This is a genomic window from Streptomyces sp. NPDC041129, from assembly GCF_055592265.1.
Window position 1 is genome coordinate 110219 of the sequence record NZ_JBVIYV010000002.1, and the last position, 113820, is coordinate 224038.

The following is a 113820-nucleotide window of genomic DNA, read 5'->3' on the forward strand; positions in this document are numbered from 1 at the left end:
AGCACCTGGTCCGCGTCGCCCGCACCCTGCGCGACGACCCCGCCCTGCGTTTCGAGCTGTGCACCGGCGTCAGCGGCGTCCACTACCCGCACGACAAGGGCCGCGAGCTGCACGCCGTCTACCACCTGCGCTCGATCACCCACAACCGGCTGATCCGCCTCGAGGTGAGCGCACCCGACAGCGAGCCGCGCATCCCGTCGCTGGTCTCGGTGTATCCGACCAACGACTGGCACGAGCGTGAGACCTGGGACTTCTTCGGGATCGTCTTCGACGGTCACCCGGCCCTCACCCGGATCATGATGCCGGACGACTGGCAGGGCCACCCGCAGCGCAAGGACTACCCCCTCGGCGGCATCGCCGTCGAGTACAAGGGCGCCCAGATCCCGGCTCCGGACCAGCGGAGGTCGTACTCGTGAGCACGCAGTCAGCATCCGCCCGCGAGACCACCGAGGGCACCGTCTACACGGTCACCGGTGGCGACTGGGACGAGGTCGTCCAGTCCGCGGCCCGCGCCGACGACGAGCGCATCGTCGTCAACATGGGTCCCCAGCACCCGTCCACCCATGGAGTGCTCCGTCTGATCCTCGAGATCGAGGGCGAGACGGTCACCGAGGCCCGCTGCGGCATCGGCTACCTCCACACCGGTATCGAGAAGAACCTCGAGTACCGGACCTGGACGCAGGGCACCACGTTCGTGACGCGCATGGACTACCTGACGTCCTTCTTCAACGAGACCGCCTACTGTCTCGCCGTCGAGAAGCTCCTCGGCATCGAGGACGAGATCACCGAGCGCGCCAAGATCATCCGGGTCCTCCTGATGGAGCTGAACCGGCTCTCCTCCCACCTGGTGTGCATCGCCACCGGCGGCATGGAGCTGGGCGCCACCACGATCATGATCTACGGATTCCGTGATCGTGAAATGATTCTCGACATCTACGAGCTCATCACGGGCCTGCGGATGAACCACGCGTACATCCGCCCCGGCGGACTCGCCCAGGACCTGCCGCCCGGCGCGGTGGACCAGATCCGCGAGTTCGTGAAGAAGATGAAGAAGAACCTCCCGGAGTACGACAAGCTCGCCACCGGGAACCCCATCTTCAAGGCCCGTATGCAGAACGTCGGCTACCTCGACCTCGCCGGCTGCATGGCCCTCGGCGCCACCGGCCCGATCCTGCGCTCCACCGGCCTGCCGCACGACCTGCGCAAGACACAGCCCTACTGCGACTACGAGACGTACGACTTCGACGTCCCGACCGCCGACTCCTGCGACTCCTACGGACGCTTCCTGATCCGCCTGGAGGAGATGCGCCAGTCGCTCGGCATCGTCGAGCAGTGCCTGGACCGGCTCCAGCCCGGCCCGGTCATGGTCGCCGACAAGAAGATCGCCTGGCCCGCCCAGCTCGCCCTGGGACCGGACGGGCTCGGCAACTCCCTCGACCACATCAAGAAGATCATGGGCACCTCCATGGAGGCCCTGATCCACCACTTCAAGCTGGTGACCGAGGGCTTCCGCGTACCGCCGGGACAGGCGTACGCGGCCGTCGAATCGCCCAAGGGCGAACTCGGGGTCCACGCCGTCTCCGACGGCGGCACCCGCCCCTTCCGGGTCCACTTCCGCGACCCGTCCTTCACCAACCTGCAGGCCATGGCGGCGATGTGCGAGGGCGGCCAGGTCGCCGACGTCATCGTCGCCGTCGCGTCCATCGACCCCGTGATGGGAGGCGTCGACCGGTGACCACCAGTTCTTCGGAGCGGGGCGTCAGCCTGGGCATGCCCCAACTGCCCGCCCCCGCGTACCCGGACGACGTCCGGGCCCGGCTGGAGACGGACGCGCGCGAGGTGATCGCGCGCTACCCCGACTCCCGGTCGGCCCTGCTGCCGCTGCTCCACCTCGTGCAGTCGGAGGAGGGCCACGTCACCCGCACCGGCATGCAGTTCTGTGCGGACATGCTGGACCTGACCACGGCCGAGGTCACCGCCGTCGCCACCTTCTACACCATGTACCGGCGCAAGCCCTCCGGCGACTACCAGGTGGGCGTCTGCACCAACACGCTGTGCGCGGTGATGGGCGGCGACGCGATCTTCGAGTCCCTCCAGGAGCACCTGGGCGTCGGCAACGGCGAGACCACCGACGACGGCAAGGTCACCCTGGAGCACATCGAGTGCAACGCGGCCTGCGACTTCGCGCCGGTCGTGATGGTCAACTGGGAGTTCTTCGACAACCAGACCCCCGGCAGCGCCAAACGCCTGGTCGACGACCTGCGCGAGGGACGGCCCGTGCAGCCCACGCGCGGGGCGCGTCTTTGCACCTTCAAGGAGACCGCGCGGATTCTGGCCGGCTTCCCCGACGAGCGGCCCGGGGCCGTCGAGGAGGGCGGCAGTGCGGGACCCGCTTCGCTGGTGGGCCTTCGCCTGGCAAGGGGAGAGGCCGCACCCGCGCGCGTGGTCCATCCGCGCGACGGCGGTCCGCACGACGAACCGCAGGACCGGGGGCACCGGCCGTCGACGGCCGAGCACCTCAGTTCTCATGACGCGCCGCAGCAGACATCGGCCTCCGACCCGGCCCACCCGGCCGGACCCGCCGCCGAGGAGGGGGAGTGATGACCGTGGCACCCGAACTCAAGGACACGAGCCCCGAGAAGCTGCTCGCACCCGTGCTGTCGGCCTTCTGGGACGAGGACCGGTCCTGGTCCCTGGACGTCTACCGGAGGCACGAGGGGTACGAGGGGCTCCGCAAGGCGCTCGCCATGTCGCCGGACGACCTGATCGCGTACGTCAAGGACTCCGGTCTGCGCGGGCGCGGCGGCGCGGGATTCCCGACGGGAATGAAATGGCAGTTCATTCCCCAGGGTGATGGAAAACCGCACTATCTAGTTGTCAACGCCGACGAGTCGGAGCCGGGAACCTGCAAGGACATCCCGCTCCTCTTCGCGAACCCGCACAGCCTCATCGAGGGCATTGTGATCGCGTGTTACGCCATCCGGTCTTCGCATGCCTTCATCTATCTGCGTGGTGAGGTCGTCCCCGTTCTGCGGCGGTTGCACGAGGCCGTGCGCGAGGCCTACGCGGCGGGCTACCTCGGCGAGAACGTCCTGGGCAGCGGACTCGACCTCGACCTCACCGTGCACGCCGGCGCCGGCGCGTACATCTGCGGTGAGGAGACCGCACTGCTCGACTCGCTCGAAGGCCGCCGTGGTCAACCGCGGCTCCGTCCTCCTTTCCCGGCCGTCGAAGGGCTCTATGCCTGCCCGACTGTTGTGAACAACGTCGAGTCGATCGCGTCGGTTCCCGCCATCCTGAAGAACGGGAAAGACTGGTTCAGGTCGATGGGCAGCGAGAAGTCCCCGGGCTTCACGCTCTACTCGCTCAGCGGCCACGTCGCGAGCCCCGGCCAGTACGAGGCGCCGCTCGGCGTCACTCTCCGCCAGCTCCTCGACATGAGCGGCGGAATGCGGCCCGGCCACCGCCTCAAGTTCTGGACCCCGGGCGGCTCCTCCACCCCCATGTTCACCGACGAGCACCTCGACGTCCCCCTCGACTACGAAGGGGTCGGCGCCGCGGGTTCCATGCTCGGCACCAAGGCCCTGCAGTGCTTCGACGAGACGACCTGCGTGGTGCGGGCGGTGACCCGTTGGACCGAGTTCTACGCCCACGAGTCCTGCGGCAAGTGCACCCCCTGCCGTGAAGGAACGTACTGGCTGGTGCAGTTGCTGCGGGACATCGAGGCCGGCAAGGGCGCGATGTCCGACCTCGACAAGCTCGCCGACATCGCCGACAACATCAACGGCAAGTCCTTCTGCGCCCTCGGTGACGGCGCCGCATCCCCGATCTTCTCCTCGCTGAAGTACTTCCGCGAGGAGTACGAGCAGCACATCACGGGCCGGGGCTGCCCCTTCGACCCGGCCAAGTCGACGGCCTGGGCGGACCGCCCGGAGGTGAACGCATGACCGTGACCACCAGTGCTCCCTCCGGAGGGGGGAAGGCGGCGGTCCCGCCGGAGGACCTCGTCACGCTGACGATCGACGGCGTCGAGATCAGCGTGCCCAAGGGCACCCTGGTCATCCGGGCCGCCGAGCAGCTCGGCATCGAGATCCCGCGGTTCTGCGACCACCCCCTGCTGGACCCGGCCGGCGCCTGCCGCCAGTGCATCGTCGAGGTCGAGGGCCAGCGCAAGCCCATGGCGTCCTGCACCATCACGTGCACGGACGGCATGGTCGTGAAGACCCAGCTCACCTCGCCGGTCGCCGAGAAGGCCCAGCACGGTGTGATGGAGCTGCTGCTCATCAACCACCCCCTGGACTGCCCGGTCTGCGACAAGGGCGGCGAGTGCCCGCTGCAGAACCAGGCCATGTCGCACGGCAACGCGGAGTCCCGTTTCGAGGGCCGCAAGCGGACCTACGAGAAGCCCGTGCCGATCTCGACGCAGGTTCTCCTCGACCGCGAGCGGTGCGTGCTGTGCGCCCGCTGCACCCGGTTCTCCAACCAGGTGGCGGGCGACCCGATGATCGAGCTGATCGAGCGGGGCGCGCTGCAGCAGGTCGGCACCGGTGAGGGCGACCCGTTCGAGTCGTACTTCTCCGGCAACACCATCCAGATCTGCCCGGTGGGCGCGCTCACCTCGGCGGCCTACCGGTTCCGCTCCCGGCCCTTCGACCTCATCTCCTCGCCGTCGGTGTGCGAACACTGCTCGGGCGGCTGCGCGACGCGCACCGACCACCGGCGCGGCAAGGTCATGCGGCGGCTCGCCGCCGACGACCCCGAGGTCAACGAGGAGTGGATCTGCGACAAGGGACGCTTCGCGTTCCGGTACGCGCAGACGAAGGACCGACTCGACGTGCCGCAGGTGCGCAACGCCGAGGGCGTCCTGGAGCCGGCTTCCTGGCCGGAGGCCCTGGAAGCGGCCGCGCGCGGGCTGACCGCCGCCCGTTCCCGGGCCGGTGTCCTCACCGGCGGCCGGCTGACCGTCGAGGACGCCTACGCCTACAGCAAGTTCGCGCGCGTGGCGCTCGACACGAACGACATCGACTTCCGCGCGCGCGTGCACAGCGGCGAGGAGGCCGACTTCCTCGCGGCCCGGGTCGCGGGCCGCGGCCGCGACCTCGACGGCACCGGCGTCACCTACTCCGCACTGGAGAAGGCGCCCGCCGTCCTGCTCGCCGGGTTCGAGTCGGAGGAGGAGGCGCCCGGCGTCTTCCTGCGGCTGCGAAAGGCCTGGCGCAAGCACAAGCAGCGGGTGTTCGCCCTCACCACGCACGCGACGCGCGGCCTGGAGAAGGCGGGCGGCACGCTGCTGCCCGCCGCGCCCGGCACCGAGACCGAGTGGCTGGACGCCCTCGCGAGCGGCGTCGGCCTTGAGGAGCCCGGTACGAAGGCCGCCGAGGCCCTGCGCGCCGACGGCGCGGTGATCGTCGTGGGCGAGAGGCTCGCCTCGGTCGCGGGCGGCCTCACCGCCGCCGTACGCGCCGCCGCCGCCACCGGCGCCCAACTGGTGTGGATCCCGCGGCGGGCGGGCGAACGCGGCGCGATCGAGGTCGGCGCGCTGCCGTCGCTGCTGCCGGGCGGCCGCCCGGCGACCGACCCGCGCGCGCGGGAGGAGGTCGCCGCCGTCTGGGGGCTGGCCGAACTCCCCGCCCGTCACGGCCGGGACACCCACCAGATGATCGAGGCGGCCGCCACCGGCGAACTCGCCGCGCTCGTGGTCGCCGGCGTGGAGGTCGACGACCTGCCCGACCCGGCACGCGCGCGTGAGGCGCTCGCGAACGTCGGCTTCCTGGTGTCGCTGGAACTGCGGCCCAGCGAGGTCACCGCCCACGCCGACGTGGTCCTGCCGGTCGCGGCGGTCGCCGAGAAGGCGGGCACCTTCCTGAACTGGGAGGGCAGGGCGCGCTTCTTCGAGGCCGCGCTCAAGCCCGACCAGATGACCCGCCGCCTCGCCCCCGCAGACGGGCGGGTACTGCAGATGCTGGCCGACGCCATGGACGTCCACCTGGGCCTGCCGGACCTGCGTACCGCGCGCGCGGAGATCGACCGGCTCGGCCCCTGGGACGGACCGCGGTCCACCGATCCCCTGGAGACGGGGGGCGTCCTGCCCCGGCCGGCCGTCGGCGAGGCCGTACTCGCCGGGCACCGGCTGCTGCTCGACCAGGGCGTCCTGCAGGAGGGCGACGAGGCACTCGCCGGAACCCGGCACGCCGCACGCGCGCGCGTGTCGGCGGCGACGGCCGCCGAGGCAGGCGTCGAGGACGGCGGCGTCCTGGCCGTCACCGGCTCCGCCGGCACCGTCGAACTTCCGCTCCAGGTCACCGAGATGCCCGACCGGGTGGTGTGGCTGCCGCTGAACTCCGCCGGCGCGGGCGTCGCCTCCGACACCGGTGCGCAGCCCGGCTCCCTCGTCCGTATCGGCCCGGCGGCAGTCGCCGAACAGGCCCCCAAGGAGGTGGAGGCATGAGCCCGTACCTCGCGGCTGAAGACCTCTCGATGTTCGGCCGGGACCCCTGGTGGCTGGTCGTCGTCAAGGCCGTCTTCTGCTTCGCGTTCCTGATGGTGACCGTGCTGTTCTCCATCGTCTGGGAGCGCAAGGTCGTCGCCTGGATGCAGCTTCGCATCGGCCCGAACCGGCACGGCCCCTGGGGCATGCTCCAGTCGCTCGCCGACGGCATCAAGCTGATGCTCAAGGAAGACGTCATCGTCAAGCGCGCGGACAAGGTGGTCTACGTCCTCGCACCGATCGTCGCGGCCATCCCGGCCTTCATGGCGATCGCGGTGATCCCCTTCGGCCCCGCCGACAACGAGATCTCGATCTTCGGCACACGGACCACGATGCAGCTCACCGACCTGCCGATCGCGATGCTCTACATCCTCGCGGTCGCCTCGGTCGGCATCTACGGCATCGTGCTGGCGGGCTGGAGCTCCGGATCCACCTACCCGCTCCTCGGCGGCCTCCGCTCCTGCGCCCAGATGATCTCGTACGAGATCGCCATGGGCGCGGCGTTCGCCTCCGTGTTCCTCTACTCGGGGTCGATGTCGACATCGACCATCGTCGAGCAGCAGCACGACCGCTGGTACATCCTGCTGCTGCCGGTCTCCTTCATCCTCTACATCGTCACCATGGTCGGCGAGACCAACCGCGCCCCCTTCGACATGCCGGAGTCCGAGGGCGACCTGGTCGGCGGCTTCAACACCGAGTACTCGTCGATCAAGTTCGCGATGTTCATGCTCGCCGAGTACGTGAACATGGTGACGGTGTCGGCCGTCTCGACCACCCTGTTCCTCGGCGGCTGGCGCGCCCCCTGGCCGATCAGCGGCTTCTGGGAGGGCGCGAACCACGGCTGGTGGCCCCTGCTCTGGTTCGTCATCAAGGTCCAGTTGCTGCTGTTCTTCTTCATCTGGCTGCGCGGCACGCTCCCCCGGGTCCGGTACGACCAGCTCATGAAGCTCGGCTGGAAGGTCCTCATCCCGGTCTCGGTGACCTGGCTGATGCTCGTCGCGACCGTGCGGGCGCTGCGCAACGAGAACTACGACTTCGCCGACATCGCCCTCTACGTCGGCGGCGGTGTCCTCGCCCTGCTGCTGCTCTCCTTCGTCGTCGACATGTTCCGCGAGAAGGCGAGGCCGGACGAGCAGGCGGCCGGCCCGCAGCCCGGCTTCGACCCGATGGCGGGCGGATTCCCCGTGCCGCCGCTGCCCGGACAGGAACTGCCGCCGACGCCCAGGCGCCGCCCGCGCCGGGAGCGGGAGCTGATTGTCAGTGGCGGACCGGACACTGTCAGTGACGAATCTTCGGATGGAAAGGAGGCGTCCGATGGCTGAGGAGCCCACGGAGTCCGGGCAGATCAAGCCCGGCTTCCAGAACCCCGTGGCCGGCTTCGGCGTGACCTTCAAGGCCATGTTCAAGAAGCGGCTCACCGAGCAGTACCCGGAGCAGCAGAAGACCACGGCTCCGCGGTTCCACGGACGGCACCAGCTCAACCGCCATCCGGACGGCCTGGAGAAGTGCGTCGGCTGCGAGCTGTGCGCCTGGGCCTGCCCCGCCGACGCCATCTACGTGGAAGGCGCCGACAACACCGACGAGGAGCGCTACTCGCCGGGTGAGCGGTACGGCCGCGTCTACCAGATCAACTACGCCCGCTGCATCCTGTGCGGACTGTGCATCGAGGCGTGCCCCACGCGCGCGCTGACGATGACGAACGAGTTCGAACTGGCCGACTCCAGCCGCGCCAACCTCATCTACACCAAGGAGCAGCTGCTCGCCGGTCTCGAGGAGGGCATGGTCGACACGCCGCACGCGATCTTCCCCGGGACGGACGAACAGGACTACTACCGGGGCCTGGTGACGGAGGCCGCGCCGGGCACGGTGCGGCAGGCCGCCGTCTCCACGGGCGAGGTGGTGCAGGAGGGCGACAGCACCTTCGGCGAGACCGAACCGGCGTCGGAGAAGGTGATCGGCCGATGAGCGCACTGCAGCTTGCCGCCTACACCACCTCCACCGGTGAGGCCTTCCAGTTCTGGGTCCTCGGCTCGTTCGCGGTGATCGGCGCCCTGTGCACCGTGCTCATGAGGAAGGCCGTGCACAGCGCCCTCTGCCTCGCCGGCACCATGATCATCCTGGCGGTGTTCTACCTCGCCAACGGCGCCTACTTCCTGGGCATCGTGCAGATCGTCGTCTACACCGGCGCGATCATGATGCTGTTCCTGTTCGTGGTGATGCTCGTCGGCGTGACCGCCGCGGACTCGCTGAAGGAGACCATCAAGGGCCAGCGCTGGCTGGCCCTTCTGTGCGGAGTCGGCTTCGGCGTCCTGCTGTTCGCCGGCATCGGCAACGCCTCCCTGACGGAGTTCGCCGGCACCGGCCGGGCCAACGCGAACGGCAACGTGGAGGGCCTCGCGGCCCTCATCTTCACCAAGTACGTCTTCGCCTTCGAGATCACCGGCGCACTGCTGATCACGGCCGCCGTCGGCGCGATGGTGCTCACCCACCGCGAACGCACCGAGCGCGCCAAGACCCAGCGCGAGATGGCCGAGCAGCGCATCCGGGAAGGCCGGCACATCCCGCCGCTGCCCGCCCCGGGTGTCTACGCCCGGCACAACGCCGTGGACATCGCGGGTCTGCTCCCCGACGGCACCCCCTCCGAGCTCACCGTCAACAAGACGCTGCGCGAACGCGGGCAGATCCGGGACGTGTCGGCGGAGGCGCTCAACGACCTGCGGGCCCTGGAGCAGCGCGCCGCGGAGCGACTGGAGCGGAGCGGGATCGAGCCGGCGACGTTCAAGCGGCCAGAGGAGGCGTCGAAGTGAACCCCGTCAACTACCTCTATCTCGCGGCCCTGCTGTTCACCGTCGGCGCGACCGGGGTGCTCATCCGGCGCAACGCGATCGTCGTGTTCATGTGCGTCGAGCTGATGCTCAACGCCTGCAACCTCGCGTTCGTCGTCTTCTCCCGGATGCACGGCAACCTCGACGGCCAGATCATCGCCTTCTTCACGATGGTCGTCGCCGCCGCGGAGGTCGTGGTGGGTCTCGCGATCATCGTGTCGCTGTTCCGTACCCGCCACTCGGCCTCGGTCGACGACGCCAGCCTGATGAAGCTGTAAGGGGTCGGAAGAATCGTGGACAACCTGATCGCGCTGCTCATCGCGGCGCCCCTGCTCGGAGCGGCCGTCCTCCTGGTCGGCGGCCGGCGGCTGGACGCCGTGGGCCACTGGATCGGCACGCTCCTGTCGGCCACCTCCTTCGTGCTCGGCCTGGTCCTCTTCGCCGGCCTGCTCGGCAAGGACGCCGAAAACCGCACCCTGACCCAGCACCTGTGGACGTGGATCTCCGTCGGCGACTTCCAGGCGGACGTCACCTTCCGCCTGGACCAGCTGTCGATGACGTTCGTGCTGCTGATCACGGGCGTCGGCTCACTGATCCACCTCTACTCGGTGGGGTACATGGAGCACGACGGGCGGCGCCGCCGCTTCTTCGGCTACCTGAACCTGTTCCTCGCGGCGATGCTGCTGCTGGTCCTCGCCGACAACTACCTGCTGCTGTACGTCGGCTGGGAGGGCGTCGGCCTCGCCTCGTACCTGCTCATCGGCTTCTGGCAGCACAAGCCCAGCGCCGCGACGGCCGCGAAGAAGGCGTTCCTCGTCAACCGGGTCGGCGACATGGGGCTGTCGATTGCGATCATGCTGATGTTCACCACCTTCGGCAGCTTCGCCTTCGGCCCGGTCCTCAGCCACACCGGTGACACCTCCGAGGGCAGGCTCACCGCGATCGGCCTGATGCTGCTGCTCGCCGCGTGCGGCAAGTCGGCCCAGGTCCCGCTGCAGTCCTGGCTCGGGGACGCGATGGAGGGCCCGACCCCGGTCTCGGCCCTGATCCACGCAGCGACCATGGTGACCGCGGGCGTCTACCTGATCGTCCGCTCCGGCGCCATCTTCAACGCGGCGCCCGACGCCCAGCTCGCCGTCACCGTCGTCGGCGCCGTCACGCTCCTCTTCGGTGCGATCGTCGGTTGCGCCAAGGACGACATCAAGAAGGCGCTGGCCGGTTCGACCATGTCGCAGATCGGCTACATGGTGCTGGCGGCGGGCCTCGGCCCCATCGGCTACGTCTTCGCGATCATGCACCTGGTCACCCACGGCTTCTTCAAGGCCGGGCTGTTCCTGGGCGCCGGTTCGGTCATGCACGGCATGAACGACGAGGTCGACATGCGCAAGTACGGCGGCCTGCGCAAGTACATGCCGGTCACCTTCGCCACCTTCGGCCTCGGCTACCTCGCGATCATCGGCTTCCCGTTCCTGTCCGGCTTCTACTCCAAGGACGCGATCATCGAGGCGGCCTTCGCCAAGGGCGGCACCCAGGGCTGGATCCTCGGTGGCGTGGCCCTGCTCGGCGCGGCCATCACCGCCTTCTACATGACGCGCGTGATGCTGATGACGTTCTTCGGGGAGAAGCGCTGGCAGCGGGACGCGGGGGGCCACGAGCCGCACCCGCACGAGTCCCCGAAGATCATGACGATCCCCATGATCGTGCTGGCCGTCGGCTCCGTCTTCGGCGGCTTCTTCTTCCACCTCGGCGATCGCTTCCTCAACTGGCTGGAGCCGGTCACCGGCCACAGTGAGGGCGACTCGCCGATCAGTGCGGCGACGGTCACCGGCGCGACCCTGGTCTGCCTGGTCGTCGGCGTCGGCATCGCCTGGGCGCAGTACGGCCGCAAGCCCGTCCCGGCGGTCGCCCCGCGCGGTTCGCTGCTCACCCGGGCCGCCCGGCGCGACCTGCTGCAGGACGACTTCAACCATGTCGTCCTGGTGCGCGGCGGCGAACACCTCACGCGCTCCCTGGTGTACGTCGACCACACCCTGGTCGACGGCGTCGTCAACGGCACGGCGGCCGGCTTCGGCGGCCTGTCCGGACGGCTGCGCCGGGTCCAGAACGGCTTCGCCCGCTCCTACGCGGTCTCGATGTTCGGCGGCGCGGCACTCCTAATCGCCGCGACCCTGCTGATGAGGGCGGTCTGATACCGATGTCCTTTCCTCTGCTGACAGCGACGGCGGCGCTCCCGGCCCTCGGGGCGGTCGCCACGGCCGCCGTACCGGCCGCCAAGCGCACCGCCGCGAAATGGCTGGCGCTGGTCGTCTCGCTCGCCACACTCGCCCTGGCGATCACCGTCCTGGTCCGCTTCGACCCGAACGGCGACCGCTACCAGCTCACCGAATCCCACGCCTGGATCGCGGACTTCGGGGTCAGGTACGAGCTGGGCGTGGACGGCATCGCGGTGGCGCTGCTCGCCCTGACCGCGCTGCTGATCCCGTTCATCATCCTGGCCGGCTGGAACGACGCCGATCCGCTGGAGACCGGCAGCCGCCGCTGGCGGCCCACCCAGGGCTTCTTCGCGCTGATCCTCGCCGTCGAGGCGATGGTGGTCATCTCCTTCGAGGCCACCGACGTCTTCCTCTTCTACATCTTCTTCGAAGCCATGCTCATCCCGATGTACTTCCTCATCGGCGGCTTCGGGGACCGTGCCCACGAGCACGGTGAGGAGGCGGCCTCCACCCAGCGGTCGTACGCGGCCGTGAAGTTCCTCCTCTACAACCTGGTCGGCGGCCTGATCATGCTGGCCGCGGTGATCGGCCTCTACGTGGTCGCCGGGAACTTCAGCCTCCAGGAGATCGCGCAGGCGCGGGCGAACGGGTCGCTGCACATGGCGACCAGCACCGAACGCTGGCTGTTCCTCGGATTCTTCTTCGCCTTCGCGGTGAAGGCGCCGCTGTGGCCGCTGCACACCTGGCTGCCCAACGCCATGCAGGAGTCCACCGCCCCGGTCGCCGTGCTCATCACGGCGGTCGTCGACAAGGTGGGCACCTTCGCGATGCTCCGCTTCTGCCTCCAGCTCTTCCCGGAGGCCAGCAAGTGGGCGACGCCCGTCATCCTCGTACTGGCGCTCATCAGCATCGTCTACGGCGCGCTGCTCGCCGTCGGCCAGCGGGACATCAAGCGCCTGGTGGCCTACGCGTCGATCTCGCACTTCGGGTTCATCGTCATGGGCATCTTCGCGATGACCAGCCAGGGCCAGTCCGGGGCCACGCTCTACATGGTCAACCACGGCATCTCCACGGCCGCGCTGATGCTGGTCGCCGGGTTCCTGATCTCCCGCCGCGGCTCCAGGCTCATCGCCGACTACGGGGGTGTGCAGAAGGTCGCCCCGGTGCTCGCCGGCACCTTCCTGATCGGCGGTCTCGCCACCCTGTCGCTGCCCGGGCTCGCGCCGTTCGTGAGCGAGTTCCTGGTCCTGGTCGGCACGTTCACGCGCTACCCGGTGATCGGCATCATCGCCACCTTCGGCATCGTTCTCGCCGCGCTCTACACGCTCGTCCTGTACCAGCGGACGATGACGGGGCCGGTGAAGCCCGAGGTGTCGGCGATGCCCGACCTCCGAGCGCGTGAACTGGTGGTCGTCGCCCCGCTGATCGTGCTGCTGATCTTCCTCGGCGTCTACCCGAAGCCCGTCACGGACATCGTCAACCCGGCGGTCAAACAGACCATGTCCGACGTACACAAGACCGACCCCAAGCCCGAGGTGGAGGCGGCCAAGTGAGCGCAACAGCCGTCCACAGCCTGTGGACAACCGCGGCCGACCCGATCTCGAAGATCGACACGCCGAAGATCGAATACGGACAGCTGTCGCCGACCCTGATCGTGGTCGGTGCGGCACTGGTCGGGGTGCTCGTCGAGGCGTTCGTCCCGCGCAGGTCCCGCTACTACGCACAGGTGTTCGTGTCCGTTGTGGCGCTCTGCGCCGCGTTCGCCGCGGTCGTCGCGCTCGCGGCGAACGGATACGGCACCACGAAGGCACACATCGCGGCGATGGGGGCGATCGCGGTCGACGGACCGTCCCTGTTCCTGCAGGGCACGATCCTGCTGGCCGGCCTGGTCGGCCTCTTCACCTTCGCCGAGCGGCGCCTGGACCCGGAGGCGCACGGCAACCGGGTCGACTCCTTCGCCGCGCAGGCCGCGTCCGTCCCCGGCAGCGACAGCGAGAAGGCCGCGGTGCGGGCCGGGTTCACCACCACCGAGGTCTTCCCGCTGCTGCTCTTCGCGATCGCGGGCATGCTGGTGTTCCCCTCGGCCAACGACCTGCTGACGCTGTTCGTGGCCCTGGAGGTCTTCTCCCTGCCGCTGTACCTGCTGTGCGCGCTGGCCCGCCGCAAGCGGCTCCTGTCGCAGGAGGCCGCGGTCAAGTACTTCCTGCTCGGCGCCTTCGCCTCCGCGTTCACCCTGTTCGGCATCGCCATGCTCTACGGCTACGCGGGCTCCGTGTCGTACGGGCGCATCGCGCAGGTCGTCGACGGCACGGTCACCAACGTCGACCCGGCGCTGGCCGGCACCATGGGCAACGACGCGCTGCTGCTGATCGGCAGCGCCATGATCGTGATGGGTCTGCTGTTCAAGGTGGGCGCCGTCCCGTTCCACATGTGGACGCCCGACGTCTACCAGGGCGCACCCACCCCGGTGACCGGATTCATGGCGGCGGCGACCAAGGTCGCGGCGTTCGGCGCGCTGCTGCGCCTGCTGTACGTCGTCCTGCCCGGCATGCGCTGGGACTGGCGGCCGGTCATGTGGGCGGTGGCCGTCATCACCATGCTCGGCGGCGCGATCGTCGCGATCACGCAGACCGACATCAAGCGGCTGCTGGCGTACTCGTCCATCGCGCACGCCGGATTCATCCTCGCCGGTGTCATCGCCACCTCGAAGGACGGGGTGTCGTCCGTCCTGTTCTACCTGGCGGGGTACTCGTTCGTGACGATCGGTGCCTTCGCGGTGGTGACCCTGGTGCGCGACGCCGGCGGCGAGGCCACCCACCTGTCCAAGTGGGCCGGGCTCGGCCGCCGCTCTCCGCTGGTGGCGGCCGTGTTCGCGGTGTTCCTGCTGGCCTTCGCGGGCATCCCGCTGACCTCCGGCTTCGCCGGGAAGTTCGCCGTCTTCAAGGCGGCGGCGGACGGCGGCGCGGCCCCGCTGGTCGTGATCGGTGTGATCTCCTCGGCGATCGCCGCGTTCTTCTACATCCGGGTGATCGTGCTGATGTTCTTCAGCGAGCCCAGGCCCGAGGGGCCGACCGTGGCCGTGCCCTCGCCGCTGACCATGGCGGCGATCGGCGTGGGCGTGGCGGTCACGCTGGTGCTCGGTGTGGCGCCGCAGTACTTCCTGGACCTGGCGAACCAGGCGAGCGTGTTCGTGCGCTGACATACGCCACGGCCGCCGTCCGGGGCCCGGTCCTCCCGCGGAGGACCGGGCCCCGGCACGTGCGGCGGCGCCGACGGACGGAGGGTATGCCTGTGGACAACTCCTGGGCTGTCGGTGCGGGCGCCTATCGTGGACGCAGTGGTCGAAGGACGACGCACGGGGGACAGGACACGGGGACCAGGCGATGGGCGCGACGGGCGGGATCAGGGAGATGCCACACATGACCGAGGGGCCGGGCACGGCCGACAGCGAAGCGCTGGCCACACTGCACCGGGTCTTCGGGTACGAGGCCTTCCGGGGCGAGCAGGAAGCGGTCATCGAGCATGTGGTGGCGGGCGGTGACGCCGTCGTGCTCATGCCGACCGGCGGCGGCAAGTCGCTGTGCTACCAGATCCCGTCCCTGGTCAGACCGGGTACGGGCGTGGTGATCTCGCCGCTGATCGCGCTGATGCAGGACCAGGTGGACGCCCTGCGCGCGCTCGGCGTGCGCGCGGGCTTCATCAACTCCACCCAGGACTTCGACGAGCGGCGCGTGGTCGAGGCCGAGTTCCTCGCCGGTGAGCTGGACCTGCTCTACCTGGCCCCGGAGCGGCTGCGCGTGGAGGCCACGCTCGACCTGCTCTCCCGCGGCAAGATCTCCGTCTTCGCGATCGACGAGGCGCACTGCGTCTCCCAGTGGGGCCACGACTTCCGCCCCGACTACCTGGCCCTCTCCCTGCTCGGCGAGCGCTGGCCGGACGTCCCGCGGATCGCCCTCACCGCCACGGCCACGCACGCGACCCACCAGGAGATCACCCAGCGGCTGGGCATGCCGACGGCCCGCCACTTCGTGGCGAGCTTCGACCGGCCCAACATCCAGTACCGGATCGTGCCCAAGGCCGATCCCAAGAAGCAGCTGCTCGCGTTCCTGCGAGAGGAGCATCCGGGCGACGCCGGCATCGTCTACTGCCTCTCCCGCAACTCGGTGGAACGCACGGCCGAGTTCCTGAGCGCCAACGGCATCGAGGCGGTCCCGTACCACGCGGGCCTGGACGCGGGCACGCGCGCGGCCCACCAGTCCCGTTTCCTGCGCGAAGAGGGCCTGGTCGTGGTCGCGACCATCGCCTTCGGCATGGGCATCGACAAGCCGGACGTGCGCTTCGTCGCCCACCTCGACCTGCCCAAGTCCGTCGAGGGCTACTACCAGGAGACGGGCCGCGCGGGCCGTGACGGACTGCCCTCCACCGCCTGGATGTCCTACGGCCTCAACGACGTCATACAGCAGCGCAAGCTGATCCAGTCGGGCGAGGGCGACGAGGCGTTCCGCCGCCGGGCCGCCGCCCACCTCGACGCGATGCTCGCCCTGTGCGAGACCGCCCAGTGCCGGCGCGGCCAGCTCCTGGCCTACTTCGGGCAGGAGCCCTCCGCCGCGGGATGCGGCAACTGTGACACCTGCCTGACCCCGCCGGAGACCTGGGACGGTACGGTCGCCGCGCAGAAGGTGCTCTCCACGGTGGTGCGGCTGCAGCGTGAGCGCGGGCAGAAGTTCGGCGCCGTGCAGATCGTGGACATCCTGCTCGGCAAGAGAACCGGCAAGGTCATCCAGTTCGACCACGACCAGCTCTCCGTCTTCGGCATCGGCGAGGACCTCACCGACGGCGAATGGCGTGGCGTCATCCGGCAGTTGCTCGCCCAGGGACTGCTCGCGGTCGAGGGGGAGTACGGCACGCTCGTGCTCACCGGGGAGAGTGGATCCGTGCTGCGCCGCGAGCGGGAGGTGCCGCTGCGCAAGGAGCCGAAGAGGCCGGCCGCCTCGCGCGCGGGTTCCTCCTCGGGACGGGGCGAGCGCAAGGCCAAGGCCGCCGCGGCCGAGCTGCCGGACGAACTCCTCCCCGCCTTCGAGGCCCTGCGCGCCTGGCGCGCCGAACAGGCCCGGGAGCAGGGCGTCCCGGCGTACGTCATCTTCCACGACGCCACACTGCGGGAGATCGTCACCTGCTGGCCCGGCTCGGTGCGGGAGCTTGGCACGGTGGGCGGCGTCGGCGAGAAGAAGCTGGCGACCTACGGGGAAGGGGTGCTGGAGGTGCTGAACTCCCTGAAGGAGCCCGGCTCGGCCGGCGCCTCCCCGGCGGCCGGTGCCTCGCCCGTCGCCGCCGACGAGGCTCCCGAGGACCACTGGGCGGAGCCGGCGGAGGAGCCGGAGCCCGACGACTGGATATAGGGCGTACAGGGACGCGGGGGCCGTCGAATCCCGGTTTCTCCCGGGACACCGCGTCCGGGGCGGCGGAGGGATCCGTCACAACGCCCGCGCCGCATAGGCCCTGACGTCCGCGTCCGAGTCACCCGTGGCCGCGGCCAGGGCCGCTCGGGCCTCCTCGGTGGCGTTGTGCCGGGTCAGGGCCAGGACCGCCGCCTTGCGCACGTCGGCGTTCGGGTCGGCGAGGGCTTTGGCCAGGGCGGAGACGGCCGTGTCGGCCGGGGCGACCGACAGCGCGGTGGCAGCACCGGACCGGACCTGCCAGGCCGGGTCGGACAGGGCGGCCACGGCGCGGGCGGCGAGCGGCGTCGGGCAGCCTGCCGTGGCCAGCGCACCCAGCGCGGCACCGCGCACCAGAGGGTCGGGATCCTCGGTGAGCCGGTCCAGGGTGCCGGTGAGCACATCCCGGCCCTGCGGGTCCAGGGACGCCGAGCTGACGGCGACCAACGCCTTGGCGACGGTGACGCGGACCTCCCGGGAGGGGTCGTCGGCGGCGCGCGCCAGCGGCAGTGCCGCGTCGACCGACACCAGGGCGCGTACGGCCTCGACGCGGACGGGAATGTCGGGGTCGTCCAGCGCGGCGGCGAACACGCCGGGAGCGCCCAGCCGCAGGGCGCGGAGCACGTCGAGCGCGGCGGCTCGCACCACGGCGTCGGCCACGGCGAGTGCGCCGGTGAGGGCGGCGCCCAGGGCCGGTTCGGAGGGCAGCGTCTCGACGAGTTCACGCAGCGAGGCCGCGGCGGCAGCGCGGACCTCGGGGTCCGGGTCGGCGAGCGCACCGGCCAGGGCCTGACCGGTGCCGGGAGGCACGGTCTCGGTGAGGACCGAGACGGCCGTACGGCGGACCGCCGCGTCCGGGTCCGCCAAGTAAGGGCGCAGTGAGGCGAGTTCGGGCTGCTCCTCCGCCAGCTCCAGCAGTTCCAGGAGCCGGGGCGAAGCGGTCTCCCGAGTGCCGCCCCGGTCCACGAGGCCGGTGGCGCGGGTGGATGCCGGTCCGCCGGCGACCGGTGCCACATCGCGGGGGCCGGCGGTGGCGACGTCCTCGGGCCCTACCTCGCCCAGATGCCGGGAGGGGCCCCCGGCCGGGGTGAAGCCCTCGACCGGAACCAGATAGGGAGCCACGGGACGGGCCGTGAACTCCATCGCACCAGAGGGGGACTTGTGCAGATCGAGATGGTGGAACCAGGTGGCGTCGTCACGCCGGGGATGGTCGACGCGGTCGTGGTAGAGCCCCCAGCGGGACTCGGTACGGGCCAGGGAGGCACGGGCGGCCATCTCCGCGCAGTCGCGGATGAAAGTGACCTCGGCGCAGCGCATCAGCTCGTGCGGGGTGGTGGCGCCCATCGCGGCGACATCGACGCGCATCCGCTCGAAGGACTCCAGGGCGAGGGACAGCCGCGCCCCGGACTTGGGCGGTGCCACGTAGTCGTTCACGAAGCGGCGCAGCTTGTACTCGACCTGGGTCTGCGGCGGGCCGTCCGGGTTGCGCAGCGGGCGGTAGATCAGCTCGTGCGCCTCACGGACCTGCTCGGCGGGAAGCTCCCCCTCGTACGCCGTGTACTGGGCGGCGTCCGCGCCCGCGAGGTCACCGAAGACGAAGGCCCCGATCATGTAGTTGTGCGGGACGCACGCCAGGTCGCCGGCGGCGTACAGGCGGGGGACGGTCGTGCGGGCGTGGTCGTCGACCCGGACGCCGGAGGCGGAGTGGCCGCCGCACAGGCCGATCTCGGAGATGTGCATCTCGATGTCGTGGGTCCGGTAGTCGTGCCCGCGGCCGGCGTGGAAGGTGCCGCGGGTGGGCCGCTCGGTGGAGTGCAGGATGGACTCCAGGGCCGAGACCGACTCCTCGGGCAGATGGCTCAGTTTCAGGTAGACCGGGCCGCGGTCGCTGGCGACCTCCGCGGCGAACTCGGCCATCATCTGCCCGGACCAGTAGTCGGAGTCGACGAAGCGCTCACCGTGCCGGTTGACCTGGTAGCCGCCGAACGGGTTGGCGACGTAGGCACAGGCCGGACCGTTGTAGTCCTTGATCAGCGGGTTGATCTGGAAGCACTCGATGCCGGTGAGCTCGGCGCCGGCGTGGTAGGCCATGGCGTAACCGTCACCGGCGTTGGTGGGGTTCTCGTAGGTGCCGTAGAGGTACCCGGAGGCGGGCAGGCCGAGCCGGCCGCAGGCGCCGGTGGCGAGAACGACCGCACCCGCACGGACGGTGACGAAGGCGCCGGTGCGGGTGTGGAAGCCGACGGCACCCACGGCCCGCCCGTCGTCCGGCGCGGTAAGCACGCGCACCGGCATCAGCCGGTTCTCGATGCGTATCCGCGCCCGCATCTCACGACGCCGCAACTGCCGGTACAGGACCTTCTTGACATCCTTGCCTTCCGGCATCGGCAGTACGTACGAGCCGGAGCGATGCACCTGGCGGACCGCGTACGCGCCATGCTCGTCCTTCTCGAACTTGACCCCGTACGACTCCAGTCGCTGGACCATCGCGAAGCCGCGCGTGGCGGTCTGGCGGACCGTGGACTGGTCGACGATGCCGTCGTTGGCGCGGGTGATCTCGGCGACGTAGTCGTCGGGCTCGGCGCGGCCCGGGACGACCGCGTTGTTGACCCCGTCCATGCCCATGGCGAGCGCGCCGGAGTGGCGGACGTGGGCCTTCTCCAGAAGAAGGACGTTCGCACCGCGCTCGGCGGCGGTCAGGGCGGCCATGGTGCCGGCGGTACCACCGCCGATGACAAGGACGTCGCAGGTCAGCTCCTCGGCGTCGGCGACGTCGGGGACGGCGAGGAGGGTCTGCGCGGGGGCGTTCGCGGGGGTGGTCACCGGGATGCCTTTCAGGTGCCGAGCGAGGAGAGGACGGTGCGGCGCAGGGCCACGCGGACCGGGTCGTCGAGCGCGTCGCGATCACGCGGGCGGGGCACGTCGCGTACGGCGGCCACGCGGCCCGAGCCGAGGAGGGCGACGCGGTCACCGAGGAAGAGCGCCTCGTCGACGTCGTGTGTGACGAACACGACGGTCGCGCCCGTGCCCCGCAACACGTCCACCAGCAGGTCCTGCATGCCGGAGCGGGTCTGGGCGTCGAGGGCCCCGAAGGGCTCGTCCATGAGGACCACGCGGGGGCTGCCGGCCAGCGCCCGGGCCAGCTGCGCCCGCTGGCGCTGCCCGCCGGAGACCCGGTGCGGCAACTTCCCCGCCTGCGAGGAGAGTCCGACACGGCCGAGCCAGGACTCGGCCTGGGTACGGCGCCCGGAGCGCGGAACTCCGCGGATGGCGAGCGGGAGTTCGACATTGGCGCGCAGCGTGCGCCAGGGCAGCAGGGCGTCCTCCTGGAAGACCAGCGCACGGTCGGCGGAGGGGCCGGTCAGTGGGCTGCCGTCCTGCTCCACGGCACCGGACAGCGGGGAGAGCAGCCCGGCGAGTGTGCGCAGCAGCGTCGACTTGCCGCAGCCGGAGGGGCCGACGACGGTGAGGATCTCACCGGGCACGACCTCCAGGTGGATCTCGTGCAGGACCGGGGCGTCCGTCCGGCCGAGGGTGGCGCCGCGCAGGGTGAGCCGGGCGCCGCGCGCGGTCCTGGCGACCGGGGCTTCCGCGGGGGCGACGGTCTCAGACGAGGTGCTCATCGCGCGTCTCCTTCTCGGTACCGTCGTGGCCCTGGTGCTGGGCCTCGGTGTGGTGCTGGGCCTCGCCGCCGGCCTCTCGCTCGACCGGGGCGGCGACCCGGGACACAGGGGTGCGGGTCCGGCCGCCGGGGACGTAGGAGGTGCGGGGCAGCCAGCGGGTCAGCCGCCGGCCGAGGAGTTCCACCGCCGTGGAGGTGACCCAGCCCAGGACGCCGATCGTCACCATGCCGACGAAGACTCCCGGGTAGTTCACGACCGTGTAGTCCTGCCAGGTGCGGTACCCGACGCCGTACTGGCCGGAGATCATCTCGGCGGAGATCACGCAGATCCACGACACGCCGATACCGACCGAGAGGCCGCCGAAGATGCCGGGCAGGGCGCCCGGCAGGACCACCGAGCCGAGGATGCGCCACCTCCCGCCGCCCATGGTGCGCACCGCTTCCTCCCAGACGGGGGTCAGTGCGCGGACCGAGTGTCGGGTGGAGACCAGCACGGGGAAGAAGGCGGCGGTACAGGTGATGAAGACGATGCCTTGTTCGTTCGAGGGGAAGAGCAGGATCGCGACCGGCACGAGGGCGATGGCCGGGACTGGGCGGACGACTTCCAGTACCGGGCCGAGCAGGTCCTCGGCGAGGCGAGAGCGGGCCACGAGCACGCCCGTCGCCACGCCCAGGACGGCCGCCAGGGCGAAGCCGGTGAGGATCCGGGTGAGGCTGTCGGTCAGGTCGGTCCAGTAGTCCGCCCCGGTGAGCCGCTCGGCGAAGGCGCGGGCCACGTCGGTGACCGTCGGGAACTGCGAGAAACGCAGCCACAGGTCGACGTCCAGGCTGGTCAGCAGCTGCCAGAGGGCGAGGGCAGCGGCCAGGGATGCCACCCGAAGGGCATACCGGGCCGGCTGTCGGGTCATGAGGCCCGCCCCAGGGCGTCGGTGTAGGAGACCGTGCGGGCGCCGTCGTGGGCGGTGACGTAGGCCCGCGCGGACGCTGGGGCCACGAAGGGCAGGAGCTGGTCGCCGTCGGCGACCCAGACCGCCTTGTCGGCGAACCAGAGGGTGCCGGTGGTGGCGTCGGGGACGTACGCGGCGCGGATGCCGTCGTGGTGCCCGGCCAGGTAGCCCAGCAGCTTCTTAGGAGACTTGAAGGAGACGGTCTTCTCGCTGCCCTTGGGCCATGCCTCGCTCGCGGCCGGTGCGGGCGTGGCGGCGAGCCGCCGGGCGTAGGACGCGCCGAGGGCCTTCTTCACATACCGGTCGTCGACGAAGGAGTCCACGTCGATGTCACCGGTCAGCTTGGCCGCCTTCAGCACGGAGACGTCCTGCTTCAGCGCGGAGACCAGCTGCGGCTTGACGGCCGGGCCGAAGGTGGCGATGCCGTGGGCGCCGTTGTACAGGTAGACCACCTCGGCGGGCAGGCCGGTTGCTTCGGCAACCGTCTGCGCGGCGGCCACCGGATGGCCGTTCAGATAGTCGGTGGCCTCGGTCTGGGCTTCGAGGAAGGCCCGCAGGACGGCGGGGCGCTGCTTGGCGAAGTCCTCGCGTGCGGTGACCCCGTGGAATGTGGGGAGGTTCAGCTGGGCGCCGTCGTACAGCGCCTTCGCCTTGCCCTGGTAGGCGAGCAGCCCCGGCCAGGCGACGAACTGGGACAGCGCGTCGATGCTGCCCGCGGAAAGCGCCGAGGCGCCCACGGCGGGCTGCTGGTTGAGCTTCGAGATCCCCTTGTTCGGGTCGATGCCGGCACGCTGCAGGGCCCGTACGAGGGTGCCGTCGGCGGCGGAGCCGATGCTGGTGGAGACCTTCTTGCCCTTGAGGTCCTTCAAGGAGGCGAGGCCCGAGTCCGGGGCGGTGACCACGGTGTTGAGGCCGCCGCGCAGGTTGTAGCCGGTGACCGACACCAGGTGGGTGGGGCGGCCGAGCTGCCTCCCGCGGGCCGCGTTGAGCAGCAGCGGGAAGTCGCCCATCGAGCCGATGTCGATCTTCCCAGCGGCCATCTGGGCGGTGATCGGGGCGCCGGTGGCGTAGTCCTGCCAGTCGACCTTGTAGGTGTGGCCGTCATGGAGGGAGTTGAGCTGCTTCTCGAAGTAGCCCAGGGAGCGCAGCAGCGTCCCCGCGGTGACCGTGTTGATGGTCTTGGACTGGTAGCCCACGGTCACGGTGACCGTGGAGCCGCTGCCCGCCTCGGCGCTGCCGCCGCAGGCGGACAAAGGCAGCAGGAGGATGGCGGCGGACAGGGCGACTGCCGTGTGTTTCATGGTGGTTCGGCCTCTCACCGGAGCAGGTCGGAAGGATCAGCGGAGCAGGTAGGGCATGTTGACCGTGACGGCTCCGGTGGGACAGCGGGCCGCGCACGGGCCGCAGTACCAGCACTCGTCGACGTGCATGTACGCCTTGCCGCTGCTCTCGTCGATGGCGAGCGAGTCCAGCGGGCACATGTCCACGCAGAGCGTGCAGCCGTCGATGCACTTCGACTCGTCGATGGTCACGGGCACATCGGCCCGCTGCGGCACCAAGGGCATGGCTGTCTCCAGGAAACGTGAGGCAGGGGTGTGTGGGCGGTTGGCTAGAGCGACCTGTGGAGCGAGCCGCCCATGGTGATGCGGTCGCCGCGGAAACGGATGAACTCCAGGTCGACGGGGCGGCCGTCGTCGAGGTGCGTGAGGCGCTCCAGCATCAGCACGGCGGCGCCGCGCGGGGCCTGGAGCACGGCGGCGGAGTGGGCGTCCGCGTTCACCGCCTCCAGCGTGATCTCGGCGTGGCCGAGCCGCCGGCCGGTGACGGCCTCCAGCAGGCGGAAGACATCGGTGTTCTCCAGGTCCGCGTCGAGTAGGGCCGTGCCGATGTCGAGGGGGATGTAGGTGAGGTCGAGGGAGAGGGGGAGGCCGTTCAGGTGGCGCAGGCGTTCGATGTAGAGGACGTCGGCGCCCGCCGGGACGCGGAGGCGTTCGGCCACCGGGGCGGGTGCGGGGGCGGGTCCCATGGTGCGGACCTCGTTGGTGACGTGGCCGTGTTCGCGGAGGGTTTCCGCGAGGCCCATCAGACGGTCGAGCCCGTGCGGGTACTTCTGGGCGACGACGACGGTGCCGACTCCGGGCAGCCGCTCCACCAGGCCCTCCGCCCGGAGCAGGTCCAGTGCTTGGCGGACGGTGTTGCGGGAGGCGCGGTAGTCGGTGGCGAGAGTCGACTCGTGCGGGAGGCTGCCGTCCGCGAACGCGCCGGTGAGCAGTTGGCGGCGCAGGAGGTCAGCGAGCTGCCGGGCCCGGTCGGCGCGCAGCCGGCGACGCGTCCGGTGGGCGGCGACGGTGGTCGCGGCGCCCTGGCCGGAGTGGTCCCGGGAGCGGTCGGCGGGTGGCATGGCTGGAACCATACCGACGAGGTAGGGAATAGGGTGTTTCTGCAGTGTTGCGCCAGCTGAGGGTGCGTTGAACACCCCGCTGAGCTGCTGTTTTGCTCCGGTGTGACAAAGATCTGCCACTGTCAGGACAGCGCCGTCAGCCCCGGTGCGAAGGTGATCAGCAGTGGCAGCAACGGCACCAGCGCGGCCACCGTGGTGGTCAGTGCCCGGTGCCGGCGGAGCAGCCGCGGCGGGGGCTCCAGGAGGCGGTCCACGCGTTCACCGAGGAGCCGGTGGCTGGAGGCGCAGGACAGGACGCCGCGGTGCTGGTTCAGCTCGATCAGGGCGAGAGCGGTGGTGAGGTGGCCGCAGCGGCGGGAGGCGGTGTCGTCGGCGGCCAGTTCGACCAGACGGTGCGTCTGGTCGCAGAAGTGGGCGAAGAGCGGGACGCCCGGGAAGCCCGTGGCGAGCGCGGTGGACAGATGGAGCAGCCAGTCGTGGTGGGCGCGGGCGTGGCCGCGCTCGTGGGTCAGGACGGCGTCCAGCTGACGGCCGCTGAGGCGGCGCAGCGCCCCGGTGGTGACGACGAGCTGGGGCGGGTGCCCGGGCATCCACCAGGCGTCCGGGTACTCGTCCTCCAGCACCAGCATCGGGCCGCGCGCCGCGGGCAGCCCCGCGGGCAGATCGGGCGCGCGTTCCCGCAGGTGCGCCCGGGCCTGGCCGCGGCGCCTGCGGACCTCGGCGAGTTCCCGGGCGAGCATCGCCGTCGTCCAGGCGGCCCCGCAGGCCAGCAGCAGGGTGAGGGCCACGGCCCAGACCGGTGCGGTGGACAGGTCGTACGCGGCGGTGACGGCGGGCGGCGCGGGGGCGAACACATGGTCGCGGACGGTGTGGAAGACGGCCGCCGCGCCCAGTACCAGCGCGGTCAGGCAGCACAGCAGGACCGTGGCGACCAGGCACTGCCACACCCACAGGGCGACCACGGGCTCCCGTTCGGTCCAGCCGGCCCGGGTCAGCGCGCGCGGTGCCGGTACGGCGGCCGTCAGTGCGACGACGCTCAGCAGGAGCAGGCAGACCGTCATGCCGGGGCTCCGGTTCGTGGTCGGAGAGGTGCGGGTGTCGGGTGGTGCCGGGGACGTGCCGGAGGCGCGTCGGGTGATGCCGTGTCCCCGTCAGTATGACGGGGACACGGGGCGCGAGTCAGGTGTCCGGCGGGGATCGCCACCCGTCAAGGTGAGTTCGTCCCACCTTCACGGACACCGGTCGCGCCGTCACCTGCCGGGCAGCGCCTCAGCCCGACACGATCCGCCCGCTGACGTCCCCCAGCCCGACCCGGGCGCCGTCCGGCCCGGGCGCCCAGGCCGACAGGGTCACCACGTCGCCGTCCTCCAGGAAGGCGCGCTTGCCGTCAGGGAGGTCGAGCGGGTCGCGGCCGTTCCAGGTCAGCTCGAGCAGCGAGCCGCGCTGGCCCTCCGCCGGGCCGCTCACCGTGCCCGAGCCGTACAGGTCGCCGGTGCGCAGCGAAGCGCCGTTCACCGTCATGTGGGCGAGCTGCTGGGCGGCGGTCCAGTACATGGTGGAGAACGGCGGCTCGGACACCGTGTGACCGTTGATCGCGACGGAGATCCGCAGGTCGTAGCCGCCGGGTTCGATGCCGGGAGCGGCGTCGTCCAGGTAGGGCAGCAGGGGGTGCGTGCGCTCCGGGGGCGTCACGCGGGCGTGCTCCAGTGCCTCCAGCGGGGTGATCCACGCCGACACCGAGGTGGCGAAGGACTTGCCGAGGAAGGGGCCGAGCGGGACGTACTCCCAGGCCTGGATGTCACGCGCCGACCAGTCGTTGAGCAGGCACAGACCGAAGACGTGCTCCTGGAAGTCGCCGAGTGCGACGGGCGCGCCCCTCTCGGAGGGGACGCCCACCACGAAGCCGACCTCGGCCTCGATGTCCAGCCGGACCGAGGGCCCGAAGACGGGTGCCGGGTCGCCGGGACCCTTGCGCTGCCCGGACGGCCGGACGACGTCCGTGCCGGAGACGATCACCGTGCCGGAGCGGCCGTGGTAACCGATCGGCAGGTGCTTCCAGTTGGGAGTCAGGGAGTCCTCGGCGTCCGGGCGGAAGATCTGACCGACGTTCCGGGCGTGGTTCTCCGAGGCGTAGAAGTCGACGTAGTCCGCGACCTCGAAGGGCAGGTGGAGGGTCACCGACGACAGGGGGTGGAACAGCGGCTCGATCGTCGACCGGTGCGAGGGAACCGTCACCCACGCCGTCAGCGCGCGCCGCACGTCAGACCAGGCCGTGCGGCCGGCGGCCAGCAGCGGGTTGAGGGTGGCCTGCGCGAGCAGGGAGACGTACGGCGAACCGAGGGCGGCGGCCGCGGCCCCGGCGTCGAGGACGTGGTCACCGAGCCGGACACCGACCCTGCGCTCCGTGCTGCCGGAGGGTGAGAACACACCGTAGGGAAGGTTGTGCGGGCCGAAGGGGTCGCCCTCGGGGACGTCGAAGGGGGGCATGGGGTGCTGCCTCACTCTCATCCGGGCCATGCATGGCGATGCGTTCCATGTGATCGCGCCACACGTTACGGCCGGGACAGGTGTCTTGGGCAGTGCCGCAAGGGTTGTCCGCCAGATGTCTAAAGAGTTCGCAATGTCCGAATGACCCTTGTCGGAGGTGGCAATTCCGGCTTAGCGTCCTTTGGGGGACACGGGCGGGGTGGGTCCGGTCCGTAGGGGGGACACGTGGGGGGACCCGTGGCCGAGGACGCCGTCGGTGTACCTGTCGGGGCGGACCGCGATGTGCCGGGCCTGATCGTCAAGTTCGGCGACTACCCGCTGCACCACGGCGGTGTCGGCGCGATCCGCAGCCTGGGCCGCCTGGGCGTCCCCATGTACGCCATCACCGAGGACGCCTGCACTCCGGCGGCCTCCTCCCGTTATCTCACCCGGGCGTTCGTCTGGCCGACGACCGGCGCCGAGGAGCCGGCCCGCCTGGTCGAGGGACTGCTGCGCATCGGCCGCCGGATCGGCCGCCCGGCCGTCCTGATCCCGACGGACGAGGAGGCAGCCGTCCTGATCGCCGAGCACCAGGAGGAGCTGGCCGGCCCCTTCCTCTTCCCCCGTGTCGACCCCGCACTGCCCCGCCGGCTCGCCAGCAAGCAGGGACTGCACGAACTGTGCGCGGAACACGGCGTCCCGAGCCCGCCGGCCGCGTTCCCGCGGTCGTACGACGAGATCGTCGCCTTCGCCGACACGGCCCGCTTCCCGGTGGTGGCCAAGAACCGGGAGGCGTTCCTACGGCGCAGACGGCCCGCCGTCAACGGCACCACGAGGATCGCCGGCCGCGAGGGACTGCTCGCCCTCGCCCGCGACTGGGGGGAGCGGCCCGGCGTGATCCTCCAGGAGTACCTGCCGCGCGAGGAGGCCGAGGACTGGATCGTGCACGCCTGCTTCGACGCCGACTCCGTGCCGCTCGTCCTGTTCACCGGCGTCAAGGTACGCTCCTGGCCGCCGCACGCCGGGATGACGGCGAACGCGTACGTCGTCGACAACCCGGAACTCGCCGACCTCGCCGCCCGTTTCATCAAGGAGATCGGCTTCAGCGGCGTCATCGACCTCGACCTGCGCTTCGACCGGCGCGACGGGCAGTACAAACTCCTCGACTTCAACCCGCGTATGGGCGCCCAGTTCCGGCTCTTCGAGACCGATGCGGGCGTCGACGTCGTACGCGCCATGCACCTGAACCTGACCGGCCGCCCCGTTCCGCAGGGGGAGCAGCGCGCCGGCCGCCGCTACATCGTGGAGAACATCGACCTGCCCGCCCTGCTCGCCTACCGCCGCAGCGGCTACACGACGCCGCACGCGCCGGCCAGGGCGAGCGGGACCGAACTGGCATGGTTCGCGGGTGACGATCCGCTGCCGTTCGTCACGATGCTCGCCCGCTTCGTGCGCCCGGGCGCGAAGCACCTCCATCAGCTGTGGCGGACCAGCCGCCGCGGCGCCGGCACCCCGCACGCCACGAAGTAGGCAAGGCCACGAAGGTGGCGCACCGCGTCCTGGGAGGGACTTCGTGATCCGACCGGTTGCAGTCATCGGGGCCGGGCCGTTCGGCCTGTCCACCGCGGCCCATCTGCGGGCGCGCGGCATCCCCGTCCGCGTCTTCGGCGACCCCATGGTGAGCTGGCGCGACCACATGCCCGAGGGCATGCTCCTCAAGTCGACCCCGGTCGCCTCCAGCTTCGACTGCCCGCAACCCGGCCACACCCTCGCCGACTACTGCGACGCGGCCGGCGTGCGCCGGCTGGTCACCGACGAGGACATCATCCCGGTGGAGACCTTCATCGCCTACGGCGAGTGGTTCCAGCGGCGGCTCGTCCCCGGCCTGGAGCGGGTCCGGGTGGTCTCCGTGGACCGCGGCGGCCGCGGCGCCTTCGAACTCGAACTGGACTCGGGGGAGTCGTTCACCGCCCGCGCGGTCGTGGTGGCCACCGGTCTGTCCGGGCTCGCCCACCTCCCGCCGGAACTGGCCGGAGCGGCCGCCGACGGGCCCGCGCCCACCTCCCCGGTCTCCCACAGCTCCCAGCACCACGACCTCGGCCGCTTCTCGGGCCAGGAGCTGATCGTCATCGGCGCGGGCCAGTCCGCCCTGGAGACCGCGGCCCTCGCGGCCGAGGCCGGCGCCCGGGTGCGCGTCGTCTCGCGCGGCCGGGGCCGGGTCGCGTTCGGTGCCCCGCCCTGGCAACAGCCGAGGCTGCGCCCCGAGTCGCCGTTCGGCCGCGCATGGTCGCTGTGGGCGCTCAGCAACTACGCCCAGGCGTACCGTTTCCTGCCCGCCCGGACCCGTCACCACCTGGTCCGCAGGGTCCTCGGTCCGCTCGGTGCCTGGTGGCTGCGCGACCGCTTCGAGGGCAAGGTCCAGGTCCATCAGGTCGACCGGGTGCTGGGTGCCGCGGCCCCGGACGGCAGCCCGGTGCTCACCGTCCGCACCCACGACGGCCGCGTCGAGCGGCTGGCCGCCGATCACGTCGTCGCGGCCACCGGATACCGCGTGGACATCGCCGCGATGGACTTCCTCGGGCACGGACTGCGCACCCGCCTGGCGGTGAGCCGGGGCGCCCCGAGGCTGGGCGCCGGCTATGTCTCCTCCGTCCCCGGCCTGTACTTCACCGGTCTCCCGGCGGCGTCCTCCTACGGTCCGGTGATGCGCTTCGTGTGCGGCACCGAGTTCGCCTCACCACGCCTGGTGAGGCACCTGGCCGCCGCCCACGGCCGACCCGGGTGACGCTCGTCTCCGGGCCCCAAGTCCGCCAGGAACCGGGTGAGTCGGCGGGGCGTGCGGTCCGTATTCTCTGATCATGGCCGCACCTCCCGCATACGCACTGATCGCCACCGACCTTGACGGGACGCTGCTGCGCGGCGACGACACCGTCTCCGACCGGTCGCTCGCCGCACTGGAGCGGGTGGCGCGGGCCGGTGCCCGGCACCTGGTGGTGACGGGCCGGCCGGCCCCCCGGGTGCGGCCGCTCCTGGCCGCCCTCGGCTGCACGGGGCTCGCGGTGTGCGGGCAGGGAGCGCAGGTCTACGACGCCGGCACCGGCCGCCTGCTGTGGTCGGTGCGGCTGGACCGGGAACTGGCGGAGACCGCGCTCGGCAAGATCGAGGCGGAGGTGGGGCAGGTCTTCGCGGCCGTCGACCAGGACGGAGTGGACGGGCTCACGCTGATCGAGCCCGGCTATCTGATGCCCCACCCCACCCTGCCCGCCGTGCGGGTCGACCGGCGCGACGACCTGTGGCGTGAGCCCATCAGCAAGGTGCTGCTGCGCCATCACGCGCTCTCGGACGACGAGTTGGCGGCGACCGCGCGCGCTGCGGTGGGATCGCTGGCCACGGTCACCATGTCGGGGCCGGGCACGGTGGAGCTCCAGCCGTGCGGAGTCACCAAGGCGACCGGGCTGGCGCTGGCCGCCGGTCATCTGGGGGTCGCCGCCGAACAGGCGCTGGCCTTCGGCGACATGCCCAATGACATCCCCATGTTCGACTGGGCGGGCCGCGGGGTCGCCATGGCCAACGCCCACCCCGAACTCAAGGCGGTCGCGGACGAGGTCACGACGTCGAACGAGGACGACGGCGTCGCCGTCGTCCTCGAAGGACTGTTCCCGGCCGGCTGACCGGGACACGAACAGCGGCTCGCGGCGGGTGCCGGTCAGGTGGCACCCGCCGCGAACGCCGGTCAGTAGGCGCCGAAGACGTTGTCGATCGACCCGTAGCGGGCGGCCGCGTAGTTGCAGGCGGCGGTGATGTTCGCGACCGGGTCGTAGGGGTCGAACGCCGTTCCGGCCACGTGGTAGGTGTTGAAGGTCGGGTCGATCACCTGGAGCAGGCCCTTGGACGGGATGCCCTTGGCGGCGTTGGAGTCCCACAGGTTGATGGCGCGCGGGTTGCCCGAGGACTCGCGGATGATGTTGCGGTGGATGCCGTTGTAGGTGCCCGGGATGTGCTTCTCCGCCATGATCGCGAGGGACTCGCGGATCCAGCCGTCGAGGTTGTTCGGGTACCCGGCGAGGGTGGTGCCGGTCGAGCCGGTGGAGTCGGCCGCGGAGGCGCTGGTCGCGCCGACGACCGGAAGGGCCAGCACGGCGGCACCGGTGCCGAGGACGGCGAGCTTGCGGACGAGGCGGCTGGTGCGGACGCGGCGGGGCTGAGCGGCAGCAGGCATGCGAGGTTCCTCTCCGTCGCCTGCGAGGTGAGCTGTCGGGTTCGGGCGGGGAGGTGCCCGGCCGTGCCGCCCCCGAGGCGGCACGACTTAACCCCTTGCCGTTCCGGTGACGACACGTGTCGTCGGGTCCGGCGAACTTACCTGGGTCCCCCGCTCCTGCCGTACGAATGAGTTCGTCGATGGGTGATGTCGGGCGGCGGCAGGATTCGGCGTTCCGCTCGACTGGCCGGGAACGTATGCGAGAGCACATGTCCGGAACAAGTGTTGGATTCACGTAAAGACCAAGTTGACCTTGTTCTGTTCCGTTTTGGGTGCTTGATCCTTTGCGACTGCCAATGCCCAACTGGCCGACGGGGCAAGGGGAAGTGGGTGGTGGCCGGGTCCGGCGGCCGGATCCGGGCGCGTGACCCAATTCACGAAATAGCAAAGTATTCCAAATCAGACATGGGGGATTTGGGCGTGAGGGGTGAAACGATGACGGAGTGCCCTGCGGATGGCGCGTGGCCGATTTACCTCGCGTCGCAAAAGGCGCATTAAGGCGTCTAATGTCCGTATTATCGGGTGGTCGGCAGTGCGCCGATCATGGTCCGATGCCCTCCGTGCCGGACCGGTGGGCGCCCTCGGTGATCGAAACAGGACCGGATACGCTGACTTGAGTGAGGGCAGCGACCTATCGACAAACCGTGTAATCGCCAGCAGACACCAGCAGACAGGAGACCCCTCGTGACCGTCGTCGGGCCGTTCGGGCTGAGCGTGCGGGACCAGGCTCTGGAAGCCGATGTCCAGGCCGGATTGACGGCTGTCGAGGAAGGCTTGCTCGAGGCCACCAAGAGCGAGGTCCCGTTCATCACGGAGGCCGCGCAGCACCTCGTACGGGCCGGTGGGAAGCGGTTCCGGCCGCTCCTCGTGATGCTCGCGGCGCAGTTCGGGGACCCGTACGCGCCCGGTGTCGTTCCGTCGGCCGTGGTCGTGGAGCTGACCCACCTGGCCACGCTGTACCACGACGACGTCATGGACGAGGCGTCCGTGCGGCGCGGGGTGGACAGCGCCAACACGCGCTGGGGCAACTCCGTCGCGGTCCTCACCGGCGACTTCCTCTTCGCCCGCGCCTCCCAGATCCTCGCCGACCTCGGCCCCGAGGCGGTCCGGGTCCAGGCCCTCGCGTTCGAGCGGCTGGTCACCGGCCAGATCCTGGAGACCGCGGGCCCCTCGGACGGCCGCGACCCGGTCGAGCACTACCTTGACGTGCTGGGAGGCAAGACCGGCTCCCTGGTGGCGGTCTCCTGCCGGTTCGGCGCGATGATGTCCGGCGCCGACGAGAGGGTCGTCGACGTGCTCACCCAGTACGGCGAGCGGCTCGGTGTCGCCTTCCAGCTCGCCGACGACGTCCTGGACATCGCCTCCGACTCGCACGAGTCCGGCAAGACCCCGGGGACCGACCTGCGCGAGGGCATCCCGACGCTGCCCGTGCTCCGGCTGCGCGAGCGCGCGGCCCGGCTGGGGCTGCCCGAGGACATCGCGCTGTGCGAGCTGCTCGACTCCGACCTCGGCGACGACGCCCGGCTCGAGGAGGCGCTCACCGCGCTCCGCGCCCACCCCGCGCTGGAGCAGGCCCGCAGGGACACCGTCCGCTACGCCGAGGAGGCGCGCGCCGCGCTGGCCCCGCTGCCGGAGTGCGACTCCAAGGCGGCGCTGCTCGAACTGTGCGACGCGGTGGTGCACCGGGCCGGCTGAGCCCCCCTGTCGCAGACCGAGGGCGGTGTTTCCCGCACGACCCCTACGGGTCGGGGGAGGCACCGCCCTCGGGCGTCATACCGCAGGCGTACACGGACTTGGTGCCACGGTCTGACGCTTCCTCACGGCCGATTTGGTCATATGGAAACCACGGAAATCACCACTCCTCACCGATTCGGGTGAGAATGGCGGCTCAGGTGGACCAGTGTGGGGACAGCCGCCGCCGACGACGGAGGTAAGGCACAGATGGCACCGTACGAATCCGACGACGCGACCGGCGCCGCGCGTGACGAGGACCTGCCCACCGGACGCCGCAAGGCCGCCCGGTACGTGGTCCCGGTCGCGGTGGTGGGGGTCGCGGCGGCCACGATCGGGCTGGTCCCGGCGCTCGCCGACTCCGGTGACCCCGATCTGCCGAAGATCACCGCACAGCAGCTCATCGACAAGATCGCCAAGTCGGACGTGCAGCAGCTGTCCGGCACGGTGAAGGTCAGCACCGACCTCGGCCTGCCGGACCTCGGGGGCCTGGAGAGCGGACTCGCGTCCGGGGCGGCCGGGGGCGGTGGCGACGGCGACTCCGGCGACCCGCGGTCCAAGCTCACGGAGCTGGTCTCCGGCACGCACACGCTGCGCGTGGCCGCCGACGGACCGGACCGGCAGAAGCTGTCGCTGCTGGAGAGCGGCTCCGAGTACAGCCTCATCCACGACGGCAAGGACGTCTGGGGCTACGACAGCAAGAGCAACGAGGTCCACCACTCGGCCACCGCCGGCTCCGGCGGGCAGCACCGGGCAGAGCAGCCGCCGGCCACGCCGAAGGGCTTCGCCGACGAGGCCCTGAAGGCGGTCGACGACACCACGTCCGTGACCGTCGACGGCACCGCGCAGGTCGCCGGACGCGACGCCTACAAGCTGCTGATCAAGCCCAGGCAGTCCGGCACCACGGTCGGCGCCATCAGCATCGCCGTGGACGCGAAGACGGGCACGCCGCTGAAGTTCACGCTCACCCCCAGGAGCGGCGGCGCCGCCGTGCTCGACGCGGGCTTCACCCAGGTCTCCTTCGCCAAGCCGGCCGCCTCCACCTTCGACTTCACCCCGCCCAAGGGCGCGAAGGTCACCGAGGAGAAGGAAGGCGGCAAGGGCAGGGCGCCGGAGCACGCCCCCAAGGGCGGTGAGGACCTCACCAAGGGCCTGAACGGTGCCACCGTGCTCGGTGAGGGCTGGACGTCGGTCGCCGTCTTCGACACCGGCGGCAAGGGCGGCGTGCCGTCCGGCGACCAGGGCGGTGCGCTCGGCGGCTTCCTCGGCTCGCTCGGCGACCAGGTCTCGGGCAAGTTCGGCAAGGGCACGGTGTTCTCCACCCGCCTGGTCAACGCCCTGATCACCGACGACGGCAAGGTCTACGCCGGTGCGGTGACCAAGGACGCGCTGGTGAAGGCGGCGAACACGGGGAAGTGATCCTTCCCGGGCACGGGCAGGCAGGAGCGGGCAACCGAGGGGGAGCCGATGGACGAACCGTCCGCCGGAGGGCGTGATGCGGGAGACGCGCCGGAGCACGTCATCGCCACGCGCGGCCTCACCAAGCGCTACCGCGGCGGACAGCTCGCCGTCGACGGTCTCGACCTGACCGTTCCGGCGGGCAGCGTCTTCGGCTTCCTCGGCCCGAACGGCTCCGGCAAGACCACCACCATCCGCATGCTGATGGGCCTGATCGAGCCGACCTCGGGCACGGCCCGCGTCCTGGGCCGGCCCATGCCCCGCTCCGCTCGCACCGTCCTGCCGCGGGTCGGCGCGCTGATCGAGGGTCCGGCCCTGTACGGCTTCCTGTCCGGCCGGGACAACCTGCTGCGCTACGACGCCGCCGACCCGACGGCCGATCCGCGCACCCGGCGCGCCCGCGTCGCGGCAGCCCTGGACCGGGTGGGCCTGACGGCGGCGGCGGGCAAGAAGGCGAGGGCGTACTCGCTCGGCATGAAGCAGCGCCTGGGCCTGGCCGCCGCCCTGCTCCAGCCGCGCGGACTGCTCGTGCTGGACGAGCCCACCAACGGGCTCGACCCGCAGGGCATGCGGGAGATCCGCGCCCTGGTGAAGGAACTGGCGTCCGACGGTACGACCGTGTTCCTGTCCTCCCACCTCCTCGACGAGATCGAGCAGGTGTGCACGCACGCGGCGGTGATGGCGCGGGGCCGCCTGATCATCCAGGGCGCCGTCGCCGACCTGGCCGCCGGGGCGCGCGGCCGGCTGGCGGTGAGCACGCCGGATCCCGCCGAGGCGGCCCGGGTGCTGAAGGAGCAGGGCGTCGCGGACGTCGTCGCCGACGGCGACCGGGTGACCGGCGAGCCACCCGAGCGGGACCTCGCGGAGCTGAACGCGGCCCTGGTCGCGGCGGGCGTCCGGGTGCGAAGCTTCACCCTCGAACGGGCCTCGCTGGAGGACGCGTTCGTGGCACTGACCGGGGAGGGCTTCGATGTCGCGGGCTGAGGCACTCCGGGCGCCGGCCGGGCACCGGCCGAGTCCGCTGTGGACCTTCGGACTGCTGCGCAGCGAGCTGGTCACCACGCTGCGCCGCTGGCGCACGCTCGCGCTGCTCGCGGTGCTGGCGGCGGTGCCGGTACTGGTCGGGATCGCGGTGCGGATCGAGACGCGGGGCGGTCCCGGGGCGGACGGCGGCAGCGGCGAGGGGCCGGCGTTCATGGCCCAGATCACCAACAACGGTCTGTTCCTGGTGTTCACGGCGCTGGCCGCGACCCTGCCGTTCTTCCTGCCGATGGCGGTCGGCGTCGTCGCGGGCGACTCGATCGCCGGCGAGGCCGGTGCCGGCACCCTGCGCTATCTGCTGGTGGCCCCGGCCGGCCGCACCCGCCTGCTGCTCACCAAGTACGCGACGGTCATGGCCTTCTGCCTGCTCGCCACCCTGGTCGTGGCCGTGTCCGCGCTGGCCGTCGGGGCGTTGCTGTTCCCGCTCGGCGACCTCACGACCATCTCCGGCACGAGCATCACCTTCACCGAGGGCCTCGGCCGGGCGCTGCTGATCGCGCTGGTCGTCGCCGCCTCACTGGTCGGCATCGCGGCGCTCGGCCTGTTCGTGTCCACCCTGACCAACAGCGGTATCGCGGCGATGGCGACCACCGTGGGCCTGCTCATCACCGTTCAGATCCTCGACCAGATACCCCAGTTGGACGCGCTGCGGCCGTACTTCTTCTCCCACTACTGGCTGTCCTTCGCCGACCTGATGCGTGACCCCGTCTACTGGGACGACCTGGTGAGGAACCTCGGTCTCCAGGCGCTGTACGCGGCCGTGTTCGGCTCGGCGGCCTGGGCGCGGTTCACGACGAAGGACATCAGCGTCTAGGACGGATCAGGCCTCCTGGTACGGGAAGCGGGCGAGGGGCGCCTCCCGCGCGAAGAACGTCTTCGCGCGCGTGAGCGCGTCGGTGTCCCTGGCCACGTCCCCGGGCGCGCTGCCGTTGCCGAGCAGCACACCGCCGAAGCGCATCCCCAGGTACGCGGCCGAGTTGTTGAGCGTGCCGACGAGCGGGTCGCCGACCGACGGCTCCCGGTCGGCCCGGGCCGAGACGCCCCACAGGGTGCGGCCGGCCATCGTCGCCCTGAAGTCGATGCCCGGGGTGCGCAGCCAGGCCGACCAGTGGTCCAGGTACCGCTTGGTGTGGCCGGAGACCGAGTACCAGTACAGCGGTGAGGCGATCACCAGGTCCGTGGCCGCGAGGGTGGCGTCCAGCAGCAGGCCGGCCGTGGTGTCCGCGGCCGGCCGTACGTGGTCGGTGTCGTGCCGCAGGTCCGTGAAGTCGGGCAGCGGGTGGTCGATGAGGCGGATCCACTGCTGCTCGACGTCACCGGGGAGCTGTTCGGCGGCCGCGCGGGCCAGCAGCTCGGTGTTGCCGTCGGGCCGGGCACTGCCCAGGACGAAAAGGAAGCGGCGGCTCATGGGGTCCCCCGTAGAGGTTGATGTCGGACCGCGAATAAGGGCGTGTGCATTTTATGCACACGCAAGCAGTCTGTTTCAAGGGGCGAGTCCGGGTCTCCGGGCTGCGGCTGGTGCGAGGCTGTGACGTCGCGGTGACGCGGGAGCCGGGCTGAACGGACACACTGGTCGGCAGGACGCGTACGGACCGGATCGTGGCGCCGGGGGAGTGAGGGAACCGATGTCTCGACTCAGCTTCGAGAAGAAGCGGGCACAGCAGCCCGTGGCACACCCCGCGGCGGTGGCCGTCCGGGTGTCCGGCACGGGCAGTGCCTCGGTGGGCGGGACGGCGGTCGTCGCGGAGCCGGGCGAGGAGATCCAGCAGGCCGTGCTGAACCACCTCCAGCGCCTCGCCATCAGCCTGGGCACCTCGATACGCGCCACGATCCACGACGACCGGGCCGGCTGCGTGGTCCCCCTCGAGGTCTCGGCGGACGGCTCCAGCCGGGTGGCGGGGGACCCCGTGCGGGTCGCTCCGGGTGCCGGCACGGACGGACCCGGTGCGGTGGCGCCCGGGGCCGCGGTGTCCGGTCCGGTCACGGTGGACGCCGGTCCGGCGCGGGCTCCGCAGGGGCAGTTCGGGCCGCCGCCGGTCATGGGCGCCGTCCCCGGCGCGCGGACCGCCGCCGGAACCCGGACGCCGGCCTCCGTCCCCGCTTACGGGCCCCGGATCATGCCCCCCGCGCCCGCGCAGCACCCTGAGCCGGTCGCCGCGGTACCCGCGCCGCGCCGCGAGGAACCCCCCGTCGCACCCGCACCGCACCCCGACCCGGCGGCCTCACGTCCCGTCCGGGGGATCCCCGGGGCGCCCGCGGCCGTCCCCGACGCGCCCCTGCACGATCCCGAGCCCGTCCCGGCCTCGACCCCGACTCCCACCCCCGCCCGCGGCTTCGACGCCGTGGCCGAAGAGGTGCTCGGGGACACGCCCGTGACCGAGACCGCGGAGGGCGCCGAACTGCTCACCGAGCCGATGGCGCGAATCAACGAGGCCGTCCGGGACGGCCGTATCGAGGCGGCGGCGGAGCTCGCCGACCGCACGGTAGCCGAGGCCTCCGCGGTACTGGGCCCCCGCCATCCCGAGGTGCTGCATCTGGGCGAACTGACCGCCTACATCGCCTATCTGGCGGGCGACCCGGTGCGCTCCTTCCACCTCTCCCTGGACCTCGCCCGGCTGCGCAGGCAGGCGAGCGACGCGGAGGCGGCCTACGGCAACGTGCGCAGCGCGGCCACCGCCTGGCGCGCGGTGCGCGACCCCGAGGAGGGGCTGCGGCTGGGCCGCGACCTCCTCGGCCTGTGGACGGACCTCACCACGGAGCCCGGACCCGCGGCCGGCGACCCGGAGCCCCTGGAGTCGGCACGCTCGCGCATGGTCCGCCTGACCGACCGCGCGGCCGGGGCGGCGCGGGCATAGCCGGCCGGCGCCGCCCGGACCGCCGACGGCTACACGACGCAGAACTCGTTGTCCTCCGGGTCTGCCATCAGCACCCACTCGCCGGCGGGGTCCTTCACCTCGCGCAGCACCCGCGCGCCCAGGGTCTCCAGCCGCGCCACCTCGTCCGCGCGGCGCCCCTCACCGGCGTGCACGTCGATGTGCAGCCTGTTCTTGACCGTCTTCGCCTCCGGGACGCGCTGGAAGAGCAGCCGCCGGCCCAGCCCGATGCCGGTGTCCGGAGCGACGGGATCCTCGGGATGCCGTACGGCGATCAGGTCGCGGAAGGCGGGCCGGCCGTGGTACTCGACGGTGGCCTGGCCGGGCAGCGCGCCGAGGGACAGAAGCCGTTCGACGAGCGCGCTGTTGTCCTCGGCCTCGTAGTGCAGTGCGGCGGCCCAGAAGTCCGCCTGGGCGTGCGGGTCCGCCGCGTCGATGACGAGTTTCCAGCGCAGCGGGGCCGGAGCGGATGCGGATGCGGGCGTGTCTGTGGACATGCTCACCACTTATAGCGGCCCGCACGGACCCGCACCGGATCGGCGTCAGCCGACGCGGGGGACGTCCACCCGAGCGGGGTCGGCGGCCTCGACGAGCGGCGACACGGCGACCACCCGCGGCCTCCGGGCGGCGTGCAGTGCGTCCCAGGTGAGCAGGGCCAGCGCCAGCCACACCAGGGCGAATCCGGCCCAGCGCTCCGGCGGCATCGCCTCGTGGAAGTAGAGGATGCCGAGCAGGAACTGGAAGACCGGGGCCAGGTACTGCAGCAGTCCCAGCGTGGACAGGGGCACCCGGATCGCCGCCGCGCCGAAGCAGACCAGCGGCAGCGCGGTGACGAGTCCGGTCGAGGCGAGCAGCAGGGAGTGTCCGGTGCCGCCGGTGGTGAAGGTGGACCCGCCGTGCGCGCCGAGCCAGATCAGATAGCCGAGCGCGGGCACGAACTGGACCGCGGTCTCGGCGGCGAGCGACTCGACGCCGCCGAGGGCGACCTTCTTCTTCACCAGCCCGTAGGTGGCGAACGAGAACGCCAGACAGAGCGAGATCCACGGCGGACGGCCGTAGCCGACGGTCAGGACGACGACGGCGGCGAAGCCGACCCCGACCGCGGCCCACTGCGCGCGCCGCAGCCGCTCCTTGAGGAGCAGCACGCCCATCGCGATGGTCACGAGCGGGTTGATGAAGTACCCGAGGGACGCCTCGACCACATGGCCGGAGTTCACGGCCCATATGTAGACGCCCCAGTTGACGGTGATGACGGCGGCTGCCACGACGACGAGCGCCAGCCGCCGCGGCTGCCGCAGCAGCTCCCCGGCCCAGGCCCAGCGGCGTACGACGAGCAGGGCGGCGGCGACGAAGACGAGCGACCACACCATGCGGTGGGCCAGGATCTCCATGGCTCCGGCGGGCTTCAGCAGCGGCCAGAACAGCGGGACCAGGCCCCACATCCCGTACGCGGCGAAACCGTTCACCAGGCCTGTCCGGTGTTCTCCTCTGGACGTCCCGGCCATGGGCCCCTCCTTCTCGCCTCAGCCACATGTGCGAGGAAGAAGGTAGCGCCGAGCGGCCTCGTCTGTCATGCCCGTATCGCCATACGGTCATGACAGACGGGTGTGCGGGCCCGCGCGGGGGCTCCGTGCGGCCGTTTCAGCCCTTGAGCGCGGCGGCGACGGCCTCGGTGAGCGGGGTGGTCGGACGGCCCGTCAGGCGGGAGAGGTCGCCGGTGGAGACGACCAGCTCGCCCTTCTCGATCGAGGCGTCCACGCCGGCCAGTACCGCGGCCAGCGGCCCGGGCAGCCCGGCGCCGGCCAGGATGGACTCGAGCGTCTCGACCGGTACCGGGGTGTAGGCGATCTCCCGGCCGGTCTGCCGGCTCAGCTCGGCCGCGTACTCGGCGAAGCTCCACGCCTCGTCGCCGCCCAGCTCGTACGTCGAGTTCTCGTGGCCCTCGCCGGTCAGTACCGCCACGGCGGCTGCCGCGTAGTCGGCGCGGGAGGCCGAGGAGACCCGGCCGTCGCCGGCGGCCTGGACGACCGCGCCGTGCTCCAGCACCGGGGCGAGGTTCTCCGTGTAGTTCTCGTGGTACCAGCCGTTGCGCAGCAGGCTGTAGGGCAGGCCGGAGCCGAGCAGTGCCGCCTCGGTGGCACGGTGGTCGTCGGCGAGCGCGGCCGTGAGGGTGCCCGGGGCGCTGGTGTACGCCAGCAGCGCGACACCGGCGGCCCTGGCGGAGTCGATGACGACCTGGTGCTGCTGGACCCGGCCCTTGTCGAACTCGTTGCCGGAGATCAGCAGGACCTTGTCGCCGGCCTGGAACAGGCCGGCGAAGGTCTCGGGTGCGTTGTAGTCGGCCACGGCCACCCGGACCCCGCGGGCGGCGAGGCCGGCGGCCTTCGCCTCGTCGCGCGCGACGGCGGTGATCTCTTTGGCCGGAACCTTCTCCAGCAACTGCTCCACGACGTGGCGGCCGAGGTGTCCGGTGGCTCCGGTGACGACGATGCTCATGATGCGCGGTCTCCTTGTGGGTGCGTCCGTCGGTGACTCCGTATGTCTGTCACTAACCCTAGGAGTGGCGCTAACCAAGCGAAAGTACCCACTTTGAAGTAAGGTACTGGCATGGCAGTAAGTGAACGGATGGCCACCGCGGAATCCGAGGCCCAGTGCCCGTACCGCCTCGTCCTGGAGCACCTCACCAGCCGCTGGGGCGTCCTTGTGCTGATCGAGCTGCTGGAGCGGCCGTACCGCTTCAGCGAGCTGCGCCGGGCGATCGGGCGGTACGGCGGCCGGGGGGTCAGCGAGAAGATGCTGACCCAGACCCTGCAGACCCTGGAGCGCGACGGGCTGGTCCACCGAGACGCCAAGCCGGTGATCCCGCCCCGCGTCGACTACTCGCTCACCGGCCTCGGCGAGGAGGCGGCGCGGCAGGTGCGGTCCCTCGCCCGGTGGACGCACGAGCGCATGGACGAGGTGGAGCAGGCCCGGCTGGCGTACGACGAGGCCCGGGAACTCAGGTCCCGGGCCTCCTAGTCGGTGTGCGGGCCGCTCGTCAGCCGACGACCGTCCAGGTGTCCCCGCCGGCCAGCAGGGCGCCCAGGTCGCCCTTGCCGTGCTGTTCGATCGCCGAGTCGAGCTGGTCGGCCATCTCGCTGTCGTAGACCGGCCGCTCGACCGAGCGGAACACGCCGATCGGGGTGTGGTGCAGGGTGTCCGGGTCGGCGAGCCGGGAGAGAGCGAAGGCGGTGGTGGGGGACGCGGAGTGCGCGTCGTGCACCAGGACGTCCGCCTCGTTGTCCGCGCTCACCGTCACCACCTTCAGATCGCCGGTGTGCCGGTCACGGACGACCCCGCGCGACCCGTCGGCCCCGAAGCGGATCTGCTGCCCGTGCTCGAGGCGGATCAGCGCCTCCTCGGCCCGCTGCCGGTCCTTCAGGGCGTCGAAGGCGCCGTCGTTGAAGATGTTGCAGTTCTGGTAGATCTCGATCAGCGCCGTGCCCGGGTGGTCGGCGGCCGCGCGCAGCACCTCGGTGAGGTGCTTGCGGTCGGAGTCGATGGTCCGGGCCACGAAGGACGCCTCCGCGCCGATCGCCAGGGACACCGGGTTGAAGGGCGCGTCAAGGGAGCCCATCGGCGTCGACTTGGTGATCTTGCCGATCTCGGAGGTCGGGCTGTACTGGCCCTTGGTCAGGCCGTAGATCCGGTTGTTGAACAGCAGGATCTTCAGGTTGACGTTGCGGCGCAGGGCGTGGATGAGGTGGTTGCCGCCGATGGAGAGGGCGTCGCCGTCACCGGTGACCACCCACACGCTCAGGTCGCGGCGGGAGGAGGCGAGGCCGGTGGCGATCGCTGGGGCGCGGCCGTGGATGGAGTGCATCCCGTAGGTGTTCATGTAGTACGGGAAGCGGGAGGAGCAGCCGATGCCGGAGACGAAGACGATGTTCTCCCTGGCCAGCCCCAGCTCGGGCATGAAGCCCTGGACCGCGGCCAGGATCGCGTAGTCACCGCAGCCCGGGCACCAGCGCACCTCCTGGTCGGACTTGAAGTCCTTCATCGACTGCTTCGCCTCGGCCTTGGGGACCAACTGCAGCAGCCCGTTGGTGGCGTCAGTCATCGATGGCCTCCTTCAGCGCGGCGGCGAGCTGCTCCGCCTTGAACGGCATGCCGTTGACCTGGTTGTACGAGTGGGCGTCGACCAGGTACTTCGCCCGGATCAGCGTGGCTAGCTGCCCGAGGTTCATCTCGGGGATCACCACCTTGTCGTAGCGCTCGAGCACCTCGCCCAGGTTGCGCGGGAAGGGGTTGAGATGGCGCAGGTGGGCCTGCGCGACGGCCTCGCCGGCGGCGCGCAGTCTTCGCACCGCCGCCGTGATGGGCCCGTAGGTGGAACCCCAGCCGAGGACCAGGGTGCGCGCCCCGTCCGGGTCGTCGGTCTCGATGTCCGGGACGTCGATGCCGTCGATCTTGGCCTGGCGGGTGCGGACCATGAAGTCGTGGTTGGCCGGGTCGTAGGAGATGTTGCCCGCGCCGTCCTGCTTCTCGATGCCGCCGATGCGGTGCTCCAGACCCGGCGTGCCCGGGATCGCCCACGGCCGGGCGAGGGTCTGCGGGTCGCGCTTGTACGGCCAGAACACCTCGGTGCCGTCGTCCAGGGTGTGGTTCGGGCCGGTGGCGAATCGGACCCTGAGGTCGGGCAGCTCGTCCAGGTCCGGGATGCGCCAGGGCTCGGAGCCGTTGGCGAGATAGCCGTCGGACAGCAGGATCACCGGCGTGCGGTAGGTGAGCGCGATCCGGGCCGCCTCCAGGGCCGCGTCGAAGCAGTCCGCGGGGGTCTTCGGCGCGACCACCGGAACCGGGGCCTCGCCGTTGCGGCCGTACATCGCCTGCAGCAGGTCCGCCTGCTCGGTCTTGGTCGGCAGGCCCGTCGACGGACCGCCACGCTGGATGTCGACCACCAGCAGCGGCAGTTCCAGCGACACCGCGAGGCCGATCGTCTCGCTCTTGAGGGCGACCCCCGGACCGGACGTGGTCGTCACCGCCAGCGAGCCGCCGAAGGCCGCGCCCAGCGCCGCGCCGATCCCTGCGATCTCGTCCTCCGCCTGGAACGTCCGCACACCGAAGTTCTTGTGCTTGCTCAGCTCGTGCAGGATGTCCGAGGCAGGGGTGATCGGGTACGAGCCCAGGAACAGCGGCAGATCCGCCTGCTGGGAGGCGGCGACCAGGCCGTAGGACAGGGCCAGGTTCCCGGAGATGTTGCGGTAGGTGCCCACCGGGAAGGCCTTGGCGGCCGGGGCGACCTCGTAGGAGACCGCGAAGTCCTCGGTCGTCTCGCCGAAGTTCCAGCCCGCCCGGAAGGCGGCGATGTTCGCGGTCGCGATGTCCGGCTTCTTGGCGAACTTGGTGTTCAGGAACTTCTCGGTGCCCTCGGTCGGCCGGTGGTACATCCAGGACAGCAGGCCCAGGGCGAACATGTTCTTGCTGCGCTCGGCCTCCTTGCGGGAGAGGTCGAACTCCTTGAGCGCCTCGACCGTGAGCGTCGTCAGCGGCACCGGGTGCAGGTGGTAGCCGTCGAGCGAGCCGTCCTCCAACGGGGAGGCGTCGTAGCCGACCTTCTGCAGGGCGCGCTTGGTGAACTCGTCCGTGTTGACGATGATCTCGGCGCCGCGCGGCAGGTCGCCGATGTTGGCCTTCAGGGCGGCCGGGTTCATCGCGACCAGCACGTTCGGCGCGTCGCCGGGGGTGAGGATGTCGTGGTCGGCGAAGTGGAGCTGGAAGGAGGAGACACCGGGCAGGGTGCCCGCGGGGGCGCGGATCTCGGCGGGGAAGTTCGGGAGGGTGGAGAGGTCGTTGCCGAAGGACGCGGTCTCCGAGGTGAAGCGGTCACCGGTGAGCTGCATGCCGTCACCCGAGTCCCCCGCGAACCGGATGATCACCCGGTCCAGGCGCCGCACGTCCTTCGCTCCGCCCGGTTTGCGCTGCTCTCCCACGACGGCCGCGTCGGCCTGCTCCGCTGGGCTGCTGACCTGGCTGGTCACTGAACTGGACCTCCTTCGAGGCGGCTGTCCGGGAATGGTCGTCCCACGGACCATCCCAGAATCAACCCTACGTCGCTCAGGGTCGCCCTCCGGCGGCCATCCGCATGATGGACGGCGTTTCGAGACGCCCCTCGCGCTGGATTCTCATGGTTCTCGCGCCGCCCAAGCTACGGTCAACCGGCTCGCCGCGCCTGTGCGCCTTTCGGATTCCTTCCTCCGGCCCTCGTCCACCCGGGTACCGGCTCCACAGAAGCCGGACGGACTGACACCCTGCTGACGAGTGTCGGTCGGTCACGAGTTCAGATAGGTCAGAACGGCCAGAACACGCCGGTGGTCGCCGTCGCTCGGGGACAGCCCGAGCTTCAGGAAGATGTTGCTGACGTGCTTCTCCACGGCCCCGTCGCTGACCACGAGCTGCCGGGCGACCGCCGAGTTCGTCCGGCCCTCCGCCATCAGCCCCAGCACCTCGCGCTCCCGCGGGGTGAGCCCCGCCAGCACGTCCTGCTTGCGGCTGCGCCCGAGGAGCTGCGCGACCACCTCGGGGTCCAGCGCGGTACCGCCGCCGGCGACCCGCACCACCGCGTCGACGAACTCCCGCACCTCGGCGACCCGGTCCTTGAGCAGATAGCCCACGCCCCGGCTGGAACCGGCCAGCAGCTCGGTGGCGTACCGCTCCTCCACGTACTGGGACAGCACCAGCACCCCGAGCCCCGGGTGCGTCCTGCGCAGCCGAACGGCGGCCCGCACCCCCTCGTCGGTGTGGGTCGGCGGCATCCGCACGTCCGCCACCACCACATCGGGCAGCTCACCCTGGGCATCCAGGTCGGCGATGGTCTTGAGCAGCGCCTCCGCGTCACCGACGCCGGCCACGACGTCATGCCCGCGGTCGGTCAGCAACCGGGTCAGGCCCTCTCTGAGCAGCACCGAGTCCTCGGCGATGACCACCCGCACCCTGTTCTCCACGATCTCCCGGCCCCCCACAGCCCGACCTTCCGACGGCGTCTCGTACGAAGGTCAAGCATTCCAGCATTCGGGGCGGCGCGCCCAGGAGCGGGGGAAACAGCCGCGCGGCATGAGTTCGTGTCCTGCCCGGCGGCCAGGACGCGTCCGCTCAGCCGCGCCAGGGCAGCTCCGCGATCACCCGGGTGGGGCCGCCCGCCGGGGAGTCCACGACCAGGACCCCGTCCACCGCGTCCAGGCGGCCGGCAAGTCCGGCCAGGCCCGAGCCCCGGGTGGCGTCGGCGCCGCCGACGCCGTCGTCCAGCACCTGGACGAGCAGCCGGTCCTCGGTCCGCCAGACGTCGACCGAGGCGGAGCGCGCCCGGCTGTGCTTGCTGATGTTCTGCAGCAGCTCGGAGACGGTGAAGTAGGCGATGCCCTCGATGGCCGGGGCGGGCCGGGACGGCAGATCGACCTCCACCCGCACCGGGACCGCGCAGCGGGAGGCGACGGCGGACAGGGCCGCGTCCAGGCCGCGGTCGGTCAGCACCGCCGGGTGGATACCGCGTGCCAGGTCACGCAGCTCCTGAAGGGCCGTCTTCACCTCGCCGTGCGCGTCCTCCACCATCCGGGCCGCCTCTCGCGGGTCCTCCCGCAGCTTCTCCTTCGCCAGCCCCAGATCCATGGCGAGGTTGACCAGCCGGGCCTGCGCCCCGTCGTGCAGGTCCCGCTCGATGCGGCGCAGGTCGGCGGCCGCCGTGTCGACCACGACCCCCCGGTCCGACTCCAGCTCCACGACCCGCGCCGACAGCCGCGAGGGCCCCAGCAGCCCGCGCACCAGCAGCCCGTCCACCGTCACCAGACCTCGCACGATCCACGGCGTGGCCAGCGTGAACAGCAGACCCACCAGCGCCGTCACGGTGATCTCGAACGGGTTGTCGAGATAGACGCTGTGGTGCGCGTCGCCGTACAGCTGCAGGCCGCCCTGTCCCGCGTACATCGGGAACACCCAGAACCACAGCGGATACGTCAGCAGTGCCCAGCCGACCGTCCAGAAGTTCACCGCCACGACGAACGAGAACACCGACCAGGGGAACTGGAGCAGCGCGTACAGCAGGTGCCGCCACGACGCGCCGCTCTTCAGCACCGCGCCCATCCAGGCGAACACCCCCGGCTTGGCCACCCGCAGCGGCTCCGGGTCGGCCACCTCCAGGCGCAGCAGCGCACGCGCGCGCGTGCGCTCCAGTACGCCGAAGCCGCGGCAGCCGGCGAGCGCCGCCGCCAGCACCGGGACCCCGAGGAAGGTGATGAGCAGGCCCGCGCCGAGCGACACCATGGTCACCGCCCAGCAGAACAGCACGATCGCGATCGGCAGGCTCAGCAGCACGTAGCCGAACTCGCGCAGGCTCCGCGCTTCGACGGGCGCCCGCAGGGCGGCGGGCAGCCGGTGGCGCCGCTCCCCGTCGTGGGCGGGGAAGCCGGATCCGGCGGGGTGCCCGTGTCCCCGCCCGTACCCCTGTCCGTACTCCGTGGCCATCGGTGTCGTCCGTTCTCCTCGTCCTGGCGGCGCTGCTGCGACCGTGTGTCCAGCGTGGCGGGCCACGGTCCCGGGAACCATGGAGGCCGTCGGCGTCTCGGCCCGGGGGTTTTCCCCACCCCGCGCGGCGGGGGGCCTTCACCGCCCCGCGCGGGGCGGGGCCCCGGGAGGTGGCGCGGGGCGGGACGGCGCGGGCTACTCCTTCCGGTCCCGCCAGGGCAGCTCCGCCGTCACCACGGTGGGGCCGCCGGCGGGGGAGTCGACCACGAACAGGCCGTCGACCGCGCCCAGCCGCTCCGCCAGCCCCCGCATGCCGCTGCCGGTCTCCAGCCGGGCGCCGCCGACTCCGTCGTCCCGGACCTGGACGAGCAGCCGGTCCTCGGTCCGCCAGACGTCGACGGAGGCGGACCGCGCCCGGCTGTGCTTGCTGATGTTCTGCAGCAGCTCGGAGACGGTGAAGTAGGCGATGCCCTCGATGGCCGCGGCGGGCCGGGTCGGCAGGTCCGCCGTCACCTTGACCGGCACCGTGCAGCGGGAGGCGACGGCGGACAGGGCCGCGTCGAGGCCGCGGTCGGTCAGCACCGCCGGGTGAATGCCCCGGGCCAGGTCGCGCAGCTCCTGCAGCGCGAGCTTCACCTCGCCGTGCGCCTCGTCCACCATCGCGGCGGCCGAGTCGGGATCCTGCAGCAGCTTCTCCTTAGCCAGGCCCAGGCCCATGGCGAGGTTGACCAGCCGGGCCTGCGCCCCGTCGTGCAGGTCACGCTCGATGCGGCGCAGGTCGGCGGCCGCCGTGTCGACCACGACGCCCCGGTCCGACTCCAGCTCGGCGATCCGACGCTCCAGCTCGTCGGACGGCGACAGCAGCCCCCGCACCATCGCCCGGTCCACGTTGGTCAGCCCCCGCGCGATGAACGGCAGCACCGGCCACAGCACGAACAACGAGGTCAGCACGGTGCAGAAGGTGAGGATGCCCCAGGGCAGCCGGATGAGGTCGTACAGCAGTGTCCGCCAGCCCACCGGGTCCTTCAGCGCCAGCCACAGCCGCTGGAACATCCCCCCGCCCCGGACGAGCGGCAGCGGTGACGGCTCGTCCACCCGCACCCCGAGCAGCGCCCGGGACCGGCTCCGCTCCAGCTTGCCGAGCTGCCGGGCGCCCAGCAGGCACACGGCGAGCAGCGGCAGCCCGATCACCGTGAGGGTGAGGACCCCGCTGACCAGCACCACCGTGAACACGTAGGTGAAGCCGAACAGCGCCACCGGCAGGTTCAGCAGGAGATGCGCGATCTCCTTCCAGGTACGCCCGTCGAGGGCCATACGGGCGGGCGGCAGGTGGTCGGACGGAAGACGGTCGGAGCCTTCGGTCCGGTCGGTGGCGGAGGCGGAAGCGGTCATGCGGGCCAGCCTGCCGTGCCCGGCGCCCGTTGTGCCATGCGGTCCACCGCCCCCGTTCCCTGGGGAAAACCCCACCCCCCGCCCGGCTCACGCGTCTCACGCCGTGACGGGCTGCTTACCGTGTCTTTATCAGGGCCTAGACTCCCGTGCGTACAGATCCTCGAATCGGGTCGCAGCCACAGGGGTCCACTGCACCGGGTTCACCAGGGACACGAAGTCAGGGAGCGAGGCGGACGGTGCGGGAGACGTTGGGGGACTCGACGGTCGCCGCGGCGGACGTCGCGGCCGGCTACTTCCGGTCCTACTCGGTCGTGGGACTGCTCGCGCTCATCGGCGTGCTCTTCGTCGCGGTCGCCTTCGGCGCCGGCCGGCTGCTGCGCCCGGTGGTGCCCACCCCGGAGAAACTGCTCACCTACGAATGCGGTGTCGACCCCGTCGGCGAGGGCTGGGCCCACACCCAGGTCCGCTACTACGTCTACGCCTTCCTCTACGTGATCTTCGCGGTCGACTCGATCTTCCTGTTCCCGTGGGCGACCGTCTTCGCCGCCCCCGGCTACGGCGCGACCACCCTCGTGGAGATGTTCATCTTCCTCGGCTTCCTCGCCGTGGGCCTGCTGTACGCCTACAAGAAGGGGGTGCTGGCATGGACGTGAACCCGTCCGCCACGGAGAACCCGTCCGCCGCGGAGCCCGTCCTGCTTCCGGAGCCCAAGAGACTGGGCGCCCTCGCCCGGCTCGCCCCCGAGCCGATGAAGGTGGTCCTGAACTGGGGCCGCCGGTATTCGCTGTGGGTGTTCAACTTCGGCCTCGCCTGCTGCGCGATCGAGTTCATCGCCGCGTCCATGGCCCGCCACGACTTCATCCGCCTCGGTGTCATCCCCTTCGCGCCGGGCCCCCGCCAGGCCGACCTGATGGTGGTCTCGGGAACGGTGACGGACAAGATGGCGCCGGCCGTGAAGCGCCTGTACGAGCAGATGCCGGAGCCGAAGTACGTCATCTCCTTCGGCGCCTGCTCCAACTGCGGCGGCCCGTACTGGGACTCGTACTCCGTCACCAAGGGCGTCGACCAGATCATCCCGGTCGACGTGTACGTACCGGGCTGCCCACCGCGCCCCGAGGCGCTGCTCCAGGGCATCCTCAAGCTCCAGGAGAAGATCGCCCGCGAGTCGCTCGTGCACCGGTACGGGACCGCGCGCCCGTCCGCGGCCGCGCTGAGCAGCGACCTGGTGAAGCCCCCGGCGCCCGCCCGGGAAGGGGACGCGTGATGAGCACGGCCGGCTGGCTGCCCGCACCCGCCGCGGAAATCTTCGGCCCCGACGCCACGGCCGAGGAGTCGTACGAGGTCCTGACGGTGGACGTACCGCCGTCCTCCTGGCTCACCGCACTGGAGACGGCCCGCACCACCCTGCGCTGCACCTACTTCGACTGGCTGAGCGCGGTCGACGAACCGGGGACGGGCTTCCGCGTCTCGGCGCACGTCGTGGCCCTCGACCCCGTCCGCCGTCTCCTGGTCCGCACGACCGTGCCGCACGAGGCGCCGGCGCTGCCGTCCGCCGTCGGCGTCTACGCGGGCGCGGCCTGGCACGAGCGCGAGACGCACGAGATGTTCGGGGTCGTCTTCGAGGGCCACCCCGGCCTGGTGCACCTGCTCCTCCCGGAGACCTTCGAGGGCCACCCCCTGCGCAAGGACTTCGTCCTCGCCGCCCGGGTGGCCAAGGCCTGGCCGGGCGCCAAGGAGCCCGGCGAGTCCGACCACGGTGGCCCCAAGCGCCGCCAGATGCTGCCGCCCGGCGTCCCCGACCCGAACGAGTGGGGCCCGCTGAAGGGCCAGCTCCCTCCCGCCCCGGCGCGCCCGGCCCGGGGCGCGGGGCGCGCGGCGGGCGAGCGCCCGGCACGCGCGGCTGGTGAGCGCCCGGTGCGGCGAACCCGCACGGCCTCGGAGGGCTCCGCCAGCCAGGCCGGGGAGGCTGCTGCTGGGGCTGCTGGGGCTGCTGGGGCTGCTGGGGCTGCTGGGGCTGCCGGGGCCGCGGGGGCTGCCGGGTCCGGACCCGCTGGAGCCGCCGGCGCCGGGGCACGGCCGCGTCGGACCAGGAGCGCGAGTGAAGGCTCGGTGAGCCAGTCCGCGGCGCCGGCCGAGGACGCGGCGGTACGCGAGCAGGCCCCAGCCGAGGGCGACGCCGCGCGGACGGCGCCCGAGGGACCGGCGCCGGAGGCCTCGGTGGCACAGCCCGGGCCGGCACCGGCCCGGCCGCGCCGCGCGCGCAGCGCCTCGGGAGGCTCGGCCTCACAGCGGCCCCCGGCACCGTCCGAACCGTCCGAACCGGCGGAGCCGGACGGCTCAGCCCGCCGAGGTGCGGCCCCGCGCAGCTCGGACGCCCCGTGGCACCACGCGCGCCCGGCCTTCGACGAGCGGTCCGAGGCCGCCCAGGAACCGGAGCGCGCTCAGGACGCAGCGGAGGCCGAGCGAGCCCCGGAGGCTGAGCGAGCCCAGGAACCCCAGGACGCTCCGGAAGCCGGGCGAGCCCGGGAACCCGAGGGGGCTCCGCGAGCCCGGGAGCCCCAGGACGTTCCGGAAGCCCAGCCGGCTCAGCACCCCCAGGACACCCACGAGTCCCAGAGCCCTGAAGAACCCCCCACCCCTGACGACCCCACAGGAGGCCCGCGGTGAACGACGCGCTGGACGTCGTCCTGCGACTCGTGGTCGTGTTCGTCGTCTTCCTCACCTTCCCCCTGATCGTGGGCCAGACCGAGCACAAGGTGATGGCCCATATGCAGGGCCGCCTCGGCCCGATGTACGCGGGCGGCTTCCACGGCTGGGCCCAGCTCATCGCCGACGGTGTGAAGTTCGCGCAGAAGGAGGACGTGGTCCCGGCCGGCGCCGACCGCCGTGTCTTCCAGCTCGCCCCGGCCGTGGCCCTGCTGCCGTACCTGCTCGTCCTGCTCGCCATCCCGATCGGGCCGGGCGAGGGGGCCGTCGGGCAGGTGCTGGACGCGGGAGTCTTCTTCGTGCTCGCGGTGATGGGCGTCGGCGTGCTCGGCTCGCTGATGGCCGGCTGGGCGAGCGCCAACAAGTTCTCCCTGCTCGGCGGCCTGCGCACGGCGGCCCAGCTCCTCGCCTACGAGCTGCCCATGCTGCTCGCCGCGGCCTCCGTCACCATGGCGGCCGGCACGGTCTCACTCCCGGGCATCGTGCACGCCTTCCACTGGTGGTGGCTGCCGTGGCAGATCGTGGGCGCGATCGTGTTCTTCGTGGCCGGCCTCGCCGAGCTGCAGCGCCCGCCGTTCGACATGCCCGTCGCCGACTCGGAGATCATCTTCGGCGCGTACACCGAGTACACCGGCCTGCGGTTCGCGCTGTTCCTGCTCGCCGAGTACGCCGGCATCGTCGTCCTGTGCGGTCTGACCACCGTCCTCTTCCTGGGCGGCTGGCACGGCCCGTGGGGCGCCGACGGTCTGGGCTGGCTGTGGACCCTGCTGAAGACCGCGATCCTCGCCTTCGTCGTCATCTGGCTCCGCGTGACCTACCCCCGCCTGCGCGAGGACCAGCTCCAGAAACTCTCCTGGACCCTCCTCGTCCCCCTCTCCCTCGCCCAGATCGCCCTCACCGGCATCGTCAAGGTGGTGATCCAGTAGCCATGGCTCCGATTCCCGGCAGTGGCCTGGCCAAGGGCCTGGCCGTCACCCTCCGCACGATGACGAGGAAGACCGTCACCGAGCAGTACCCGGACGCCCTCCCCGAACTGCCGCCCCGCACACGCGGTGTCATCGCGCTGTTCGAGGAGAACTGCACGGTCTGCATGCTGTGCGCCCGCGAGTGCCCGGACTGGTGCATCTACATCGACTCGCACAAGGAGACGGTCCCGCCGGCCGCCCCCGGCGGGCGCGAGCGCAGCCGCAACGTCCTCGACCGGTTCGCCATCGACTTCTCCCTGTGCATGTACTGCGGTATCTGCATCGAGGTCTGCCCCTTCGACGCCCTGTTCTGGTCCCCGGAGTTCGAGTACGCCGAGACCGACATCCGCGAACTCACCCACGAGCGCGACAAGCTCCGCGAGTGGATGTGGACCGTGCCGGCCCCGCCCGCCCTCGACCCGGGCGCGGAGGAGCCGAAGGAGATCGCCGCGGCCCGCAAGACCGCCGAGAAGCTCGCCGCCCAGCAGGCCGCCGAGCAGGGGGAGGAGCGGTCATGAGCCTCGCCGCGGCCCAGCACGGCTTCCTGTCCCCGACCGGCGTGGAGATCGCCTTCCTCCTCGTCGGCCTGGTCACCCTCGGCGCCGCGCTCGTCACCGTCACCACGCGGCAGCTCGTGCACGCCGCCCTGTGGCTGGTGGTCGCGCTCGGCGGCCTGGCCGTCGAGTACCTCCTGCTCACCGCCGAGTTCATCGCCTGGGTGCAGGTCCTCATCTACGTCGGATCCGTCGTCGTCCTCCTCCTGTTCGGTCTGATGCTCACCAAGGCCCCCATCGGCCGCTCACCGGACGCCGACTCCGGCAACCGCTGGGCCGCCCTCGCCGTGGCGGCCGCCGCCGCGGCGGCCCTGGTCTGGGTGGTCGTCGACGCGTTCCGCACCACCTGGATCGACCTGGACGGCCCGGCGGCCGGCACCACCCGCGTCACCGGTCAGAGCCTCTTCCAGAACTGGGTCCTGCCCTTCGAGGCGCTGTCCGTCCTGCTCCTCGCGGCCCTGGTCGGCGCGATCGTCCTGTCCCGCAAGGCGGCAGCGGCGGACCCGCCTCCCGGCGCCGTCCCCGCGGCCGGCACCCCCGGCGAGAAGGAAGGCGCCCGCTGATGCACCTCGCCTATCCCGCCGTACTCTCCGCCCTCCTGTTCTGCACCGGCCTGTACGGCGTCCTCGCCCGCCGCAACGCGATCCTCGTCCTGATGTCCGTCGAGCTGATGCTCAACGCCGTCAACCTCAACCTGGTCGCCTTCGACGTCTGGCTCAGCCGGGCCGCCGAGGAGACGCTGCACTCCGGCCAGGCGCTGACCCTGTTCACCATCGCCATCGCCGCCGCCGAGATCGGCATCGGACTGGCGATCGTGCTCGCCGTGTACCGCAACCGCGGCACCTCCGACATCGACAGGCTGCGCGACACCGCCGAGGGCCACGGCGACGACACCGACGGCCCCGGCACCGACGCCCCCACGGCCGAGAAGACTGAGGCCCCCGCGTGACCACGACCACCCTCGCCGTCCTCGTCCCCCTCCTGCCGTTCCTGGGCGCCGCCGCCGGACTGCTGCTCGGCCGCACCACCCCCGGTCTCGTCCGCCCGCTCGCCGTACTGCCCACCCTGGCCGCGCTCGTGCTTGCCGCGCTGGTCGCCGTACGGCAGGGCGGCGGCCGGGCCATCGAGGCCCGCACCGAGCTGACGCCCACCGGCTCGGTCCCGATCGACCTGGCCCTGGACATCGACGGATTCGCCGCGCTCGTCGCCGTCCTGGTCGCCTTCGTCGCGACCTGCGTGCAGATCTACTCGACCGGCTATCTGCGCGACGACCCGCGCTATCCCTCCTACGCCGCCCTCGTCTCCCTGTTCACCTCCGCGATGCTCCTGGTCGTCTACTCCGGCGACCTGATCGTGCTGCTGGTCGGCTGGGAAGTCATGGGCATCTGCTCCTACTTCCTGGTCGGCCACTACTGGGAGACCCCCGAGGCCCGCGCCGCCTCCCTGAAGGCCTTCCTGGTCACCAAGCTCGGCGACGTGCCGTTCCTCATCGGCCTGTTCGCCCTGGGCACGGACGCCGGATCGTTCAGCATCCCCCGCGTCCTCGGCGCCGTGGCGAACGGCGGCATCGGCCACCCGACGGTCATCGCCCTGCTGCTGCTCGCGGGCGTGGCCGGCAAGTCCGCGCAGTTCCCGCTGCACACCTGGCTCCCCGACGCGATGGCGGGCCCCACGCCCGTCTCGGCGCTCATCCACGCCGCGACGATGGTCGCCGCCGGTGTCTACTTCGTCGCCCGTCTCCTCCCGCTCTTCGAGGCCTCACGGGCCGCGATGCTGGTCCTCGCCGTCATGGCCGCAGTCACCATGACCGGCTCCGGTCTCGCCGCCCTCGCCCAGGACGACATCAAGCGCGTCCTCGCCTACTCGACGATCGGCCAGCTCGGCTACATGACCGGCGCCCTCGCCGTCGGCGACCGCGGCGCCGCCGTCTTCCACCTCCTGTCGCACGGCGCCTTCAAGGCGCTGCTGTTCCTCGCCGCCGGCGTGATCATCCACGCCGCCGGCACCAACTCGCTCGCCGCCATGTCCCGCATGAGCCACCTGCGCGAACGCGTCCCGGACGCCTACTGGACGATGACCGTGGCCCTGCTCGCGCTCGCCGCGATCCCGCCCTTCAGCGGCTTCTTCTCCAAGGAGTCCGTCCTCGGCGCCGCCGAGCACGTGGCCACCGGCCACACCGCCCAGGCACCGGGCGCCGCCGGCTGGCTCGTGCTCGTCGCCGGACTGGTCACCGCCCTGCTCACCGCCGCCTACGCCACCCGGCTGTGGCTGCTGGCCTTCTGCGGCCGGGGCGCCGAGGCCCCCGACCACGGCCGCCAGCCGCTGACGATGACCGTGGTGCTGTGGGTCCTCACCGTGCCGTCCCTGGCCTTCGGCGGGCTCACCTACCGCTCGCTGCCCGGCTGGCTCGACGGACGCGAACTGACCCCGACCCTCCTCACCTCCATCCTCGGCACCGGCCTCGCCGTGGTCGGCGGACTCCTCACCTACGGCGCCTGGCAGCGCACCACCGCGCTCGCCGCCCGGGTCCCGCTGGGCGCCGTCGCCGCCCACCCCGAGGGCGACGCCGGACTGGTCGAGGCCGAGGCCATCGCCAGCCACGAGCCCGCCTACGGCGACATCGCCCGGGCGCCCGACCCGGCCGACCCCGGACGGCTGCTGCTCGGCCCGCTGCACCGGCACGCGGCCGCAGGCTTCCACCTGGACGCCGTGTACTCGGCGCTGTTCGTCCGCCCGGTCCAGGCCGGCGCGAGTCTCGTCCGGTTCCTCGACCGCGAGGTCGTCGACACCTACGTACGCGGCGCGGCCGCCCTGCCCCGGCTGCTCGGGGCCGCCGTACGGCGGGCGCAGACCGGCAATGTGCAGACCTATGTGAGCGCGCTGCTCGCCGGCACCGTCGTCCTGGCGGTCGCCGTCCTCCTCGTCGCCACGGGAGCGTGAGCAGGCGTGATCGATATCAACGAGTCCGTGATGCAGTTCCTTCTGGCGTTCGTCGTCGCCGGCCCGCTCCTCGGCGCCGCCACCGCCCTCCTCCCGGCCCCGCCCGGACTGAAGGGGAAGTCGCCCGAGCAGGCCGTGCTGCGGCACGGCGTCACCGTGACCGGCGTGATCCTCATCGCCGCCGTCGTCCTCGCGCTCGGCTTCGACCACGACCATCCGTCGAAGATGCAGGCCACGACCGACATCAGCTGGATCCCCGCACTCGACGTGCGGATCCACCTCGGCATCGACGGCATCTCCCTCCCCCTCCTGGTCCTGACCGCGCTGCTGGCCTTCCTCTGCGCGCTCTACTCCTACTTCAAGCCGCCGTCGGGCCCGTCCCCCAAGGCGTTCGTCGCACTGCTGCTCCTGCTCGAGACCGGCACCCTCGCGACCTTCGCCGTCCTCGACCTGCTTCTGTTCTTCCTCGCGTTCGAGACGGTGCTCATCCCGATGTACTTCCTCATCGCCCGCTGGGGCGGCGAGGGCCGCACCCGGGCCGCGTGGAAGTTCATCCTGTTCACACTGCTCGGCTCCGTGGTCATGCTGCTCGGCCTGCTCCTGATCGGACTCAAGGCGGGCACGTTCGACATGGTGGCACTCGCCACTGACAACGGCCGGTCGCTGACCACATCCGTGCAGGTCATCGCCGTTCTGGCGATCGGGATCGGGCTCGCGGTCAAGACGCCGATGTGGCCGCTGCACAGCTGGCTTCCCGACGCCCACACCGCCGCCCCGACCGTCGGCTCGGTCCTGCTGGCCGGCGTCCTGCTGAAGATGGGCACGTACGGGTTCGTCCGCATCCTGCTGCCGGTCGCACCCGACGGCTTCCGCACCTTCGCGCCGTACCTCGCCGCCTTCGCCGTGGTCGGGATCATCTACGGATCCCTGGCCTGCCTGGCCCTGGCCAAGCAGGGGGCGAAGGGCGACCTCAAGCGGCTCATCGCCTACTCCTCCGTCGGCCACATGGGCTTCGTCCTGCTGGGCATCGCCACCATGACCCCGACCGGCGTCGACGGCGCCCTCTTCGCCAACATCGCCCACGGCCTCATCACCGGCCTGCTCTTCTTCCTGGTCGGCGCGCTGAAGGACCGCACCGGCACCACCGACCTCGACACCCTTGCCGAGGAGAGCGGTGCCGCCCTCTACGCCAAGGCCCCCCGCCTCGGCGGCCTGCTCGCCTTCGGCGCCGTCGCCTCGCTCGGCCTGCCGGGCCTCGCCGGATTCTGGGGCGAGATGCTGGCCCTGTTCGGCTCGTTCAGCCCCGCCGCCGGCCTCAGCCGGCCCGCGTTCCTCACCTTCATGGCGATCGGCGCCTTCGGCACCCTGCTGACGGCCGCCTACATGCTGATCGTGGTCCGCCGGGTCTGCATGGGCGCCGTACCGCAGCAGGCTCCGACCACCCTCGCGGACGTGCACGGCTACGAGTTCGCGGCCTGGACCCCGCTCGTCACCCTCACCGTCCTCGCCGGACTGTGGCCGCGGGCCCTGCTCGGCCTGACCGACCCGGCCGTGCAGCAGCTCCTCGCAGGAGGCACCCGATGAGCGCCCTGGCCCAGCCCCCGGCCCAGTCGCTGGTCCAGTCCGTCGACTGGCTCGCGATCGCGCCGCCCACCATCGCCGCGGTCGTGGCGCTCGCCGTCCTCGTCTCCGACCTCTTCCTCCCCGAGGCACGCAAGCCCCTCCTCGGCTGGACCTCCGTGGCCGGCCTGGCCGTTGCCACACTGATGCTGCTGCCACTCCTGGACGGCGACCGCAGCACCTTCTGCCTGCCCGCTCCCGCGCGCGCGTGCAGCTACACCGCCGACCACTTCACCCTCGTCATCCAGTTCCTCGTCCTCGGCGGCGCTCTGCTCGCGGCCCTGCTGTCGGTGACGAACCTCGGCGACGAGCGGCGGCGCATCCCGGCCGGGGAATTCTGGTTCCTGCTGCTGTCCTCCGCGGCCGGCGCCGCGCTGCTGCCCGCCTCCCGCGACCTGGCCACCCTCGTCGTCGCCCTGGAGGTCGCCTCCCTGCCGGCGTTCGCACTCGTCGGCATCCGGCACGGCGACAAGCGGTCCTCCGAGGCGGCCCTGAAGTTCTTCCTGTCCTCGGTCACCGCCACCGCGGTCAGCCTGCTTGGCATCAGCTTCGTCTACGCCTCCACCGGCACCCTCTACCTCACCCAGGTCGCCCAGCGCATCCAGCACGTCGACGGGCAGCTCCACACACTCGCCCAGACCGGCGTCGTCCTCACCCTGGTCGGCTTCGCCTTCAAGACCGCCGCCGTCCCCTTCCACTTCTGGGTGCCCGACACCTACGTCGGCGCTCCGCTGCCCATCGCCGCCTACCTGTCGGTCGTCGGCAAGGCCGTCGGCTTCTCCGGACTGATCCTCGTCACCGTCGTCGCCTTCCCGTCGTACGCCGACGCCTGGGGGCCCGCGCTCGCCGTCCTGGCCGCCCTCACCATGACCGTCGGCAACGTCGGCGCCCTGCGCCAGCAGGCCACGCGCGCGTACAGCGCCGTACGACTGCTCGCCTGGTCCTCCGTCGGCCAGGCCGGCTACCTCCTCGTACCGATCGCCGCCGCCGGATACTCCAAGGACCCGCAGCGGGCGATCGGCTCCACCGTCGCCTACGCCCTCATGTACGCCGCCGTGAACCTCGGCGCGTTCGCGGTGGCCGCCCTGGTGGGACGCACGAAGTCCCTCAACCGGCTCAGCGACTACCGCGGCCTGTACGCCGCCAACCCGGTCACCGCCCTGCTGCTGGCCTTCTTCCTGCTGTGCCTCGCCGGGCTGCCGCCGGGCGTCATCGGCCTGTTCGCCAAGGTCACCGTGTTCTCCGCGGCCGTAGACGCCGGCCTGGGCTGGCTCGCCGTCGTCATGGCCGTCAACGTGGCGATCGCCCTCTTCTACTACCTCCAGTGGACGGCCCTGCTGTTCCGCACCCCCGAGGGCACACCCCCCCGGCACCGGCTCCCGGCCCCCCTCACCGCCGCCCTCGCCCTCACCGGCGTCCTCGCCGTGGCGCTCTCCGGCGCACCCCAGCTGGTCCTGCGCTTCGCCGCCATCGGCCTGTTCTGAGGACTCGCCACGCGCGCGCGGGGCACCCGTGGCCCCACGCGCGCGGAAGGCCGTAAGCGCACGTCACCCGTACGGCACACGCGCGCCGCCGCTCGCACCAGGGAACTCGCGGCGGCCGCCTGGCGTTGACCAGAGCGGGAGGGTCCACTGGACCAAAGCGTTCCCCTGCAGCACGACTTGGAGGGCGTACCGTGCACCGCCGGCACAACGGGCTGAGGACCGCAGTACTCCTCGGAGGACTGTCCGCGCTCATCATCGTCATCGGCAGCTTCTTCGGCCGTACGGGACTGATCGTGGCGGTCCTCATCGCGCTGGGCACGAACGCGTACGCGTACTGGAACAGCGACAAGCTGGCGCTCCGCGCGATGCGGGCCCGCCCGGTCAGCGAGTTCGAGGCCCCCGCGCTATACCGGATGGTCCGCGACCTGTCCACGCAGGCCCGGCAGCCCATGCCCCGCCTGTACATCTCACCGACGGAGGCGCCCAACGCCTTCGCGACCGGCCGCAACCCGCGCAACGCGGCGGTGTGCTGCACGGAGGGCATCCTGCGCCTGCTCGACGAGCGCGAACTGCGCGGCGTCATCGGCCACGAGCTGAGCCATGTCTACAACCGCGACATCCTCATCTCGTCGGTCGCCGGCGCCCTGGCCTCGGTGATCATGTTCCTGGTCAACTTCGCCTGGCTGATTCCCATCGGCCGCTCCGACGACGACGAGGGCCCCGGCCTGCTCGGCATGCTGCTGATCATGATCCTGGGCCCGCTCGCCGCCTCCCTCATCCAGTTGGCCATCAGCCGGTCCAGGGAGTACGAGGCGGACGCCTCTGGCGCCCAGCTCACCGGCGACCCGCTGGCCCTGGCCAGTGCCCTGCGCAAGCTGGAGCTCGGCACCCAGCAGCTTCCGCTGCCCCCTGAACCCCGGATCGAGACCGCGAGCCACATGATGATCGCGAATCCCTTCCGGCCGGGCCAGGGGCTGGCCAGGATGTTTTCCACACACCCGCCCATGGCGGACCGCATCTCCAGGCTCGAGAAGATGGCAGGGCGCCCACAGTGAAGATCATCCTCAACGTCATCTGGCTCATCCTGAGCGGCTTCTGGCTGTTCCTCGGCTACCTGCTGGCGGGCGTACTGCTCTGCGTGACGATCATCGGTATCCCCTTCGGTATCGCCGCCTTCCGCATCGGCGTCTACGCGCTGTGGCCCTTCGGGTACACCACGGTCGAGCGGCACGACGCGGGTGCCCCCTCGTGCGTCGGCAACGTCCTGTGGCTGCTGCTGGCCGGCTGGTGGCTGACGCTGGCCCACATCACGACCGGTATCGCCCTGTGCCTGACGATCATCGGCATCCCGTTCGGCGTCGCCAACTTCAAGCTGATCCCGGTGTCCCTGTTCCCGCTGGGGCGCGAGATCGTGCCCACGGAGCAGCCGTTCGCGGCGCGCTGAGACCCCCCCGGGGCACTGAGCACCCGTCAGTCCAAAGGCGGGACGACGCGGGAGGTCGGCCGCCGGTCACGCCCCCGGCCGGGGCTGCGGGCGGCCTCCGCGCCGGCCGCGGCCCGCCCACCACCGCCGCCCGCCGTAGGCCACCACGCCCACGGCGAGCACGCCCGCCCCCACCGCCACCGAGAGCGCGGGGAGGGCGAACGCCAACGTGGCGCAGCCCAGCAGCCCCACCACCGGCACCACCCGGGCCCGCGGGGCCGGGCTCAGCGTCCAGGCCGAGGCATTGGCCACGGCGTAGTAGGCCAGGACGCCGAACGAGGAGAAGCCGATCGCACCGCGCACGTCCACCGTGGCGGCCAGTACGGCGACCACCGCGCCCACGGCCGGCTCGGCCCGGTGCGGCACCTGGAACCGCGGATGCACGGCGGCCAGCGCACGGGGGAGATGACCGTCGCGGGCCATGGCGAGCGTCGTCCGGGATACCCCGAGGATCAGCGCGAGCAGCGACCCCAGCGCCGCCACCGCGGCCCCCACCCGGACCACCGGCACGAGTCCCGGCACCCCGGCCGCGCGCACCGCGTCGGCCAGCGGTGCCGCCGCGTGCCCCAGACGGCCGGCGCCGAGCACGCCGAGCACGGCCACCGCGACCGCGGCGTACACGACCAGGGTGATACCGAGCGCCAACGGGATGGCGCGCGGAATGGTGCGCGCCGGATCCCGCACCTCCTCGCCGAGGGTGGCGATCCGCGCGTACCCGGCGAACGCGAAGAACAGCAGGCCTGCCGCCTGGAGCACACCGCCGATCCCCGCCGCCCCACCGGGGCCGAGCCGCCCGGCGTCCATGCGCCCGGAGGCGAGGCACGCGACCACCACCGCGGCGAGGACGGCCAGCACCACGGCCACGATCACCCGCGTCAGCCATGCCGACTTCTGGATGCCGCCGTAGTTCACGGCGGTCAGGGCCACCACGGCCGCCACCGCCACCGCGTGCGCCTGCCCCGGCCACAGGTACGCCCCCACGGTGAGGGCCATGGCCGCGCAGGAGGCCGTCTTGCCGACCACGAACGCCCAGCCGGCCAGATACCCCCAGAACTCGCCCAGCCGCTCCCTGCCGTACACGTACGTCCCGCCCGACGCCGGATAGCGGGCCGCCAGGCGGGCCGAGGACATGGCGTTGCAGTAGGCCACGACGGCCGCGATTGCCAGTCCCGGCAGCAGCCCCCGCCCGGCGGCACGGGCGGCCGGTCCCAGCGCGGAGAACACGCCGGCCCCGAGCATCGAGCCGAGGCCGATGACCACGGCGTCCCGCACGCCCAGGGTGCGTCGCAGTGCGGTTCCGGAAGCTGTCATGCGCCGCACCCTACTGATCAGCGCAACCGGCGGGTGGATTCGAGGCGTCCTCTCCCTCGACACGGCACGAACACGCGCGCGACCGACGACCGATCCTCACCGGATTCTCAAGGACCGGCCAGTGCGGACACAGCGCGGAAGGGCAGGTTCACGGCATGAGCATCATCGGTTGGATCATCCTGGGGCTTCTGGCCGGAGCCATCGCCAAGGTCCTGCTGCCGGGCCGCGACCCGGGCGGCTTCATCGGCACGACCCTCATCGGCATCGCGGGCGCGTTCATAGGCGGCTACATCTCGTCCCGCTGGCTGGACCACCCGATCAGCAAGCACTTCTACGACGGCGCGACCTGGGCCGCCGCGATCGGCGGCTCGCTGGTCCTGCTGATCGTCTACCGCCTCCTGTTCGGCAACTCGCGCGACTGAGGCGTTGGCGGTGAGGCGCCGGGGAGCGACCGAAGGGTGGGCACCGTCCGGTGCCCACCCTTCCTGCTCATGACCCGGCGACGGCCCGCCGGCGCCGGACCGCGCCGCGCTACCGGTAGTTGACGAACTGCAGCGCGAAGTCGAAGTCCTTGCCCTTCAGCAGGGCGATCACGGTCTGGAGGTCGTCGCGGCTCTTGGAGGTGACCCGCAGCTCCTCGCCCTGGACCTGGGCCTTCACGCCCTTCGGGCCCTCGTCGCGGATGATCTTGGCGACCTTCTTCGCGTTCTCCTGGGAGATGCCCTCCTCGATCGTCGCGAAGATCTTGTACTCCTTGCCGGAGAGCTGGGGCTCGCCCGCGTCCAGCGCCTTCAGCGAGATGCCGCGCTTGATCAGCTTGGACTGGAAGACGTCGAGGACGGCGTTCACCCGGTCCTCGGAGTTCGCCTCCATGAGGATCTTGTCGCCGGACCACGAGATCGAGGCACCCACGCCCTTGAAGTCGTAGCGCTGCGAGATCTCCTTGGCGGCCTGGTTGAGGGCGTTGTCGACCTCCTGCCGCTCGACCTTCGAGACGATGTCGAAACTGGAGTCGGCCATGTCCTGTGGCTCCTTGTATCGGGTGCGTATCGGGTGCGTGGCGGCGGCCGCCGAACCCGGCGTGACGCCGGGCCGCATCCGCACCAGCCTAGCCACCCCGCGACCCGGTAGGTGGAGATCAATCGGGTGGCGAAGCACCCCCGCGCATCGGGTATTGTTTACGTCGTTGCCACGGAGCGCCGCCGAAAAGCGGTTCGAAGGGCAGCGACCCCGGCGGTGTGCCCGAGCGGCCAAAGGGAGCAGACTGTAAATCTGCCGGCTCAGCCTTCCCAGGTTCGAATCCTGGCGCCGCCACACTGGGGAAAACCCCCTCCGAACAGCCTTAACGGCAGGTCGGAGGGGGTTTCTTCGTTCCGTTGCCTGTTGGATTCGTTGTGGACGGAGCGCGGACGTGTCTCACTCCGTCTCGCCCAAATCCCACCTCTGATCAGTGCGTGTCCCCCAGGTGTCCCCCGGGGGAGAGCATGATCACTCCGGCTCGTTCCACTCCCGGAGTGCCGCATCGATCCGGCTGTTCGCCCGCTCTCGGGTCTGGTCAAGCACCTTGGCGTACACCTTGTGCAGCACTGCGATGCTGTGGCCGGCGCGGCGGGCGCACTCCATCGCGTCCACGCCAGAGCTGAGCCAGAACGACACCCCAGCGTGCCGGAGGTCGTAGGGGCGACGGGCCAGCAGCGAGGCTGTCTCTGCCTCGCTCAGTACGTCCTGGCGGGCCTTGGCCCATACCTCCCCGTAGCCGGTCTCCTGTAGCAAGCCGTTGCGGCTCGTCCGGAAGAGCCGGCCGTCAGGTGCCGTGCCCTGCTGTGCGATGTGCTGGCGCAGCATGCGGACGAAGTGCGGTGGGATGGGCACCGGTCGGGAGTCCTTCTCGGCACGCGCCTTGAGGTGGCGCATCTCGTGAGCCGTTCCGTCGTTCGTCCAGCTCCGTCCGGCGCGGACGATGCCCTGCCGCAGGGTGAGCATTCCCCATCCCGTTTCCGGGAGGTCGCACTGATCCGCGCGCAGTCCGGCGGCTTCGGCCGGCCGCATGGCCGCGTAGTACAGGCAGCCGAAGAACGCTTCCAGGTGCCGTCCGCGGGGCCCCTGCTCGCGGACTCCGGCCAGGAGGGCACGCACCTGACGCGGATTGGCGACGCTTTCGGGGTCCACCGCCTCTACCGACTTCGGCGCGGTCCACTTCACGGCCGCGAGCGGGTTGACCGGGATGGTGAAGTACTTCTTCTCCACGGCGAGTCCCAGGACGTCACTCAGGCAGGCACGCTTCCGCTTCGCGGTGCGCGGTGAGGCTGTCTTCCCGTCCAGCCGCAGCGAAAGGGCGTCCAGGGCCAGGCGTACGATCGCGGAATCCTCCAGGGCGGACACCGGCATGGAGTGCTTGGCGACCCAAGCTAAGGCGCGGGCAACGTCGTCCGGCGGGGTCTCGTTCCAGCGGTTGCGGTTGTACGCCCACCCGTAGAGCGCCCGCCGCATGAGCGCGGGATCGGGCATGCCGGTCTTCGTCTTGACGAGGGCGGGGGTGATGGTGGCCAGCGCATCGGCGTAGTTCTTCCGCGACTTCGCCGGGGCCTGTACCCACTTGCGGTCGACGTAGGTGCGGCTGTGCTCGTACCACGTGATGGAGCCTTGCTTGGCGCGCAGTTCGGAGACAGGAAGGCCCGTCTCTTCGTCGAACTGGTCACCGCGTCGCACGGCGGACATGAGTTCCGAGCGGCGTCCCTCCGCCTGCACCTTGAGTGTGTAGCTCTTGGAGTGCTTACGCTCCCCGACCAGCCAACGGAGACGGTAGGGCTTGGGGCGGTCCTTACGGACTTCGATGGAGTAGAGGCGGACGTCGTAGGTCAGTGACATGCAAACTCCAGAGGGGCCCGCCGAAAGCGGGCCCCTCGTGTCTCGTCTACGGGGAAGGCGGGCGGTCAGGCAGCGTCCTCCATGGACGACCACCACTCGTCCAAGTCGCTGCGGCGGCAGCGGAGTTGACCGTTGGGCAGCTTGATGAGCTTCGGGGCCTTGCCACGGGCGCGCATGCGGTAGAAGGCGGCGCGGCTCATCTCGATCTCTTCGAGGACTTCAGGGAGCTTGAGCATCTTGGTGCCGGCCAAGGTGGTGACTCCTTCTTCGGTGGGGCGTTCGGGGGTCGTGTGTGTCCGAGGTGCGGATTTCTGCGTCATCTGCGTCATCTGCGTCATTCAGGCATCTGACCTGCGGGTTTTGGGTGACGCAGAGCGTTGGACCTGCGTCACCGGTGACGCAGGCTCTCCGTCATCGGTGACGCAGGTGACGCAGGATGACGCAGGCAGAGGCCGTCTGCGTCACCCTCGTCTGTGCAGGTCACCCACCGTTTCCGGGGCACGGGTGACGCAGGTGACGCAGGATTTCCTACTTAGGAAAAAAAGGGGCCGTATCTGTGGTGGTGCGGTGCGGCTCAGGACGTGACGAAGGAGCCGCTGCGCGGCGCGACTACTGGGCGGCGTTCCGCCGAACAGCAAGAGGAGCACGCCCCCGCCCGGTGCTCCTCTTGCTGTTGCGGTCAGCGGCGGTGCCGGTCAGAAGGCCTGCTGTTCCTGCGCGGGCGGGGCGGGTGAGCGGGTCATCTCGATGTAGCGGCCCTCTTTGGTGCGGCCCGAGTCGATGATGACGCCTCGGGCCGCAAGAGTGGGCTGGAGGCGCTTGAGGCGGTCTGAGAGGACTTTGCCGGTGGTGGGCCAGCCTTTGGGCAGGGCTCGGAAGTCCTCGCCGCTGTAGAGGCGGCTGAGGCAGTGCAGCCACTCGGTGGAGGTCATCCGCTGCTGGCCGCCCGGTTCGAGTTCTGCGGCGTGTCTGAGGACGGTCTGCGCCAGCAGGTCGCCCTCGATGACGTCGTCGTTGAGGTCGTCCAGGCTGGCCCGGTAGGCGGTGAGAGCTCCGAGGCCGGTCGCTGCGTCGAGCTGCGCGCACAGGTGGGCGAAGTCCGCCATCCGTAGATCGGTGGGGGTCTCCGCCTCGACCGCGCGGACCTTGACGGTGAGGTCCAGGAGCGAGCCGAGGACCACAGGCAGCGCTTCCGCGTACTCCGCCCACAGCTCCGCCTCGGTGCGCCGCACTTTCGGCCTCTCCAGGCGCAGCGGCAGGAGCCGTTCGGCGAGGTCGGGCCGGATGACTCCCACGTCGATCCCGGTCAGGAGCAGGGGCCGGCGGTAGCCGACGCGGAAGACGTCACCGTCGGTGAACAGAGCGCGCTTGACGTTCTCGGCTCCGGTGACGATGCAACACATCGCGTCGGACAGCTCCGGGGTCATGTGGGAGAGGTTGTCCAGGGCGGTGACCCATCCGGCCGCCACCGCCGCGATCAGGTTCTCCTCATCCCTGGGGGCGCGGCGCAGGTCGCCGGTCATGCCCTCGATGATCCGCACGAGCATCCGGCCGCCGGTGGACTTGCCCGCGCCCTGAGGCCCGGTGAGGAACGGGGCGGGGACCGGCACGGACGGTGCGAGGCAGCCGATGAGCCAGGCGATGGCCAGGCACTCTGTTTCCGCGGTGGCGAAGTTGCACAGCCGCATCAGCAGGTCGATGCCCTTGCCGTCGGTGTCCTTGGCGGGCAGGGGCAGTTCCCCGGTGAGCTGGGTGCGCCGCCAGCACACCTCGCGCGGGTCGGGAACGGCGATGTCCCAGCCGGTGGGGTGGATGCGGACGGACTGCCCGTCGCTGCGCCCGAGGTCCAGCCACGTCGCGCCGTCGAATCCGGGGGCGACGCGGATGTGGACGGGTTGCACGTCCTCGGACAGTGCGAGGGCTTCGATCAAGTCCAGTGCCTCCTTGAGGGCGGTGCCGTTGAACACGCCGAGCCCATCGCGGAAGAGGCCGACCATGAGTTCCTGGCGGTGGCTTCCCGTGGTGCCCTGCGAGCGGATCGGGCGGGCCACGGGGTGGCCTTTCTTCTGCGCGTAGACAGTGCCGTCGACGGTGCGGAAGTAGCGGAAGTGTGATTGGGCGTAGTCGGTGATGACTTCGCGGGCGGGGTTCTTCTCGTCGTCGGCCACGGTCACAGTCCCAACGTGGTGCGTGCGTTGGCCCATGCGTCAATGCAGTGCCGGGCCGTCTCGCCCTTGCCTTGGGCGGCGGTGAACAGGCGGGCGATGTGGGTGTCGGTGAGGCAGCCGCACCGGCCGTGCGTGGACAGCACGGCGAGGAACGTCCGGTAGACCGTGGCGTGGATCGCGCTGCGGGCCTCAGTGATGCGCTGCTCCGCCATCGCGATGCCACGGTGCAGATAGGCGGGCGTTCGGTGAGGACATTCCCCGCCCCCGGCTGGTGCGGGCACGTGGACGGCCTGCGGCCTTGGCCGGGGCGTGGTCGGATCCTTCACGGCCAGCGCGCGCACGGCGTCGGGCAGCGCGGCCATGGTGCCGGTGCCGGGGCGAAGCCAGCGGGCGTAGGCCATCGTGGACTTGATGTCCACGCCCGGCCGGACCGCGTTCACCGACCGCATGGCGCCCTGGTAGATCCAGTGCTCTCCGCGCGTGCTGGCCACGGTGCGGGTGGCGGGCAGCGTCTCATGGGCCCAGGCGACGGCGGCCGCGTTGTCCAGGTCCACGACCGTCAGCCCGGCCCCGCCGGGGTGGTAGGCCACCGCCGCCGCCTCGCGCCATGCCCGTGCCCACGTGGGCGAGTTGATGGTGTGGGTGTCGGTGGTGGCGGCGGCCCATCCGTGGCAGGGCTGCGGGCAGGCACAGGGGCCGGGGGTCTTCATGTTCGGCCGGCCGCCGCACGCGTTCTCCGCACAGCGGCGGCAGTTCCCGAACGGCACCTTCCCGGCCCGTAACGGCAGCACCGGCACGCCGGAGGCTGCCAGGCAGAGAGCGGCACGCACGTGCTCTCCCCGAACGTCGGTCGGTTGCGTCATGCTGGATATCTCCAGTTCCTAGGAGTGGTGCTGGGTGACAAGGGCGGCCCCGCGGCTTTGGCGAGACGGTGGGGGCCGCCCTTGGCGTAGCTAGTGGCTGTTGGCCCAGCGGGCGTACTGCTGGCGGACGTAGGCGCGGGGGTTGCAGCCCACGTCCGTGCCGTCGACGGCCATCAGCCGACAGGCGAGGTCGAAGGCCTCGCTGGTGCTGGCGGTGTGGCCGGGAGTGCGGCCGGCGGCCATGCGGTCGGTGAGGGCGGCGCGGCGCAGCCACCACTCCCGCCCCCGCTCCTCGGCGGCCTCCAGCCACTTGAGTTCGCGGCCCGCGTCGGGCGCGGAGGCATAGGCCTGGGCCGCGTTGGGCCAGTCCGTGACGCTGGTCGGTGCGGGGGTGGGGTGGAAGGCCTTGGTGTAGAGGCGGACGCGGTATCCGTGGCGGGCGGGATGGCGGGTGATGGGGGCGCAGTCGAACGCGGCGGTAAGCGCCTGCACGATTTCGGGTTCGTCGGCGGGGTCGCAGGTGATGCGGACGTCGAACATGGGCGGGGTCCCTTCGGGTCAGTGCTGCAGGTCGTTGTGCGTGCGGGCGATCAGGCCGCGCGTGTGGGTGGTGGTGTTTTCCTGCCGGACCGGGCCGTTGTAGTGGTGGTGGTGCTCGTCGGGGGCGGCCTCGGCGACGCGGGTGAACAGGCGGGCCAGGGCGAGGATCGGCACGGCGAGGGCGGCCGGGGCGGCGCAGATCAAGCTGATGACGGTCGGGTCGGCGTGTCGGGAGGCGACTAGGACACCGATGGCGATGAGTCCGGGCGGGACGGTGGACAGTCCGGCGGTGAGCATGAGCCGGCCGGTGTCGGTGGCCCGCTGAGACATCGGAGGCGTGCCCTGCTGCGCGACCGGGGGCGTGTCGCCGTAGGCGGGCAGTGGGCTGTCGTCGCGGTACGACGTGGGCGTCTGGGGCGCGGGCTTGTAGGCGTCGGCGAGGATCCGGGCGGCTTCGGCGGCGGCCACGTCATCGCTCATCCGGATGCCCGACGAGAGCGGTCCGGGGGTGGTCTCGGGGTACATGCGGAATCCCTTCCGGTGCGCGGTGAGGGAGGCGGAGACACCCCCTGCCGGGGGCGCTGTGGAGGGGGTTTCAGGCCTCTGAGCTGGGGTGCCTCCCTGTCTCCCTGAGCGATCATTTGCGCTGGTCAGGGCTAGGGAGGCGGGTCAGGGAGGCGGTGAGGGAGTTCTCCCTGCCTCCCTGGCTTGGGCGGGGTCGGCTCCCTGTCATTCCGAGGCGGAAGCGGAACCGTCGGTGTCGCGGTTGGCGAGGGCGCGGGCGAGCTGGTCGCGGCCGACGACCATGCGGCCGTCGGACTTGTACGGCTCGGCGCCGGTGCCGTCCAGGACGCGGGTGAGGTCGCCGGGTGACCAGTCGCCGTAGGCGTCCGGGGCGAGCGCGGACAGTCGCTTGATGACGTCCTGGGTGCGCAGCCGGGGGGCGTCGCCGATCGCGGCGGCGATGTCGGCGAGCGGGTCACGTTCCTCGCCCCGCTCGATGACGTGCAGGGTGGTCACGCCGTCCCGCAGGGCCTTGGCCCGCTCGGCGATCACCTTGGCGTCGTCGGTGCTGATGTAGTGCGTGCGGACCGTGATGGACGACTGTCCCTTGGGGATGGTGATGCCGTCGGAGGCGATGACCAGGGTTCCCTTGTCCAGGCCGGGCCGCAGCAGGTTGGGTGCGGCGCCGCCGTCGACGGCCTTGTCGCCCAGCGCCATGCGGGCTTGGGACTCGGTGCCCAGGGCGAGGGAGGCGCGGGTGTGAGCGCCCTCGCGGACCAGCTTGGGCAGGTTCTGGTCGGTGGGGTCCTGGGTGCCATGCCACAGCAGGACGTTGACCGCACGGCCCTGGTTGTGGATTTTGCGAGCGGCCATGAAGTAGCGGGAGGTGGCGCTGGAGCCGCCGTAGGGGCGCTTGTCCTCGCCCTTGGCGGGGCACATGAACGCGACCTGTGCTTCGTCCACGATGACGACCAGCAGCGGGAACTCGGTGCCGGGCGGGGCCTGGAGGCGGCGGTTCATCTCCGCAACGGCGTCCTCGGCCATCTCGGTGACCTGGATGACGTGTTCGTCTGTCGGTCCCTGGATGAGGCGGGTGGCGATCCCGTCGAACATGGCCCAGTCGCCGGCGCCCTTGAGGTCACCCATCCAGAACTCCACCGACCGGTCCAGCGCCAGCCACAGCGCGAGCGCCCGCAGCGCGGCGGTCTTGCCCTGGTTGGACAGACCGGTGATGAGCAGGTGCCGCTGATACAGGCTCAAGGTCGCGGCGTCGCCGCGCAGGTCCTGCCCCCACGGCGCGCGGCCCTTGGCGTAGTCGGCGGTCATCGTGTCGTCGGTGACCAGCGGGGACGGGCCGATCGGCTCATCGAGCGCGCCGGAGTCGGCCACCCACAGCCGCACCGTGCGGGCGGCGGTGGGGATGGTGATGAACACTTCGTGTTCGTGCCGGGACAGGTTCTCGGCGAGCTTGCGGCGCCGCTTCTGCACCTCGTTCGTGGACACCCCGGAGGGCAGCGTCACGTCGACTTCCACGCCGCATCCGGCGATGGTGATCGGCGACAGCATCGACGCGCCCGCGTCGCCCATCTCCTTGATGGCGTTCTTCAGCGGAGCGATGCCAAGGTCGCGCAGGGCCTTGACCACGATCGACGGGGTGATCGGCTCACCCTCACCGCTGCGGACGTGGGCGGGAAGCGCCCACTGGGGTGCGGCCTGCTGCTTGCTGCCGACGGCCCACAGGGCGAGCAGGGCGAGGAACGGGCCGATCGAGATCAGCGGGCCCCACACCACCTGCACGATCGTGATCAGCAGGTTGATGAACTTCACCACGGCCATCAGCGGCGTGACCACATCCGACGCGTCCTTGGTCGCTACGGCCATCGCGATACCGAGCAGGACCAGGCCGCCGATGCCCATCCCGGTGCTCACGGCGGCGCCCTTGGCCGCGTCCAGGGGCGAGTGGAGCAGGTCCATGCGGCGGCGGTGGCGAGCGTCACGGAAGCGCTGGCCGCGCTCCTCCCACTCGGCCGCCGCCTCGAAGTTCCCCGCGGCTTCCGCCGCGCGCAACATCCGTTCGTAGCGGGCGGCGGTGCGGCCGTCCCACGCCCGACGGCCCACGATCCGCGCGCCGCCGACGACGTACAGGGAGTGCCGGGCGATGCCCCGAGCGGTGGTGCGGGTCGTCTCGTGGGTGGCTGCGGTCTTGATGGCGCGTCCGGAGCGCAGCCACAGCGGGACCGGCCGGGGGGCCGGCGGGTCGGGGACCACGGTCAGCGTGGTCACGGCCGCTTCGTCGGCAAGCGGCTCGGGCTCGGGCTCTTCTTTGTGCAGGTGAACGACGTTGCCGCTCATAACGGCAGACTCCTGTCTGCCCCGATGCGGGGCGAAGCGGAAGGGGAGGGTGCGGCGAGGGGGCCGGGCCCGTCGGGCCCGGCCGGGCAGGTCACCACCAGCGGGATTCCTTCTTCGTCACGAGGTAGGGGCAGCCGTTGCGCATGTGGTCGACGCACTGCGGGCAGTCCTCACGCGGCTTCAGGTGGCGGTGGGCGTTGCGGGAGTCGTGGGCGTGCTGCCAGCACTGCGGGCACTCGCCCGGGGGCGTCTGGGGGACGGCCATGGTCACCACCACGCCGACGACTTCTTCGCGGCCCGGGCGGTAGCGGCCTCGTTCACGATCCGCTGCCGTTCCGTCTGCAGCGCGGCGATCTCCGCGACCAACCTGGTTTCCGCCGACTGCCAGGCGGTGTCGAGCTTCCGTTCGGCGCGGGCGGTGCTGTTGCCTCGGGTGATCCGGTAGGAGCCGGACGCGAGCGCCCCGAGCACGGCGCGGCGTTCGCGGCCGTCCAGCGGCCACAGCTCGCGGTTGCGGACCGCTTCGAGCTTGCGATTCGTCTGCTGGATCTCGCGGTCCAGGCGGCGGGTGTCAGGCTTGCCCATGTCAGGCACTCCTCACGGCTTGGGAGAGTTCGGGGAATGCGCAGGGGGTGCACATGCCGAGCGCGGTGGGGATGACGTAGCCCGCATCACGACGGCAGGCGGGGCAGATACGGCGCGCAGCATTCGCACGGGCCAGCGCCGCCCATCGGGCGGGCGTCATCGGCCGGACGGGCTTGGCCAGGTCGACCCGGTACAGGTAGGCGATGAGCGGGGGCCGGCGGCGGCGCGGCCGTTCGAGCTGCGCCGCCACTTCCTGACCACCCGGCCGCAAGCCGCGTGCGCGGAGCTGGCGGCGGGTGGCGTAGCCGTCCGGGGCCAGGCGCCACCGGAACACCGGCAGCGCCCCCATCACGCGGCCCGCTCGGCGAGCAGGGCGTCACGCAGCTTGCGGGCGTTGACCGGGGAGGTGTGCAGCTCGCGGCGGATGCCCTCAGCGGTCACCTTCTCGTCGGGCCAGTCGGCCGTCAGGGTGCGGGCCTCGGTCATGAGCTGTTCCGGGCTGCGGCGGGTCCGGGGCGTCTTGGCGGCGTCCGGGACCCGGTACGTCGCTCGGGCCGGTCGGGTCGACTCAGCCGCCACCGACCGCGCCACAGTCGACCCGACCGGGGCCGGGGTCGACTCGACGGGTGCGAGGGCGGGCACGGGCTTGAGCGGCAGGGCCGACTTTCCCGCGTCGGCCGGGATGGGATCGGGCACCGCGAGCCGGGTCAGGGTGACCGTGACCGGAGTCGATTCGCCCTGGTCAGCGGTCGACCGAAACCTATCGGTCTGGGTCGATTCCTCCGCATCCGTGCCGCTGCCCGTGATGGCGGCGGCGGGGGTGGGCGGGGTGGTCCAGGCGGGCAGTGCCCATCCGGCGGTCGTGCCCGCCAGGGCCCGGGCGGCGCCCTCGCCCTGCTGGGTGCCTTCGAGCGTCGACCATGCCTTGGCGAGCTTGGTCGCGGTCGTGGCACGGACCCGGGCGACGCGGGCCCCGGCCGCTGTGACTGCCGTCAGCCGGGTCTGTTCCGTTCCAGCTTCGGCGCGCAGCCGGGCCCGCTCCAGCGCCGCCGCGTCCCTCGCCTGCTGCTGAATCGAGCGGATCGACTCCAGCGCGCCGGGGGTCAGCGCGGTCTGCTCCCACAGCCCATGGACCAGCCACAGGGCCTTAGCTCCCAGCGGCAGCCAGGAGACCGCGAGCCATGCACCGGCCCCGCTGTCGGCGGTGAGCGCGTGGGCGACTAGGACACCGCTCGCGACCGCCCCGAAGACCCAGCCGACGGCGGTGACCGCCCGGTTGTGGTCCCCCTGCGCCGCGAGGCGCCGCTCGTAGGCGAGGGTGGCCAGCCAACCGCCGTCCAGGCCCAGGCCGACGACCAGGGCGACACCCCAAGGCATCGAGTCGCCAAGCCACATCACGACCACGGCCAGGGTCAGGACCATGGACACAGCCGTCATCGCGACCGCCGGAGCGGCCGACGCGTTGCGCTTGTTGGTGCTCATCGATCCCTCTCAAGCGACTCGGACTCGGCGCACTTGGGGCAGTCGGGCAGGCACTCGGCGTCCGCCCTCGGCCCGGTGGCGTATCGGACCGCGATGACGCCCAGGCCGAGGAGGCAGGCCAGGACGGTGAGCCGCCAGTCATGCGCGACGAACTTCGCCCAGGCTTCGAAGGCGACCACGCAGAGGATCAGCGCGAGGTACAGGCGGCCGTTCATGCCGCACCGCCCGGCAGGCTCACCGTGGCGGCGTGGTTCGCCAGCGCCGCCCGCTCCGCCAGGACCCGGGCCAGCGCCCGGCGGGTGCGCCGGGCGTCCAGCTCCGTGCGGGTGCGGTCCAAGGTGACGATCTGCGCGTCGAGCAGGTCGACCTCCGCCAGGATCAGCGGGAGCTCCCGGTCGATCGCGTCCAGCTCCGCAGCCGTCGGCTCGCGCCAGTCGGCGAATGCGGTAACAGCGTCCTGAACAGTGACGATGTTCTTCATTGGGTCTTGTTCCTCTCAGACAGGAACGGCCCGAACCGCGCCCCCGGTGTTCGCGCACCGGGGGCGCTTGCCGCTGAAGTCGGAACATCCGGCTCCCCTCAGCGCTGCTCGTGCGAGACGAGCAGCGGAGGCAACCGGCCGCAGCGTCTGAGCTGCGGAACAGTCGATGAATGCGCGGGCCTCGGCCACGCTGACCGCCTTCTTGTCCTGAGGACAGGCGGTAGATCCTCTTCCACTGTTCAGTTCTCAAGGAACGACCAGCTCGGGGCCCCACGTGCACGAGCTATCCCGAACCGACACAGCCTCGGAGCAGCCAATAGGCATTTCCGTGCCGCTGTCCTAGGACTGCGGGCTGTTCGGTAAGACAATGGCGCACAGTCCCGGGACTGTCAACAGTCCTGGGACTGTGTTTCACTGGTTGATGTCGAGAGGAGTGCTGCATGGCGCCCAAATGGCGGGAGCTGGCGGACCGACTGGCCGCACAGATCAAGGACGGCAAGTACGCGCCTGGTGCCCAGTTGCCGCAAATCAGGGACCTGGTGGAAGCGGGCGAAGGCTCCAAGTCCACGGTCCATGCGGCATACAAGGCGTTGGAAGCCGAAGGGCTAGTCACGTCATCGCGTGGACACGGCACAGTTGTCCGTGAGCGGGCGCCGCTCAAGCGGCTCGGCATCGCGCGATATGACAAGGCCAAGTGGCGGGATGGCGATGAAGTGGCGTTCATCGCGGACCGTGTCGCGTCCGGGCGCACCTACAAGCGCAACGAACAGACTCAGACCGTCAGCCGTGTGGCGGCGCCGGCCGCCGTCGCTCAGGCACACGGCCTGCCGGAAGGTGCGGAGGTCTATGCACGTGCCCGCGTGGTCAAGGAGGGTTCACAGCCGACGCACACCCTGACGAGCTACTACCGTCCCGAGCACGTGGAAGGGACGCGCATCGTCGACCCGACGCCGGGGCCCGCCGGGAGGGGCGGCGGCTTCCGTGTCCTGTACGACGCCGGATACGAGATCGACCACATGCAGGAGACGCTGTTCGCGCGTATCCCCACGGCGGACGAAGTCCAGCTCCTCCAGCTCGCACCTGGGGAATGGGTAGTAGAGCTGCACCGTACGACGTACACGGCCGACGGCACTGTGGTGGAGTTCGCGATCGGCGTTCACGCAGCGACGCGCTTCGCCTGGACGTATGACTTCAAGGTCCCTGACTCGGCGGAAGCGGAGGACGAGAGCAAGTGATCTCAGCACAAGCATGGGCTGACGCTCAGCGACTCTGGGACTTTCAGCAGATGGGCCATGACCCGCGCCCATGCTCTGTTGCGATCGGGCTCGGCAGTCATGACCTCGGAGTCGCGGACACAACCGCTGATCTCTACCACCGGGGCATGATGCCGCTGATCGTCTTCACCGGGGCCACCAGTCGCACCACACGCGACCGCATGCCACGTGGCGAGGCTGAGCACTACCGCGAGCGGGCGATGGAACTAGGGGTGCCGGCTGATGCCATCCTCGTTGAGCCGCGGGCCCGGAACACCGGAGAGAACATCCGCTTCTCTCGCGCACTGCTCGAAGAGCGCCGGGTCGCCGTGTCGTCTGTCCTGCTGGTCAGCAAGCCGTATGAGGAACGACGGGCCTACGCGACCGCTCGCAAACTGTGGCCCGAGGTCAGGTGGGTCAGCGCGTCCACATCCATGACCCTGGCTGATTACGTGGACTCGATCGGAGACGCACGCCTGGTCATCGACATGTTGGCGGGCGCTCAGCAGCGGCTCATGATCTATCCGCAGCAGGGATTCATGATCCAGCAGCACGTACCTGACGACGTGGCCGCAGCGTATGAGCGCCTACGCGAAGCCGGGTTCACAACCCGACTTGTGGCGAACGGCGCAGAGCCGAAGTGACGGTCACGGGAGTCCGGTGAGGCCCGCCGTGACCAACCTCTGGCCAGCTAACCGTCGTGCTCCCAGCGCGATACAACTTTCTCTACTTGGTTCAAGGCGGCTCGCTCCGCTCACCGCGCGCGGCCCGGCCCCCGGCCGGGCCTGCGCTCCTGTCTCCGCCCCGCTCCAGCCCGGCCGGCGCCCGTGCCGCGCCATGAGCAATCAGCTACTTCCGGGCTGAGGGAGACGCAGCACAGCCCGGGCGGACGACTCACCAAACTCCAGCGCATGCACGAGGCGCACCTCGCATCAGACCGTACAAGTGGCTTCACAAGGCACAATCTCGCTCGCTACCATCGCTGATAATTCAAGTTGCTGGCTGCACTTACCGGGGGGGCGCGTGGCCGACTACTCTGCCAACGAATCCATGCTTGGCTACCTGTACCAGGCCAGATATGCGCTGCATGCCGCATTGAGCCGGATCCAGTCCGGCTCAACCGCCAACGTTCGAATCGAACAACTGGACGACGTCAGTTTCGATTCCCCCGGGACGCCGACGGAAGTACTGCAACTCAAGTACCACACTGATACTTCTACGACCATACCTAACGCTTCAGCGGATATCTGGAAAACGTTCAGAATCTGGCTAGACCAGCCAGCAGGATATTCGTTTTCACGGGAATCTCCCGTTTGTCGATATCTAATTACGACAGGCAGGGCGGCGACAGGTTCTGCAGCCTACTATCTACGCGATCAGGATCGCGACTTGAGCAAGGCAACCGAGATCCTCACGAAGACTGCAGAAACCTCCAAAAACGACAAGCAACAAGACGCATATGAAATGTTCCTTAGGCTGGAGGCGACGGAGAGGGCTGCCCTTGTTTCAACCGTCATCGTGATTGACAGCGAACCACTTCTGGATGACCTCGAAGCCGATCTGCAGAAAAAGCTGTACTTCGCAGCCTCTGCAGATAAACGACCGGCTTTCCTTCGGCGCCTAGAGGGCTGGTGGTTTCAGCGATGTGTGCAGCATCTCAGGGATAAAACTGCCCCACCCATCACAGTCGCAGAGATTCAGGAAGAGCTTGAATTGATAAGGGAGGAATTCAGGCGCGATAACCTACCCATCAATCCGGAGATTTTCGACATCGTTGAAGAAGAAGGAGGTGACAGTGACTACGTCCGTCAACTCCAGCTCATTAACGTAACTGGTCCACGACTAGCAGGGGCCGTGTCGTGCTATGTTCGCGCCTTTGCGCAAAGATCAGAATGGCTTCGAGACGACCTACTAGCCCCGGGCGAACTTTCCCGGTACGAGGAACGCCTAAAGGAGGCGTGGCGGGTAAGATTCTGGGAATCACGAGAGGAAATTGGCGAATCAGCTGCAGAAGCAGAAAAGATGAAAGTTGCTCGGATACTTTACAAGTGGGTTGAGCAAGAAGCCGATATTAGAATCCGAGAAATGTGTCGCGAATCTTTCGTTATGCAAGGAACTTATCATGGCCTTGCCGATCAGCGTGTAGTTGGATGGCACCCTGACTTTGAAGCGAGATTGGCTTCTTTGCTTGAGAGCGAGCCTGCATGAGTCAGTGGCTGCAACAGTTCACTAGCCAAGAAGAATCAGCGCTCTTCAATCCTGCCTTCCTTTCCGTCGTCATTAGGAAGTCTGCTGAATTTTACGAGTCTGAGGCTAAGGAGAAGATGCCATTGTCTTTGGCCTTTCTGACCGTCCCCGCCGCCATGAGTAAGCAAGTTCGTGACACTTTTCCGATCATGAAGACCACTTCCCTTCTGGTCTGGATCGAAACGCATGATAGAGAGCGCCTAGTACTGCAGAGAAATGCGCCCGCGCTGGCGCCGGCAGTGAGAAAGGCACTGATTCTCGGCGCGCGAGCCGGTCTGTTCACACTGGAACGTGCCAAGGTTGGCGCTACTCCCGCACGCAGGATCAGGAATCTTCAGTCACTATCTCAAGGGTCCCCTGAAGTGAAAGACATCCTCAAGGTCGCTGAGCGACTAGGGAAGAGTTTCGCAAGATCAGGTGATGCCGCCTCGATCTTTTCAATTTGGGGGGTCACTGCAGGATGATGCAGATTCGCGAAATCGTACTCTACTCGTGGACCGGAAAAAGGCGCAGGTTGCCGCTCAGGTTGAACGCGGTCAACATCATCACTGGAGATTCCGCCACTGGTAAGACCGCTCTTACCGACATCATTGACTACTGTCTCGGTAGTGGGACGTGTGATGTGCCACGGGGAAAAATTACAGAGACTGTCTCATGGTATGCGCTGCTTCTGCAAGTGAACGAATTCCAGGTTTTCGTCGCGAGACAGGCCCCAGAGGAAGACGCGCAGTCGTCTCAGCGGGTCTTTGTAAAACAAGGCGCGTCAGTTGGGATCCCAGATTACGCGGAACTCACGCCCACAACGAATGCCGATGGCCTCATTAGTCTCCTGTCGCGCCTGCTCTCATTCCCTGATACGGGAAATGCGGAGTTGCAAGGGCTTCCGAATTACTCCGTCACCCTCCGTCATGCTGCGTTCTTCCTGTACCAGCAGCAAGACGAAATCATCAGCCGGCAAAGACTCTTCCACCGTCAAGGGGAATCGTTCGTCTCAAACTCCATCCGGGAGACCCTACCTTTTTTCCTAGGTGCTATCACGGCGGAAGATGTCCGGGTTGCGCGTCGCATTAATCGACTCAAGAAAAGGATTAGGGACACTGCCAGAGAGGTTGCTGACCTAGAGGCAGCAGCAGACCGGGGCGGAACGCGAGCGCGACAGCTTCTAGCAGAAGCGGCTAGTGCAGGACTGACTAATGCCAATTCATCTGGCGAAGATTCATCGAATCTCGATGCATTGGCAGAATTGCGAGCTATCCTGGCATTGCGTCAGAACGCGAGCGGCAGAACCACAGAAACGGACAGTGCGCAGCTTGGCGATGCTGACAGCGCGCGCCAAGGTCTCCTCCAGGAACGTGACCTTATTCGGAGGAGGGCTAAGCAAGCTCAGAGCTCCCTTGAGTCTATCGCTACGCTTCTTCATGACCGGAGAAGCTTTGAAAGGCAAGCGGCTGAGCAACGGTCTCGACTTGCCTTTGTTCAGCTAATTCCTGACACCGGAATCGACGAATGCCCTCTATGCGGTTCCCACGTGGGGGGACAACAGGAAGAGATCAACGAGCTACGCGAGCACTTCTCCTCTCTAAGTCGCATCCCCCAGGCACTGCCATCTGAGTCTCCCCGGTTGAAGGCTCTTGCTGACGCCTTGAAGCAGGAGATCGAAGAGTGCCAGCAAGCAATAAGAAGCAACTCTGCCCAACTGGAAGCGATCGAGCGAGCGAGTGAGCGCGATAGAAACTTGGCGCTGCAAGAAAACGTTCAGGCAGCCGTAGTAGGCCGCATCGACTTTTACCTTGAGGGGGTGGGAGGCGATGAACGGCTGAGGCTGCTCAAGCAAGAACTGGAATCCCTGCGTGTTCAGCTGGAGGCGGCAGAGAATGAGGTTGACTCCGACCTGATCCGTGACAGGACGCTTTCTATCCTGTCCAGACTGAATCAACGAATGACCAACTGGTCGAGCCGGCTCCCTATCGAACATTCATCTAATCCTCTCAGGTTTGACATTAAGAAACTGCAGGTCATTCTGGACACCCCGTCTGGTCCGCTAGCGATGCCGCAAATCGGAAGTGGTCAAAGTTGGGTTGCCTATCACGTGCTAGTACATATGGCACTCCATGAGTGGTTTGCCGAGCACAACAGACCCGTTCCAGGGTTCGTGTTTTTTGACCAACCGTCTCAGGTCGGGTTCCCTGCGGACTCAGAGTACCGAGATAATGATGCAATTTCGGGTGACAGGAATACGATCGCAGAGACCTTCCGTTTCATTATTGATGCTGCCGGCCGGGCAGCAAAGCCCTACCAAATTATCATCGCTGAACACGCAGATTTCGATGAGCAATGGTTCCAGGACTGTGTACAAGAGAAGTGGCGGAACGGTGAAGCTCTCATTCCGCAAGACTGGTGACCAGCTCGCAAAGGCAGCGCAGTTGAAGCCTTGACCACGAGCGGGAACTATAAACACGCTCGACGTGTCACGGCCGGCCGCTACCAGCTTGCTCTAGCGGACGACGATCAAATGTTGCTGAGGTCGGCCGGGGTGACTCAGTCGTCCCGGGCGTTGCTCCTCTGCGACTGCCGCACTGCGGACTGCGGACGGCAGCGCCCGGCCAGACACACGCGCCAAATCGTGCGGGGAATCACGGAGAACGGCGGAGACCAAGCCGCCAGAGCCTCGCGAGACGGATAACCCCTCGCTGCCTTCATAGCTGGCCGGCGCGGCTTGCTCCCGTCGACAGGCCTGCACCGTGGCTGAGGCCGGCGGGGGTGCAGCGAGGCACACGCGCGCCTGGTCGGTCGGCACGCCCGCCATCGTGGCTGACTGTCATCGGTTGCGGTTCGTGCGGCCTGTCGGAGGCGCCCACCGTCGATCAGCCAACGAGTCTGTGTGATCGGTCCTGAGCCTTGCAAGAGCGCCCGAGACTGAGTGTCTAACTGCGTGACAACGCCGACGAATACCGGCGGACAACCGCAGACGCCTACGGACCATCAGCGCAGGTGAGAAACGCACCAGCCCCAGGCGGAGCCCCCACCCAAGTTGCTTCGGGGACGAAGCGGTCGCTCCGTTAGGGTGCGCCGCATGACCGACGACGCCCCGGCGTGTCCCGAGTGCAGCCAACCCATGAAGTCCGGCGGCGTCGTCATCTCCAAGCGGGAGGACGATGGCCGGCGGACGTGTCGGACGCTGTGGAGGTGTACTGGCCGGCATGTCTGGTGGCGCTGGGCCGATCGGCCGGATGAGCCTTTGGAGGCCTGTCCGGTGCCGGAGCTGTTCCGCTGACATTTAACGTTGACATCAACGACCCCAGCTAAGAGCGACACACAACGGTCGCGGACGGCACCGACGCACGAGGCTAGGCCTGACCAGGCCGGGGTTAGAGCGAGCTAGAAAGCGGTGCTCATCCGCCCACTGCGGAAGTCTGCGTCCCCCATCCCCTCCCCCAGGTGTGCCCCGGCAGTAGAGCGGCCCTCGAAAGCCGCAGGTCGTACAAGGTGAACCGGGCCCGCTGTAAATCTGCCGGCTCAGCCTTCCCAGGTTCGAATCCTGGCGCCGCCACACGACCGAAAGGGTCCGTGACCAGCGTGAATGCTGGACGCGGACCCTTTTGTCGTTCTGGTGACCGTGGGGGGCGTTTCGAGTAGCCGGTGTGCCGCTCGGAGGTCTTGAGCGTCAGACGGCGGGGACGTCGTGAGAGCGGCGAGTGGAGGCGTGAGCTTCGGCAAGGCAGGCTTAAGGCATGCAGGCGCTCGTGCGCTCGTACCTCCGGCTGGGAGCAGGCGGCCATGGCCGGCTCCTCTTGGCCCTGATGCAGTGTGTGCCCTTCTTGATCGGGCTGGCCGTGCTGGTCATCGAGCTCACGCCTGCCCACTTCATCTATACCGGCCCCTTTCTCACTGCGATCCCGGCGTTGGCGGCAGTGACGTTGGGACCCAAGGGGACCGCCGCGGCAGCAGCTCTCGCGCTTGTAATCAGCGTGACCACGGCTACCTGCAACCAGGCCTGGGGCACCCTGCAGGTCTATACCAACTTTCTGGCCTTGGCCCTGGTGTCCGTGGCCGGCTTCATCACGAGCAGCGCCATGCAGACGCGCCGGCAGAGAGAGCTCGACCAGGTTCGCCAGATCGCCGTGGCGGCACAGGAGGTCGTGCTGAGGCCTGTACCCGCGCGCCTGGGCCCGGTGCGGGCGGCCAGTATGTGCCTTGCGGCCGGGACGGGCGCACAGGTGGGCGGTGATCTGTACGAGGCGGTGCAGACCCGGTATGGCGTCCGGATGATCGTGGGGGACGTCCGGGGGAAGGGTCTTGCCGCGGTGCGAGCCGTCGCAGTGGCGGCGGGTGCGTTCCGGGAGGCCGTGCACTACGAGGACGACCTGGTGGAGGTGATGAACCACTGTGCGGCCGCGTTGCGACGGGAACTCGCCGTGCCGGGCGCATACGACGAGGAAGTCCTGCTGGAAGGGTTCACTACGGTGCTCATCGCACAGGTGCCGGACGAACCCGTGGTGCAGTTGGTCAACCGTGGGCATCCGCCGCCGCTGCTGTTGCACCAGGGCAAAGCCAAGACGCTGATGCCGACCTCTCCATTGCCGCCCGTCGGCATGGAGGACCTTGTCGCCGGCCCTCCCCCCAAAGCCGAGAGCTATGCGTTCCTCCCCGGTGACCGCCTGCTGCTGTACACCGACGGCGTGATAGAGGCCCGCAACCGCGACAGCCAATTCTTCGCTCTGCCGGAGGCCATGGAGGGGATACGCCCCAGCACCACCCCGCCGGAGTTCCTGGAACATCTGCACCAGGCTTTGGTCCGCCACGCCGAGGGCGACTTGGCCGACGATGTGGCGATGCTCCTCGTTGACCGGCTCAACGGCGAACCAGAGCCGCCTCCCGGTGGGGCGGACGTGGGGCAGCGGTCGCTGTGAGCTGCGAAACCGCGGTTCAGGGTTGCCCGTCGCGCGGTCGGTGAATCTGCCGGCTCGGCCTAGTCGGGCGGGGCCTGCCGGCTCCGTACCAGGGACAGACGCGGCCGTCGGCCGCAGGAAGCGAAGGAGGCCCGGTGTGACGATCCGGCGGATGGACAACGTCCTCATCGTCGTCGACGACCTTGACGCCGTCATCTCGTTCTTCGTCGAACTCGGCATGGAGCTGGAGGGCAGAGGGCCCCTCGAATGGCGCGGGGCGGAGCGTGTCATCGGGCTCGACGACGTCCGGCAGGACGTCGCCATGCTGCGGATCCCGGACGGCCACGGGCGGGTCGAACTGGCGAAGTTCCACAGGCCGAAGGCTGTCAGAGGCGAGCCGGAGGACGCGCCGGCGAACACGCTGGGCATTCGCCGCATCATGTTCGCCGTCGACGACGTCGAGGAGGTCGTCGCCCGACTGCGGGCGCACGGCGGCGAACTCGTGGGCGAGATCGTGCGGTACGAGGACATCTACCGGCTCTGCTACGTCCGCGGCCCCGAGGGCATCGTCGTCGGACTGGCCGAGGAGCTCGGCTGAGCGCCGCCCGGCTCGGCCTTCCCGGCTTCGGTGGCGCCACCACCGGCGACGTCCGCCGCCGGTGGCCAGGGGGCACACTGGCCGCATGGCATCCCGTCGCAGAACCTGTCCCGTGTGCCGCCGTGAGATCGCCGTCGTCGCGGGTCGCTTCGCGCGGCACGACCCGCCCGGGGCGCGGGAGAACGGGGAACTCCTCTCCTGTTCCGGGTCGCGGCGGCAGGCACAACTCGGAGCGGTCCAGCCGGCGTTGGACGGGTACGCCGTGCCGGACTTCCCCGGGCAGCTGCCGCTCTTCTGACCGGTGAACGGCCGTTGCTCCTCCGACCGGTGAAACGGCCCGCCGGCGGCCTCAGTTCCCCGCGACCGACTTCACGGCCACCGACACCGGCGTCGAGCCGCTGATCAGCTCCAGCGTCAGACCGGCCGTCGCCGAGGTGTCCACCAGCTCCGCCAGTACGGCCGCCACGTCGTCCCGCGGGACCGAGCCGCGGCCGGTGTGCGCCTCAAGGCGGACCAGACCGGTGCCCGGCTCGTCGGTCAGCGCGCCGGGGCGCAGGATCGTCCAGTCCAGGGCCTCCTGCCGGGTGACGTGCGCGTCGGCCTCACCCTTGGCGCGCAGGTACACGTCGAAGACCTCGTCGCCCTGGTGCGCGGGATCCGCGCCCATCGAGGAGACCACCACGAAACGGCGTACACGCGCGCGGACCGCCGCGTCCGCGAACAGCACCGCCGCGCCCCTGTCCACCGTCTCCTTGCGGCCCGTGCCGCTGCCCGGGCCGGCGCCCGCCGCGAAGACCGCCGCGTCCGCGCCCTGCAGATGTGCCGCGACCTCCTCCACCGAGGCGGACTCCAGGTCGAGCAGGACCGGTTCGGCTCCCGCCGCCCGCAGGTCGTCGCCCTGCTCCGCCTTGCGGATGATCCCCGCGACCTCGTCCCCGCGCGCGGCGAGCATCCGCTCCAGCCGCAGCGCGATCTGACCATGACCACCAGCGATGACAATGCGCATGATTCCGACCGTACGCCCGAAGCAGCCCGTGCGCCGCATGGGTTGGGGGCGCCGGCCGCCCCGTCACGCCGGGCGCGCTCCGGGCCCTCTCGTGACGGCGGGCTCCCTCACGACAGCTCTCCCCGCCCCTGCCGGGGCAGCCCCAGCTCGGCAGCCGCCGCCGAGTTGCAGTACTCCCGGACCGCGCTCGTACGGGCCACCACCCGGCCGCGGTGCACCACGATCCGGCTGTAGGCGAGGGAGAGGGCGCCGGACAGATGATCGCCGCGTACGGCCAGCAGCTCGGCGGGGAAACCGGCCTCGACGCGTACCTCGGGCAGGCCCAGGGCCTCCCGGGCCGCGGTGCTGACCGCCTCGTAGGCGTCCTCGGGGCGCAGGCCGTGCGCGGAGGCGAGGAGATAGGCGGCCTCCAGGGGATCGCCCCGGCCGACGGGGTTGGCGACGTCCCTCAGGGCGCCGCTGCCGGCCGCCACCCGGACCCCGGCCGCGCGCAGCAGCCGTACCGGCGCAGCGCCCCGCCGGTCGGCCGTGCCGCAGCCGCCCTGGGGAAGGCACACCACCGTCACACCGGCCGCCGCGAGCTGCTCCGCGAGCCGGGAGGCCGCCTCGGCCGGCAAGCGCGCGAGACCGGCGCACGGACCGACCGTCACGCCGGGGCGCAGACCGCCCGCCATGGCCGCGAGCCGGGAGAGCCGCGCCGGATCGGTGGCGTCCGTGTGCAGGTCCACCGGGCAGCCGTGCTCTGAGGCCACCTCCAGGACCGCCTCCACGTAGCCCGTGGGGTCCGGGTCGGTGTCCGGGCAGCCGCCCACCACCGACGCGCCCATCTTCACCGCGTCCCGCAGCATCGCGAGCCCCTCGGCCCCCGCCGCGCCGGTGAGCAGACGTGGCATCGCCACCGTGGTCAGCTCCGCGAGGCCGCGCAGCGAACGCCGGGCCTGCAGTACGGCGCCGAGCGCGCCGAGGCCCTGGACGTCGCCCACGCGTACGTGCGCGCGTGCCGCCGTCGCGCCGTGGCCGAGCTGGAGCAGGGCCGCCTCCGTGGCCCGGCGCTGGACGTCCTCGGGGGCGTACGAGACCGGTCCCGGGTGCTCGGCGGACAGCGCGGTGTCGCCGTGGGCGTGCGGTTCGGCCGGGGCCGGCAGGAGCAGATAGCCGCTGAGGTCGACGCGTGAGGTGCCCGGTCTGGGCGGGCCCGGTGTCAGGCTGCCGGCCGTGCCGACGGCCTCGATGCGCCCGCCGCCCAGCCGTACGTCCACGGTCCGGCCGTCGGTGAGCCGCGCCCCGCACAGCAGCACCACGGCCTGGTCGGGCTGCCCGGAGGGCCCCGACTGGTTCGACGGCCACGGGGGCGGCTGCGGCTGGCTGTCGGGCATCGGACTCCAGGTTTCGGGCCGGGGGCTCGGGGCGGGGCCGCGTGAGCGGGGTCCGGGACATGCGCCGGACCCAAGATCACGCAGAGTGAGTCGAGCCTAGGGTGGCGAACCCTGTGCGGCGCGGAGGAGCGCAATAGTCGTACCGGCGTGGCCCGTCCCTGGCGGGACGTCCGTCACCCGTCGCGACGGGCGGCCTCCACACGCGCGCGTGCCCGCACAGAAGGGGGCTCCGGAGGCGGCCGGGAGGGCCCGGAACCGGCCGGGAAGGGGAGCCTGACGGGCCCCCGGATACGGATTTGGGCGAACGGCGGCGGACCGTGTAATGTCTTCATCGCTCGCCCCAATAGCTCAGTCGGCAGAGCGTCTCCATGGTAAGGAGAAGGTCAACGGTTCGATTCCGTTTTGGGGCTCTGGTGTGAGAGGTCCCCGTCGAAAGACGGGTTCCGATCGCATCACAGCGGTGTAGCTCAGTCGGTAGAGCAAGCGGCTCATAATCGCTGTGTCACCGGTTCAAGTCCGGTCACCGCTACTGACAGTAGCCGATTGCGGGGTCGGTCCTTCGATCGGCTACTCTTGCTTGCGTTGAATTAGTCCATCCGTTCGTCTTAGGAGCACTCACGTGGCTGCCACCGACGTCCGCCCGAAGATCACGCTGGCCTGCGTGGAGTGCAAGGAGCGGAACTACATCACCAAGAAGAACCGGCGTAACAACCCGGATCGCCTTGAGATGAAGAAGCACTGCCCGCGTTGCAACGCGCACACCGCGCACCGCGAAACGCGATAAATCAGGCTCGTACGTGAGGCCGCCCCCGCAAGCTGGGGGGCGGCCTCACGTCGTTTCACCAGCTGCTGAGACCAGACACGCTGCTTGAGACCAGGAGGTACCGGGCCAATGGCGCTCGACCAGTCCTTCGTGGGGCGGACCTACCCGCCCACCCCGCCCTACGAGGTGGGCCGGGAGAAGATCCGCGAGTTCGCCGAGGCGGTCGGGGAGACCAATCCGGCGTACACGGACCCGGAGGCCGCCAAGGCGTTCGGTCACCCGGACGTGATCGCCCCGCCGACCTTCGTGTTCTCCATCACCTTCCGGGCCGCCGGACAGGTCATCGAGGACCCGCAGCTCGGGCTCGACTACAGCCGCGTGGTGCACGGCGACCAGAAGTTCGCCTACGTCCGCCCGGTGCGGGCCGGTGACCGGCTCACGGTGACGTCCACCATCGAGGGCATCAAGTCACTCGCGGGCAACGACATCCTGGACATCCGCGGCGAGGTGCACGACGAGGCCGGCGAGCACGTGGTGACCGCCTGGACCAAGCTCGTGGCCCGTGCGGCCGAGGAGGCGTGAGGCAACCGATGACGGCGAAGATCGCGTACGACGACGTCGAGGTCGGCACCGAACTGCCGGCCCAGACCTTCCCCGTGACCCGCGCCACTCTGGTGCGGTACGCGGGCGCCTCCGGGGACTTCAACCCGATCCACTGGAACGAGAAGTTCGCCAAGGAGGTGGGCCTGCCGGACGTCATCGCGCACGGCATGTTCACCATGGCCGAGGCGATCCGCGTGGTCACCGACTGGACCGGTGACCCGGGCGCGGTCGTGGAGTACGGCGTCCGCTTCACCAAGCCGGTCGTCGTGCCGAACGACGGCGAGGGCGCGGTGATCGAGGTCGGCGCCAAGGTCGCGGCCAAGCTCGACGACCGGACGGTGCGGGTGGACCTGACGGCGACCAGCGGCGGCCAGAAGGTGCTGGGCATGTCCCGGGCGGTCGTACGGCTGGCCTGAGGGCTTCGGCTGTTCGAGCGAGGGTCGTCCACCTGAGGTGGACGCCCCTCGCCGTACCCGGGGCCGGGAGTCCCCTTGACGAAGTTAGTAATTGAGCACTAACTTCTTCGGCATGCCCAGGATGAGTGCGGAAGAGCGGCGCGAGAGCGTCGTTCGCGCGGCGATCTCCGAGTTCGCGCGGAAGGGGTACTACGGCACCTCCACCGAGGCGATCGCCAAGCGGGTCGGTGTCTCGCAGCCGTACCTCTTCCGGCTCTTCGAGGGCAAGAAGGCGATCTTCGTCGCCGCCTCGCTGCGGTGCGTGGAGGACATCTGCCGGGTCTTCGCGGAGGCGGCCGAGGGGCTGGAGGGCGAGGAGGCCCTGCACGCCATGGCCGACGCCTATGTGCACCTGATCACGGAGCAGCCCGAGAAGCTCCAGATGCAGATGCAGACGTACATCACGGTGGCCGCCGCGGAGGCGGAGGGCGAGCACGGGTTCGGTGAGGCTGTTCGGGCCGCGTGGATGCGGCTCTGGGACACCGTGCACCTGCCCCTCGGCGCGGACGACGGCGAGACCACGACCTTCATGGCGTACGGGATGCTCATCAACACCCTCGCCGCCATGGGGTTCCCGCCCGAGCACCGGGTCTGGCAGGCGATGTACCCGTCCTCCCGGATCGCCGGGCGGCTCCAGCACTAGGCGGAACGGGAGGCGGACCCCGCCTCTTTCATGAGCGCAGAAGTTAGTCAGCAATTACTAATCATCGCTGGAACACCCTCTGGGGGAGAGATGTCACAGCAGACCGCACGTCGCGGGGGCGCCGCCTGGGCCCTCGTCATCACCAGCGTCGCCGGGTTCATGGCGGCCCTCGACAACCTCGTCGTCACCACGGCGCTGCCCTCCATCCGCGAGGACCTCGGAGGAGCGCTGGACGACCTGGAATGGACGGTCAGCGCCTACACGCTCACCTTCGCCGTCCTGCTGATGTTCGGTGCCGCGCTCGGCGACCGCTTCGGGCGCCGCCGGCTCTTCCTCGCCGGGCTCACCGTCTTCACCGGCGCCTCCGCCGCCGCGGCCATGGCTCCCGGCATCGGCTCCCTCATCGCCGCCCGAGCCGTCCAGGGCGTCGGCGCGGCCGTGCTGATGCCGCTCACCCTCACCCTGCTCACCGCCGCCGTGCCCGCCGCCAAGCGCGGTATGGCGTACGGCATCTGGGGTGCCGTCAACGGCCTCGCGGTCGCCTCCGGGCCGCTCATCGGGGGCAGCCTCACCGAACACATCTCCTGGCACTGGATCTTCTGGCTGAACGTCCCGCTCGGCGTGGCCCTGCTGCCGCTCGCCCGACTGCGCCTCGCGGAGTCGTACGGCACCGGCGCCCGGCTCGACCTGCCCGGCACCCTGCTCGCCAGCGGCGGCCTCTTCGGAATCGTGTACGGCCTGGTCCGCGGACCCGCCGACGGCTGGACCGGCTCCCTGGTGCTGACCGCCCTGTTCGCCGGGAGCGCGCTGCTGGTGGGCTTCGTCCTCTACAGCGCCCGGGCCACCAACCCGATGCTGCCGATGCGGCTCTTCCGCTCCCGCGCCTTCACCGGGATCAACGCGGCCAGCCTGCTGATGTTCGTCGGTATGTTCGGCTCGATCTTCCTGCTCAGCCAGTACATGCAGGGCGTGCTCGGCTACTCGCCCACCGAGGCGGGGCTGCGGATGCTGCCGTGGACCGGCATGCCGATGCTCGTGGCGCCCGTGGCGGGCATCCTCTCCGACCGCGTCGGTGGCCGCCCGGTCGTAGCCACCGGCCTGTTCCTGCAGGCGGTGGGCCTCGGCTACATGGCCTCCGTGGTCTCCGCCGACGTCTCCTACGCGGCCCAGCTCCCCGGTCTCGTGATCAGCGGCATCGGCATGGCCCTGTACTTCGCCCCGGCCGCCAACCTGGTGATGTCCAGCGTCCGCCCGCAGGAGCAGGGCATCGCCTCCGGCGCCAACAACGCCCTGCGCGAGGTGGGCGGCGCGCTCGGCATCGCCATCATGTCGTCGATCTTCGCCGCCCAGGGTGGCTACGCCAGTGCCCAGAACTTCGTGGACGGTCTGCGGCCCGCCCTCGTCACCGGCTCGGCGGTGGTGGCCCTCGCCGGCCTGGCCGCCCTGCTCGTCCCGGGCCGACGGCCCACCCCGAGCACTGAGCCGGCCACCGGGCAGGAGCCCGCACCGGCCGCCGAGGCACTCTCGGTCTGACACCCGACGGCACCCGCACGCGCGCGTGGTCCTTTCGAGGCCACGCGCGCGTGCGTCGTTCCGTGCGGCGCGGCCCGTCAGCGGGACGTCAGGGTGCGGTCAGTGGGGCCTGGCACCGTAGTGGTCGTGAACGGCGCGGGGGACCGGGTCGGGAGCGAGGAGAGGTGCCCGGAGTGGTTTATCGGGGACCGAGAGCATGTCTTGAGGTCGGATCTCACAGGGTCCGCGCAGGTTCGAATCCTGCCCTCTCCGCTAGGCAGTCCCAGTGATGTCCGGACGCGCGTGTGGGCCTTTCGAGGCCCACGCGCGCGTTTTTGTGTTGTGCGGCGTGGTCACGTCAGCCGGATGTCAGGGTGCGGTCAGTGGGGCCTGGCACCGTAGTGGTCGTGAACGGCGCGGGGACCCGGGTCGGGAGCGAGGAGAGGTGCCCGGAGTGGTTTATCGGGGACCGAGAGCATGTCTTGAGGTCGGATCTCACGGGGTCCGCGCAGGTTCGAATCCTGCCCTCTCCGCTCGCAGGGAACGCCGGCGCCACCGGGCCGCCGGCGCCGTCTCGTAGTCTTGGGCCCGTGCAGGAACTCCACGACGCCCCCCTCGCCCCGCTGACCACCTTCCGGCTGGGCGGCCCCGCGGCCCGGCTGGTCACCGCCACCACCGACGCGGAGGTGATCGACGCCGTCCGCCGGGCCGACGACACCGGGACGCCGCTGCTGATCATCGGCGGCGGGTCGAACCTGGTCATCGGAGACAAGGGCTTCGACGGCACCGCCCTGCGCATCGCCACGCGCGGCGTCGAGCTGCGCGGCACCACACTGGAGCTGGCGGCCGGAGAGGTCTGGACGGACGCCGTCGCCCGCAGCGTCGAGGCCGGGCTCGCCGGGATCGAGTGCCTGGCCGGGATCCCGGGCTCCGCGGGCGCCACCCCGATCCAGAACGTGGGCGCCTACGGCCAGGAGGTCTCCGCGACGGTCACCGAGGTGATCGCCTACGACCGCCGCGCCGGCGAGGCGGTCACGCTGACGAACGAGGAGTGCGCCTTCTCCTACCGGCACAGCCGCTTCAAGGCCGACCCCGAGCGCTACGTCGTGCTGCGGGTCCGCTTCGGGCTGGAGGACGCGGGCGGCCTCTCGGCGCCCGTCAAGTACGCCGAGGCGGCCCGCGCGCTCGGTGTCGAGCCGGGCGACAGGGTGCCGCTCGCCGCGGCCCGCGAGACCGTGCTGAAGCTGCGCGCCGGGAAGGGCATGGTGCTCGACCCCGAGGACCACGACACCTGGTCCGCCGGATCCTTCTTCACCAACCCGATCCTCACCGAGGAGCAGTTCGCCGCCTTCCACGCGCGCGTGCGGGAACGGCTGGGCGAGGGCGCCGAACCGCCCGCGTACCCTGCCGGGGAGGGCCGCACCAAGACCTCGGCGGCCTGGCTGATCGACAAGGCCGGCTTCACCAAGGGCTACGGCACCGGCCCCGCCCGCATCTCCACCAAGCACACGCTCGCCCTCACCAACCGGGGCGAAGCCACCACCGAGGACCTGCTGGCCCTCGCCCGCGAGGTCGTCGCCGGAGTCCGCGAGGCCTTCGGGGTCACCCTCGTCAACGAACCCGTGACGGTCGGCGTGAGCCTGTGACGGCATGAGGTCGACGCTGCGCGAGTTCCGGCCCCGGACGGGCCCGTAAGAGCGCCACACCCTCGTCGCGTTCCGCGCGCGACACCGCCACCGGCCGCCACGGAGGCGGCGGCGAGCCCGTCGACCCGGTGCTGATCCGCTTCCAGGCCCAGCCGCCGTACACCGACTTCAGGCGACCGGGCGAGTCAGCCAGTCGTCCACGCCGGACAGCAGCCGTGCCCTGACGTCGTCCGGGGCGGCCGAACCGCGGATGGACTGACGGGCCAGCTCGGCGAGTTCGGCGTCCGTGAAGCCGTGGTACTCGCGGGCGATGTCGTACTGGGCCGCGAGGCGGGAACCGAAGAGCAACGGGTCGTCGGCGCCCAGGGCCAGCGGGACGCCCGCCTCGAAGAGGGTCCGCAGGGGGACGTCCTCGGGCTTCTCGTAGACACCGAGCGCGACGTTCGAGGCCGGGCACACCTCGCAGGTGATGCCCCGGTCCGCCAGCCGCTTCATCAGCCGCGAGTCCTCCGCCGCGCGCACGCCGTGCCCGATCCGGGAGGCGTGCAGATCGTCCAGGCAGTCGCGCACCGACGCCGGACCTGCCAGCTCGCCGCCGTGCGGGGCCGCCAGCAGGCCGCCCTCACGCGCGATGTGGAAGGCACGGTCGAAGTCCCGTGCCATCCCGCGCCGCTCGTCGTTCGACAGCCCGAAGCCGACCACCCCCCGGTCGGCGTACCGCACGGCGAGCCGGGCCAGCGTGCGGGCGTCCAGGGGGTGCTTCATGCGGTTCGCCGCCACCAGCACCCGCATACCGAGCCCGGTCTCCCGGGACGTCGTCTCGACCGCGTCCAGGATGATCTCCAGGGCCGGGAGCAGACCGCCCAGCCGGGGCGCGTACGACGTGGGATCCACCTGGATCTCCAGCCAGCCCGAACCGTCCCGCACGTCCTCCTCCGCGGCCTCCCGGACCAGCCGCCGGATGTCCTCCGGCTCTCTCAGGCAGGAGCGCGCCGCGTCGTACAGCCGCTGGAAGCGGAACCATCCCCGCTCGTCCGTCGCCCTGAGCCGCGGCGGTTCCCCGCTGGTCAGGGCGTCCGTCAGGGTCTCGGGCAGGCGTACGCCGTACTTGTCGGCCAGTTCCAGGACGGTCGTCGGCCGCATCGAACCGGTGAAGTGCAGGTGCAGATGGGCCTTCGGCAGCTCGGAGAGATCACGTACATGCTCCATTCCCAGATCCTGCCGCACGTCACCGCCGTCCCGGTAGCCGTTTCCCCCTACGTGCTCTTGCTCGCACACAGAAGCGGGCCGCCTCCCCGAAGGGAAACGGCCCGCACGCGCGCGTGATGCGACGGGACTAGTCCCGCGCCTCCGCCAGCAGCTTCTGGATCCGGCTCACGCCCTCGACGAGGTCCTCGTCCCCGAGCGCGTACGACAGCCGCAGGTAGCCGGGCGTGCCGAAGGCCTCGCCCGGGACGACCGCGACCTCGGCCTCCTCCAGGATGAGGGCGGCCAGCTCGACGGTGTCCTGCGGGCGCTTGCCGCGGATCTCCTTGCCGAGCAGGGCCTTGACCGACGGGTAGGCGTAGAAGGCGCCCTCGGGCTCCGGGCAGAGCACGCCGTCGATCTCGTTGAGCATCCGCACGATCGTGCGGCGGCGGCGGTCGAAGGCCTCGCGCATCTTCGCCACGGCCTCCAGGTCACCGGAGACGGCGGCCAGGGCGGCCACCTGGGCCACGTTGGAGACGTTCGAGGTGGCGTGCGACTGCAGGTTCGTCGCGGCCTTGACCACGTCCTTCGGGCCGATGACCCAGCCCACCCGCCAGCCGGTCATGGCGTACGTCTTGGCGACACCGTTGACCACGACGCACTTGTCGCGCAGCTCGGGCAGCAGCGCCGGCAGGGACACGGCGGACGCGTCGCCGTAGACCAGGTGCTCGTAGATCTCGTCGGTCAGCACCCACAGGCCGTGCTCGACGGCCCAGCGGCCGATCGCCTCGGTCTCGGCCTCGGAGTACACCGCGCCGGTCGGGTTGGAGGGGGAGACGAAGAGGACGACCTTGGTCTTCTCCGTGCGCGCCGCCTCGAGCTGCTCCACGGTGACGCGGTAGCCGGTGGTCTCGTCGGCGACGACGTCGACGGGGACACCGCCGGCCAGGCGGATCGACTCCGGGTACGTCGTCCAGTACGGCGCCGGGACGATGACCTCGTCGCCCGGGTCGAGGATGGCGGCGAACGCCTCGTAGATGGCCTGCTTGCCGCCGTTGGTGACCAGAATCTGAGAGACGTCGGGCTCCCAGCCGGAGTCGCGCAGCGTCTTCGCGGCGATCGCGGCCTTCAGCTCCGGCAGGCCGCCGGCCGGCGTGTACCGGTGGTACTTCGGGTTCTTGCAGGCCTCGACGGCCGCCTCGACGATGTAGTCCGGAGTCGGGAAGTCGGGTTCACCGGCGCCGAAGCCGATCACCGGACGCCCGGCGGCCTTCAGGGCCTTGGCCTTGGCGTCCACGGCGAGGGTGGCGGACTCGGAGATCGCGCCGACTCGGGCGGAGACCCGGCGCTCGGTGGGAGGGGTTGCAGCGCTCATGGCGCCCATCGTTTCAGACCGGAAATGGCCCCGGCACGCGGGTTTCACAGACTGAACAGCAACGGGTCGAGGCGTGAACACGGGTCCGAATCCCGCCTCCGGCCTGGACGATCTTCATTCCGACGCCCCCGGACCGGGTCTTTCTGTTCGACGCCGGGCCCCGGACCACGTACACTCTTCCCTCGTTGGCCTTCAGCGGCCGCTGCACAGCCGGTGCACACCGAGCATCCGGCTGAATGCGGTACGTTGGGGGACACACAAAGGGTCGTAGCTCAATTGGTAGAGCACTGGTCTCCAAAACCAGCGGTTGGGGGTTCAAGTCCCTCCGGCCCTGCTACACACACCGCCAGGATGTGTGCGCATGTACGTACAGCAATGCACCGCCGTGCGGCTCAGAAACCGGGCGCGGCACGGCCACGACCCGGGATCAGGTGAGGACGAATGACGGACGCCGTGGGCTCCATCGACACGCCTGATGCTCAGGACCAGGTGCCCGAGTCCAAGAAGAACCGCAAGGGCGGCAAGCGCGCCAAGAAGGGCCCGCTGAAGCGCCTCGCCATCTTCTACCGCCAGATCATCGCGGAACTCCGCAAGGTCGTCTGGCCGACTCGCAACCAGCTGACGTCGTACACCACCGTGGTGATCTTCTTCGTCGCCATCATGATCGCCCTGGTGACCGTGATTGACTATGGGCTCAACCACGCGGCCAAGTACGTCTTCGGCTGAGCCGAAAGCGAAGGGCGCCGTGGTACCGGCGCCCGTTTTCGCATGTTCCACCCCTATGTATCCAGGAAGAAGCAGCCATCGTGTCTGACCCGAACCTGAACGACGCCATCGAGCCGGACGAGACGGTGGACGACCAGCTCGACATCGTCGAGGGCGCGGACGAGCGGGACGAGTTCGAGGCTGCCGAGGCCGAACTGGGGGAGCCGGCCGAGGAGGCCGCTCTGCACGTCGAGGACGAGGAGGGCGCGGACGTCACGGACGACGAGCCCGCCGCCCCGGCCGCGGAGGCCGAGGAGGAGCCGGCCGAGCCCGTCGACCCGGTCCAGGCCCTGCGCGAGGAGCTTCGCACCCTGCCCGGCGAGTGGTACGTGATCCACACCTACGCCGGCTACGAGAACCGCGTGAAGACCAACCTGGAGCAGCGCGCCGTCTCGCTGAACGTCGAGGACTACATCTTCCAGGCCGAGGTGCCGCAGGAAGAGGTCGTCCAGATCAAGAACGGCGACCGCAAGACGATCAAGCAGAACAAGCTGCCGGGTTACGTCCTGGTCCGCATGGACCTGACGAACGAGTCCTGGGGCGTCGTCCGCAACACCCCGGGCGTCACCGGCTTCGTCGGCAACGCCTACGACCCCTACCCGCTGACCCTGGACGAGATCGTCAAGATGCTCGCCCCGGAGGCCGAGGAGAAGGCCGCCCGCGAGGCCGCAGAGGCCGAGGGCAAGCCCGCCCCGCAGCGCAAGGTCGAGGTCCAGGTGCTGGACTTCGAGGTCGGCGACTCGGTCACCGTCACCGACGGCCCGTTCGCCACGCTCCAGGCGACCATCAACGAGATCAACCCCGACTCGAAGAAGGTCAAGGGCCTGGTGGAGATCTTCGGCCGCGAGACGCCGGTCGAGCTCTCCTTCGACCAGATCCAGAAGAACTAGTTCCTTCTGGACGAACTGCTTCCGTGCAGGTCAGGCAGGCGCTCGGCGTCCGCCTGACCTGCACGGTTTTTGGCCGCGCATCCATACCCGTTATCGTTGTGCGGTATGCCTGCGTCCGGGTGGTCCCGGATGTGGGCAGGACCCGAATTGAAAGGACCCGGAGAGCTATGCCTCCCAAGAAGAAGAAGGTCACGGGGCTCATCAAGCTCCAGATCAACGCCGGTGCGGCGAACCCGGCCCCGCCGGTCGGCCCGGCGCTGGGTCAGCACGGCGTCAACATCATGGAGTTCTGCAAGGCCTACAACGCCGCGACCGAGTCGCAGCGTGGCTGGGTGATCCCGGTGGAGATCACGGTCTACGAGGACCGCTCCTTCACCTTCATCACCAAGACGCCGCCGGCCGCGAAGATGATCCTCAAGGCCGCGGGCGTGGAGAAGGGCTCGGGCGAGCCGCACAAGACCAAGGTCGCCAAGATCACCGAGGCGCAGGTCCGTGAGATCGCCACGACCAAGATGCCCGACCTCAACGCCAACGACCTGGACGCCGCGTCGAAGATCATCGCCGGCACCGCCCGCTCCATGGGCATCACGGTCGAGGGCTGAACCCCACCTTCGTAGAACCATGCGGCCGTGAAGGCCGCACGTGGAAGGGCCTGCTCGGCCCGTACCACGACTCCGCACAGAACCCACAGGAGCAGTTGTGAGCAAGCGCAGCAAGGCTCTCCGCGCTGCGGACGCCAAGGTCGACCGGGAGAAGCTGTACGCCCCGCTCGAGGCCGTCCGTCTCGCCAAGGAGACCTCCACGACCAAGTTCGACGGCACCGTCGAGGTCGCCTTCCGCCTGGGTGTCGACCCGCGCAAGGCCGACCAGATGGTCCGTGGCACCGTGAACCTTCCGCACGGCACCGGTAAGACCGCCCGGGTCCTGGTCTTCGCGACCGGTGACCGTGCCGAGGCCGCGCGTGCCGCGGGCGCCGACATCGTCGGCTCCGACGAACTGATCGACGAGGTGGCGAAGGGCCGTCTGGACTTCGACGCCGTCGTCGCCACCCCGGACCTCATGGGCAAGGTCGGCCGCCTCGGCCGCGTCCTCGGCCCGCGTGGTCTGATGCCGAACCCGAAGACCGGCACCGTCACCCCCGACACGGCCAAGGCCGTGACGGAGATCAAGGGCGGCAAGATCGAGTTCCGCGTCGACAAGCACTCGAACCTGCACTTCATCATCGGCAAGACGTCCTTCGAGGACGCCCAGCTGGTGGAGAACTACGGCGCGGCCCTGGAGGAGATCCTCCGTCTGAAGCCGTCCGCCGCCAAGGGTCGCTACATCAAGAAGGCCGCCATCAGCACCACGATGGGCCCCGGCATTCCGGTCGACTCGAACCGCACCCGCAACCTCCTCGTCGAGGAGGACCCGGCCGCCGTCTGAGCCCCGCGCTCACCCGGTAGCCGCGTCACGGACGCGTAAGCAAAGGGCGGACCCCGCAACCTCCGAGGTGCGGGGTCCGTCCTTTCTTTGTGCGGACTGTCGCACGACTGTCCGTGGCCTGGGCTACGGTGCAGGCACCGGATTCGCATGGGGGTAGGACGAATGAAGAGCACGACCGCACGCCGGGTCGCCCTTTCCGCCGCGGTGGTCACCGCGCTGACCGGGTTGGCCGCCTGCGGCACCGAGGGCTCGGGGGGTGGCGACAAGGCGGTCGGCAGGAGCCTCACCCACGCCAACCCCCTGGCCGCCCTGCGCTCCGCCGAGAAGTCCACCGACAAGGCGGAGTCGGCCAGGGTCCGTTCCACCACCAGCATCGGCGACACCATGTCGATGACCGCGAACGGCGCCCTGACGTGGGGCGACGGCATGAAGGGCAACCTCACCATCACCTACACCGGCGGCAAGCTGGCGGAGGCGATGCGCAAGGCCGGCACGTCCTCGATGGAGGCCCGCTACCTGCCGGACGCCTACTACGCCAGGATGAGCGAGCAGTTCGCCCAGCGGTCCGGCGGCAAGCACTGGATCAGGTACGCCTACGACGACCTCGCCAAGCTCGGCGGCGGCTCCGGGGCGTACATGAAGGACCAGATGCAGAACACCACGCCGAACCAGTCGGTCAAGCTGCTGCTGGCCTCCGGTGACGTGAAGAAGGTCGGCGAGGAAGAAGTCTCCGGCGTCAGCGCCACGCACTACTCCGGCACGGTCGACGTCGCCGACCTCGCCGGCAAGAACAGCGACATCGACGCCGGCCAGCTCGCCGACCTGAGGAAGCAGCTCAGCCAGGCGGGTGTCAGCACGGAGACGGTCGACATCTGGGTCGACGACCAGGACCTGCTGGTCAAGAAGGTCGAGAAGGCGCAGATGACCGCCGGCTCCATGACCAGCACGGCCTACTACAGCGACTACGGCGTGCGGGTCGCCGCCGAGGCGCCCCCGGCCGCCGACACCAAGGACTTCAAGGACCTGATGAAGGCCGGCGGCACCGCGTCGGGCAGCGGCGTCAGCGCCTCCTGACCGGCCGCCGCACGAGGACCGGGGCGGGCCCGCGGAGCCCGATTTGCTCGACGGTGCCCCGGTCCCGTACTCTCCTACCGAAGCCAAAGACCGCTGGTCGTTGCCGCACGTTCGAATGAAGGTGTGGTGGCCGAAGGATCCGCTGCAAAGTGGACGACCCGCGCAGGTGTCAGTGGAAGCACTCCCGGATGGTACGCGCCCAGCGCGTGCTGATGGTCGAGTCCGCCCCGAGCGCCTGCGCCGGGGCGTTTCGTTTTCCCCAGTCCTCCTTCGGGTCCGCGCGGTCAGAATCACCCGGAAGGAGGCCGAGGCTCTATGGCGAGGCCCGACAAGGCTGCCGCGGTTGCCGAGCTGACGGACAAGTTCCGCAGCTCCAACGCCGCCGTGCTGACCGAGTACCGCGGTCTCACCGTGGCGCAGCTCAAGACGCTGCGCCGGTCGCTCGGTGAGAACGCCCAGTACGCCGTGGTGAAGAACACGCTGACCAAGATTGCGGCCAACGAGGCCGGGATCACGCTGGACGACCAGCTCTTCGCTGGTCCGACGGCCGTCGCCTTCGTCACCGGTGACCCGGTGGAGTCGGCGAAGGGTCTCCGTGACTTCGCCAAGGAAAACCCGAATCTCGTCATCAAGGGCGGTGTCCTTGACGGCAAGGCGCTGTCCGCCGACGAGATCAAGAAGCTTGCGGACCTCGAGTCCCGCGAGGTTCTGCTCGCCAAGCTGGCGGGCGCCTTCAAGGGCAAGCAGACTCAGGCTGCTCAGGTCTTCCAGGCGCTCCCGTCGAAGCTCGTCCGCACCGTGGACGCGCTTCGCGCCAAGCAGGGCGAGCAGGGCGGTGCCGAGTAATTCGGCTCGCTTTCTGATCCGGGCCGCCTGACGCGGCCGGGGTCACAGCGGGCCAACGTACGCCCGCCACTCATGTACATCCGGCACCTGCCGAATTAGTGGAAGGATCGCCCATCATGGCGAAGCTGTCTCAGGAAGACCTGCTCGCGCAGTTCGAGGAGATGACCCTCATCGAGCTCTCCGAGTTCGTGAAGGCGTTCGAGGAGAAGTTCGACGTCACCGCCGCCGCCGCGGTCGCCGTCGCCGCTCCGGGTGCCCCGGGCGCCCCGGCCGAGGCCGAGGAGGAGAAGGACGAGTTCGACGTCATCCTCACCGGTGCCGGCGACAAGAAGATCCAGGTCATCAAGGTCGTGCGTGAGCTGACCTCCCTGGGCCTGAAGGAGGCCAAGGACCTCGTGGACGGCGCCCCGAAGCCCGTTCTCGAGAAGGTCGCCAAGGACGCCGCCGAGAAGGCCGCCGAGTCCCTCAAGGGCGCCGGCGCCTCCGTCGAGGTCAAGTAACACCTTCCGGGTTCCCGTAACCCGGCTGCGCGCAGTCTGCGGCCTCAAGGGGCTGTAACGCGAACGCACCGAAGAGCGATCATCCATCCGGGTGGTCGCTCTTCGGCGTCTCCGGAGGGCGGCCTCGGTTGCCTTGCGCTCGCCACGGCGAGGGGTATGGTGATCTTCGTTCTGTCTCCGGACGGCCTCGTTTGGGCTGGGGGGCCTTGACGAACCGCACGCAGCGCGCAATTCTCAGGACGCGTCGTCACAAGGATCCGAATCCGAGGCATGGATCGACGGCGAAGAGGGCAGTATCAACGTGCGTTGAGGGCAGACATGCCGAGGGCGTTGACGACGAAGGCGTTGAGCACGACGAGGGTCTCGAAAAACCCGAGCTGGACATCAGTGTGCCAAGTGGCTACACTGACCCTTTGCGCTGCCTGTTAGCTTCCCCTGCCCGTCACCAGGGGTCTGCCCTCACTCGAGCACCGATGACCGAAGCTCCCCTGACCTGGGGTTTCCGTCTCTGTGTCTGGGAGAGGGGCCGGTACGCGCGTAGTGAGTCCGAGCCCTCGGAAGGACCCCCTCTTGGCCGCCTCGCGCAACGCCTCGACCGCGAATACGAACAACGGCGCAAGCACCGCCCCGCTGCGCATCTCCTTTGCAAAGATCAAGGAGCCTCTCGAGGTTCCGAACCTGCTCGCGCTGCAGACCGAGAGCTTCGACTGGCTGCTCGGCAACACCGCTTGGCAGAGTCGGGTCGAGGAGGCTCTTGAGAACGGTCAGGACGTCCCCACCAAGTCCGGTCTGGAGGAGATCTTCGAGGAGATCTCCCCGATCGAGGACTTCTCCGGGTCGATGTCCCTGACGTTCCGGGACCACCGCTTCGAGCCGCCGAAGAACTCCATCGACGAGTGCAAGGAGCGCGACTTCACGTACGCGGCCCCGCTCTTCGTCACCGCCGAGTTCACCAACAACGAGACCGGTGAGATCAAGTCCCAGACGGTCTTCATGGGCGACTTCCCGCTCATGACGAACAAGGGCACTTTCGTCATCAACGGCACCGAGCGTGTCGTGGTGTCGCAGCTGGTCCGTTCCCCCGGTGTCTACTTCGACTCCTCCATCGACAAGACGTCCGACAAGGACATCTTCTCCGCCAAGATCATCCCGTCCCGGGGTGCCTGGCTGGAGATGGAGATCGACAAGCGTGACATGGTCGGTGTCCGCATCGACCGCAAGCGCAAGCAGTCGGTCACCGTACTGCTGAAGGCGCTCGGCTGGACGACCGAGCAGATCCTCGAGGAGTTCGGCGAGTACGAGTCGATGCGCGCCACCCTGGAGAAGGACCACACCCAGGGCCAGGACGACGCGCTGCTGGACATCTACCGCAAGCTGCGTCCGGGCGAGCCCCCCACGCGTGAGGCCGCGCAGACGCTGCTCGAGAACCTCTACTTCAACCCCAAGCGCTACGACCTCGCCAAGGTCGGCCGCTACAAGGTCAACAAGAAGCTGGGTGCGGACGCCCCACTGGACGCGGGTGTCCTGACCGTCGAGGACGTCATCTCGACGATCAAGTACCTGGTGAAGCTGCACGCCGGCGAGACCGAGACCTCCGGTGACAACGGTGGCACGATCGTCGTCGAGACCGACGACATCGACCACTTCGGCAACCGTCGTCTGCGCAGCGTCGGCGAGCTGATCCAGAACCAGGTCCGTACGGGTCTCGCCCGTATGGAGCGCGTCGTGCGCGAGCGCATGACGACCCAGGACGTCGAGGCGATCACGCCGCAGACCCTGATCAACATCCGGCCGGTCGTCGCCTCCATCAAGGAGTTCTTCGGCACCAGCCAGCTGTCGCAGTTCATGGACCAGAACAACCCGCTGTCGGGTCTCACCCACAAGCGCCGTCTGTCGGCTCTTGGCCCGGGTGGTCTCTCCCGTGAGCGGGCCGGCTTCGAGGTCCGTGACGTGCACCCGTCGCACTACGGCCGCATGTGCCCGATCGAGACGCCCGAAGGCCCGAACATCGGTCTGATCGGCTCGCTCGCCTCCTACGGCCGGGTCAACGCGTTCGGTTTCGTCGAGACGCCGTACCGCAAGGTCGTCGACGGTCAGGTCACCGACGAGGTGGACTACCTGACGGCCGACGAAGAGGACCGGTTCGTCATCGCGCAGGCCAACGCCACGCTCTCGGACGACATGCGGTTCGCCGAGAACCGCGTCCTGGTCCGCCGCCGTGGCGGTGAGGTCGACTACGTCGCCGGTGACGACGTGGACTACATGGACGTCTCGCCGCGCCAGATGGTGTCGGTCGCGACCGCCATGATCCCGTTCCTCGAGCACGACGACGCCAACCGTGCCCTCATGGGCGCGAACATGATGCGTCAGGCCGTGCCGCTGATTAAGTCCGAGTCCCCCCTCGTCGGCACCGGCATGGAGTACCGCTCCGCGGTCGACGCCGGCGACGTGGTCAAGGCCGAGAAGGACGGTGTGGTCCAGGAGGTCTCCGCGGACTACATCACCACCGCCAACGACGACGGCACGTACATCACGTACCGCCTGGCCAAGTTCTCCCGGTCCAACCAGGGCACCTCGGTCAACCAGAAGGTCATCGTCAACGAGGGCGACCGGATCATCACGGGCCAGGTGCTCGCCGACGGCCCGGCCACCCAGAACGGCGAGATGGCCCTCGGCAAGAACCTGCTCGTGGCGTTCATGCCGTGGGAGGGTCACAACTACGAGGACGCGATCATCCTGTCGCAGCGCCTCGTGCAGGACGACGTCCTCTCCTCGATCCACATCGAGGAGCACGAGGTCGACGCCCGTGACACCAAGCTCGGCCCCGAGGAGATCACCCGGGACATCCCGAACGTCTCCGAGGAGGTCCTCGCCGACCTCGACGAGCGCGGCATCATCCGCATCGGTGCCGAGGTCATCGCCGGTGACATCCTCGTCGGCAAGGTCACGCCGAAGGGTGAGACCGAGCTGACCCCCGAGGAGCGCCTGCTGCGCGCGATCTTCGGTGAGAAGGCCCGTGAGGTCCGTGACACCTCGCTGAAGGTGCCGCACGGCGAGACCGGCAAGGTCATCGGCGTGCGCGTCTTCGACCGCGAGGAGGGCGACGAGCTTCCGCCCGGTGTGAACCAGCTGGTGCGCGTCTACGTCGCGCAGAAGCGCAAGATCACCGACGGTGACAAGCTCGCCGGCCGTCACGGCAACAAGGGTGTCATCTCCAAGATCCTGCCGATCGAGGACATGCCGTTCCTGGAGGACGGCACCCCGGTCGACATCATCCTCAACCCGCTGGGTGTGCCGTCCCGAATGAACCCGGGACAGGTCCTGGAGATCCACCTCGGCTGGCTCGCCAGCCGCGGCTGGGACGTCTCCGGCCTCGCGGAGGAGTGGGCGCAGCGCCTCCAGGTGATCGGCGCCGACTCCGTCGCCCCCGGCACCAACGTCGCGACCCCGGTCTTCGACGGTGCGCGTGAGGACGAGCTCGCGGGTCTGCTCCAGCACACCATCCCCAACCGCGACGGCGAGCGCATGGTGCTCCCGACCGGTAAGGCGCGGCTGTTCGACGGCCGTAGCGGTGAGCCGTTCCCGGACCCGATCTCCGTCGGCTACATGTACATCCTCAAGCTGCACCACCTGGTCGACGACAAGCTGCACGCCCGCTCGACCGGTCCGTACAGCATGATCACCCAGCAGCCGCTGGGTGGTAAGGCCCAGTTCGGTGGCCAGCGCTTCGGTGAGATGGAGGTGTGGGCGCTGGAGGCTTACGGCGCCGCCTACGCCCTCCAGGAGCTGCTGACCATCAAGTCCGACGACGTCACCGGCCGCGTGAAGGTCTACGAGGCCATCGTCAAGGGCGAGAACATCCCCGAGCCCGGCATCCCCGAGTCCTTCAAGGTGCTCATCAAGGAGATGCAGTCGCTCTGCCTGAACGTGGAGGTGCTGTCCAGCGACGGTATGTCCATCGAGATGCGCGACACCGACGAGGATGTCTTCCGCGCCGCGGAGGAGCTCGGCATCGACCTGTCCCGGCGCGAGCCGAGCAGCGTCGAAGAGGTCTGACGGGAGTCCGGTAGGGGCCTCGCCACCGTGTGAGGCCCCCGCCGACCCCCAGGCCCCCGTTTCAGACCACAGACTTACGACCCTGAGAGGGATTGACGCATAGTGCTCGACGTCAACTTCTTCGACGAGCTCCGGATCGGCCTGGCCACCGCTGACGACATCCGTCAGTGGAGCCACGGCGAGGTCAAGAAGCCCGAGACCATCAACTACCGCACCCTCAAGCCCGAGAAGGACGGACTCTTCTGCGAGAAGATCTTCGGTCCGACCCGGGACTGGGAGTGCTACTGCGGCAAGTACAAGCGCGTCCGCTTCAAGGGCATCATCTGCGAGCGCTGTGGCGTCGAGGTCACGCGCGCCAAGGTGCGCCGTGAGCGGATGGGCCACATCGAGCTGGCCGCGCCGGTCACGCACATCTGGTACTTCAAGGGTGTCCCCTCGCGCCTCGGCTACCTGCTGGACCTGGCGCCGAAGGACCTCGAGAAGGTCATCTACTTCGCGGCGTACATGATCACGTACGTCGACGAGGAGCGTCGTACCCGCGACCTGCCCTCCCTGGAGGCGCACGTCTCGGTCGAGCGCCAGCAGGTCGAGAACCGCCGCGACGCCGACCTCGAGGCCCGCGCCAAGAAGCTCGAGACCGACCTGGCCGAGCTCGAGGCCGAGGGTGCCAAGGCCGACGTGCGCCGCAAGGTGCGCGAGGGTGCCGAGCGTGAGATGAAGCAGCTGCGCGACCGTGCGCAGCGCGAGATCGACCGCCTCGACGAGGTGTGGACCCGGTTCAAGAACCTCAAGGTCCAGGACCTCGAGGGCGACGAGCTGCTCTACCGCGAGCTCCGCGACCGCTTCGGCACGTACTTCGACGGCTCGATGGGTGCCGCGGCGCTGCAGAAGCGCCTGGAGTCCTTCGACCTCGACGAGGAGGCCGAGAGGCTCCGCGAGATCATCCGTACCGGCAAGGGCCAGAAGAAGACCCGTGCGCTCAAGCGCCTGAAGGTCGTCTCCGCGTTCCTGCAGACCTCGAACAGCCCCAAGGGCATGGTCCTGGACTGTGTCCCGGTCATCCCGCCGGACCTGCGTCCGATGGTGCAGCTCGACGGTGGCCGCTTCGCGACCTCCGACCTGAACGACCTGTACCGCCGTGTGATCAACCGGAACAACCGTCTGAAGAGGCTCCTGGACCTCGGTGCCCCGGAGATCATCGTCAACAACGAGAAGCGCATGCTTCAGGAGGCTGTTGACGCCCTCTTTGACAACGGCCGTCGTGGCCGTCCGGTCACCGGCCCCGGCAACCGCCCGCTGAAGTCCCTCAGCGACATGCTGAAGGGCAAGCAGGGTCGTTTCCGTCAGAACCTGCTCGGCAAGCGAGTCGACTACTCGGCGCGCTCCGTCATCGTCGTCGGCCCGCAGCTCAAGCTGCACCAGTGCGGTCTGCCCAAGGCCATGGCGCTGGAGCTCTTCAAGCCGTTCGTGATGAAGCGCCTGGTCGACCTGAACCACGCGCAGAACATCAAGAGCGCCAAGCGCATGGTGGAGCGCGGCCGCACGGTCGTGTACGACGTCCTCGAAGAGGTCATCGCCGAGCACCCGGTTCTGCTGAACCGTGCTCCCACCCTGCACCGCCTCGGCATCCAGGCCTTCGAGCCGCAGCTGGTCGAGGGCAAGGCCATCCAGATCCACCCGCTCGTCTGCACCGCGTTCAACGCGGACTTCGACGGTGACCAGATGGCCGTGCACCTGCCGCTGTCCGCGGAGGCGCAGGCCGAGGCCCGCATCCTGATGCTGTCCTCGAACAACATCCTCAAGCCGGCCGACGGCCGTCCGGTGACGATGCCGACCCAGGACATGGTCCTCGGTCTGTTCTTCCTCACCACCGACGGCGAGCTGCGTGACACCAAGGGCGAGGGCCGCGCGTTCGGCTCCACGGCCGAGGCGATCATGGCCTTCGACGCCGGTGAGCTCGCGCTGCAGTCGCCGATCGACATCCGCTTCCCGGTGGGCACCATCCCGCCGCGCGGCTGGACCCCGCCGGCGCGCGAGGAGGGCGAGCCCGAGTGGCAGCAGGGGGACTCGTTCCGCCTGCGCACCACCCTGGGCCGCGCGCTCTTCAACGAGCTGCTGCCCGAGGACTACCCGTTCGTCGACTACTCGGTGGGCAAGAAGCAGCTCTCCGAGATCGTCAACGACCTGGCCGAGCGCTACCCCAAGGTCATCGTGGCGGCGACGCTCGACAACCTGAAGGCGGCCGGCTTCTTCTGGGCGACCCGTTCCGGTGTCACCGTGGCCATCTCCGACGTCGTCGTTCCCGAGGCGAAGAAGGAGATCGTCCGCGGCTATGAGGCGCAGGACGAGAAGGTCCAGAAGCAGTACGAGCGCGGTCTGATCACCAAGGAAGAGCGCACTCAGGAGCTCATCGCGATCTGGACCAAGGCGACCAACGAGGTCGCCGAGGCGATGAACGAGAACTTCCCCAAGACGAACCCCATCTTCATGATGGTTGACTCGGGTGCCCGAGGAAACATGATGCAGATGCGGCAGATCGCCGGTATGCGTGGTCTGGTGTCGAACGCGAAGAACGAGACCATCCCGCGTCCGATCAAGGCGTCCTTCCGCGAGGGCCTGTCCGTGCTGGAGTACTTCATCTCCACGCACGGTGCCCGTAAGGGTCTGGCGGACACCGCCCTGCGTACCGCCGACTCGGGTTACCTGACCCGTCGTCTGGTGGACGTCTCCCAGGACGTCATCATCCGCGAGGAGGACTGCGGCACCGAGCGCGGTCTGAAGCTGCGGATCGCCAACCGCGGCGCCGACGGTGTGCTGCGCAAGGCGGACGACGTCGAGACCAGCGTCTACGCCCGCATGCTCGCCGAGGACGTCGTCATCGACGGCAAGGTGATCGCGCCGGCCAACGTGGACCTGGGCGACGTGCTCATCGACCAGCTCGTGCACCACGGCATCGAGGAGGTCAAGACCCGCTCGATCCTGACCTGCGAGTCGCACGTCGGCACCTGCGCCATGTGCTACGGCCGTTCGCTGGCCACCGGCAAGCTGGTCGACATCGGTGAGGCGGTCGGCATCATCGCCGCCCAGTCCATCGGTGAGCCCGGTACCCAGCTGACGATGCGTACCTTCCACACCGGTGGTGTGGCCGGTGACGACATCACCCAGGGTCTGCCCCGTGTCGTCGAGCTCTTCGAGGCCCGTACCCCGAAGGGTGTCGCCCCGATCTCCGAGGCCAACGGCCGCGTGCGGATCGAGGAGACCGAGAAGACCAAGAAGATCGTCGTCACCCCGGACGACGGCAGCGACGAGACGGCGTTCCCGATCTCGAAGCGTGCCAAGGTCCTGGTCAAGGAGGGCGACCACGTCGAGGTGGGCCAGCAGCTCACCGTGGGTGCCACCAACCCGCACGACGTGCTGCGCATCCTGGGTCAGCGTGCCGTCCAGGTCCACCTGGTCGGCGAGGTCCAGAAGGTCTACAACTCGCAGGGTGTGTCGATCCACGACAAGCACATCGAGATCATCATCCGGCAGATGCTGCGCCGTGTGACGATCATCGAGTCGGGCGACGCCGAGCTGCTGCCCGGCGAGCTGGTCGAGCGCTCGAAGTTCGAGACCGAGAACCGTCGTGTGGTCCAGGAGGGCGGTCACCCGGCCTCCGGTCGTCCGCAGCTGATGGGTATCACCAAGGCCTCGCTGGCGACGGAGTCCTGGCTGTCGGCCGCCTCCTTCCAGGAGACGACCCGAGTCCTGACGGATGCGGCGATCAACGCCAAGTCCGACAGCCTCATCGGCCTCAAGGAGAACGTCATCATCGGTAAGCTCATCCCGGCCGGTACGGGTCTGTCCCGCTACCGCAACATCCGGGTGGAGCCCACCGAGGAGGCCAAGGCCGCGATGTACTCGGCCGTCGGCTACGACGACATCGACTACTCGCCGTTCGGCACCGGCTCCGGCCAGGCCGTTCCGCTGGAGGACTACGACTACGGTCCGTACAACCAGTGAGTGGTTGACATGAACTGAAGGGCGGTCACCCCGGTCCGGGGTGACCGCCCTTCGGCGTTTCCGTGGACGCCTTCCGCCTACGGGATGCCCAGTTCGAAGATCACGTAGTGCGCGTACCAGCCCGACGCCACCGCCGTCGTCGTGAAGAAGACGGCCAGGCCGGGCCACTTGAGGCGGCTCAGGGCGGCCGCCGGCGCCAGGAGCAGCGGGAAGGAGGGCAGCAGATAGCGGGAGGTGTTGCCGAACATCTGCTGGGTGCCCAGGACGGTGATGATGCCGGCCAGGGTGTAGGCGACCAGCACCAGCGGCGGTCTGCGGCGCAGCATCAGCGCGATCAGGAAGGGCAGCGCGATGACGAGCTGGACGCCGAGCAGATCGGGCGTGGAGAAGGCGAAGAGGTAGTCGTTGTGCCCGACGGCGACGTTGCCGAGGACGTCCGCCGTGTAGGCGCCCCAGTCGAAGTAGTGCGCCCAGCCCTCGCGCTGGAGCGTGAAGTAGGCGGTGAGGTCGCCCATGCTCCACCCGACCCAGGCGACGTAGGTGAGCAGGCCGAGCGGCGCCGCGATCATCGCGAAGACCGGCTGGGCCACCCCGTGCTCACGCCGGCCGTCCCGCCGCAGGACGGTGACCAGGGCGGCCAGCCCCACCGCGCCGATGAGGGCCGCCGAGGTGGGCCGGTTCAGGCCTGCCAGGAAGGCGAGCAGGCCCGCGGCGACCCAGCGGCCCCGCATCACGTTGTAGCAGGTCCAGGCCGCGATGGCGACGAACAGGGACTCCGAGTACACGGCCCACTCGACGCCCGCCCCGGGGACGACGGCCCACAGCCCGGCGGCGATGGTGCCGGCCCGTACCCCGGCCAGGGCCGAGACCACCGCGTAGATGCCGGCCGCCGCCACCAGGGAGGCCAGGACCGACACGAGGATCCCGGAGCCGTACAGGCCGAGCCCGGTGGTCTCCGAGACGGTGCGGATCAGCCCGGGGTACAGCGGGAAGAACGCGACCGAGTTCTGCTTGACGGTGAAGAGCCCGCCGCCGGGCAGCGGCTCCAGCGGCTTCGGGTGGTACCCGTGCCCTGCGACCTGCAGATACCACCAGCCGTCCCAGGTGGACAGCACGTCCCACCAGTGGGCGCCGCCGCCGAACCGCGGGTCCTTCCTCCGGTAGTCGCCCGCATGCTCCAGCAGGCAGGCGAATATGGTGAGGCCCACGAGCTTCGTGACGCAGTACAGGACGAGTGGAGCCACGTACGGCCGCGCACCCGGCGGCAGCGTGAGCCGGCGACTCGGGCGCGGAGTGCCGGACTGTTCCCCGGGCAGGACGGTGTCCGCCTCGATGTCGCCGGAAGCCGTGCTCATCCCTGCGGTCTCCCCCCTCGGCCGACCGCCGGGGCCGGAGGGGTTCCGCAGCCCGGGGGGTCGTGAAGTGTCAGTCACAAGATCACACAAGGATCACTTGTGTGTGGCCAAAGCGTCGCATGTGCGGGGCGAAGGGGGGAGAAGCGGGTGACCGGTGGAGTGGACCCGGCGATCGAGCTGTCCGTCGTCGTACCCATGTTCAACGAGGCCGAGGCGCTGCCCGCCCTCGTCAGCCGGCTGCGCCCGGTCCTGGAGGGCCTCGGCGTGCCGTACGAGCTGGTCGCCGTGGACGACGGCAGCATCGACGGGACCGGCGAGCTGCTCGCGGCCTTCCGGCTCGGCTGGCCGGAGCTGCGGGTGATCGGCCTGCGCCGCAACTCGGGGCATCAGGCGGCCCTGACCGCCGGCCTCGACCGGGCCGTCGGCGCGTACGTGGTCAGCCTCGACGCGGATCTGCAGGACCCGCCCGAGAAGATCCCCGACATGCTGGCCCTGGCCCGCGCGGAGGGGCTCGACATCGTCTACGGCATCCGCGCCGACCGGGCCAGCGACACCGGCTTCAAGCGGTGGACCGCCGGGCTGTACTACCGGCTGGTGCGCCGCCTCGCCGGCCCCTCCGTGCCCGCGCAGGCGGGCGACTTCCGGCTGCTCAGCCGGGCCGCCGTGGAGGCGCTGAAGGCGCTGCCGGACCAGCAGCGGGTGTACCGGCTGTTGGTGCCCTGGCTGGGCTTCCCCAGCGGCCGGGTGACCTACGAGCGCGCCCCGCGCACGGCGGGCCGCAGCAAGTACCCGCTGGGCCGGATGATCCGGCTGGCCGTCGACAGCGTCACGGGTTTCTCGGCGGCCCCGCTGCGGCTGGCCACCTGGCTCGGCGGCTTCGCCTTCCTGGTCTGCCTCGGGCTGATGGTGTACACGCTCTCCGCCCACGTCCTGGACCACACCGTCCCGGGCTGGACCTCGCTGTTCACCGGGGTGCTCTTCATCGGCGCGGTGCAGCTGATCTGCGTGGGGCTACTGGGGGAGTACGTGGCCCGCATATACACGGCCATACAGAACCGGCCGACGTACTTCGTGGGCCACGACACGGCGGAGCAGGCCGAGGAGACGACGTCGCGCCGCTGATCCTTAGGGCCCTCCGAGCACCGGTCCTGCGGCCTTTGTTTTGACCGGAGTGGGTGCGGTAGGTACGCTCAGACCTTGTGCCTGGGGTGTGCCCTGGCTTTCGTGCGTGCCTTCAACCGCGCGCGGAGCGGACACCGGCCACCGTAATCCGTGCCTTTCCCGTCTTGCGGCGGAAGCGCGGCGGATTCGACACACCCGACCGCGTGGGTCGGAGATGTTCCAGGTTAGCTGTACTCATCGGCACACAGAAACCGGAGAAGTAGTGCCTACGATCCAGCAGCTGGTCCGTAAGGGCCGGCAGGACAAGGTCGAGAAGAACAAGACGCCCGCACTCGAGGGTTCCCCTCAGCGTCGTGGCGTCTGCACGCGTGTGTTCACGACCACCCCGAAGAAGCCGAACTCGGCCCTCCGCAAGGTCGCGCGTGTGCGTCTGACCAGCGGCATCGAGGTCACCGCTTACATTCCGGGTGAGGGACACAACCTGCAGGAGCACTCCATCGTGCTCGTGCGCGGCGGCCGTGTGAAGGACCTGCCGGGTGTTCGCTACAAGATCATCCGCGGCTCGCTCGACACCCAGGGTGTCAAGAACCGCAAGCAGGCTCGCAGCCGTTACGGCGCCAAGAAGGAGAAGTAAGAATGCCTCGTAAGGGCCCCGCCCCGAAGCGCCCGGTCATCATCGACCCGGTCTACGGTTCTCCTCTGGTGACCTCCCTGATCAACAAGGTGCTGCTGAACGGCAAGCGCTCCACCGCCGAGCGCATCGTCTACGGTGCCATGGAGGGTCTGCGTGAGAAGACGGGCAACGACCCGATCATCACGCTGAAGCGCGCGCTGGAGAACATCAAGCCGACCCTCGAGGTCAAGTCCCGCCGTGTCGGTGGCGCCACCTACCAGGTGCCGATCGAGGTCAAGCCCGGTCGCGCCAACACGCTGGCGCTCCGCTGGCTGGTCGGTTACTCCCGCGCCCGTCGCGAGAAGACCATGACCGAGCGCCTGCTCAACGAGCTTCTCGACGCCTCCAACGGCCTGGGTGCCGCTGTGAAGAAGCGCGAGGACACGCACAAGATGGCCGAGTCCAACAAGGCCTTCGCGCACTACCGCTGGTAGTCGCTACCCACATCGAGACCGAGAGAAGACTGAAGCCTTATGGCTACCACTTCACTTGACCTGGCCAAGGTCCGCAACATTGGGATCATGGCCCACATCGACGCGGGCAAGACGACCACCACCGAGCGGATCCTGTTCTACACCGGTGTGTCCTACAAGATCGGTGAGGTCCACGACGGCGCTGCCACCATGGACTGGATGGAGCAGGAGCAGGAGCGTGGCATCACGATCACCTCTGCTGCCACCACCTGTCACTGGCCGCTCGAGGACGTCGATCACACCATCAACATCATCGACACCCCGGGTCACGTCGACTTCACCGTCGAGGTGGAGCGCTCCCTGCGCGTGCTCGACGGTGCCGTGACGGTGTTCGACGGCGTCGCCGGTGTCGAGCCCCAGTCCGAGACGGTGTGGCGTCAGGCGGACCGCTACGGCGTCCCGCGTATCTGCTTCGTCAACAAGCTCGACCGGACCGGTGCCGAGTTCCACCGCTGCGTCGACATGATCACTGACCGCCTGGGCGCTCAGCCGATCGTGATGCAGCTGCCGATCGGTGCCGAGGCCGACTTCAAGGGCGTCATCGACCTCGTGACGATGAAGGCCCTGGTCTGGTCCGCCGAGGCCACCAAGGGCGAGATGTACGACACCGTCGACATCCCGGACACGCACGCCGAGGCTGCCGAGGAGTACCGCGGCAAGCTGCTCGAGGCCGTGGCCGAGAACGACGAAGAGATCATGGAGCTGTACCTGGAGGGCCAGGAGCCCACCGTGGAGCAGCTGTACGCCGCGATCCGTCGTATCACCATCGCGTCCGGCAAGGGCACCGGCACCACCGTGACCCCGGTGTTCTGCGGTACCGCGTTCAAGAACAAGGGCGTCCAGCCCCTGCTCGACGCCGTCGTCCGCTACCTGCCGTCGCCGGTTGACATCGAGGCCATCGAGGGCCACGACGTCAAGGACCCCGAGGTCGTCGTCAAGCGCAAGCCGTCCGACGACGAGCCGCTGTCCGCGCTGGCGTTCAAGATCATGAGCGACCCGCACCTCGGCAAGCTCACCTTCGTCCGGGTCTACTCGGGCCGCCTGGAGTCCGGCACCTCGGTGCTGAACTCCGTCAAGGGCAAGAAGGAGCGCATCGGCAAGATCTACCGCATGCACGCCAACAAGCGTGAGGAGATCGAGTCGGTGGGCGCCGGCGACATCGTCGCCGTCATGGGCCTGAAGCAGACCACCACCGGTGAGACGCTGTCCGACGACAAGAACCCGGTCATCCTGGAGTCCATGGACTTCCCGGCGCCGGTCATCCAGGTCGCCATCGAGCCCAAGTCGAAGGGTGACCAGGAGAAGCTGGGCGTCGCGATCCAGCGCCTGGCCGAGGAGGACCCGTCCTTCCAGGTCCACTCGGACGAGGAGACCGGCCAGACCATCATCGGTGGTATGGGCGAGCTGCACCTCGAGGTGCTGGTCGACCGTATGCGCCGTGAGTTCAAGGTCGAGGCCAACGTCGGCAAGCCGCAGGTGGCCTACCGCGAGACGATCCGCAAGGCCGTCGAGCGCGTCGACTACACCCACAAGAAGCAGACCGGTGGTACCGGTCAGTTCGCGAAGGTGCAGATCGGCATCGAGCCGCTCGAGGGTGGCGACACCTCGTACGAGTTCGTGAACAAGGTGACCGGTGGTCGTATCCCGAAGGAGTACATCCCTTCGGTCGACGCCGGTGCGCAGGAGGCCATGCAGTTCGGCATCCTCGCCGGTTACGAGATGACCGGCGTGCGCGTCATCCTCCACGACGGCGCCTACCACGAGGTCGACTCCTCCGAGCTCGCCTTCAAGATCGCCGGCTCGCAGGCCTTCAAGGAGGCCGCGCGCAAGGCCAGCCCCGTGCTGCTCGAGCCGATGATGGCCGTCGAGGTCACCACGCCCGAGGACTACATGGGTGAGGTCATCGGCGACATCAACTCCCGCCGTGGCCAGATCCAGGCCATGGAGGAGCGGGCCGGTGCCCGCGTCGTGAAGGGCCTCGTGCCCCTTTCGGAGATGTTCGGCTACGTCGGCGACCTCCGCAGCAAGACGTCGGGTCGCGCGAGCTACTCGATGCAGTTCGACTCCTACGCCGAGGTTCCGCGGAACGTCGCCGAGGAGATCATCGCGAAGGCCAAGGGCGAGTAACGCACCGCGTTCCCACGCTTTAGGCTTGACTCCGGAGCCTCAAGGGGCAAACAACCGCAAACGTGGATGTCTGCCCCGGGTTCCGGGACTTAACAGCAAAGATCACCTGGCGCCGATGAAGTAAGGCGTACAGAACCACTCCACAGGAGGACCCCAGTGGCGAAGGCGAAGTTCGAGCGGACTAAGCCGCACGTCAACATCGGCACCATCGGTCACATCGACCACGGTAAGACGACCCTCACGGCCGCCATTACCAAGGTGCTGCACGACGCGTACCCGGACCTGAACGAGGCCACCGCGTTTGACAACATCGACAAGGCGCCCGAGGAGCGTCAGCGCGGTATCACCATCTCCATCGCGCACGTCGAGTACCAGACCGAGGCGCGTCACTACGCCCACGTCGACTGCCCGGGTCACGCGGACTACATCAAGAACATGATCACCGGTGCCGCGCAGATGGACGGCGCGATCCTGGTGGTCGCCGCCACCGACGGCCCGATGCCGCAGACCAAGGAGCACGTGCTCCTGGCCCGCCAGGTCGGCGTTCCGTACATCGTCGTCGCCCTGAACAAGGCCGACATGGTGGACGACGAGGAGATCCTGGAGCTCGTCGAGCTCGAGGTCCGTGAGCTCCTCTCCGAGTACGAGTTCCCGGGCGACGACCTGCCGGTCGTCAAGGTCTCCGCGCTGAAGGCGCTGGAGGGCGACCCCGCGTGGACCCAGAGCGTCCTCGACCTGATGACGGCCGTCGACGAGAACATCCCGCAGCCCGAGCGTGACGTCGACAAGCCGTTCCTCATGCCGATCGAGGACGTCTTCACGATCACCGGTCGCGGTACGGTCGTCACCGGCCGTATCGAGCGTGGTGTCCTCAAGGTCAACGAGACCGTCGACATCGTGGGCATCAAGAACGAGAAGACCACCACCACGGTCACCGGCATCGAGATGTTCCGCAAGCTGCTCGACGAGGGCCAGGCCGGTGAGAACGTCGGTCTGCTGCTTCGCGGCATCAAGCGCGAGGACGTCGAGCGCGGCCAGGTCATCATCAAGCCGGGCTCGGTCACCCCGCACACCGAGTTCGAGGCGCAGGCCTACATCCTGTCCAAGGACGAGGGTGGCCGCCACACGCCGTTCTTCAACAACTACCGTCCGCAGTTCTACTTCCGTACGACGGACGTGACCGGCGTCGTGACCCTCCCCGAGGGCACCGAGATGGTCATGCCGGGTGACAACACCGAGATGAAGGTGGAGCTCATCCAGCCCGTCGCCATGGAAGAGGGCCTGAAGTTCGCCATCCGTGAGGGTGGCCGGACCGTGGGCGCCGGCCAGGTCACCAAGATCAACAAGTGATCTTGGACTGACTCGGCCCGGTCTCTGACCTGGTAGCTGTCGGAGAGGCCCGTACGACTTCGGTCGTGCGGGCCTCTTCGCCGTCTCCGGCCGTATGATCATGCGACCGGACCGCCCGGTCGGCTGTCGCGGAGGTGGGTGCCGTGCTCGACAAGGTGCGGGCGGTGGTTCCCTGGCTGGCCGTCGCCGCGGTGGTGATCGCCATGGGCTACCAGCAGGGACTGTTCACACTGGTCGGGCGCCTCGCCCCGGGGCCGGCGAAAGCCGTGGCCCTGCCCGGGGGCGGCGTCTCCGACGGCGACAGGTGTGGAACCAAGGGCTACCACCGCTTCCGGCTGCCCGCGGACGCGGTCACCCCACCGCCTGGGAACGAGCCGCCGGCCGGCCCCCGGCTCGTCCTCGGCGCCTACGGGTACGAACAGGGGCCCCGCACCCCCGCCCGCTTCACCATCGACCTCCGTCTCGTCCCCGGCGGGAAGCAGGCCCTCGAGCTGTCCCGGACCCTCGGCCCGGACGGCGTGGTGGTGGAGATCGAGGGCCCGGACGGACTGGTCGGCGGCGCGCACGGCCTGCCGGTCACCTGGCGTGAACCCGCCGGGACGGCCCCCGGCCACAGGGTGCGCGTCGGTGCCCCCAGCGGCGAGAGCGCCGAGGTCGTGCTCCCCGTGCGGGCCCTGTGTCCCGGGCAGGAGGGGGCCGAGGTCATGAAGAAGCTGCAGGCGCCGATCGACTCCCACAACACCATCACCGGCCAGCCGCCCTACACCCTGACGGTCTCCTTCTCCGACCCCGGCGTCGGCAGGCTCCGCGCGTCGCTGGGCTCGCCGGACCGCGGGGACGTGCTCGGCGCCGGCAACCTCGTCCCCCTGGAGCCGGAGACCGGCCGCCCCTGAGGCGCGGAGGCGGCACGCCCGGCCGGTGTCCGTGACGAAAGGGCTACGAGGTGACGGCGACCGCGAACCTGTACCGGATCGAGGTGCCCGAGGCCGGCGCGCTGGGCGTGTCGGTGGACGGCGCCGAGGACGCGGGGGAGTGGTGGCCGGGCGGCTCCCCGCGC

At 69.9% G+C, this 113820-nt stretch carries 103 protein-coding genes, 4 tRNA genes, 3 pseudogenes and 1 riboswitch (2 of these 111 only partly in view); of the genes and pseudogenes, 72 read left to right on the forward strand and 38 right to left on the reverse strand.

Going from position 1 to position 113820, the window contains the following annotated elements; genetic code table 11:
- From ACZ6B1_RS08665 to recQ, 13 genes are all read left to right on the forward strand, one after another.
- On the forward strand, window positions 1-416 hold the 3' portion of the coding sequence (locus tag ACZ6B1_RS08665) for an NADH-quinone oxidoreductase subunit C (RefSeq protein ID WP_468776261.1). Its footprint begins 349 nt before the window's first position; 416 of the gene's 765 nt are visible here — the last part of the coding sequence; its start codon lies off the left edge, out of view; its stop codon occupies window positions 414-416.
- The gene (locus ACZ6B1_RS08670) at window positions 413-1735 is read left to right on the forward strand and encodes an NADH-quinone oxidoreductase subunit D (RefSeq protein WP_468776262.1); all 1323 of its coding nucleotides are present in this window, start codon (window positions 413-415) and stop codon (window positions 1733-1735) included. Before ACZ6B1_RS08665 ends, ACZ6B1_RS08670 begins: the two co-directional genes overlap by 4 nt.
- Window positions 1732-2601, forward strand: coding sequence for an NADH-quinone oxidoreductase subunit NuoE (gene nuoE / locus ACZ6B1_RS08675; protein WP_468776263.1), 870 nt, complete (start codon window positions 1732-1734; stop codon window positions 2599-2601). The genes ACZ6B1_RS08670 and nuoE overlap by 4 nt, the downstream gene beginning before the upstream one ends.
- Window positions 2598-3947, forward strand: coding sequence for an NADH-quinone oxidoreductase subunit NuoF (gene nuoF / locus ACZ6B1_RS08680; protein WP_468776265.1), 1350 nt, complete (start codon window positions 2598-2600; stop codon window positions 3945-3947). The genes nuoE and nuoF overlap by 4 nt, the downstream gene beginning before the upstream one ends.
- Window positions 3944-6448: an NADH-quinone oxidoreductase subunit G gene (locus tag ACZ6B1_RS08685; RefSeq protein WP_468776267.1), complete on the forward strand. Its 2505-nt coding sequence runs from the start codon at window positions 3944-3946 to the stop codon at window positions 6446-6448. Before nuoF ends, ACZ6B1_RS08685 begins: the two co-directional genes overlap by 4 nt.
- Entirely contained in the window at window positions 6445-7809 is a 1365-nt protein-coding gene (gene nuoH, locus ACZ6B1_RS08690; RefSeq protein ID WP_468776268.1) for an NADH-quinone oxidoreductase subunit NuoH, read from the forward strand. Before ACZ6B1_RS08685 ends, nuoH begins: the two co-directional genes overlap by 4 nt.
- Window positions 7802-8452, forward strand: coding sequence for an NADH-quinone oxidoreductase subunit NuoI (gene nuoI, locus ACZ6B1_RS08695; protein ID WP_468776270.1), 651 nt, complete (start codon window positions 7802-7804; stop codon window positions 8450-8452). Before nuoH ends, nuoI begins: the two co-directional genes overlap by 8 nt.
- The gene (locus ACZ6B1_RS08700) at window positions 8449-9294 is read left to right on the forward strand and encodes an NADH-quinone oxidoreductase subunit J (RefSeq protein ID WP_468776271.1); all 846 of its coding nucleotides are present in this window, start codon (window positions 8449-8451) and stop codon (window positions 9292-9294) included. The genes nuoI and ACZ6B1_RS08700 overlap by 4 nt, the downstream gene beginning before the upstream one ends.
- Complete coding sequence (nuoK, locus tag ACZ6B1_RS08705; RefSeq protein WP_020941573.1) at window positions 9291-9590, forward strand: NADH-quinone oxidoreductase subunit NuoK; 300 nt, start codon at window positions 9291-9293, stop codon at window positions 9588-9590. Before ACZ6B1_RS08700 ends, nuoK (ACZ6B1_RS08705) begins: the two co-directional genes overlap by 4 nt.
- 15 nt (window positions 9591-9605) lie before the next feature.
- Entirely contained in the window at window positions 9606-11501 is a 1896-nt protein-coding gene (gene nuoL / locus ACZ6B1_RS08710) for an NADH-quinone oxidoreductase subunit L (RefSeq protein ID WP_468776273.1), read from the forward strand.
- Window positions 11502-11506: 5 nt separating this feature from the next.
- Window positions 11507-13078 carry an NADH-quinone oxidoreductase subunit M gene (locus tag ACZ6B1_RS08715; RefSeq protein ID WP_468776275.1) on the forward strand — a complete coding sequence of 524 codons (1572 nt, stop codon included), beginning with the start codon at window positions 11507-11509 and terminating at the stop codon, window positions 13076-13078.
- On the forward strand, window positions 13075-14724 hold the full coding sequence (gene nuoN, locus ACZ6B1_RS08720) for an NADH-quinone oxidoreductase subunit NuoN (RefSeq protein ID WP_468776277.1): 1650 nt from the start codon (window positions 13075-13077) through the stop codon (window positions 14722-14724). The genes ACZ6B1_RS08715 and nuoN overlap by 4 nt, the downstream gene beginning before the upstream one ends.
- Before the next feature lie 184 nt (window positions 14725-14908).
- Complete coding sequence (recQ, locus tag ACZ6B1_RS08725) at window positions 14909-16924, forward strand: DNA helicase RecQ (protein ID WP_468776279.1); 2016 nt, start codon at window positions 14909-14911, stop codon at window positions 16922-16924.
- A 75-nt stretch (window positions 16925-16999) separates the two neighbouring features.
- Here the strand turns inward: recQ and ACZ6B1_RS08730 are convergent, their stop codons facing one another.
- From ACZ6B1_RS08730 to fahA, 8 genes are all read right to left on the reverse strand, one after another.
- A complete protein-coding gene (locus tag ACZ6B1_RS08730) occupies window positions 17000-19783 on the reverse strand; it encodes a fumarate reductase/succinate dehydrogenase flavoprotein subunit (RefSeq protein ID WP_468776280.1) in 2784 nt (927 codons plus the stop codon).
- Between the two features lie 11 nt (window positions 19784-19794).
- On the reverse strand, window positions 19795-20583 hold the full coding sequence (locus tag ACZ6B1_RS08735) for an ABC transporter ATP-binding protein (RefSeq protein ID WP_468776282.1): 789 nt from the start codon (window positions 20581-20583) through the stop codon (window positions 19795-19797).
- Window positions 20567-21490, reverse strand: coding sequence for an ABC transporter permease (locus ACZ6B1_RS08740; RefSeq protein ID WP_468776284.1), 924 nt, complete (start codon window positions 21488-21490; stop codon window positions 20567-20569). Before ACZ6B1_RS08740 ends, ACZ6B1_RS08735 begins: the two co-directional genes overlap by 17 nt.
- Window positions 21487-22830: an ABC transporter substrate-binding protein gene (locus ACZ6B1_RS08745; protein WP_468776286.1), complete on the reverse strand. Its 1344-nt coding sequence runs from the start codon at window positions 22828-22830 to the stop codon at window positions 21487-21489. Before ACZ6B1_RS08745 ends, ACZ6B1_RS08740 begins: the two co-directional genes overlap by 4 nt.
- A 36-nt stretch (window positions 22831-22866) precedes the next feature.
- On the reverse strand, window positions 22867-23094 hold the full coding sequence (locus ACZ6B1_RS08750; protein ID WP_009338563.1) for a 4Fe-4S dicluster domain-containing protein: 228 nt from the start codon (window positions 23092-23094) through the stop codon (window positions 22867-22869).
- Window positions 23095-23138: 44 nt separating this feature from the next.
- Window positions 23139-23930 (reverse strand): GntR family transcriptional regulator, encoded by a 792-nt coding sequence (locus ACZ6B1_RS08755; protein ID WP_468776289.1) that lies wholly within the window; start codon window positions 23928-23930, stop codon window positions 23139-23141.
- Between the two features lie 122 nt (window positions 23931-24052).
- The gene (locus ACZ6B1_RS08760; protein WP_468776291.1) at window positions 24053-24991 is read right to left on the reverse strand and encodes a M56 family metallopeptidase; all 939 of its coding nucleotides are present in this window, start codon (window positions 24989-24991) and stop codon (window positions 24053-24055) included.
- Between the two features lie 208 nt (window positions 24992-25199).
- Entirely contained in the window at window positions 25200-26417 is a 1218-nt protein-coding gene (gene fahA / locus ACZ6B1_RS08765; RefSeq protein WP_468776293.1) for a fumarylacetoacetase, read from the reverse strand.
- 225 nt (window positions 26418-26642) lie between these two features.
- Between fahA and ACZ6B1_RS08770 the strand changes: the two genes are divergently transcribed.
- The 3 genes from ACZ6B1_RS08770 (at window position 26643) to ACZ6B1_RS08780 (ending at window position 30067) form a co-directional block, all read left to right on the forward strand.
- A complete protein-coding gene (locus tag ACZ6B1_RS08770) occupies window positions 26643-27926 on the forward strand; it encodes a carboxylate--amine ligase (protein WP_468776295.1) in 1284 nt (427 codons plus the stop codon).
- A gap of 43 nt (window positions 27927-27969) precedes the next feature.
- Window positions 27970-29181: an FAD-dependent oxidoreductase gene (locus ACZ6B1_RS08775; RefSeq protein ID WP_468776296.1), complete on the forward strand. Its 1212-nt coding sequence runs from the start codon at window positions 27970-27972 to the stop codon at window positions 29179-29181.
- 73 nt (window positions 29182-29254) lie between these two features.
- Entirely contained in the window at window positions 29255-30067 is an 813-nt protein-coding gene (locus tag ACZ6B1_RS08780) for an HAD family hydrolase (RefSeq protein ID WP_468776298.1), read from the forward strand.
- 62 nt (window positions 30068-30129) lie between these two features.
- On the opposite strand, the gene ACZ6B1_RS08785 is transcribed toward ACZ6B1_RS08780, so the two are convergent.
- Window positions 30130-30615, reverse strand: coding sequence for a transglycosylase SLT domain-containing protein (locus ACZ6B1_RS08785; protein ID WP_468776300.1), 486 nt, complete (start codon window positions 30613-30615; stop codon window positions 30130-30132).
- Between the two features lie 2 nt (window positions 30616-30617).
- Window positions 30618-30804: riboswitch (cyclic di-AMP (ydaO/yuaA leader) on the reverse strand.
- A gap of 534 nt (window positions 30805-31338) precedes the next feature.
- Here ACZ6B1_RS08785 and ACZ6B1_RS08790 point away from each other — a divergent pair.
- From ACZ6B1_RS08790 to ACZ6B1_RS08805, 4 genes are all read left to right on the forward strand, one after another.
- A complete protein-coding gene (locus ACZ6B1_RS08790; protein WP_468776302.1) occupies window positions 31339-32349 on the forward strand; it encodes a polyprenyl synthetase family protein in 1011 nt (336 codons plus the stop codon).
- Window positions 32350-32595: 246 nt separating this feature from the next.
- Complete coding sequence (locus ACZ6B1_RS08795; RefSeq protein ID WP_468776304.1) at window positions 32596-33804, forward strand: LolA family protein; 1209 nt, start codon at window positions 32596-32598, stop codon at window positions 33802-33804.
- Between the two features lie 48 nt (window positions 33805-33852).
- Complete coding sequence (locus ACZ6B1_RS08800; RefSeq protein ID WP_468776306.1) at window positions 33853-34827, forward strand: ABC transporter ATP-binding protein; 975 nt, start codon at window positions 33853-33855, stop codon at window positions 34825-34827.
- Complete coding sequence (locus ACZ6B1_RS08805) at window positions 34814-35698, forward strand: ABC transporter permease (RefSeq protein WP_468776308.1); 885 nt, start codon at window positions 34814-34816, stop codon at window positions 35696-35698. The genes ACZ6B1_RS08800 and ACZ6B1_RS08805 overlap by 14 nt, the downstream gene beginning before the upstream one ends.
- Window positions 35699-35704: 6 nt before the next feature.
- Here the strand turns inward: ACZ6B1_RS08805 and ACZ6B1_RS08810 are convergent, their stop codons facing one another.
- A complete protein-coding gene (locus tag ACZ6B1_RS08810; RefSeq protein ID WP_468776310.1) occupies window positions 35705-36292 on the reverse strand; it encodes a flavodoxin family protein in 588 nt (195 codons plus the stop codon).
- Window positions 36293-36509: 217 nt separating this feature from the next.
- Between ACZ6B1_RS08810 and ACZ6B1_RS08815 the strand changes: the two genes are divergently transcribed.
- Window positions 36510-37739 carry a hypothetical protein gene (locus ACZ6B1_RS08815; protein ID WP_468776312.1) on the forward strand — a complete coding sequence of 410 codons (1230 nt, stop codon included), beginning with the start codon at window positions 36510-36512 and terminating at the stop codon, window positions 37737-37739.
- A 29-nt stretch (window positions 37740-37768) separates the two neighbouring features.
- Here ACZ6B1_RS08815 and ACZ6B1_RS08820 read toward each other — a convergent pair whose 3' ends face one another.
- The 3 genes from ACZ6B1_RS08820 to ACZ6B1_RS08830 all read right to left on the reverse strand — a co-directional run bounded on the left by ACZ6B1_RS08820 (window position 37769) and on the right by ACZ6B1_RS08830 (window position 40253).
- Complete coding sequence (locus tag ACZ6B1_RS08820; protein ID WP_468776314.1) at window positions 37769-38254, reverse strand: VOC family protein; 486 nt, start codon at window positions 38252-38254, stop codon at window positions 37769-37771.
- Window positions 38255-38299: 45 nt separating this feature from the next.
- Window positions 38300-39262 (reverse strand): EamA family transporter RarD, encoded by a 963-nt coding sequence (gene rarD / locus ACZ6B1_RS08825; protein WP_468776316.1) that lies wholly within the window; start codon window positions 39260-39262, stop codon window positions 38300-38302.
- A gap of 136 nt (window positions 39263-39398) precedes the next feature.
- Window positions 39399-40253 (reverse strand): SDR family oxidoreductase, encoded by an 855-nt coding sequence (locus ACZ6B1_RS08830; protein ID WP_468776318.1) that lies wholly within the window; start codon window positions 40251-40253, stop codon window positions 39399-39401.
- Between the two features lie 111 nt (window positions 40254-40364).
- Here ACZ6B1_RS08830 and ACZ6B1_RS08835 point away from each other — a divergent pair, with 111 nt between their 5' ends.
- Window positions 40365-40775 carry a winged helix-turn-helix transcriptional regulator gene (locus ACZ6B1_RS08835; RefSeq protein WP_468776320.1) on the forward strand — a complete coding sequence of 137 codons (411 nt, stop codon included), beginning with the start codon at window positions 40365-40367 and terminating at the stop codon, window positions 40773-40775.
- A 19-nt stretch (window positions 40776-40794) separates the two neighbouring features.
- Here the strand turns inward: ACZ6B1_RS08835 and ACZ6B1_RS08840 are convergent, their stop codons facing one another.
- The 5 genes from ACZ6B1_RS08840 to ACZ6B1_RS08860 form a co-directional block, all read right to left on the reverse strand.
- The gene (locus ACZ6B1_RS08840) at window positions 40795-41856 is read right to left on the reverse strand and encodes a 2-oxoacid:ferredoxin oxidoreductase subunit beta (protein WP_468776322.1); all 1062 of its coding nucleotides are present in this window, start codon (window positions 41854-41856) and stop codon (window positions 40795-40797) included.
- Window positions 41849-43777: a 2-oxoacid:acceptor oxidoreductase subunit alpha gene (locus ACZ6B1_RS08845; protein ID WP_468776324.1), complete on the reverse strand. Its 1929-nt coding sequence runs from the start codon at window positions 43775-43777 to the stop codon at window positions 41849-41851. The genes ACZ6B1_RS08840 and ACZ6B1_RS08845 overlap by 8 nt, the downstream gene beginning before the upstream one ends.
- A gap of 291 nt (window positions 43778-44068) precedes the next feature.
- Entirely contained in the window at window positions 44069-44728 is a 660-nt protein-coding gene (locus tag ACZ6B1_RS08850; RefSeq protein ID WP_351667852.1) for a response regulator transcription factor, read from the reverse strand.
- A 160-nt stretch (window positions 44729-44888) separates the two neighbouring features.
- On the reverse strand, window positions 44889-46253 hold the full coding sequence (locus tag ACZ6B1_RS08855) for a sensor histidine kinase (protein ID WP_468776326.1): 1365 nt from the start codon (window positions 46251-46253) through the stop codon (window positions 44889-44891).
- 195 nt (window positions 46254-46448) lie between these two features.
- Window positions 46449-47645, reverse strand: a complete 1197-nt coding sequence (locus ACZ6B1_RS08860; RefSeq protein WP_468776328.1) for a sensor histidine kinase — start codon at window positions 47643-47645, stop codon at window positions 46449-46451.
- Between the two features lie 236 nt (window positions 47646-47881).
- On the opposite strand from ACZ6B1_RS08860, the gene ACZ6B1_RS08865 reads away from it, so the two are divergent.
- The 12 genes from ACZ6B1_RS08865 (at window position 47882) to ACZ6B1_RS08920 (ending at window position 59358) form a co-directional block, all read left to right on the forward strand.
- The gene (locus tag ACZ6B1_RS08865) at window positions 47882-48298 is read left to right on the forward strand and encodes an NADH-quinone oxidoreductase subunit A (RefSeq protein ID WP_453012546.1); all 417 of its coding nucleotides are present in this window, start codon (window positions 47882-47884) and stop codon (window positions 48296-48298) included.
- Window positions 48289-48909, forward strand: a complete 621-nt coding sequence (locus tag ACZ6B1_RS08870) for an NADH-quinone oxidoreductase subunit B (RefSeq protein ID WP_468776330.1) — start codon at window positions 48289-48291, stop codon at window positions 48907-48909. The genes ACZ6B1_RS08865 and ACZ6B1_RS08870 overlap by 10 nt, the downstream gene beginning before the upstream one ends.
- A complete protein-coding gene (locus ACZ6B1_RS08875) occupies window positions 48909-50312 on the forward strand; it encodes an NADH-quinone oxidoreductase subunit C (protein ID WP_468776332.1) in 1404 nt (467 codons plus the stop codon). Before ACZ6B1_RS08870 ends, ACZ6B1_RS08875 begins: the two co-directional genes overlap by 1 nt.
- A complete protein-coding gene (locus ACZ6B1_RS08880; protein WP_468776334.1) occupies window positions 50309-51277 on the forward strand; it encodes a complex I subunit 1/NuoH family protein in 969 nt (322 codons plus the stop codon). The genes ACZ6B1_RS08875 and ACZ6B1_RS08880 overlap by 4 nt, the downstream gene beginning before the upstream one ends.
- A 2-nt stretch (window positions 51278-51279) precedes the next feature.
- Complete coding sequence (locus tag ACZ6B1_RS08885; RefSeq protein WP_359552443.1) at window positions 51280-51834, forward strand: NuoI/complex I 23 kDa subunit family protein; 555 nt, start codon at window positions 51280-51282, stop codon at window positions 51832-51834.
- Entirely contained in the window at window positions 51831-52433 is a 603-nt protein-coding gene (locus ACZ6B1_RS08890) for an NADH-quinone oxidoreductase subunit J family protein (RefSeq protein ID WP_468776337.1), read from the forward strand. Before ACZ6B1_RS08885 ends, ACZ6B1_RS08890 begins: the two co-directional genes overlap by 4 nt.
- A complete protein-coding gene (gene nuoK, locus ACZ6B1_RS08895) occupies window positions 52433-52819 on the forward strand; it encodes an NADH-quinone oxidoreductase subunit NuoK (protein WP_468776339.1) in 387 nt (128 codons plus the stop codon). The genes ACZ6B1_RS08890 and nuoK (ACZ6B1_RS08895) overlap by 1 nt, the downstream gene beginning before the upstream one ends.
- Window positions 52816-54810 carry an NADH-quinone oxidoreductase subunit 5 family protein gene (locus ACZ6B1_RS08900; RefSeq protein WP_468776340.1) on the forward strand — a complete coding sequence of 665 codons (1995 nt, stop codon included), beginning with the start codon at window positions 52816-52818 and terminating at the stop codon, window positions 54808-54810. The genes nuoK (ACZ6B1_RS08895) and ACZ6B1_RS08900 overlap by 4 nt, the downstream gene beginning before the upstream one ends.
- A 6-nt stretch (window positions 54811-54816) precedes the next feature.
- Complete coding sequence (locus tag ACZ6B1_RS08905) at window positions 54817-56394, forward strand: NADH-quinone oxidoreductase subunit M (protein ID WP_468776342.1); 1578 nt, start codon at window positions 54817-54819, stop codon at window positions 56392-56394.
- Window positions 56391-57914 (forward strand): NADH-quinone oxidoreductase subunit N, encoded by a 1524-nt coding sequence (locus ACZ6B1_RS08910; protein WP_468776344.1) that lies wholly within the window; start codon window positions 56391-56393, stop codon window positions 57912-57914. The genes ACZ6B1_RS08905 and ACZ6B1_RS08910 overlap by 4 nt, the downstream gene beginning before the upstream one ends.
- A 191-nt stretch (window positions 57915-58105) precedes the next feature.
- On the forward strand, window positions 58106-58969 hold the full coding sequence (gene htpX, locus ACZ6B1_RS08915) for a zinc metalloprotease HtpX (RefSeq protein WP_365129521.1): 864 nt from the start codon (window positions 58106-58108) through the stop codon (window positions 58967-58969).
- Window positions 58966-59358 carry a YccF domain-containing protein gene (locus ACZ6B1_RS08920; RefSeq protein ID WP_468776346.1) on the forward strand — a complete coding sequence of 131 codons (393 nt, stop codon included), beginning with the start codon at window positions 58966-58968 and terminating at the stop codon, window positions 59356-59358. The genes htpX and ACZ6B1_RS08920 overlap by 4 nt, the downstream gene beginning before the upstream one ends.
- A 66-nt stretch (window positions 59359-59424) precedes the next feature.
- Here the strand turns inward: ACZ6B1_RS08920 and ACZ6B1_RS08925 are convergent, their stop codons facing one another.
- Complete coding sequence (locus tag ACZ6B1_RS08925; protein ID WP_468776349.1) at window positions 59425-60708, reverse strand: APC family permease; 1284 nt, start codon at window positions 60706-60708, stop codon at window positions 59425-59427.
- A 155-nt stretch (window positions 60709-60863) separates the two neighbouring features.
- Between ACZ6B1_RS08925 and ACZ6B1_RS08930 the strand changes: the two genes are divergently transcribed.
- The gene (locus ACZ6B1_RS08930) at window positions 60864-61130 is read left to right on the forward strand and encodes a GlsB/YeaQ/YmgE family stress response membrane protein (protein ID WP_199211572.1); all 267 of its coding nucleotides are present in this window, start codon (window positions 60864-60866) and stop codon (window positions 61128-61130) included.
- Window positions 61131-61239: 109 nt separating this feature from the next.
- On the opposite strand, the gene ACZ6B1_RS08935 is transcribed toward ACZ6B1_RS08930, so the two are convergent.
- The gene (locus tag ACZ6B1_RS08935) at window positions 61240-61728 is read right to left on the reverse strand and encodes a YajQ family cyclic di-GMP-binding protein (RefSeq protein ID WP_358928204.1); all 489 of its coding nucleotides are present in this window, start codon (window positions 61726-61728) and stop codon (window positions 61240-61242) included.
- 212 nt (window positions 61729-61940) lie between these two features.
- On the opposite strand from ACZ6B1_RS08935, the gene ACZ6B1_RS08940 reads away from it, so the two are divergent.
- Window positions 61941-62022, forward strand: a tRNA-Tyr gene (locus tag ACZ6B1_RS08940).
- 174 nt (window positions 62023-62196) lie between these two features.
- On the opposite strand, the gene ACZ6B1_RS08945 is transcribed toward ACZ6B1_RS08940, so the two are convergent.
- The 13 genes from ACZ6B1_RS08945 to ACZ6B1_RS09005 form a co-directional block, all read right to left on the reverse strand.
- Window positions 62197-63576 carry a tyrosine-type recombinase/integrase gene (locus tag ACZ6B1_RS08945; protein WP_468776351.1) on the reverse strand — a complete coding sequence of 460 codons (1380 nt, stop codon included), beginning with the start codon at window positions 63574-63576 and terminating at the stop codon, window positions 62197-62199.
- A gap of 65 nt (window positions 63577-63641) precedes the next feature.
- Window positions 63642-63827, reverse strand: a complete 186-nt coding sequence (locus tag ACZ6B1_RS08950; RefSeq protein ID WP_351667783.1) for a helix-turn-helix transcriptional regulator — start codon at window positions 63825-63827, stop codon at window positions 63642-63644.
- 444 nt (window positions 63828-64271) lie between these two features.
- The gene (locus tag ACZ6B1_RS08955; RefSeq protein ID WP_468777447.1) at window positions 64272-65744 is read right to left on the reverse strand and encodes an ATP-binding protein; all 1473 of its coding nucleotides are present in this window, start codon (window positions 65742-65744) and stop codon (window positions 64272-64274) included.
- A gap of 2 nt (window positions 65745-65746) precedes the next feature.
- Window positions 65747-66607 (reverse strand): bifunctional DNA primase/polymerase, encoded by an 861-nt coding sequence (locus ACZ6B1_RS08960; protein WP_468776352.1) that lies wholly within the window; start codon window positions 66605-66607, stop codon window positions 65747-65749.
- A 90-nt stretch (window positions 66608-66697) separates the two neighbouring features.
- Entirely contained in the window at window positions 66698-67147 is a 450-nt protein-coding gene (locus ACZ6B1_RS08965) for a BUD32 family EKC/KEOPS complex subunit (RefSeq protein WP_468776354.1), read from the reverse strand.
- Between the two features lie 18 nt (window positions 67148-67165).
- Entirely contained in the window at window positions 67166-67672 is a 507-nt protein-coding gene (locus ACZ6B1_RS08970; protein ID WP_468776355.1) for a hypothetical protein, read from the reverse strand.
- A gap of 204 nt (window positions 67673-67876) precedes the next feature.
- Window positions 67877-70003, reverse strand: a complete 2127-nt coding sequence (locus ACZ6B1_RS08975; RefSeq protein ID WP_468776356.1) for an ATP-binding protein — start codon at window positions 70001-70003, stop codon at window positions 67877-67879.
- A 91-nt stretch (window positions 70004-70094) separates the two neighbouring features.
- The gene (locus ACZ6B1_RS08980) at window positions 70095-70268 is read right to left on the reverse strand and encodes a pRL2-8 (protein ID WP_468776357.1); all 174 of its coding nucleotides are present in this window, start codon (window positions 70266-70268) and stop codon (window positions 70095-70097) included.
- A 2-nt stretch (window positions 70269-70270) separates the two neighbouring features.
- A complete protein-coding gene (locus tag ACZ6B1_RS08985) occupies window positions 70271-70588 on the reverse strand; it encodes a hypothetical protein (protein ID WP_468776359.1) in 318 nt (105 codons plus the stop codon).
- A gap of 1 nt (window position 70589) precedes the next feature.
- Window positions 70590-70937, reverse strand: a complete 348-nt coding sequence (locus ACZ6B1_RS08990) for an RRQRL motif-containing zinc-binding protein (RefSeq protein WP_468777450.1) — start codon at window positions 70935-70937, stop codon at window positions 70590-70592.
- Window positions 70937-72070, reverse strand: coding sequence for a hypothetical protein (locus tag ACZ6B1_RS08995; RefSeq protein ID WP_468776361.1), 1134 nt, complete (start codon window positions 72068-72070; stop codon window positions 70937-70939). Before ACZ6B1_RS08995 ends, ACZ6B1_RS08990 begins: the two co-directional genes overlap by 1 nt.
- Entirely contained in the window at window positions 72067-72285 is a 219-nt protein-coding gene (locus ACZ6B1_RS09000; protein WP_468776362.1) for a hypothetical protein, read from the reverse strand. Before ACZ6B1_RS09000 ends, ACZ6B1_RS08995 begins: the two co-directional genes overlap by 4 nt.
- On the reverse strand, window positions 72282-72551 hold the full coding sequence (locus ACZ6B1_RS09005; RefSeq protein ID WP_468776364.1) for a DUF6284 family protein: 270 nt from the start codon (window positions 72549-72551) through the stop codon (window positions 72282-72284). Before ACZ6B1_RS09005 ends, ACZ6B1_RS09000 begins: the two co-directional genes overlap by 4 nt.
- Window positions 72552-72991: 440 nt before the next feature.
- Between ACZ6B1_RS09005 and ACZ6B1_RS09010 the strand changes: the two genes are divergently transcribed.
- From ACZ6B1_RS09010 to ACZ6B1_RS09050, 9 genes are all read left to right on the forward strand, one after another.
- Window positions 72992-73786 carry a GntR family transcriptional regulator gene (locus tag ACZ6B1_RS09010; RefSeq protein WP_389536344.1) on the forward strand — a complete coding sequence of 265 codons (795 nt, stop codon included), beginning with the start codon at window positions 72992-72994 and terminating at the stop codon, window positions 73784-73786.
- The gene (locus ACZ6B1_RS09015; RefSeq protein WP_468776366.1) at window positions 73783-74448 is read left to right on the forward strand and encodes a YdcF family protein; all 666 of its coding nucleotides are present in this window, start codon (window positions 73783-73785) and stop codon (window positions 74446-74448) included. The genes ACZ6B1_RS09010 and ACZ6B1_RS09015 overlap by 4 nt, the downstream gene beginning before the upstream one ends.
- Before the next feature lie 379 nt (window positions 74449-74827).
- Entirely contained in the window at window positions 74828-76012 is a 1185-nt protein-coding gene (locus tag ACZ6B1_RS09020) for an ABC-three component system protein (RefSeq protein WP_468776367.1), read from the forward strand.
- Window positions 76009-76515 (forward strand): three component ABC system middle component, encoded by a 507-nt coding sequence (locus ACZ6B1_RS09025; protein ID WP_468776369.1) that lies wholly within the window; start codon window positions 76009-76011, stop codon window positions 76513-76515. Before ACZ6B1_RS09020 ends, ACZ6B1_RS09025 begins: the two co-directional genes overlap by 4 nt.
- Window positions 76512-78452: a DUF3732 domain-containing protein gene (locus ACZ6B1_RS09030; RefSeq protein ID WP_468776370.1), complete on the forward strand. Its 1941-nt coding sequence runs from the start codon at window positions 76512-76514 to the stop codon at window positions 78450-78452. Before ACZ6B1_RS09025 ends, ACZ6B1_RS09030 begins: the two co-directional genes overlap by 4 nt.
- A gap of 672 nt (window positions 78453-79124) precedes the next feature.
- The gene (locus tag ACZ6B1_RS09035) at window positions 79125-79325 is read left to right on the forward strand and encodes a dehydrogenase (protein WP_468776372.1); all 201 of its coding nucleotides are present in this window, start codon (window positions 79125-79127) and stop codon (window positions 79323-79325) included.
- A 457-nt stretch (window positions 79326-79782) separates the two neighbouring features.
- Window positions 79783-80961 carry a PP2C family protein-serine/threonine phosphatase gene (locus tag ACZ6B1_RS09040; protein WP_468776374.1) on the forward strand — a complete coding sequence of 393 codons (1179 nt, stop codon included), beginning with the start codon at window positions 79783-79785 and terminating at the stop codon, window positions 80959-80961.
- 136 nt (window positions 80962-81097) lie between these two features.
- Window positions 81098-81538, forward strand: a complete 441-nt coding sequence (locus tag ACZ6B1_RS09045; protein WP_468776375.1) for a VOC family protein — start codon at window positions 81098-81100, stop codon at window positions 81536-81538.
- An 85-nt stretch (window positions 81539-81623) separates the two neighbouring features.
- Window positions 81624-81836, forward strand: coding sequence for a hypothetical protein (locus ACZ6B1_RS09050; protein ID WP_445051416.1), 213 nt, complete (start codon window positions 81624-81626; stop codon window positions 81834-81836).
- Window positions 81837-81887: 51 nt separating this feature from the next.
- On the opposite strand, the gene ACZ6B1_RS09055 is transcribed toward ACZ6B1_RS09050, so the two are convergent.
- Both ACZ6B1_RS09055 and ACZ6B1_RS09060 read right to left on the reverse strand, forming a co-directional pair.
- A complete protein-coding gene (locus tag ACZ6B1_RS09055) occupies window positions 81888-82544 on the reverse strand; it encodes an NAD(P)H-binding protein (RefSeq protein ID WP_468776377.1) in 657 nt (218 codons plus the stop codon).
- 107 nt (window positions 82545-82651) lie between these two features.
- On the reverse strand, window positions 82652-83920 hold the full coding sequence (locus ACZ6B1_RS09060) for an amidohydrolase family protein (protein WP_468776379.1): 1269 nt from the start codon (window positions 83918-83920) through the stop codon (window positions 82652-82654).
- Between the two features lie 337 nt (window positions 83921-84257).
- On the opposite strand from ACZ6B1_RS09060, the gene ACZ6B1_RS09065 reads away from it, so the two are divergent.
- From ACZ6B1_RS09065 to ACZ6B1_RS09110, 10 genes and pseudogenes are all read left to right on the forward strand, one after another.
- Window positions 84258-84330, forward strand: a tRNA-Thr gene (locus ACZ6B1_RS09065).
- A 46-nt stretch (window positions 84331-84376) separates the two neighbouring features.
- Window positions 84377-84449: transfer RNA gene (locus ACZ6B1_RS09070), tRNA-Met, on the forward strand.
- Window positions 84450-84539: 90 nt separating this feature from the next.
- Window positions 84540-84704: a 50S ribosomal protein L33 gene (gene rpmG, locus ACZ6B1_RS09075; protein ID WP_003948671.1), complete on the forward strand. Its 165-nt coding sequence runs from the start codon at window positions 84540-84542 to the stop codon at window positions 84702-84704.
- 108 nt (window positions 84705-84812) lie between these two features.
- A complete protein-coding gene (locus ACZ6B1_RS09080) occupies window positions 84813-85265 on the forward strand; it encodes a MaoC family dehydratase N-terminal domain-containing protein (RefSeq protein ID WP_250402420.1) in 453 nt (150 codons plus the stop codon).
- 8 nt (window positions 85266-85273) lie between these two features.
- Window positions 85274-85702 carry a MaoC family dehydratase gene (locus ACZ6B1_RS09085; protein WP_468776381.1) on the forward strand — a complete coding sequence of 143 codons (429 nt, stop codon included), beginning with the start codon at window positions 85274-85276 and terminating at the stop codon, window positions 85700-85702.
- 112 nt (window positions 85703-85814) lie between these two features.
- The gene (locus ACZ6B1_RS09090) at window positions 85815-86384 is read left to right on the forward strand and encodes a TetR/AcrR family transcriptional regulator (protein ID WP_468776382.1); all 570 of its coding nucleotides are present in this window, start codon (window positions 85815-85817) and stop codon (window positions 86382-86384) included.
- A gap of 90 nt (window positions 86385-86474) precedes the next feature.
- Window positions 86475-87917, forward strand: a complete 1443-nt coding sequence (locus ACZ6B1_RS09095) for a DHA2 family efflux MFS transporter permease subunit (protein WP_468776384.1) — start codon at window positions 86475-86477, stop codon at window positions 87915-87917.
- 158 nt (window positions 87918-88075) lie between these two features.
- Window positions 88076-88169: pseudogene (locus ACZ6B1_RS09100) on the forward strand.
- Between the two features lie 166 nt (window positions 88170-88335).
- Window positions 88336-88429, forward strand: a pseudogene (locus tag ACZ6B1_RS09105).
- 57 nt (window positions 88430-88486) lie between these two features.
- Window positions 88487-89542, forward strand: coding sequence for a UDP-N-acetylmuramate dehydrogenase (locus ACZ6B1_RS09110; protein ID WP_468776386.1), 1056 nt, complete (start codon window positions 88487-88489; stop codon window positions 89540-89542).
- A 168-nt stretch (window positions 89543-89710) separates the two neighbouring features.
- Here ACZ6B1_RS09110 and ACZ6B1_RS09115 read toward each other — a convergent pair whose 3' ends face one another.
- Both ACZ6B1_RS09115 and ACZ6B1_RS09120 read right to left on the reverse strand, forming a co-directional pair.
- On the reverse strand, window positions 89711-90751 hold the full coding sequence (locus ACZ6B1_RS09115; RefSeq protein WP_468776387.1) for an adenosine deaminase: 1041 nt from the start codon (window positions 90749-90751) through the stop codon (window positions 89711-89713).
- Window positions 90752-90878: 127 nt separating this feature from the next.
- Window positions 90879-92105, reverse strand: a complete 1227-nt coding sequence (locus ACZ6B1_RS09120) for a pyridoxal phosphate-dependent aminotransferase (protein ID WP_359552412.1) — start codon at window positions 92103-92105, stop codon at window positions 90879-90881.
- A 261-nt stretch (window positions 92106-92366) separates the two neighbouring features.
- On the opposite strand from ACZ6B1_RS09120, the gene ACZ6B1_RS09125 reads away from it, so the two are divergent.
- The 10 genes from ACZ6B1_RS09125 (at window position 92367) to ACZ6B1_RS09170 (ending at window position 105663) form a co-directional block, all read left to right on the forward strand.
- Window positions 92367-92439 (forward strand) — tRNA-Trp (locus ACZ6B1_RS09125).
- A 107-nt stretch (window positions 92440-92546) separates the two neighbouring features.
- Window positions 92547-92831 (forward strand): preprotein translocase subunit SecE, encoded by a 285-nt coding sequence (gene secE / locus ACZ6B1_RS09130; protein WP_390050865.1) that lies wholly within the window; start codon window positions 92547-92549, stop codon window positions 92829-92831.
- Window positions 92832-92911: 80 nt separating this feature from the next.
- Window positions 92912-93760, forward strand: a complete 849-nt coding sequence (gene nusG, locus ACZ6B1_RS09135; RefSeq protein ID WP_468776389.1) for a transcription termination/antitermination protein NusG — start codon at window positions 92912-92914, stop codon at window positions 93758-93760.
- Between the two features lie 167 nt (window positions 93761-93927).
- Entirely contained in the window at window positions 93928-94362 is a 435-nt protein-coding gene (gene rplK / locus ACZ6B1_RS09140; protein ID WP_030494213.1) for a 50S ribosomal protein L11, read from the forward strand.
- A 97-nt stretch (window positions 94363-94459) separates the two neighbouring features.
- The gene (gene rplA / locus ACZ6B1_RS09145; protein ID WP_143627920.1) at window positions 94460-95185 is read left to right on the forward strand and encodes a 50S ribosomal protein L1; all 726 of its coding nucleotides are present in this window, start codon (window positions 94460-94462) and stop codon (window positions 95183-95185) included.
- A 162-nt stretch (window positions 95186-95347) separates the two neighbouring features.
- Entirely contained in the window at window positions 95348-96259 is a 912-nt protein-coding gene (locus tag ACZ6B1_RS09150) for an SCO4651 family lipoprotein (protein WP_468776391.1), read from the forward strand.
- Between the two features lie 315 nt (window positions 96260-96574).
- Window positions 96575-97105: a 50S ribosomal protein L10 gene (rplJ, locus tag ACZ6B1_RS09155; RefSeq protein ID WP_468776392.1), complete on the forward strand. Its 531-nt coding sequence runs from the start codon at window positions 96575-96577 to the stop codon at window positions 97103-97105.
- A 116-nt stretch (window positions 97106-97221) separates the two neighbouring features.
- Window positions 97222-97605, forward strand: coding sequence for a 50S ribosomal protein L7/L12 (gene rplL, locus ACZ6B1_RS09160; RefSeq protein WP_392291972.1), 384 nt, complete (start codon window positions 97222-97224; stop codon window positions 97603-97605).
- Between the two features lie 570 nt (window positions 97606-98175).
- Window positions 98176-101661: a DNA-directed RNA polymerase subunit beta gene (rpoB, locus tag ACZ6B1_RS09165; protein WP_468776394.1), complete on the forward strand. Its 3486-nt coding sequence runs from the start codon at window positions 98176-98178 to the stop codon at window positions 101659-101661.
- Window positions 101662-101763: 102 nt separating this feature from the next.
- The gene (locus tag ACZ6B1_RS09170) at window positions 101764-105663 is read left to right on the forward strand and encodes a DNA-directed RNA polymerase subunit beta' (RefSeq protein ID WP_468776396.1); all 3900 of its coding nucleotides are present in this window, start codon (window positions 101764-101766) and stop codon (window positions 105661-105663) included.
- Window positions 105664-105740: 77 nt separating this feature from the next.
- Here ACZ6B1_RS09170 and ACZ6B1_RS09175 read toward each other — a convergent pair whose 3' ends face one another.
- Entirely contained in the window at window positions 105741-107018 is a 1278-nt protein-coding gene (locus tag ACZ6B1_RS09175) for a hypothetical protein (protein ID WP_468776399.1), read from the reverse strand.
- 147 nt (window positions 107019-107165) lie between these two features.
- On the opposite strand from ACZ6B1_RS09175, the gene ACZ6B1_RS09180 reads away from it, so the two are divergent.
- The 7 genes and pseudogenes from ACZ6B1_RS09180 to ACZ6B1_RS09210 form a co-directional block, all read left to right on the forward strand.
- Window positions 107166-108140, forward strand: a complete 975-nt coding sequence (locus ACZ6B1_RS09180) for a glycosyltransferase family 2 protein (protein WP_468776401.1) — start codon at window positions 107166-107168, stop codon at window positions 108138-108140.
- A 262-nt stretch (window positions 108141-108402) separates the two neighbouring features.
- Complete coding sequence (gene rpsL, locus ACZ6B1_RS09185; RefSeq protein WP_003948652.1) at window positions 108403-108774, forward strand: 30S ribosomal protein S12; 372 nt, start codon at window positions 108403-108405, stop codon at window positions 108772-108774.
- Between the two features lie 2 nt (window positions 108775-108776).
- A complete protein-coding gene (rpsG, locus tag ACZ6B1_RS09190; protein WP_003992340.1) occupies window positions 108777-109247 on the forward strand; it encodes a 30S ribosomal protein S7 in 471 nt (156 codons plus the stop codon).
- Between the two features lie 39 nt (window positions 109248-109286).
- Window positions 109287-111413 (forward strand): elongation factor G, encoded by a 2127-nt coding sequence (gene fusA / locus ACZ6B1_RS09195; protein ID WP_468776403.1) that lies wholly within the window; start codon window positions 109287-109289, stop codon window positions 111411-111413.
- A gap of 156 nt (window positions 111414-111569) precedes the next feature.
- A complete protein-coding gene (gene tuf, locus ACZ6B1_RS09200; RefSeq protein ID WP_365120963.1) occupies window positions 111570-112763 on the forward strand; it encodes an elongation factor Tu in 1194 nt (397 codons plus the stop codon).
- Window positions 112764-112906: 143 nt separating this feature from the next.
- Entirely contained in the window at window positions 112907-113656 is a 750-nt protein-coding gene (locus ACZ6B1_RS09205; protein WP_468776405.1) for a hypothetical protein, read from the forward strand.
- A 74-nt stretch (window positions 113657-113730) separates the two neighbouring features.
- Window positions 113731-113820, forward strand: a pseudogene (locus tag ACZ6B1_RS09210) (glycosyl hydrolase 115 family protein) (its annotated part continues 847 nt past the right edge of the window); the annotation flags it as partial.

Coding starts and splice junctions, on each gene's coding strand:
- ACZ6B1_RS08975 (WP_468776356.1), bottom strand. CDS start 70,003: ATGAGCGGCAACGTCGTTCACCTGCACAAAGAAGAGCCCGAGCCCGAG.
- ACZ6B1_RS09040 (WP_468776374.1), top strand. CDS start 79,783: ATGCAGGCGCTCGTGCGCTCGTACCTCCGGCTGGGAGCAGGCGGCCAT.
- ACZ6B1_RS09010 (WP_389536344.1), top strand. CDS start 72,992: ATGGCGCCCAAATGGCGGGAGCTGGCGGACCGACTGGCCGCACAGATC.
- ACZ6B1_RS08740 (WP_468776284.1), bottom strand. CDS start 21,490: ATGACCCGACAGCCGGCCCGGTATGCCCTTCGGGTGGCATCCCTGGCC.
- nuoI (WP_468776270.1), top strand. CDS start 7,802: ATGGCTGAGGAGCCCACGGAGTCCGGGCAGATCAAGCCCGGCTTCCAG.
- nuoK (WP_468776339.1), top strand. CDS start 52,433: ATGCACCTCGCCTATCCCGCCGTACTCTCCGCCCTCCTGTTCTGCACC.
- ACZ6B1_RS08990 (WP_468777450.1), bottom strand. CDS start 70,937: ATGGGGGCGCTGCCGGTGTTCCGGTGGCGCCTGGCCCCGGACGGCTAC.
- ACZ6B1_RS08815 (WP_468776312.1), top strand. CDS start 36,510: ATGTCTCGACTCAGCTTCGAGAAGAAGCGGGCACAGCAGCCCGTGGCA.
- ACZ6B1_RS09150 (WP_468776391.1), top strand. CDS start 95,348: ATGAAGAGCACGACCGCACGCCGGGTCGCCCTTTCCGCCGCGGTGGTC.
- ACZ6B1_RS09085 (WP_468776381.1), top strand. CDS start 85,274: ATGACGGCGAAGATCGCGTACGACGACGTCGAGGTCGGCACCGAACTG.
- ACZ6B1_RS09090 (WP_468776382.1), top strand. CDS start 85,815: ATGCCCAGGATGAGTGCGGAAGAGCGGCGCGAGAGCGTCGTTCGCGCG.
- nuoH (WP_468776268.1), top strand. CDS start 6,445: ATGAGCCCGTACCTCGCGGCTGAAGACCTCTCGATGTTCGGCCGGGAC.
- ACZ6B1_RS08930 (WP_199211572.1), top strand. CDS start 60,864: ATGAGCATCATCGGTTGGATCATCCTGGGGCTTCTGGCCGGAGCCATC.
- ACZ6B1_RS09005 (WP_468776364.1), bottom strand. CDS start 72,551: ATGAAGAACATCGTCACTGTTCAGGACGCTGTTACCGCATTCGCCGAC.
- ACZ6B1_RS09175 (WP_468776399.1), bottom strand. CDS start 107,018: ATGAGCACGGCTTCCGGCGACATCGAGGCGGACACCGTCCTGCCCGGG.
- ACZ6B1_RS08870 (WP_468776330.1), top strand. CDS start 48,289: ATGGACGTGAACCCGTCCGCCACGGAGAACCCGTCCGCCGCGGAGCCC.
- ACZ6B1_RS08795 (WP_468776304.1), top strand. CDS start 32,596: ATGGCACCGTACGAATCCGACGACGCGACCGGCGCCGCGCGTGACGAG.
- ACZ6B1_RS08715 (WP_468776275.1), top strand. CDS start 11,507: ATGTCCTTTCCTCTGCTGACAGCGACGGCGGCGCTCCCGGCCCTCGGG.
- ACZ6B1_RS08970 (WP_468776355.1), bottom strand. CDS start 67,672: ATGTACCCCGAGACCACCCCCGGACCGCTCTCGTCGGGCATCCGGATG.
- ACZ6B1_RS08750 (WP_009338563.1), bottom strand. CDS start 23,094: ATGCCCTTGGTGCCGCAGCGGGCCGATGTGCCCGTGACCATCGACGAG.
- fahA (WP_468776293.1), bottom strand. CDS start 26,417: ATGCCCCCCTTCGACGTCCCCGAGGGCGACCCCTTCGGCCCGCACAAC.
- ACZ6B1_RS08875 (WP_468776332.1), top strand. CDS start 48,909: ATGAGCACGGCCGGCTGGCTGCCCGCACCCGCCGCGGAAATCTTCGGC.
- ACZ6B1_RS09055 (WP_468776377.1), bottom strand. CDS start 82,544: ATGCGCATTGTCATCGCTGGTGGTCATGGTCAGATCGCGCTGCGGCTG.
- ACZ6B1_RS08830 (WP_468776318.1), bottom strand. CDS start 40,253: ATGAGCATCGTCGTCACCGGAGCCACCGGACACCTCGGCCGCCACGTC.
- ACZ6B1_RS09035 (WP_468776372.1), top strand. CDS start 79,125: ATGACCGACGACGCCCCGGCGTGTCCCGAGTGCAGCCAACCCATGAAG.
- ACZ6B1_RS09120 (WP_359552412.1), bottom strand. CDS start 92,105: ATGAGCGCTGCAACCCCTCCCACCGAGCGCCGGGTCTCCGCCCGAGTC.
- ACZ6B1_RS08960 (WP_468776352.1), bottom strand. CDS start 66,607: ATGACGCAACCGACCGACGTTCGGGGAGAGCACGTGCGTGCCGCTCTC.
- ACZ6B1_RS08800 (WP_468776306.1), top strand. CDS start 33,853: ATGGACGAACCGTCCGCCGGAGGGCGTGATGCGGGAGACGCGCCGGAG.
- fusA (WP_468776403.1), top strand. CDS start 109,287: ATGGCTACCACTTCACTTGACCTGGCCAAGGTCCGCAACATTGGGATC.
- ACZ6B1_RS08820 (WP_468776314.1), bottom strand. CDS start 38,254: ATGTCCACAGACACGCCCGCATCCGCATCCGCTCCGGCCCCGCTGCGC.
- ACZ6B1_RS08745 (WP_468776286.1), bottom strand. CDS start 22,830: ATGAAACACACGGCAGTCGCCCTGTCCGCCGCCATCCTCCTGCTGCCT.
- ACZ6B1_RS08910 (WP_468776344.1), top strand. CDS start 56,391: ATGAGCGCCCTGGCCCAGCCCCCGGCCCAGTCGCTGGTCCAGTCCGTC.
- ACZ6B1_RS09025 (WP_468776369.1), top strand. CDS start 76,009: ATGAGTCAGTGGCTGCAACAGTTCACTAGCCAAGAAGAATCAGCGCTC.
- ACZ6B1_RS08855 (WP_468776326.1), bottom strand. CDS start 46,253: ATGGCCACGGAGTACGGACAGGGGTACGGGCGGGGACACGGGCACCCC.
- ACZ6B1_RS09095 (WP_468776384.1), top strand. CDS start 86,475: ATGTCACAGCAGACCGCACGTCGCGGGGGCGCCGCCTGGGCCCTCGTC.
- ACZ6B1_RS08780 (WP_468776298.1), top strand. CDS start 29,255: ATGGCCGCACCTCCCGCATACGCACTGATCGCCACCGACCTTGACGGG.
- rplL (WP_392291972.1), top strand. CDS start 97,222: ATGGCGAAGCTGTCTCAGGAAGACCTGCTCGCGCAGTTCGAGGAGATG.
- ACZ6B1_RS09060 (WP_468776379.1), bottom strand. CDS start 83,920: ATGCCCGACAGCCAGCCGCAGCCGCCCCCGTGGCCGTCGAACCAGTCG.
- secE (WP_390050865.1), top strand. CDS start 92,547: ATGACGGACGCCGTGGGCTCCATCGACACGCCTGATGCTCAGGACCAG.
- ACZ6B1_RS08760 (WP_468776291.1), bottom strand. CDS start 24,991: ATGACGGTCTGCCTGCTCCTGCTGAGCGTCGTCGCACTGACGGCCGCC.
- ACZ6B1_RS09115 (WP_468776387.1), bottom strand. CDS start 90,751: ATGGAGCATGTACGTGATCTCTCCGAGCTGCCGAAGGCCCATCTGCAC.
- recQ (WP_468776279.1), top strand. CDS start 14,909: ATGGGCGCGACGGGCGGGATCAGGGAGATGCCACACATGACCGAGGGG.
- ACZ6B1_RS08835 (WP_468776320.1), top strand. CDS start 40,365: ATGGCAGTAAGTGAACGGATGGCCACCGCGGAATCCGAGGCCCAGTGC.
- ACZ6B1_RS08965 (WP_468776354.1), bottom strand. CDS start 67,147: ATGTTCGACGTCCGCATCACCTGCGACCCCGCCGACGAACCCGAAATC.
- ACZ6B1_RS08840 (WP_468776322.1), bottom strand. CDS start 41,856: ATGACTGACGCCACCAACGGGCTGCTGCAGTTGGTCCCCAAGGCCGAG.
- ACZ6B1_RS08700 (WP_468776271.1), top strand. CDS start 8,449: ATGAGCGCACTGCAGCTTGCCGCCTACACCACCTCCACCGGTGAGGCC.
- ACZ6B1_RS08945 (WP_468776351.1), bottom strand. CDS start 63,576: ATGTCACTGACCTACGACGTCCGCCTCTACTCCATCGAAGTCCGTAAG.
- ACZ6B1_RS08755 (WP_468776289.1), bottom strand. CDS start 23,930: ATGCCACCCGCCGACCGCTCCCGGGACCACTCCGGCCAGGGCGCCGCG.
- rarD (WP_468776316.1), bottom strand. CDS start 39,262: ATGGCCGGGACGTCCAGAGGAGAACACCGGACAGGCCTGGTGAACGGT.
- ACZ6B1_RS08785 (WP_468776300.1), bottom strand. CDS start 30,615: ATGCCTGCTGCCGCTCAGCCCCGCCGCGTCCGCACCAGCCGCCTCGTC.
- ACZ6B1_RS09080 (WP_250402420.1), top strand. CDS start 84,813: ATGGCGCTCGACCAGTCCTTCGTGGGGCGGACCTACCCGCCCACCCCG.
- ACZ6B1_RS08685 (WP_468776267.1), top strand. CDS start 3,944: ATGACCGTGACCACCAGTGCTCCCTCCGGAGGGGGGAAGGCGGCGGTC.
- rpsG (WP_003992340.1), top strand. CDS start 108,777: ATGCCTCGTAAGGGCCCCGCCCCGAAGCGCCCGGTCATCATCGACCCG.
- ACZ6B1_RS09050 (WP_445051416.1), top strand. CDS start 81,624: ATGGCATCCCGTCGCAGAACCTGTCCCGTGTGCCGCCGTGAGATCGCC.
- ACZ6B1_RS08925 (WP_468776349.1), bottom strand. CDS start 60,708: ATGACAGCTTCCGGAACCGCACTGCGACGCACCCTGGGCGTGCGGGAC.
- ACZ6B1_RS08890 (WP_468776337.1), top strand. CDS start 51,831: ATGAGCCTCGCCGCGGCCCAGCACGGCTTCCTGTCCCCGACCGGCGTG.
- ACZ6B1_RS08810 (WP_468776310.1), bottom strand. CDS start 36,292: ATGAGCCGCCGCTTCCTTTTCGTCCTGGGCAGTGCCCGGCCCGACGGC.
- ACZ6B1_RS08980 (WP_468776357.1), bottom strand. CDS start 70,268: ATGGCCGTCCCCCAGACGCCCCCGGGCGAGTGCCCGCAGTGCTGGCAG.
- ACZ6B1_RS08885 (WP_359552443.1), top strand. CDS start 51,280: ATGGCTCCGATTCCCGGCAGTGGCCTGGCCAAGGGCCTGGCCGTCACC.
- ACZ6B1_RS08935 (WP_358928204.1), bottom strand. CDS start 61,728: ATGGCCGACTCCAGTTTCGACATCGTCTCGAAGGTCGAGCGGCAGGAG.
- ACZ6B1_RS08985 (WP_468776359.1), bottom strand. CDS start 70,588: ATGGGCAAGCCTGACACCCGCCGCCTGGACCGCGAGATCCAGCAGACG.
- ACZ6B1_RS09000 (WP_468776362.1), bottom strand. CDS start 72,285: ATGAACGGCCGCCTGTACCTCGCGCTGATCCTCTGCGTGGTCGCCTTC.
- ACZ6B1_RS08735 (WP_468776282.1), bottom strand. CDS start 20,583: ATGAGCACCTCGTCTGAGACCGTCGCCCCCGCGGAAGCCCCGGTCGCC.
- rplK (WP_030494213.1), top strand. CDS start 93,928: ATGCCTCCCAAGAAGAAGAAGGTCACGGGGCTCATCAAGCTCCAGATC.
- ACZ6B1_RS08805 (WP_468776308.1), top strand. CDS start 34,814: ATGTCGCGGGCTGAGGCACTCCGGGCGCCGGCCGGGCACCGGCCGAGT.
- ACZ6B1_RS09030 (WP_468776370.1), top strand. CDS start 76,512: ATGATGCAGATTCGCGAAATCGTACTCTACTCGTGGACCGGAAAAAGG.
- ACZ6B1_RS08995 (WP_468776361.1), bottom strand. CDS start 72,070: ATGAGCACCAACAAGCGCAACGCGTCGGCCGCTCCGGCGGTCGCGATG.
- ACZ6B1_RS08860 (WP_468776328.1), bottom strand. CDS start 47,645: ATGACCGCTTCCGCCTCCGCCACCGACCGGACCGAAGGCTCCGACCGT.
- rplJ (WP_468776392.1), top strand. CDS start 96,575: ATGGCGAGGCCCGACAAGGCTGCCGCGGTTGCCGAGCTGACGGACAAG.